Genomic DNA, 115,343 nt, shown 5'->3' on the forward strand with positions numbered 1-115,343 from the left:
TCGGTCTATTGTAACCGTAGACGTAGTAGCGTCTGCGGTTTTTTATATGGTATGCCAACTCTATTTATATTATACCACATTTTTTTTCATAACTACACAATAAATTAGATAATCTTCTACTTAGAATCCTTAAGCCTTCTTCATTTTTTTCTTCTGTAACGGTATCCTGTATTTTTTGCTATGCTCTATCCCTTTGTTGGCCAAGTTCTTGGCTTCCTCTTTTGTCATTTTCATTTAACATTCCCCTTTCGACTTCTTTGATAGAAGTAGACAATGAAAGAAAATAATAAACATACATCTTCCCTATCCCCCATATACATGTATGTACCGACTTTCGTATGTCACGAATACACCAGTAAAAAATGTCGTAGAAGTGATTTGTGAAAAAGGCCTCCAATCAAGAAGCGTAATAGACCATCTTTCGGAATACTTCAGAAGAGATTATAAGCATAACAATACATTGTACATTGGGGATCTAGGAAAAGAATCCCTACAAAGAAAATGGCAATCTGGAAAGAATGAACGAGTAACGACCCGTTTTACCCAGGACGCCTACGAAAAAATTAGAATGCTATCAGATGCACTAGATGTAACACCATCCAAAGCCGCAGCTCTCTTATTAGATGCTAGTGTGAGGAACACGCATTTACTAAACAGCTTTGTGAAAAGCTACTTGCATCAACATTTAGATACAAACCGCATGAAAGAATTAAAACTCGTACTGAAGTATATCAATAAGAAAAATCCCTATAATGAAGATATTTCATGGTTTACCTTGTTATCCATGATTTACGATGAAATAAAGGATAATACCAAAAATGTAAAAGTAAAAATCAATCAATGCGTAGAAAAGGGAAAATAATGGACATATTATATCTTGCTTCAATTTTCATTATAGGATGTGTTTTTTATAACGCGTGTGATGACAAAGATGATTTTGCCCGTTATTACTCTAATTTGATACCAAGTGAAATTAGTGAATACACCACAGGCGCTTTAATTGAAAAATGAAAAAATCCTAATTTCTTCACAGTTAATTGATAAATTAGGATTTTTGATATTGAAACTTCCTTAACGTTGTAAATACGCATTTTCCTGACGCTCCCCTTACAAGAATGCTTTTTACTGTGAGGAAAAAATACTTTCCTCTTGCTCGCATCTTAATAGAGACCCCTAATCTGACACTACTCTCAAAAACCCTAATATTTACTATTATTACGTGTAGCTTTGGAATAAAGTTTGATCATTTTCTATTATGTTTTTCCGCAATCATCCTATTTCTGAATACTGGATAATGCAACTATGAGCTTACCATGATTTTTAAGTCGTTAATTATTTATAAACGTTCATAATCGCAGTGGTTACCCATACCCTTCTTACAAAGTTCAGTATCCTTATCATTATTAATCTTTATTTTGTAATCATTGATTAATACCTTTTATTGCACCAAAATGCATTCCTTCATGATAGAGACAAAAGCTTAAACATTCAGCAACACTGCTAATCTGCAGTCCTGTAGAAGAATTATATATTCCCTTCAACAATTCTTCTATTCTCTCCGATAAAATTGCTTCTATTCTTTCCATTTGTTCATTTAATAAGACGATTAGCTCTTCTATCGTTGGAGTATCGATAGACCAATCTTTTGGAGATGTACCTGGATCAAAAAGTTCAGGGAAATGATTAGGTACAGTGATTTTTTCACCTGTAAGTTGAAAAACAAATTTTTCAGTTACCATGTATATATGACCTAAATTCCATATGATATTATTATTTAATCCTGCAGGTACAACTTCGAATCGATTTTCATTCACACCTTTTACATATTCAATCGTAGCCTTCCGTACAAATTTTAACTGTTGAAATAGATAATGACTCATTTAATAACTCATCCTTTCTATTAAGTTTGGAATACTAGTGAATATTTTATTGCAACGCTGTTTTTCTGTTGACGTCTACCGTTTGCTCCTTAATTAATGTGGTAAGAATGACTCCAAATACCAATAAAGCTGCTCCCAACCAAAATGCTAGTTCATAGTTACCAGTCATTGTTCGAAGGTAGCCACCAAGAAATACACCTAACGCCGCAAATACTTGATGGATGAACCAACTAAACCCAAGAATACTTCCCATTGCGTTTTTTCCAAACTTATCACCAATGATTCCCGTTACAAGTGGAATAATCGGCATTGAAGAGATCCCGTATACGACAGCAAATACATATAATTGCCAAATACCTGGTGACACAGCTAGCCATATAAAAGCAAGCAACCTAACCATGTACAAGATTACAAGCAGGTTCTTTTTCTCCATGACACGCGTTAATTGTCCAGTAATCCACATCGAACACGCACTTGCTAAAGCTGCAATACCTAACAATTGACCACCAAGTGATTTTCCCCCTCCTAAATCAACTGCAAAATTCGGAAGATGCATGGTTACTAAGTATAAGGTAAAACCACATGTAGCAAACCCTAGAGTAGCAATCCAAAACTCACGACTTTTTAGCGCTTCGGACAATGAAACACTTTTTGCTGTTGCAAATGAAGAGGCAGAATCTCCATCTCGCATTTGACCAATATCTGTCGGATTATTCTTTACAACAATTAATACAAATGGAACCACGATAACTAGCATGATTAATCCCAAAACTACAAATGCAGTTTGAAAATTTGAGCTAGCAATTAATGCACCAGTTAATGGAAGTAATATAAGTTGACCGATGTTCATCCCCATGGAACTTCTAGAAAGCATTTTAGCCCGCTTCTTCACATACCACCTAGATACGAGTACAGAATTCGCCATGGAACCACATCCAGCAAAACCAATAGCAGTTAGTACCCCATAGTAAAGAAAGAATTGCCATAGTTGCGTTATTGTTGCTGAAAGAATAAATGCGCCTCCCATTAATGCAGCACTACTGGAAATCACTGATTTAGGACCAAATCGATCAATCATTTTCCCCATAATAGGCTGAAAAATTCCCCAAGTAATCATATTTAATGATACTGCCAAGCTCAGAATGGTTAAATTCCATCCATATGTATCATTTAGAGGGGTGAAAAACTGCCCTGCTGTTAAGTTCAATCCAAACGCGCCCATTAACGTTAAAAAAGTTACCATTACTATTTTTGGACCTAAAAAAGTTTTCAACATAAAATACGCCTCCTTTTTATTAACCCCTAAAAAGTTTATATAGTGGTTAATAATATACCCTATTATAATTAACCTGTCAAATGTGTTATAGTAGGTTAAAAGAAAAAGAAGGTGATTTACATGGCAGTTGAACAAAAATTCCCTCTCATTTCAGGCAATATTTCAATCGATCTTGTTAACACAGAAGTTGTTCGGCATGGAACCCGACATGATTTATTAACAAATACAAAGCATGTTTTAGCATGGTTTGACACTCTTATTAGGGAAAACATTATATTTAAGGAACAATTTAGTAAAGATATAGAACAGCGGGGAAATGATGCATTGATCCTTTTACATGAATTACGCTCATTCCTTCGAGAAGGTTATGAAAAAATGGCAGATGGGAAAGAACTTTCGTCTGATTGGATTAATCATTTGGAATTACTAATAAAAAATGCCCCCTTTACTTATCAATTTAAAGACGATAAGTTAATTCCTACTCCTATGGGGAAACCAGAAAATGCTCTCACATCACTAATTGCATTAGATGCATTAAAACTTATTTCTTCAGGTCAATTAAGCAACATACACCGATGCGCTAATCCAGATTGTGTTTTATTATTTATTGATACACACGGACGGCGCAAATGGTGTTCCATGAAAATATGCGGTAATAGAAGCAAAGTAACTCGTCATCAACGTCATAAGGCTCAAAAGAATTAATGAGTTCTATCTATGTAAATAGAAAAACACGGGAGAGAATAGATGAATACTCAATTCCTCCCGTGTTAAGTGGCGTATTAATATAAATAGTTAAATCTGTTCAAAATCACTTAGTTGCAAATCTCTTATTGCTTTTAAAAGCTTCTGAAATTTGATTTCTAGTTCTTCAAGAAGATTTATACTTAAACGACTGAGTACTTCTGATATTTTTTTCGAGTAACAAATGATGATCTCGTCTCTTAGTAACAATCGTTTTTATTCAAGTGGCATTCTTCTTGACTAGTTTGTAATCTCATTTCAATGTTCCTTGAACCTGTTTCGTTTAAATAAAACGAGTATTTGATAAAAACAAGAGCAAAAATAACAAATACCCCACCGATCCAACTCAAATGCAAGATGTTAGTATATTGTATAATGATTCCTCCTAATGCAGCAGCTAGCATCATTCCAATGTTCATTAATGCTGTATTAAAACTGAGTACCGTTTCAGATGATTGTGGTTTTAGTGATATCAAATAAAATTGCTTTGCAGGTGTTGTTGTCCAAGTCGCCGCTCCCCAAACTGCCAACGTAATAAATACACCTATTGTCGAATGCTGTGTAAAGGTTAATACGAGTAAAGCAACTACATGAACAAATAAACTAATGGATATCGTTCGATTTGGTCCCCACTTGTCTACAGCGTACCCACCAAAACGTGAACCTATAAAAGCAAAAGTACCTAAAACAAATAAGGCAATACTAGTCATCTTTATCGAAAAACCTGCAGCATTACTTAACAAGGGAGAAATATAGGCAAACACCATGGTATAACCTAATATCCAGAAGATCGTAGTTGTTAATCCAGTGATTACCCGTTTATCCTTTATAATTTGTAGCTGTTGTTTGAATGGTACGGGCTTATTCCCCTCTTTGCTAGGTAATAATTTGTAAAGTAAAAGTAAAAGAATGACTGTAACAAAAGCAATGATCAGAAAAATGTAACGCCAATTCAGATAAGCAGCTAAAAATGTCCCGATAGGTATACCAAGTACTAATGAGACGGTAAAGCCAGTGATAACTGTTGCCATGGCACTACCGCGTTTTTCTGCTGTTGCAATTTGAGCAGCATAGTTTGTTGCAACTACAATGTAAAGCCCTCCACTCATTGCCATAATGACTCTTGACAACATTAGTACAATATAATCATTACTAATAAACGCTACGATATTACCTAAAATAAATGTAAAAATAGCATATATTAATACTTTTTTTCGCTCAAACTTCACTGTTAACAAAACCAGTACGAATGCCCCAATTGCATATGATAACGAATAAACAGTTACCAATTGTCCTGCTGTTGAGATCGAAACATCTAAATCAACAGATATAATTTCTAATATACCAGAAACAACAAACTCTGCTGTCCCTGTAACAAAGGCTCCTAAAGCTAAGAGAATAATAATGAATTTATTGATGTTCTTTGTCAAAACGTGTACATCTCCTTTACTATTTCTGAAGTTGATTTCATTTTAAATGCCGTGTTAACATAAGTAAAATTGATATTTTTGATAAGGGAGATGAGTAATAACTCATGAGTATTGTTCGTTTCGAGATTTTAACTAAAGTAATAGAGTTAGGGAGTTTTACAAAAACAGCTAAAAAATTAAATATGACTCAATCAGCTGTTAGTCATGCTATTTCCAGTTTAGAAACAGAATGGGGAGTCCCTTTATTAATTCGGGACCGTAGAAAGGGAATAACACTCACAGAAATAGGACAAAAAACACTGCCACATATAAGAGAAGTATTGAAAAGAATGGAAGCAATTAACCAAGAAATTGCATTAGCGACGAACTTAGAGACAGGGATCATTCGTATTGGTACTTTTTCGAGCGCTTCTTCCTGCTTATTACCTAAATTGCTTGCAAAATTTCAAAAAAAACATCCTAAAGTAGAATTTAAGTTTTATGAAGGGACATATGAAGAGATTACGGAATGGCTACAATCTGGAATTATAGACATTGGGTTTGTTGTAAAAGGCAAATCAAATCCTGACTTCGATCTCGTACCTCTTTTAAAAGACAAAATGGTTGTAGCTTTCCATCCCGAACATAAATTTCTTCACAAAGAAACAGTAGATATGCAGGATATAGAAAAAGAGCATTTCATCATGCCAACTGGAATGTACCAATCACATGTAGAGGAGTTATTTGAAGAGGCACAAATCAAACCGTCTATCCGTTTTGAAGTACATGATTGCACTACCATTGCTAATATGGTACAAGAAGGGCTTGGCGTTACCATCGGTCCAGAGTTGTTTTTGAAAACTCAACGAAACATCAAGATAAGAAAACTTAATTTAACATATTACCGTGAAGTTGCACTAGCTTGTTCTGTAATTTCTGAAGCGTCTCCAGCTGTAAAAGAATTTCTAATGGTTGCTAAAAATGTTTTTATTGAGCCTAATAGTACTATAGACTCCCAAATGTCATTTAATTAATTGTTGCGAAACAGCTGTATACTGGAGCATTTATCTCATGATAAATCAGTTGAAGAGATTGTCACTTATTTTCGACTTGCCGATGCTTATTCTATTCGTCGATATAAAACATACCAAGGTCATCTTCATAACAGTGACTATTTTGAGACGTAACAGCTGATTATTCGTATTTGAAAAAAACACTACCATATAATCGAGTAACGTTCGTATTTAACTGAGATAAACAGACACTAGAGCTGGTTGTATTCCAGTTTTAAGTCAATAAAAACGAACGTTATATTTAATGTTGATTTGGAATATAGTTTGATCAAAAGTATCGGCAGAACCTCATTCTTAGGGCAAAAAAATAATCCGTCTTGAAACAAAGATTGATCAAAATTCAAACAAAACACTGATATACCAATGTCTTGTATCAAATTCCTCCATTGACTTGTTTTTTCCTCAGTGACAAGAGTTGCTATAACATTAAGTTACTCTTATTCCAAATCACCATTTTTAAATAAACAAAGGGTCTCTTTTATCGGTGTTTCATGTTTTCTACTAGCTTTAAATATGAAGTAAATAGCTTGAAAAGGAATGGGTGATTGACTTTCAAAGCATAGTCGTTCCAGATGCTGCCCCAGGTCTGATTGTTTAACTTCATTGTCTGACAAGAAGGCTAACCCTTTTACATCGTTTATCAATTGAATAGCTAGATCACTATGACCCACTTCGATTTTCGGCTGTATTTTCTGTTCATTCTCCTTCTCCATCCAAGCTTCAAAGGAGTGGCCCCAGTTTAAGTAAATCCAAGTTTCATTGGATAAGTCTTGAAAAGACAAAGGCTGATTTATTCTCAAATCTCGATGCTTATATAAACTAAATGTATCTTTTTGAATAAGTACAGAGGCAATTTCTTTACTTATTGGTTTATTATAAACAATGCCAAAATCAGTTGATCCATCTAATATATTTTGAATAATAAAATGGGAATGATCTGTTTTAAGATGTAAATAAGAAGGATCATGCTCTTGATATAACTTTTTTATAATATTTGTACTTATTTTTCTCCATAACGAATAAGTGGCCGAAATATTAATTTGAAAGGCATTCTCTAATTCTTCATTTGCAACTTTTTTAGTTTTCTCCCACAAATTCATTTGACGCTGCAACATCGGAAGTAATTTATAACCTATGGAAGTTAATTGTATATTACCTTTATGCCTAATAAATAGTTTTTGCCCATAGAATGCTTCTATCTGCTGGATTCTTGCAGTTACTGTTGATTGAGTAATGTGAAGAGCTTCTGCTACTTTTGTGAAATTCTTTAATTCTACGACTTTTAAAAATGTTTTTAATTGATCATAATGCACGTTTTCCACCTACAATCGAAAAAATCGATAATAACTATTTAAAGATTCGTTTTGTCTATTATATCATCTTCACTTTATAATAAAAATAGAAGGAGTGAGCCAAGTGTCAGTTAAAGAGGTTCTATTACTAGGCAATCCAAAGTTATATAAAATCAGTTCTCCGGTAAAAAAAGATGAAATGGATCAATTGTTGCCCTGCATTCAAGATCTTCATGATACGTTGATGGATTTTAAAAGGAAATACAGTGCAGGACGTGCGATTGCTGCACCGCAAATAGGTGTATTTAAAAGATTAATCTATATGTATATCGATCAACCAACCGTCTTTATAAATCCTAAGTTAATATTTCCGAATAATGTAAAGATAGAAGTTTGGGATGATTGTATGAGTTTTCCTGATCTACTTGTCAAAGTATCACGATATAAGGAATGCGAAATCCATTATCATGATATCCACTGGGAGCAGAAAGTCATGCATTTAGAAAACGATTTATCAGAACTGTTGCAACATGAATATGATCACCTCGATGGGAAACTAGCTATCTCGAGGGCAATTGATCCCTACTCCTTTGCCCTTAGATCTCAAATAAACTCATTAAAGAAAGGAGAAAAGTAGATGAAGAAAAAAATCGGAATACTAGGTGTTATTAGTGCGGCTTCTACGACTCAATATTACAAAGGCATAACTGATTTATATAACGATCGATACCAAAATTATTACTACACAGAAATAATTATTTATAGCCTTGATTTTCAATATTTTACGGACTTAGAAAATGAATATCGAATGGAAGAATATATGGATTATATTCTCAAAGGGGTTCACACACTGAAAAAAGCAGGTGCTGATATTGTTATTATGGCGGCAAACTCACCGCATTCTGTCTTTGATGAGATACGACAGCGTGCATTAATTCCAATGATCAGTATTGTCGAGGCAACAGCTGTAAGGGCGTCAGAACAAAAAATAAAAAAAGTGCTTTTGACTGGTATCAAGTACACTATGCAATCTAACTTTTATCAGAATACATTTAAAAAATACGAGATCGAGGTATTGACACCTACTGAAGAGCATCAAAATGAAATCAATTCGATCATTTTTAACGAATTAGCTATTCGACATTTTTCCTCACATTCGAGAGATAGATTGGTGCATATTATAGATAGCTATGATGTTGATAGCGTTATACTTGGTTGTACAGAGTTACCCTTGATATTATCAAATGAACATTGTAATATTCCTGTTTTAGATACCCTTTCGATACATATTCATGCGATTCTGAATTACGCTATTAAATGATTAGTATAAGTACTTCTTTCTTCCACGGAAGGATATTATTTTTTTTGGTGGGCGGCACCTAAAGAGGAAACGTCTTGAATCTATAACCACGGCTGATAATATGCTCCAATAGATGTTCTTTTTCTTTACGACACAAAAACACCCCTTTAGATCACCATATCCAAAGGGCTAAAGCATAGCAACTTTTTTACAAACGTCGCGACATTTATTTTAAAGCTAAAATTAGAAACATTTTATCGTAAGAGGTTATTTTTATCAAAATTTATTATAAATTATATTGTAAATAAGAGCATTGTATGGCATTTAGTTGCATGGTCATAATATTATCTTTAACCTGCCAATTTCCTTGTTCTCCTTCATATTTAATATCAAATTCTTTTTTTGCTGGCCATCTACACTTTCACCTTCATCAGAACATGCTACTAAGGAAATAAACGTCAGTGTAAATAGCGTAAAAAGAACAAGTATATTTTTTTTCATATCTAAGTACTCCTTCCATTTATTATGAAAAGTTATAATATCTAACCACAAATAAAGATTCAATAACTCACTCTATCTTAAAGTTCTAAACTAATGTATGTTAATGTATAGACCGTAAACGTTAATCACAATTAAAAGATACTTTCTAGGATTAATTTAGCATGAAAAAACTCTTATAAAGTCTCAATTTCTTGTGCTTCGTTGTCAATAGTATGCAATCCAAACCAAGTTAATAGAATTACCCCTATACCAATGACTAAAAATAAAATATCCCTTTTCGCCATCTCTATAAATCTCCTATCCCTAAGACATTAGCAGGGTTCCTGCCAATCCCATAAACCAGTCTTTGTTTCAAAGTGTAAATGTGGTCCTGTTAAAAAACACCCTAAAAGCATCTGACTTTCAGGGTGTTGTCTCAATGCGTTCTTATTGTTCGTTTTCTTTCAGATATTCAGCTAACTCCTTAAGCGTCTGCTTTTCCTCTTCGGTCAAAGCTTCTGCAGGCGCTTTTTCCACTTGCTTCGTGAAATTATCCATCATGTTACGTTTGGCATTAGGTTGTTTTTTCGCTTCTGCTTGATCTACGAAGTGAGTTAGCTTCTTAATCAGTTTTTCATCATGATTGTTCTGTTTGATCAACATTTCGATCAATTCTTTTAAACTTTGCCAGTCAAACGTTACCTTGAATGATACCGCTTTTTCACTATGATTACCTACTTTATCGGTTGCACTCGCTTTTAGTTCGTGCTTACCAAACCACAACTCAAAGCCATACACTTCTTGTTTATTTGAATCAATACCTGTGTCACAGTTTTTCTCTGCTACACCAGATAATGCATCCGTGAACTCACAAGCTAACGTGATCTTATCAATCAAGGTAAATTCCTGCCCATCTTCAATGGATAAAGCAATATCTGGAGCAGTTTGATCGAGATTAACTTCTACCTGATGAGCTTCTTCTTTATTGCCTGCTTCATCTTCACTCCAGTAGGATACCGTGTACTTACCATCTTCTGAAATGGTAAACTCGTTACCCTGTACCTGCTCTTGATCATTGATTTGATAGTAGGTGGAAGTCTTCGATTCATCTACTACTCTGAACTGTCCTGTTACAGGCTCTACATACCAGTCATTCTTTGTTTCCTGTTGAATATCTACTGACGTTATTGGAGCATTTCCGTCCGGTTTATCTACCTCTACCGGAGATATAGCAGGCTGTGCTGGTATTTCCATTCCTTCGCCAATATAGAAGCTAGGATGTGGCGGCTGATTGTAGCCTACATTTTGCCATGCTACCGCTGTACGATATTGCGCATCATGCATTAAAGTAAAGATCCGTTTATCTGTTTCCTGATCGGTGAAATAAATTCGAAGCGCGGAACTGTCTTCTGTCCGCCAGATCGCTTCCTCTCTCCAGTCACCAAATATGTCCGCCTGAAGTGCTGGTGTACCTTTCGTATAGTTATTGGATAGTGTACCTTCTGCTCGTAAAAGAACGTCAGACTCTTCTGTCTCATAATTCCATTTCGAAATGACACCGACACCTTTTTCAGCCTCTTGATCCCAATCATGATCTAACAACTCTCTTTGGACGTCTCCATCCCACCAGATCGCAAAATTAGCACTTGGTATGTTGGTAGATATTTTTTCACCTGTTGCTTTATGAAGACCACCAGTCGGGCTATTCCATGCTTCATCTACTCCCCATGCTTCGGCACCTTCATACCTTGGATCAATATCGGCAACAAGGCCACGTCCCGTATCAACACCGGTATGTTCTCCCCAAATCACTTCACCTGTTTCTGCGTCACGCATATCATAACCGTATTCGGCGTCTGTATGCTCTTGTGGTGTGAAGATTTCCAGGCCATCTCGGTCCGGAATATAATCACCTACGTGTAAAGCATCCCCATGACCGAGACCGGTATTATATAATCCCGTACCATCATCATCAATCGTAATTTGACCGTATACTACTTCTTGCTTTTGATCACCATCCACATCAGCAGTGCTTAAAGAGTGATAGCCTTGACCTTCCCAATCACTGTAGCCTTCATCATTAGTGTCGAAGCGCCAACGCTTTTCCAATTTACCATCCGAGAAGTCATAGGCTACGACCACAGAACGTGTATAATAACCTCTTGCCATAATTAAACTAGGATTTTCCCCGTCTAAATAAGCAACACCTGCTAAGAAACGATCTACTCGGTTACCATAACCGTCGCCCCATGAATCCACATTACCACGAGGTGGTTCATAATCTACAGTATCAATGGCTGCACCATTCTCACCATCAAAGACTGTCAGGTATTCATCCCCTTGCAAAATGTAGCCACTGGAATTGCGATGGTCTTTTGAGCCATCACCAATGACAGTCCCTTGACCGTCAACCGTGCCGTCTGCGGTCTTCATAGCTACTTCTGACTTACCGTCACCATCAAAATCATACACGATAAACTGCGTATAATGGGCACCTGCACGAATATTGATACCTAAATCAATGCGCCATAGTCTTGTTCCATCTAACTCATATGCATCCAGATAGACATTTCCTGTATAACCGGTTTGCGAGTTATCATGACTATTGGATGGATCCCATTTTACGATATATTCATATTCACCGTCACCATCCACATCACCTACACTAGCATCATTCGCACTGTACGTATAAGGATCGCCAAGCGGCGTTTCACCAGCAGCAGGTTTGTTTAATGGAATGTTGAGATGACTTTCTTCTAAAGCTGTTGTTGTTGCTCTATCACCATATAATTCTCCATCTTTCACAGGGTGAATTTGGTAGGTATCACCAGATTTCCCTTCACTATCCACATAATTTGTCCGGTCGGTTATCGGCTCTTCAGTAATCTGTTCACCGTTACGGTATACGTGAAATCCAAGGTCAGTTGGATCTGTGCCTAAATATCTCCAGCTAACGAGAATACCTTCTTCATTTGGTACAGCGATTGCTGCTCTCGTCAGGTCTTCCATTTGTTTCGATAGAACAGTATCAGATGGTGATTCCATCGTGTTAGACGCTTCTGAAAGTCCGCCACCATTTACCGCTTTAACCTGATAATAATAAGGAACGGTTGTTAACACATCTTTATCTGTAAAAGAGGCACTATCCGACGTACCGATTAATTGATATTCGCCGTCTTCTTTTTCAGCTCGGTATACGTTATAAGAAATAGCACCTTCCACACTATCCCACGCTAACGTTACTTCACGCTTATCATAATCTTGAACAGAAAGATTTCCAGGTGCACTCGGAACCTCCACTGATTCATCTACCATCGTTACTGAAAGAGTTTCCGATTCTACGGTTTCGGTACCAAGTGCATTTACTGTTGTTACATAGTACTCATACGTAATACCAGGTTTAGTGGTATCATCCGTATACGAGGCTTCCTTAGTCGTTCCAATTTTTTCTGCCTTAGCAGCACCTTCCGCTTTACGATAAACATTATAATGATCTGCTCCAGCTGCTTCTGCCCATCCAATGGTAGCAGAAACATTATCACTCTCTAATGATTTATCCAAAACTTCCAAATCATACGGAGCAAGTAGAATTGGTGTAATTTCCAATCCATTGGCAATACCAGTTTGTCCACCAAAATGAAAATTCATATTTCCATCTTTAACCGGCACTTCCGGTACCACCTTATCAGTCGAGCTTTGTTTACCCGCAGAAATGGTTCCATAACCAACATCCTCAATCGATAAGTCTGTTCGTGCAGAACCTAAGAAATCACCAACATAGACTTTGACTGAATACAGACCATTTGGAAGATCCACTTGAAAATCCCACCCAGTGTTAAAATAACCAATCCAGTCACGTAGCAGATCATCGCCACCCCGATCTCTCGTTATGACGCCTTCATTATTTAATAACCCATACCCTGTTTCTTCTGAATACACAGTATCAGTCGTCACAGAGGTATAGCCATCTTTGGTAGGAGAACCAGATTGTTCAAAATCATATTTATATGTTGCTTCTTTTGTCACAATAATCACCGTATCAGATGCTTCTGATTCACCCTTCGCATTGACTGCTTTTATTACGATATTGTACGATTCTCCTTCTTCCATTCCGGATAAGTTGGTTTGGGAAACAGTTGAACTACCAACAAGCTGATAATCTTCTTCTGCTTCTTTCCTCCGATAGACTCGATAGATATCCGCTTCTTCCACATCATTCCATGACAATACAGCTCCTGCGTTACTGACATTAGAAACTTGGATATTTTCTGGTTTGGCAGGAACATTTTCAGGTGGTTCGATATTTTTTACATAAGATGCTAACTCTGTATCTAACGATTCGATCCCTTCCGATAAGAGTCTTGCAACTTGTATTGCACCATACTCTTGGAAATGTGTATTATCCTCAACACCATTCGGGAATGCGTCATAAATACCTGGGTCTGCATGAAGGAATATTGCCTTTGTACCCTCTGGACCAACTTTATTGAAATATGATCTGCTTCGTTGATTCAGATCCACCAGCAGTACATCCAGATCTTCCGCTACTTCTTCCATACCTTCTTTATACTCTGGGAAACTAACATTGAATTCACCAGTTTCAGAGTCATAATCACGTCTATTAACTGGTGTCACCAAAATCGGTATAGCGCCACGTTGGCGAACACCTTCAACATAATCTTCTAAATATCCTTTATATTCTTCCACTGTCGTATACCGTTCAGGACGGCTGATCGTGGCATCATTATGACCGAACTGGATCAGTAAATAATCCTTTGGTTTCATCTCACGCAATATCGTGTCATAACGACCTTCGGTAATAAACGTTTTCGAGCTTCGTCCACCAATCGCATGATTAGCTACAGTAATATCATCCGTGAAAAAACGATCAAGCATTTGTCCCCAGCCAGCTTGCGGCTTCCAATAAGGATCATAAGTCTGTGCCGTAGAATCACTGGCCACATAGACTGTCGGATTCTCACTTGCCGATCTTTCCGAAAGTTTACGGATAACTAATCCGTTAATTTTCGGAGTATTTCCTGTTAAAGCAACAGATAATTTGCCATCAATAAGTGCAATTTCAAATGTTCTCTCCATATACTCCGAGCTACTGAATGTCGTATTTTGCACCTTCTGAATTGATTCTACTTTCACACCTACATTTGATTCTTCCGCAGAGTCGCCTGCAATCACGGTAACTTCATAATCACCTGGTTCGAGATCAACTTCAAACGCTGTATCGCTGTATGTAACACCTGTTGATTGCACCGTATCCTCTGCATCTGTAGTGAAACTGCTTACATTTGCAGTATCCAGAAAACCATATCCTGCGTCCTCTGAATATTTCGTTTGATCGGATATGCCGATGTAACCGTCCGATGCCCCATTATCTTCTTTACCAAAATCAAATTGCATCACTTCCGTATCCGTCTCTTCCGCAGCATGAATCGTTGATGTACGATTACCAAAAGAAGATGCAGGAAATACAATCATCATACACAAAACAATAAGTGTTGCTTTCTTACACTTTCTAAACGCTTTCATAAGTCAGCTCCTCATTTACTAAAATGCATGACTGTTCTGGGTGTATGCAAAAGTGTATACTCCCTCCTTTCCTCTCATAATAAAGTAATCGCTTTCACAGAAGCAATGGTAACAGTTTCCTTTTTAAAGAACAATAGGAATTTATTCACTATTTCGTCGGAGGTATTAGATAGATTTGCTTGTTTTTGCTACCTATGTACTAAATTAAATGAATTCCCTACAAAAGTACTAAACCCAGATTCCGCTAACTTAAGCATGATAAAACTACCTATAATACGGATTATGTCAACTAGCTGCTTAGTGGTAATTTTGAAATATTTTATCTGCTAGACTACCGCTCCGGCCAACCACTTCGCGTCCTGCGGGGCACGGCTGAAGCTAACTTTGTGAAGAAGACCACTTCACAAAGTGGATCTTCAGCACCTGCACGTCCCGTGGGAGTCTACGTGGTTGGCCTGCGCTAGGATAAGTATTCTACAACGATTGTAAGAGCTAGCATATTAAGCTAATACATATATAATAGTATTTGAATTCATAACATAATGCCCAGCATCCCAGCTTTTATATGATCCATGTGTTGTAGCACTTTACTTAAGCGTAAGAAATATGCGGAGCATTGCTAAGCAGATAAAACCTATCAAGATTACCACATTAACATACAGTTCCACTTTACATAATCCGTATTATAAGAACCCTTACTTTTTCACCCTTCGACTCTTCTGCCTTTAGCCGTAATGATGAAGTATATTTCTTTCTGGCTCACAAAAAAGGAACGCTGCAGACTCGCTACAACGTAAGAGTTTTCTTATTTAAACCAACCTTTTTTCCAAAACCAAATGATCATCCCTACGCCCACTACCAGCATGACAGCCAATGAAATAAAATAGCCGTAACGCATATGTAATTCCGGCATATATTGAAAATTCATGCCATAAATACCTGCGATAAAGGTTAGCGGGACGAACACTGATGTAATAATGGTTAAAAGCTTCATTACATTATTTGTTTGCAAGGAATTCATCGACATATAACTATCACGTATATCTACGGTTATCTCTCTATTCGACATCACCATTTCAGATAATTTCAAAAGGTGGTCATAAATATCTGAATAATACTCCCTTTTTCCACGAATGCCATCCAGATGTTGGGAATTAAGCATTCGATATAGTAAGTCTCGCATCGGGTGGATGACATGTCTAAGCGTCAATAATTGATAGCGTGTATCAAATAACTCTGTCATTAACTGATTCATCGATTTATTGTGAGTGTTTTCCTCAATTTTGTCCAAATTGTCCTCGATCTCATATAAATAAGGGAAATAATTATCAACTATCTTGTCTAATATCTGATAGAAAACAAAATAAGTATCCCATTTTTCTACCTTTACTTTTCCATGCGCTAACCTTTCCCGCACATAGGATACTTCTTTAGAAGGCTGACGGTGAAAGCTAACTACGAACTGATCGCCGACAAAAAAATTAATTTCTTCTTTTATCAACTCGTCTTCATCCTTGTCCTCTTTGACAAAATGAGTGACAAAGAAAGTATGATCATCATAGTAATCCAGCTTGGGCCGCTGCAGGCGCTGAATACAATCTTCTATCGCTAACGGATGAAATTGAAATGTCTTGGATAAATGCTGTATTTCTTCATCTGTTGGTGTATCAAAATCAACCCAAAACCATTTGTAGACTTCCAAATTTGCTTCCGGTGCAATATCTGTTTCTATCTGGTTATCATGAGTAATACCAAGTGTATGTATCATGTAATCATAAACCTCCACTTCATGCTGACAATATCCTTCTATTCTTTATATACCCTTAAACGGTATATATTAAAAATGGGTGTCTATTAATGAATATCTCTTTTCTTGAAATTACCGCCTTTTACCTCCGAAACATCATAAATGGCTACAAATGCACCTGGGTCAATCTCATTAATAATTTCCTTCAATTTACTTTCTTCCAAACGGTTAATAATACAGGTAATTTCTTTGAATTTCTCATTGGAATAACCGCCCATTGCCAATGTATAAGTAGCACCGCGTCCTAATCGGTCACGTATCGTCTCCACAACTAATTCAGGCTTGGAAGAAATAATGGTAAACGTTTTGGATCCACTCAGACCTTCTTCGACAATATGGATAACTTTGGACGCAATATAATAAGCAATTGCTGATAAAATAGCACCCTGCAAACCAAAGACGGTCGAAACGATAATAAAGACAAATAAATTCAAAAATAGAATTAAATCACTTGTTCCAAACGGAAGCTTTCTTGAAAGTAGTACGGCTAACATATCAATACCATCAAGCGCACCGCCATTACGGAGAGCAAGCCCCATTCCAAATCCAAGTATCACGCCACCAACTACAGTAATTAATAACGTATCTCCTTCTATAATCGGAGAAATGTGATGCATAAGACTTGTTCCAATCGAGAGTGACAAAATTCCGATCACAGAATAAAACGCAAAACTTTTACCAATTTGCTTATAACCCAAATAGACAAAAGGAATATTCAATACCGTAATAAATACACCCAATGGCCAGGAAAACACCTGTGAGCCGACAATACTTATTCCGGTTATGCCACCGTCTGACACATTATTTGGAATTAATACCGATTCCAAACCATATGCCGCTATAAATCCTCCAAGTATGATAAGAATGGCTCTAGCAACCATCCGAAGTTTACTGCGCCTTTTCTTCGATAAAGTTGTCATGTTCATTTCCTTTCTTTCGACAGATTTACTGTTTGTTTTTAAAAAACCAGGCTGCAATTCAACCGATCCTAAGCGATATAACCATTTTGAAATGTGTTACTTGCTAGGTTATCGCTCCTGCCAACCACTCCATGTCCCACAGGACGCGGATCATACGTTCGAATCTTTGCTAAGCACCTATAACATATCAAAATTACCACATAGTAATACATTTCCACTTTATATAATCCGTTTTATATTAATCCATTCCTTTATTTTTCAACGCGCCACTCACCTTTATGCCAAATATAAAAAATATACCTTTCATTTTAGTATAGATGATTGGTTGACCACATGTAAGAAATTACGGAAACAGGATATGAACAAAGCATTAATTCTTCACCCAGTATTCGGTACAATCTTTGCTCCGATTAAGAAAACCATATTCAATCAGATATCGACGAATTGTTACAAAATCATTGTAAATCTCTTTTAATATCTCGTTCACTTCTTTTTCCTTGTAGACTTTCCGCATTTCAAATCGTTTGGCAATATTCTGTAGAACAATAATTTTTCTTTTTTCCTTACTTGGAAAGGTTTCCAATGCACCGTCTACTCCTTGTTTAAAATAAGTGTTTAATATTTTTTGCTTCTCCTCTTCGGTCGTTGCATAGCGATCATCCACCATGGTTGCCCCCTTATGAAATTCAACTAATTTTTCTTGCTTTTGTTGTGTAGAATCAAGCAAATTCATTAATGTCAAAAATACTTTTGCCTGCTTTTCCCTTTCTCTTAATTTAAAACGATGATTGCGAATCGTTGAAGTACTGCCGCCATTCTGCTGCTTGACAATTTCTTTATCTGTTAATCCTTCTTTAAAACAAAGCAGTAAGTCCTGTTGATGTTCCGACAGTCCTGTATTCTTTTTCCCTAACTTGATTAAATAATGGAAGACAGAAATATGTGTCGCTTCGATATGATGTACAACAGCCCTTCTTGCTTCAAATAAAGTGTCATCAATTGGGTAAATAATGCCATCTTCAAACTTTTGATTACATAACAAACAGACATATTCTTGTTCTTCTCGTTCGTACACATAACCTTTTGAAAGCTCGTCAATGGTCGCATTCCAAAAACGTTCTGAATTAGACATTTTGTAGATGCACCTCTTTTTCGTTTATTTTTACATAGACATTATACGATTACGTTTATAAAATAGCAAGCCTGACATAAACACCCTTCCCTTTTGTAAATCAATTAGTAGCCACGATCGTTGACTATCTGTTAGCCTAATATGGAATAGAAAATGTTGAAAGAAAGGATGATTCAGGTGAAAGTACTAATAGTCGGGGCAAACGGACAAATTGGGAAACATCTCGTTGCACGTATTCAAAACGAAGAGAAGCTCGAAGCGCGCGCGATGATCCGCGATGAAAAACAAGCAGGAAACTTTGAAAAATTAGGTGCTGAAGTGGCAGTCGTTGATCTGGAAGATAATATTGAAACAATCGCCAAAGCTGCAGAAGGAACAGATGCTGTTGTATTCACTGCTGGTTCCGGTCCTCATACAGGCAAAGACAAAACGATAATGATTGACTTAGATGGTGCGGTCAAAACGATCGAGGCAGCGAAAAAAGCAAACGTTCAACGCTTCATCATGATTAGCTCCTTCGACACAAGCCGTGAAGCGATTCAAGCTGCACCAGAAGGTTTTGCACCATATGTAGTGGCCAAACACTATGCAGATGAATGGCTGCTGTCGACCGAGCTTGACTATACCATCATCCATCCAGGTAAACTAACGAATGATCCTGGAACAAATCAAGTAACACTTTCTGAGAAGGTAGAACGGAATGAAGTACCCAGAGAAGATATCGCAGCTACGATTGTTGCATCCTTAAACACCCCATCAACTATTGGAAAAAGGTTTCAGGTTGTTAAAGGTAATACAGACATAGCTGATGCAGTTAAATCTATATAATAACAGGAGAATGGCCAACTCAAGAAAGAGTTGGCCATTCTATCATATGGAATTAAATGAATAATAAAAAGTGCAGGTCATTTTCGTGCAGTTTTTAGACTGTATTTATATTCTTCTTGTGACAGCGGTTTTCCAATTATAGTGCCTTCACCTTGTTGCTAGCAAGAAGGTTGCGAGAAGATTTACCAGGACAAACTGACCGGAACAAACAAAGATCGACCAGCCTTTTTAAAACTTATTACATCGATTCAAGAGGGCGACACGTTAGTAGTTACAAAACCAGATCGTTTCGCCAGGTCTACAGTAGACGGCATAAATACCATTCGCGACCTTTTTGACCGAGGAATAAAAGTCCATGTACTGAATATGGGTCTTGTAGAGGATACGCCAACAGGCAGGCTTATTTTTAATATAATGAGTTCATTTGCGGAATTTGAAAGAGATATGATTGTAGAGAGAACGCAAGAAGGAAAAGCCATAGCAAAGCAACGTGACGATTTTAGAGAAGGAAGACCAAAAAAGTACGGAAAGAAGCAAGTGTCTCACGCTTTGGAACTATTGGAAACCCACAGTTATAAGCAAGTGGAATCGCTAACCGGAATTTCCATTTCCACGCTTACAAGAGCCAAAAGAAACGCAAAAAAAATTCATATTTATCCCCATAAATAGCTTAGCGTTGTAAATACGCATTTTCGGAACTAACCCCATACACAGAAGAACCAATTTGTATTACGTATGACAAAACTGATCAATTGCTTCAAGACGCAAATTGGAACATCATACAGCTTCATCGTTTAGCTAATAAAAAAGACAGTCTGTTTTATAACTGACTTAAAGAAAAATAGTGTCTAGTACCACCCCATAATTTGCGAGTGGTATTAGACACTACTATTTCACTTACTTTTAATACGTTTGGAAAGAGATAAAAAATATTTTAATGATAAACTCCAAATTATTAAAATTAAAAATACATTATATTCTTCGAGGACGCCTATGTATATTAAAATCGCTAGGGTGAATGCTGATATACTAGTTATTATGGAACTTATCTTATGTGAAAAACTTATTTCTGATTTAGAGTAATTGTTATTAATATTAATAACAAATGAAACTGGTTTCTTAGTAACATAAATGCTATAACAAGCAAAAAATATCCCTATTATTAAAGAACTCCATACATATAAGCTCATTTGCATCTATCTCAAAAATTGATAATCTACTAATTGTATAGTTCCATCAGCCTCTGAATCCGTATTGATATATGTTCCATCCCAATATGAAGCATTTCCATAATGTTCCCCGTATAAACCGTCCGAAACAGTAAAATGGACTGGACCAGATTCGGATTGATCTGCTATATCATCAGCTATTCGCTCCTTGTTTAAACCGTCTAAGTATAAACTAGCACCCAAAATAGCACCAGAAGATGTTCCTGTAAATAAAACACCAATCAACCCTCCAAGTCCTATCCATGGTGACTGCTCTAGATCATCTGCAAACTCTCTTGCATCTGCGGGGTTTAAATAATAATGATAATCATCTTGATAGTATCCACTTACTAAAACTTTTTTATGAACTGCTGCACCATCATAATACGAAGGGACTCTTGTGTATCCTGGAGGGTCTGTGGGAGTCCTTGTACCTATTTCAGATGCATTGGCTCCGCAAAAGGAAGTAAAGTAAATACTAGAGTAATAATAAGTATACTGCTTAAAATTTTCTTCAAAACAACATCTCCCTCTCTATTAATTTGAAATACATAAAAATATTACCATAAATAAATTTTCATAACATTATAAAATTAGATATTGATTCTATTTTACTATGAAAGTGGTCTAACTGATATTTCACTTGTTTCCAATTCTGTTCAAAGGGGGGTCTCGCCAACATTTCGGAAATTTTGCACGCTAATCTAAATATTTAAGGCAAACGTTTTTAACCAGGCATTGGCAAAATGTTTTTAAAACACAAACGTGAAATATATTAAAAACCTCCTTTTATAAGTAATAAGAAACATAAATGCACCGGATAAAACGCTCTGTATAAGGTTTTATTGATTGGCCATTTTATTTTTGGTAATTTATCTTTATTTACGATTATCACGGTAGCAAGGATTGTTACAATTTGATAAAAGGCTTTGAAATTTATACAGGGAGTGATGGTGGGGAGGTTTTATCGATTTGGCAAAAGAATTTATTTGACCTAATTCTGCTCGATATATTGATGCGAGAGTTTGATGGCTTTTCGGTATGTGAGCGAATTCGTGAAGTGTCAAATGTTCCAATAATGATGATAACAGCAAAAAGGGAAGAACTAAACCGTGTGCACGGATTAAATATAGGGGGCAGACGACTACATTGTGAAGCCGTTTAGACCGAAAGAATTAGTAGCGCGAGTATAGGCCTTATGAAGTGCGCACGCCGTTAAGTTACATTAGTGGCTATGCAGAAGCCTTACAGGACTTTGCCCAGCAGCCGCTCCAAAGAGAGAAATAAACTGGATCATACAGATAAACATGATCATTGTGTACACCATCAACACCATGTTCACCAATCCATACGTATCCCCCGTCGAAAAAAACACCGTTTAGATACTTTAATGTGGGAAACTCGTTTACAATTGTCATTTCTACTATCTGAATCACAGATACCCTCGCACTCTCAGTATTGACGAGACAAATTAGCATGATTAAGTTTAATTTCATAGTAATTCCCTTCTGCACAATCTTTCTTTTATTATCCTTATTCTGAACTTATAAAGCATATACAATTTATCCGTCATTCCCCCGAATGGCAAGATGAGTTGCTCCCTTATGCATTCCGAGCATGATAACCCCTGCCATTACTTGATCTATTTTCGTGTTAACAGGAGAAGCTAGTGTACGATCCGGCAGACAAAGATGGGCAAAGAGTTGCTGGTGAAACGGCTGAGAAGATTGAAGGTCAAGCAATGCCATCACCACAAAAAGAAGACATGCAGGCATGACGAAAACCCCGCTAAAAAATGCATATCGTTCCACTTTTTCTGTTGGTAACAATACAAATGGCCACCACATGCTAATCGCTAAAGCAAAAAGCAGGAGGCTGTAACTGTTATGCAAAAGGGGATGTTGTAATAAAAACTGGAGCATAGCCGGAAGATGGTATAACAGAAATAATACTGAAAAGAGCAGAAGTGAAATGATCGACGTTCTATGCCTCATAATGCTTGTATTGGAAACGATACGATGAATAGTATGCGGCATTCCTAATAGCAGAAGTGGTGGAATAATAAAGTACAGGATACTCATTTGAATCATGTGTGTACTAAAGGTTATATGAGCAAGTTGTGCGAACGGACTTGCGAAGGTAATTCCACACAATAATAAGCAGGAGACCATGAAAAGGACTTGCTTAACTGTTACAGTTAACCTTCTTAGCAAAAGCAGGTAACATATCAAACTCGCTAAAAGCACGAATAGAACAGGGATATTCCAAGTTAACGGCATCAAGAACACCCATAACGTCATCTGATGATCGCCTCATTTCTCCATATATTCCCTCTCCATTATAACTATTCAGCTACCCCAACTACTATGTAAAAAGATAAAACCCTTCAAGACCCTGGCAGCTCCAAGGTCCTGAACTCATAACCATTACAACACTGTATAATACGGTACATATTGCGGATTCGTATAATAAGGTGGACGAAATGTTATTTGGGGAGCATGAAACGCATTTTGATTATGATTATAGAGAACACTTTCTTTGGCAAAGGGTTCTGATAACAATAAATATTTCACTTCTGGATTATAGTAGTAATTCACCCATTTCACCTCTTGCTGTTACTCTATGCAAGACCCCTTCCTTGGGACCCTGCAAAAAAACATACACGACATTCGCCTAATAGGAATACATTAATCCATCATGCAATTTAAGGAGGCTTTTTGTATATCTGAGGATAGGTCCACTCCAAAGGAATATCCAATGCAGCCTAACTACGGCAAAATTACAAGGTATGAAAATACTCCTTTAACAGTTCCAGAACAAAGACAATACCGGCAGCCCGGTGTAGAAAATGTAATGATCCCCAGGCCGATTATTGAAAATCCGAATTATAAAGGAAGCGGGAAGCTCGAAGGAAAAGTCGCACTGATTACAGGAGGAGACAGTGGGATGGGCGCTGCAGCTGCTATCACTTTTGCGAAAGAAGGCGCAGATCTTGCTATTGTCTATTTAGATGAACAGGAAGATGCAGAAAGAACGAAGAAACGAATTGAAGAATTAGGAAAAAGTTGTTTATTATTACCTGGGGATTTACGCCAAAAACAACAATGCATCGATATCGTGGAAAAAACGGTGGAGAGGTTTGGCAAGCTGGATATATTGTGCAACCATGTCGGCATTCAATTTCAACAATTAGATTTATTGGATATTTCAGATGAGCAATTTGATGATACCTTTAAAGTAAATATATACTCTCACTTCTATACGACTCGAGCTGCTCTACCTTACTTAAAAGTAGGAAGCTCTATTATCAATACCAGTTCTTTCGTGGCATTTGAAGGGTTTGAACAATTAATCGATTACACTGCCACCAAGGCCGCTAATTTAGGTTTTACGAGAGCACTCGCCAATAATTTAGTAAAAAAAGGTATCCGAGTAAATGCCATTGCGCCGGGAAAAATCTGGACGCCATTAATACCATCGAGTTTTTCTCCTGATCAGGTTACACTCGTTAACAATCCAATGAATCGGCAAGGGCAACCATTTGAGGTGGCTCCTACATTTGTCTACCTTGCATCTGACGACTCGCGATTTGTTACCGGACAAACACTTCACGTTAATGGTAGTATGCTGACCCGTAGCTTTTACACATGGGTCAGCTATTATCTTTTATTCAATTATTGTTACACTTACATCTTTGCGTCCCCATTGCATCGCATCATCTTGATTTGGAATGAAGACATCAATTTTATTACCATTAATCGCACTTCCGATATCAGCTGCGATTGCTACACCATACCCTTCTACTTTTACGATAGAGCCCAATGGAATGACACTAGGGTCTACTGCAATTACTTTTGCATCAGAATATTTATTTAAATCAAGTCCCATTCTGGTCACACCTGAGCAACCATCACAACTAGCAGTATAAGCTGTACTTTCAACTGTTAGTGTTTTTCCTGCTTCTGTGTCACGATCTGCAATGTTATCCAACGCCGATCTTGTATTAGGACCTGCAATACCGTCTACTGTTAATCCTTGTTCTCGTTGAAAATCCTTAACGGAATCCACTGTACCAGCGCCATAAATACCGTCTACACTACCGTTATAATGGCCTGCTTCTTTGAGCTGGTTCTGAATTTGAGTGACATGCTTCCCATTATCCCCTTTTCGCAGGACTTGGACAGCATGATATGTTTCAGGACCTGCAATTCCATCTACTTTTAAATGACGTTGTCGTTGAAAATCTTTAACTGCTTCTTCCGTAATGTCCCCATAATACCCGGTTGATGTATGATATGGGAAAACTCCTTTTGTCATCAGATAATCCTGTAATTCTGCAGCATCTGACCCTGATGAGCCATTTGCTAGAATACGGTCTCCCATGGCAGCTTCTGCAAATGTCGGTGCGGCAAACATGAAGAAGCCGAGTACTGTTAACATAAACATCGCTTTGCATGTTTTTAACATAAAATAATTCCTCCCTATTTTTCTTTACATAGAGAGTGTTCGAGAGGAAATAGATTTGTTTGGATGTAGAAACTAGAATCGCATCATTCGACTCTTAATAATCCAATATTATGAAAATAACCGTGTTTTCTGGCACTTCTTGAACACTGCAGTACATCTATTTATTTTTACCTATATAACTCAATAAAACTATGATTCGCTTCTTTATTAGAAAACGATATAACTAAAAAAAGTCCCATTCACTAGATTCAATAGCGAATGAGACATATCTCTTAATAAAATCTTTTAAAACTCTCAAAATGTTTTTTCCAATAGGAGTTATCCAAACTATGAACCACTACTCCACTGGAAGATGCATGGATAAACTGATTATCTCCTATATAGATTCCCATATGGGATATACCAGATTTATAAGTACCTTCAAAGAATACTAAATCCCCCACTTTAGGAGTATTTACATAATGAGAACGATCATAGTAGCCAGCACTGGAAAGGCGACGAATATCTTGCATGCCAGCTTGTTTGTATACATAATATATGTATCCGCTGCAATCAAACCCACTCGGTGTGGAGCCACCCCACAAATAATCCGTTCCCTTTAAGCTTGTTGCCAGACTGATTAGTTTGGTAACATTGTAGTCTACATTATCTGGTGTTTCATTGCTAGAATTAGCCGAGCTTTCATCTGAGGAATTAACCTTGCTGCTAACCTTTAATTTCTGCCCAATATAAATAATATCTGAACTTAATTTATTCCATTTCTTTAAATTTGCCACAGTAACACTATACTTAGCACTAATGTGAGAAAGTGTATCTCCTGATTTAACTGTATAAACAGTTGTAGCAGTACTCTCCTCGTCTGACTTGTTCGATGTGTTGTTGGATGTTGATGATTCGTTATTGTTAGAACCGCTATTTGTATTCGGTTTTGACACGACAAATACATTACCAGGATAAATTAACGTCGTATCTAAGTCATTCCATCTCATCAGATTACTAAGCGAGATTTTATGTTTAGATGCGATTCCGCTAAGGGTATCACCGGCTTTTACTGTATATTTGCTAACGGATGTACTAGATTGATTAGTCTGACTATTATTATTGTTTGTATTATTGCTATTATTACTAGATGTTTTAGAAGAAGTTTGCAATACTTGGTTCGGGTAAATAACATTAGACGAAAGCTTATTGATATCGATTAACGCCTGAACACTCGTATTATATGTGTGAGCAATCTTCCATAATGAATCCCCACTCTGAACTTTATACGATGCAGCCTCAGCTTCATCTGCCCCAACTACCGCTGATGCAATTGCAGCACCGAGCGTCACCGACATTACCATTTTTTTATTCGCCATTTTATTTGCTTCCTCCTGTTCTTTTTTAAAGCGAACCGTAATTAAATTGGAAAACTTTAACTAAGATTCATAGCTAGTCCTATTATACCTGCTAATTGCAAAAATTGATAGATGACATCGAATTTTGTTAGTGAAAATTTTCGGTATCTTTTCACGGAACTTTTTACCTATATTTTTTGAGATAATCGTTGCAAATAAAGAGATTCTATCTAATCCCAAAAATGTTCATATGACTTATATTCCAGACATACTTATCATAGAATAGAATACATTAAAATAAAAAATAGGTTTATATTAGTATTTATGTATCTATTTTTCACAAAGATTAACCGTTTCGACTACTGTTTCGTCCTCCTGATTAACAAGGGGGAAAAACGGACATAAAACTACCTATAATACGGATTATGTTAAAATGACTGTCATTATATACTTTCATTGCTTATAGCAAAAAAGAACCGAATCCTTTGGAAAGGAATTCGGTTCTTTTCATAAATGAGCCTTATTAAAAAAGAATACAGTTACTAGTATACACTATCACATGTTCCGGCTGCGGGTTCATAATAACAATGATTTTTAAATTGCCCCGCAAACGGCTGACCATACCATGTCGGAGGGCATGGAGCATAAGGATTGAAATACCATAGCGAATATTTACCTGGATGCTGACGCCAGTAATCCAAATTTTTCTTCGCTAACCTTTTTTCCACTTCTCTTGCCCTGTTATAAAATAAATTTCCCTTCTGTACCGCTTCAAATGAATAGTTGCCACCTTGGACTTGATAAATAACTTGTGGAATCGTCCTAACATCCTTGAAATCTAAACAATCTGCAATAGCACGGTTAACAATGACATTTCCGACATACAGCATACCTTGTTTTCCTTCGCCCTCGGCTTCTGCCCTCATCATTCTTGCCATCAAATCAATGTCCGAGCTTTTATATTTTACTCTTGGCATATTCTCACCCCAACACATTGTATGAAAGAAGCCTATTTTGTTGCATTATCTAGTGAAGTTATTTGGTTGATATTGTAAAACTCCTCTTATGGACAGCTTTTTACACTTCGCCCATTTTCTTGTACACTGCTGATTCACTCTGCTAATGCTGTGAGTAGAGTATCCAGATTCCTTTGCATAAGGGTAAAGTAATCCTCATTATTCACCACATCTTCCTCTGTTATCACTGATAGATTATGGATATTTAACGAATCGACATTAGTTTCCTTTTGAATGATGTTAGCAATTTTGGGTTCTACATTTTGTTCAAATAGCAGATAGTGAATATCATGATCGCCTACTATTTCAATTACTTCTTCCAACTTTTTCTGTGAAGGTTCATTAGATGGAGATAACCCAGAAATGGCAATCTGTTCAATTCCATAAGCCTCTTCCCAATACCCATACGCTGCATGTGTTACTAAAATTTCACTCCTTGCAGCGTTTTCTAATTGCTCATGAAAATTCTCATCTAAATCCTTAAGTCTTGTCTGTAAATCACTAAAATTAGCTTCAAATTCATCTTCCGCACTCGGTTTTAATTCAACTAACATATTTTTAATGTTCTCTGCCAGGTCAATAGAGCGTATAGGATCTAACCAAACATGCGGATCTTTATCTCCATGGCTGTGACTGTGCTCATGGCCTTCTTCTCCATCTGTCTCTTCACTGTGCGTATGGTCTTCTTCCCCGTGTTCATGCGCTTCTTCACTATGATCATGGGAATGTTCTAATAATGTAATATTATTTGCAGCTTTCAAGACCTTTACATCTTCACCTTGAATTGCTTCCTCAATGCTTTCACCATATGTTTCCATATTAGGACCACTATAGATAAACGCATCTGCAGCAGCAATATCTACCATTGTTTTAGAAGTTGGCTCATATGTATGAGCATCTGCTCCTAATGGCAAAATGGATTCTACATTTACATGCTCTCCACCAATTTGCTCTGCAAAATATGCTAACGGGTAGAGCGTTGTGAATAGTTGTAATTCATCTGTACTTTCTTCGCTGGCATTCGTACTTTCAATAGCTTCATTATTATCTTCTAATGTTTGATCTGTGGCACACGCCGCTAAAAACAACAGTGCAATCAGACTCAATAAGATGGTTATACTTCCATAAATTCTCATTATCACCCTCCTTTACCAAATAACTAATAAAATTTTCATTATCAACACCGAATTCATGATCCATTAAACTTTTATTAGACATATACGCCCTATTACCAGCTCGATTTCTTTACTCCAGGCAGTTGACCTTTAGGGGCAAACTCTCTAAAAGCAATACGTGACATCTGGACTTTCGCAAATATCCCATTGGTCTTCCTGTCACTGCACAGCGATTGAAGCTGTTGTTGTTTTACAACTTTAGACATTTTCGCCATTCAAAGCATGCTCCTTTTCTTCTAAGCATTCATACATTACAGCTCCTACAAATAATAATGATTACGATTTGTTAATTAAAAAAATATCTCTTATAGATTAACGTTAGACTATAAATTCCAATGTATCCATTTTAATGTGCCATCATTTCATGAGCTATGTCATGTCCATCCATCTCTGAAGGATAGTATGTAGGCCAGTTACTTAGCTCATCTAATAAAGCCTCCCTGTCGTCACCCATATATAAATGGTAATGGCCAGCTTCTGTCGGATAAATACTGTGATCGCTGAATTGTATATATGAGGGAAGTCCATCCGCTTCATCTTTCAGTTTAAAAACATATCGAACACCTCTATTGCCTGCTTCATAATTTAGAATTTCATAGTCATCATACACATATTCTCCAGTAAGTTCTTCACTGTCCCTATAGAATGTTACATTATTTCCTTGGATTACAATACGATCAACATCCGTTTGATATCCTGTCTTATAATACTGCTTATATTCCTCAGCAGTCTTATCACCCTCATGCTCTGCTTTATGGGCGAAAACCTCATCAAGTGTACCATCTTCTAAATAAGGATAGACCGATTGCCAATCTCCTTCCCAATCAGAAAGCGGGCGATCGTCGACTTGACTGTCTTCAAAATAACCATTATAAATTTCTTCCGTTTCTTCGCCATGTGCATGACTATGTTCATGGTTATCAGAAGAACTCTCTGTTTCTGAATCTACAGCTGTTTCACTTGCCGCTGCCTCATCCTCCGTTCCACCAGAAGCTTGACACCCCGATATAAGCAGTATCGAACTTAGCACAAATAGCGCTAGTCCCTTCAAAAAGCTAACATTCATAATAAAACTCCTCCTTATAAATCGTAATGGTTACGTTTTGTAGTATATAGGCATTCCAAAAAAACGTCAAGGAAAACCTTTCTATTCCATTACAATTTTTTATTACGAGAATTTTAATGATTGCTGAATAAAGAAATTAAGAAAAACCGGGAAAGCCCACCCGGTCCTAACTAACAAAATAATATACAACTACCTATAATATGGATTATGTAAAGTAAAACTGTCTGACATTGTGGTAATTTTGATAGATTTCATCTGCTTTGCAAAGCTCCGGAAATATGCTCCGCGTCCTGTGGGGCACGGCTTCAGCTAACTTTGGAAAGAAAATTCTTTTCTTTTCAAAGTGGATCTTCAGCTCGCACTGATCCCACGGGAGTCTCCGCATATTTCCTGCGCTTAAGGAATTGCTACAACGTATAAAACAGCTAAAAGCGGTGGTCCTAGGCATTATGTTATAAAATGATATTGTGATATTTATGGATGTGCTCAATTTGCTAGCTCTTACAAAAGTTGTAGCGTATCTTTCACAACGTAGGCCAACCACGTAGACTCCCGCGGGACGTGCAGGTGCTGAAGATCCACTTTGTGAAGCGATCTTCTTCACAAAGTTAGCTTCAGCCGTGCCCCGCAGGACGCGAAGTGGTTGGCCGGAGCGGTATCATACCACTAAAAACATGTCAAAATGACTTCTAGGCTGGTTGACATAATCCATATTATAAGAACCCATCTTCATGTTCAGCATGATTACTTCTATGACTGTACTTATATACTTTCTTTACTGATAAAAAAGCACAGCCTCTATGAAAGCACTGTTTAACCACTAAAATTAAATTTTATTGCTTAAAACTTTTCAATGCTTCTACTTAGAAGAATCATCAATGCGATCAATTTCAACACCGCTAAATCCTTCATCATTGAATTATTTATCATCCAGAAAAAGTCTAAATTTATAGGTCATTCGAAACGCTGCCATAAAATCAACTTGGTGTGAAGCAACCACCAAAAATAACCTGATCCTTTTGATCTTAAAGAAAACACCTCTAGCCTCATAAAGTGTCTGAACTATTTTGGTTGTATGTAATTCACATTTTTACAAATGCTAAAAAAAAGATCTGGATAAGCGAGGTATAATGCATGTTGAATAGAGTTCGCCAAGCTTTTCGTCATCGAAGAGATACAGCTTCTGATAGAAGTAACCAAACAAATAATGCATGCTCCATTAAAAACAACACAAATGATAATCGAGCAGAATTAAGCAAATTATTTTATAACAGTGTGGACATCAAATACAGAGAATTTGAAATTGGAAACCAGAACCCGATACAATGTTTCATTTGTTATACAGAAGGGTTAGTGAATAAAGACGATATCAATCTTTTCATTATGGAACCCTTATTGAGTTCAAATTCAACTAACAAAATAGATCAAATGTCTTCTAGCTCTGTTTTTTCGCTAATCAAAAATCAAACACTAACGTCAACAAGTGTGACAGAAGTTGTTAATCTGGACGATGCTATCAGCGGCATATTGTCAGGCAAAACAGCTTTATTCGTCAACGGAGAAAATACTGCACTATTAGTATCAACTGAAGGTTTTGCAGCAAGAAAAGTAGAAGAACCCGATACTGAATCAACGGTAAGGGGATCGCGAGAAGGATTTAATGAAGTTTTAAATGTTAATACTTCATTAATCAGAAGAAAAATTAGCAACCCTAATTTAACATTTGAAGAAATGACAATAGGGAAGCAAACGCAAACAAAGGTCAGAATTGGCTATATTTCAGGAATTGCTAATCCAAAAGTAGTAGAAGAAGTAAAAAAAAGATTAAACGAAATTGATACAGACACTATATTAGAATCTGGTTATATCGAGCAATTTATTGAAGATAATCCGTACTCTATCTTCCCTACAATTGGAAATAGTGAAAAATCAGATAAAGTTGCCGGGAAAATATTAGAAGGCAGAGTTGCTATATTCTGTAATGGGACACCTTTCGTTTTAACTGTTCCTCATTTATTGATTGAAATATTCCAAGTTCCCGAAGACTATTATTCACGCCCTTTTCTTGTGTCTATCATGCGTCTATTTAGACTTGCAGCATTTTTCTTAACGTTAATTACTCCTGCATTCTTTGTTGCAATTGCCACCTACCATCATGAAATGGTTCCAGCTTTTCTACTTGTAACAATGGCCGCTGCTGAGGAAAAAGTTCCATTTCCCGTCTTCTTAGAAGCGATTATGATGATTGTTATATTTGAAATATTAAGGGAAGCTGGGGTCCGAATGCCACGGCCAATCGGTTCAGCTATCAGTATTGTCGGTGCATTGGTAATTGGAGAAGCTACCGTGCAGGCTGGACTTATAAGTGCACCAATGGTTATTGTTGTAGCACTTACAGCCATCACTGGGTTTGTAGTTTCTGCCATAAACGATGCGATTATTATTATTCGATTCTTTCTACTCATCCTAGCAGGAACGCTAGGTTTTTATGGTTTATTAATGGGTCTCCTTGTCATCATTGGTCATCTATGTTCATTACGTTCATTTGGTTCTCCTTTTTTGGCACCATTTGGGCCTGTAATTCTAAGCGAGTGGAAAGATGCATTTATAAGGATGCCATTGAAGTCTTTAACATTTAGACCTCAAACCATAACCTGGAAGAGATCACGAAGACAAGGGTTTAAGAATCCACTCAGACCTCCTAAATATAACAAGAAGGACTGACAACAATGAAAAAGATCATCATAATTCTATCACTATTCTTGTTAGTGGGGTGTTGGGATCGACAAGAATTAACAGATATTGGTATTGTTGGAGCCGTCGCTATTGATAAAGCGGATGATAATAAAGGATATACCCTTACCTTACAATTATTAAGACCAGCTGCACAGAGCACCCAAGCCCCTACACCAGATCAACCGTTTTTAATGGTATCTGTTTCTGGAGAGAATTTAGCACAATTAATGAGAAAGGTAAATAATGTGATTGATCGGAATGGATTTTATGATCACAATAAACTAGTTATTATTAGTGATAAGGTAGCAGAAGAAGGACTGCTTCCTATCATCGAAACCTTCCATCGCCGAAAGGAAATTCGATCCCATGCTTGGCTTGCTATTGCAAAAGACGAAGAAGCACGATCCATATTAGAAAAGAGAGAACCGGGCATTTCACGCGTACCAGCCAATTTTCTTAATGGACTGTTTAATACTTCCAATTATTATGCGATAAGTAACACAATATTAAATTTTTTTAAAGTGACACTGCAGGCTGGTAACAACCCTGTTATTGGAACCATTAATATTGAAAAAAACGAAAATATTGGTGAAATGACTACCCTTGAGGGAGGAGCAGTTTTTAAGAAAGATGCATTAATAGGGTTTATTAATGCAGAAGAAACAAGAGCCTTTAATTGGATCATCGCGGATGATGAGAGTAAAAGCAGGGGAGCCTTTACCCTTCCACTGCACAATGCAGAGAATGCTGAAGATGTTACGTTGCTAATGAATGATATTGATTCAAAAATCATTCCAGTTATAAAAAAAGGCCAACTAGAATCCTTCGATATCACTATTTATCAAAAGGCTGAATTAGCAGGTGATCAATTAACAAACAACTTTAAAAGTAAAAAACAGTACCATGAGTATATATTGAAAGTGGAAAAGCAATCTGAAAAGTTTATAAAAAACAAAACCAACGCTTTAATTGAAAAAGCACAAAAAGATTTTAAAACAGACATTTTTGGGTTCGGTGAAACACTTTATAAAAATTATCCAAAAGTTTGGGATACCATGAAAGATAGCTGGCCAGATACCTTCTCAAATGTTCCTTACAAGGTCAACGTAACTGTTGATATAAAGAATTCCGGGTTACTTCAAGACTCAATGGAGGCCAAAGAGTAATCGGCCTATTTTTTAATTAAGAAACGAATGAAGTAATAGAGGATCATAAACAGCAAAATAATGATATAAATACCGCCCCCAACAGCGATAATAGCCAAGAAAAGATCGACTTTGAAGACAGAATAATCGAACATAGCATATCAATCCCCTTTTCGTTGAGAAATTTTCTTTTTCAGTATAGAAATGACTAACAGTAGGAATGGAAGCAAAGCATAGATCAAAATAACATACCCTCCCCCTTCCATTCCTTTCCATCTTTGATCATCTATACTGTTGAAGTGCATAATTGTATAGATTGGAAATAACAATCCACTAATGATAATAACGAATTTTGGATTATGTTTATTAAACAACCAGGTTATTGCGAGTGAGAATGCCAAGAAATGCATGGCTGTTTTGTAGAATCCTCCAATAAACATAATAAAGACACCGATACTGTCCAGATTCGTGATAATCATGGCTACTTTTATAGATAATAAAGTTTCTAATAAGGGAATTTGAGTAACCTTTGCTAGCTCTGCACCTAATACACAAATGATTACCAACGTCGACGTTAATAGTAAAATCGTCGAAGTTGCAACAGCTAGAAAGGCTGTTTTACGAATATTTTCCTTTTTTTCAACCAAGTGCCACATCATTAGAAATACAACCATTTCCCCAAATGGAAAGGCAATAACTATCGGCAATTCTTTTAATACTGGTAATACCCCTTCCCCTAATACCGGCTCTAAATTCGAAAATTCAAATTCTCCAGAAAACAAATTAAATACAAACACCGTAATTAAAAATAATAATAAATATGGGAAAAAAATTTCAACCGTTCTTACGAATACTTCTACACCTAGGCATAAAATATAAATAATAACAAATATATATAAATAAAATATCACCATTATTGGCGTTTTAGGCAGTGCTGTTAGTTTGATAAGTGCTCCAAATTCATAAAAATTATGATTGGCCTGATTGTAAAAATAAAGACCAAACAGAAGCAATAATGGCTTGGCCATCACTTTACCGAGTACATCATTTAATATCTCCGAAAAATTTTCAAAAGCATAATACTTTGGCAATTCCGTATAGGTCCATATCAAAATAAAGCTAATTGCATAGGCTGTCAGGATGACTATCCATGCATCTTGTTTTGCACCGATACCAATTGCAAATAATGTTGTACTACCAACCTCAAACGCTACGATAAGTGCAAATAATTGGATATTTGAAATTTTGTTCACGATTTAGCACTCCTTGGATGACAAATAATACTACTTCTTACATTGTCACCATAATAAAGTAGCGTTATAAGTTTTTTTATATGGAAGGAGGGCAAGTTTTAATTTTCCACCATCAATTCAACATTCGATCCTTTATATTTTTTCTCTCATCCGAACACATAGTATGAAAGTAGCTTACTTGATTGGTTTGTCATGTATTTTGTATTCTATTCTATCTTTTCAAATGTTTAGGTGCTAATTCTCAACTCTCTTTTAACAAGAGTGTACCTAAACCAAAAAAGATAACGCCAATAATCATCAAGCTGTAAACGGGCAATGTGATCGTTGTCCCCATATCTGGCATGAAGTAAAACAAAGCAAGGAAAGCGCTAAATGGAATAACACCAAATAAGACAGCTGTCCGGAGGAAATCCAATACTTTATTTACTTTTCTAAAACACATCCATTTTAAATATTGGATAACAAAATAAACAACCACAAAAGCTATTCCGATAGAAACGAGTGAAATAATGGCTAATGTTCCTAAATAATAGGTTTCACTTCCTTCTAATTTTCCAAATCCATAATACAAAATGGAGTGAAAGAAACCATTTATAAATGTACTAACGCCGAGAAAATAAAACAAACCCATCAAGATCAACATCATTCTTTTTTTAGTCAGTGTTTTGGGTAATTCCTCAATAATTTGATCAGCATACTGTTTTGGATCTTTTCCAAACAACTCCGAAGTAGCTTTACCCTCTTGTTGCAGATGTAATAAATGGTCTAATAATTCCATTAGAATTTCTTCCGATTCTTGCTGTGACTTTCCATAGGATAAACGAATATACATGAGCATATCCTCATAAATTTTTTTATTGTTATCATCAAGAAGTTTACGTTTTTCGTTATTTTCAGCTATTAATAACTTAGTATTCATTCCATTTCCCCCTCTTCTGTTAATAATTGATCAACCGGTACCTTAAGGCTGTTCCAATTCTTTTTAAAGCTTGCTAAAGATTCGTATCCTTTGGCAGTTAGGGCATAGTATTTGCGATTAGGTCCACTGGCTGATTTCCTCATTTCCCCTTGAATTAACGTATCTCTTTGCAACCTTAATAAAATGGGATAAATGGAACCTTCACTTACATCTATCCCTTGCCCTTGTAACTTCATTGCTAATTCATAACCATATACCGATTCTTTAGAGATAATTGCTAATATACATCCTTCTAATATTCCTTTTAATAATTGACTTCGTACAGACATTCCTTCACCTACCTTGCATTACATGATACCTGTTAAATAAAAAACAAGATATCAAGTATCTTGTTATACAATATAGTTATATTATAGTGATTATTCTTAATAATTTCAAGTTTTTTAAGATCTTCATTCTCCATTTACTAACACAAGTATTAATAAACGACTGAACCGTTTACTCGTTCCGCCATTTTAGGTCACCCGATTGATGATGAATTTTCTTGTTTAGAATTTGCACCAAATTTATCTTCAGCTCTTCTGAAGTAATGATACAGCTTATTGAGCTAATTCCAGTTTTTATTTTTAACTCAAAACCATTGTTATTCACCTCTTTTTCGAAGCCATAATATTTATGGTTGATATCGATTGGAATAAGCTGAAAGGATTTCATTTTTTCCCAAGGAATAAATCGACTGCCACTGATCACCCCTTCATCAACTACAGCAAATATATTGAAGAGCTGATGTGAATAAATGTACGCTGGAAAGAATACTAAATAAATAGACTGAAATTCGTTTGATAATAGATCAACAATAAAAATAATACTCAAAAATAGCAGAATAAAAGCATACATGATGAGTGCTGTTTTTTGTGTAGAATAGCTGGGAAAATCCACTGTTTTCTGAGGGTATCTTCTTAAAGACTTCAGCTCTTCACTGGTTGTTGGCAGGATTATTTGTTTCTTCATCTTCCACAGAACTTGGATTAATTTGTAGTTATAATAAATAATGAAAGCCAGAAAAACAAGGTTTATCAGTATTTCCAATTCAGTCACCACCTTTACTTATCCATTCTCAACTTCCTATTTTTTCATCTCCTAATCAAAGTAAAAGGAGACGGTGTATAGATGTACTCTCTCCACAAACTGTTTATAAAATGCTTCAGCACTACTCATACCGAATCATCGTCCAAAATCCAATATCCTCAAATCCCAAACGCTTATAAATATTCCCTGCTGCCGGATTATCATAAAATAAACAAAGCGATTTGCCCTCGGCCAACAATTCGTTGCAGAGTTTTTCCATACATAATGTTGCATAGCCCAGTCGTTCGTATGCTGGCCTTGTTCCCACACCGACAATCATCGCAGATTGGGAATTCTCTGCTGTAGAAGATGCAGAAGCAACCATTGTACCTTGTTCATTTCGTACGATATACGTTCTTCCCGTTTTATCTTCAGCTGCACGCTTTCTCGCTTCCACACTAAAGTATCCACCTGCAAACTCAGGAATGGAAAGTAACATATCGACGTTCTCTTTATACTCAGAAGCCTGTAAATAGCTGACCTGCTGCAAACGTTCTTGCTCAATCTCGTAACTTATGGCATTACATTTAGCATAATAGGTCTCATGATGCTTACGAATCTCTCTTTTTATCAATGGTTTTAATGGTTCTATTATGTGCTTTAACCCACTTATTTCAACTCGATCGGCAGCATTATTGATAATTTCTGCAAATCCTTTCACATCATACGCTTCCTCGCTAAACGGGATATAATTTTGTTCGTACCGTAACAAAATCGCTATCAGTTTCTCGTTTTCGAATTGACCCCAAAGCTCTTGGATATCTGCGTCATACCCATATGCTTCGATATCACCGATAATAAACAAATTTTCCGCAGGTTTATGTCCAATAAGCGACATGACTGAAACATGATCATTCGCACTTAACTTACGAATCATACTATCCCCCACTCGTTATCTGTATTTAATCGTTCAACCCTTTTCCTTCCAGGATCGGTTTTATACTTTTTTCAATCCTGGATACTCTTGTCGCGGATCGCTTTGCTTTAGAAAAATGAAATATATATGCTCGTTGGCGTCCGGGAGTCAATTTTTCAAAAGCTGTTTTTAATTCAGGAAGTTCATCGAATTTCTGCTGGAGTTCTTCCGAGATATTGTATTCTTCGTGCTTTTTCAATTCCACTTCCAGTCCGGCTTTTTCCACTTCCATAGCTTGCAGAATATATTCCTTCACAATCTCTTCGTTGTCCACTATTTCTTCAAGTTTGGTAAACCGCAATTGACGGGCTGCCTGCACATTTTCTGTTTGTTGTATCAGCATGTTATAAGGATCCTTTAACAATGCGCCCTTGTGAAACAGCAGTGCACAATAATCTTTAAATCCATGAATTAAGACAACATTTTTGTTATTAAGTGTGTAGCAAGGATGCTTCCACTTAAAATCTTCTGTAAGCTCACAACCAAGTACAATCTCACGAAGCTTCACAAATTCTTCCTTCCATTTTGTTTCCTTTTCTAAAAACATATCCACTGTAGGGTTCAATTTACTTTTTGACATACAGGAACACCTCTTTCATTAATCGACTGATATTTTCTTATTACATTACCATATTTTCAATCGTTACTTCTACCATCATCACAAAAATCCAAAAAATGTCGTTTATCACTTTGCAAATCGGTTAATGCGCTAATTTTCATCCAATCAGTACCTTGATAGCGATGATGTCTGTCAACTAAGATTGATCTTATCCCACACGCTTTCGCCCCTTCCATATCATATTTGATAGAGTCCCCTATCATCCATGTATTAGATGCCTCCACATGTAAGTCATCTAATACTAGTTGAAACGCTTCCTTATTTGGTTTAGAAAAACCTATTTCCGAACTGATATATATTTGCTGTATGTATGATTCGATTCCCAATGCTTTTATCTTTTTCCGCTGACCATCAGCAGGACCATTGGTAAGTACAGCTACCACAAATTCTGAATCAGACAGCTCTTCCAGAAAATGTTTCGCATCTGGGAAAAGTTCAATATGTTGATTCGCTTCACCCATGTAGATTTTATTTAAAGTGGAGATAAGTTCCTCTGATGGCGAATTCAATGCATCTGCAAACCTTCTGTTTCTATATTCTACAATAGTTATCCTTTTTCTCGTGAATAGATCGAATAAGAAAGGCTCTATTTCCTGGTATCTCTCCCAAAAATAGTTGGCATTTATCCCTCTATTACTTAAATATCGATCTATCTTTCTTTTCGCATTGTGTTTAGCTTGTTGGTAATCGCATAATGTATCATCCAAATCCATAATTAAACATTTCTTCATCCGTATGTCACCCTTCTGAAACCACTCATTTTGAAGATGTATAACGACTGTTTAGTTTTTCCCGGTGAGACTGAAGAATACTTTCCAGGGAAATATCATATTTGTTCGCTATTACAATAAGATTTCCCAGCACATCACCCAATTCCTCTGTAAGTTCTTGTTTTTGTTCATCTAATGAACTGGTCACTTCATCTGGTCTGTCTCTGCCAATTTCAAGTGCTCTGATTGCCCGTGCAACTTCTCCCGTTTCCTCTGCTAGAAATCCGATTCGGATAAAAATATCTAATTTTGACCATCCACGTTTTTCATAATAGTTTTTAACCCATTGTTGAAAATCATCAATATTCATGTCTATTTTCCCCCAATCTATTGTCACAGCTAACCTAGATTATACAGGTTTTACTTGATAAATTAACTTAAAATATGGTAATTTCTAAAACTTTTATGTTTAGAAGAAAAAATAAAAAACGTTCGGCAATCTTTCATCCGAACGTTTAAAACTATATGAGTTTATCAACTATATGCTCATCACACCACCATTGGATGCATTTGTAACAAGTTTTGAATATCTGCCTAACCAACCATTTTTAATTTTAGGCTCAAAGGGTTTCAGAGATTTCTTACGCTGTTCTAACACTTCATCCGTTACTTTTAAGTTCATTGTTCGGTTTGGTAAATCAATGACAATTTCATCTCCGTTTTCGATCAATGCAATTGGCCCGCCCTCTGCTGCTTCAGGAGAAATATGTCCAATCGATATACCGCGGGATGCACCTGAAAAACGACCATCTGTCAAAAGTGCCACTGTGCTTCCTAAACCTCGACCCATAATAGCAGAGGTTGGAGCTAACATCTCCGGCATTCCAGGTCCACCTTTAGGTCCTTCATACCGGATTACCACAACATGTCCTTCTTTGACCGCACCATTATCAATCGCTTCTTGTGCTTCCTCCTGGGAATCAAAGACAATGGCTTCGCCTTCGAATTCTTTAATCGCCGGATCCACAGCTCCCACTTTAATAACAGCTCCTTCCGGTGCGATATTACCATATAAAATCGATAATCCCCCAAACGGACTGTATGGATTATCCTTTGAACGAATCACTTGTTCGTTGGTAATCTGATATCCACTAACCAATTCACCCATGGTCTTACCGGTTATGGTTAAGCGATCTGGATGGATTGCTCCAGGGATTTTTGTTAACTCATTGATAATGGAGCTCACGCCACCTGCTTTATTTATGTCATCCATGGAGATATCGGACGCAGGCATAATCTTCGCAAGGTATGGGACGCGGGCTGCAATGCTGTTAACATCGGCAAGGTTATAATCGATACCCGCTTCATTAGCAATCGCAAGTGTGTGCAGTACCGTATTGGTAGATCCACCCATTGCCATATCAAGTGCGAACGCATCATCAATTGCTTCTTTTGTAATGATATCACGTGGTTTCACATCATCATCAATCATACGAATCAGATGTTTAGCTGCTTCACGAATCAATTCTTTACGTTTCTCACTTGTCGCAACAATTGATCCATTTCCAGGAAGTGCTACACCTAACATTTCCATTAAACAGTTCATCGAGTTTGCTGTGAACATTCCCGAACATGATCCACATGTTGGACAAGCGTTATTTTCGATATCATTAAATTCTTCTTCTGTCATCTTACCAGATTTGTATGCGCCAACTCCTTCAAATACAGAAGTCAATGAAAGCTGCTTCCCGCTGGAACTAGTACCAGCTTCCATTGGTCCACCAGACACAAATACGGAAGGTACATTAGTACGAGCAGCAGCCATTAACATACCAGGTGTAATTTTGTCACAGTTCGGAATGTAAAATACGCCATCAAACCAGTGTGCATTAATAACGGTTTCCGCACTGTCAGCAATTAATTCACGGCTTGGTAATGAATAGCGCATGCCTATATGCCCCATTGCAATTCCATCGTCGACACCAATTGTATTAAATTCAAACGGAATACCACCAGCTTCAATGATTGCTTCTTTGACTACTTCAGCAAATTCACGTAAATGGACGTGACCAGGAATGATATCAATATATGAATTACAAATGCCGATAAATGGTTTTCCCAAATCCTTTGCTTTTACTTTCCCTGTAGCATACAACAAGCTACGGTGAGGCGCACGATCTACCCCAATTTTAATCGTGTCACTTCTTCTCATCAGCACACACATCCTTCGTTTTTATTTATTTAATGTATTTTATAATGTATGTTGTCTGCTGTCAATATCGTTGTATGACTAATTGTTTTTTTATAATTATTAATTAAGTACCAGACACACTCAGAAACTCTTATGCCTTCCTAGTGAAGGCCGCTCCACAAGACGAGAAGCATATTTCCTAAGCTTAAGTGAAGTGCTACATTATAAGAATCCATGCATGAATACTTCTATGACTGTACTTATATACTCATAAAAAAGACACCTTGGTAAACCCAACATGTCTTCAAATCATAAAACTATTCAATTCCTAACTCTCTCATTGCATGCAAAATATGAATTCTCATCGCGCTTCTTGCACCTTCGGGGTTGCGACTCTTCATGAATTCCATAATCATATTATGATCGTTGATCGTATCTTTGATCGCTAATTCTTTTTTCTTCGAGAGGATGACTCCCTTATCGATCGCTTGATAAATAACTGGCATCAGCTTTTCCATGAATTCATTATGAGTCGCTTTCACGATAGATTTATGGAATTTTTGTTCCACATCCGTACGATCCTCATTACGCTTTATTCTATCCTCTATTTGTTTTCCATATTCCAAAATACGTTTCAACTCAGCTTCACTTGCTCTCGTTGTCGCATAATAGGCCGCTTCTGGTTCAAAAATTAGACGCATTTCGTATAAATCTTTCGCATTAATTTTCGCATCAGCAAGAAAGCTTAAGGATTCTAAACTTTTTATATCGAGATCGTCTATAATATATGTACCTTTTCCACGTCTAATTTCTAAAATACCGTTCGTCACCAATATTCGAATCGCTTCACGAAGCGTTGTCCTGCTAATATTTAGCTCCTCTGATAATTCATTTTCATTTGGAAGCTTATCACCTGGAACAAAACGTTTCTCTATTGTAATCATTGACATTAAATCATCCGCTACACTGTCTGATAGCCTTTTTTGCATGTATGTAATCACCCTGTTTTCTTTCTAGTATAGCATACAGGAAGTGATTTAACATTTTGATAGACAGATGTAGATAGACACCTTAGTTCCTTTCTTAATAAAATGGATCACATTTCTAATCCATTAAATGAACTTCATCATCGATATGAATATCACCTGTTTTTATCACAGAGGCATACACACCAAAGTTGTTTTTTCTTTCTTTGATTACGGTTTTATGTAAGCTCGGGTCTCGTTCGGCATTTTCAGGATCAACCGTAATGATCATACATCTTTTGCAATGTCCTACAAATTCCATATCTACTTCCTGTCCTATCTTAATTCGCCGACCAATCCATTCTTCTTCAATGAAAGGTTTCTTATCCAATAATGAAATAAATAAATTTGGTCGAAAACGTCTCAAATCAACTTTGTCCTTATCCCATAAATCTTCCAACTTATCTAAAGAAGCATCTGTTGCGACGAGAACATGTTCTACCGCAATGGGTCCAATGGGTACATGTAAAGGGGTATATTTCTTGGTAGGTAAATTTCTTGGTAGATATTTTTCGTTGTGATTTTATTTCCATTTCGCTGATCTTCCCAATCGAAAACCTCGCCTTCCGGTGTGATCACTTCTACATTGGGGTATTTGTCCAATGATTCTTCTCCCACAAATCTCGCCTGATACCGAACCATTTCCCGGAATTGTGTTATCGTTAAGAAATTACCCTCTTTTGTATCAACTAAATAAGCGTGGCTGCGGTCCCCATATAGGCCATAATTCATTATCTTAGACTGTTGTACCTCTTCACCTCGAAGTGATTTTACGGGATGGCGGACAATTTCTTTGATGTGACCAATTAGCATTTCATTCACTCCAATATGTTTTATCCTACTATGATTTTAACAGAGCATATTTTGTATCTCTAATATAAAAATGCTTAAGAGAAATTTAAATCCATTTAATCAATCGCTTTCCAATAAAAATTTATCCCCTAATTTATCCAATAGATGGTAATCATATTTTAAAGCTTTACCTTATTCCTCTTCCTCTATAATTAAAGTTTTATCAGAGACACGTTACTCGTTAATGGAGTAATGAATAAAAAAGTGCTTTTTCCTCGTTAGTCCTAACCCATTCTCACGACAAAGTGCTCAATTGCCACAAGATTTAAGTAACCTATAAATTTCCCACTTAATGTAAGAAAACAATTCAGGTATCCATTCACGTGCAGCCGGTATAGCTTCAACCCCTTAATCTATAAGGTAACGAAGTACATGAATGGTCCAGCAGATACCACCGATGCTGATTTGCCATTCAATATCACTTGACCAATTAATACCCGTCTCTTCACAATACGCATTGATCAAATAGTTCGGTCTAATATTGTTATCTTTTGTCGAATTAATCAAGCTATATAAATCTCCGAGATGTGGACTAAAGTTAAAAAGCCACCCTGATTTAAGGGTAGCTTCTTTATCGTTTATATTTCAAAACCATGTGTCAGTCCATAAAACGTAAATAATAGGTAATTGTCGTTCAACATTATTATCTCTACTTTCATTATACTACTAATTATAATTTATTTATAGACTACACATTGTAAAGTTCTTGTTCTATACTGTTATATACAAATCTAAAGATATAAGAGGTGTATCCGTATGAATGACAAAAAAAATGGCTTAGACAATGGTCCTTTCTTTCATGGTACTAAAGCTGAACTAAAAATTGGAGATCATTTAAAACCGCAACACTTTTCAAATTACCAAGACAAAAAATCGAACTATATATATTTCACTGCAACATTAGATGCGGCTAAATGGGGTGCGGAACTAGCAACATCTACATCAAAAGAAAGAATTTACATTGTAGAACCATTAGGCGACTTTGAAAATGATCCGAACCTGACTGATAAAAGATTTCCAGGAAACCCAACGCGTTCTTATAGGTCTAAATCGCCTTTGAAAATAATCGCTGAATTAAGTTCATGGGAAAGACATTCAGATGAAGAAATAAATCATATGATTACATCTTTAAAAAAATTACGTGAACAAGGGAAAGCTGTCATACTCGATTAGCCCTAAATATTTTTTATTTGACTGTCTTTTTCTTAAATGAAATGAGTGTGAGTAATTTTTTCTTTGGTTAACATAAGTATCCGTTTGTTAAACAAGCACCAGCAAAGCCCAATTTCTCATTTAATCCTCACACATTGGACTTTGCCTAATTCATATACTTTATCGAATTAGACGATGTAAACTGGAGACAAATCATACTACAAAGTATAATACTTTTATTATAAATCTTCACTACTACATTTAATTGGTTTTCTGTTTTAATAATAGGCTTAAATACCCGATCACACCAGCACCAACAAAAAGAGTATGATAGCCAAAAAGATCTGCAATTACACCAGAAAAAATGGACCCTATTGCCTGCCCAAGTGCAAGAATTAAGAAAGGTAAACCAAGTCCAAATGATGGATTTGTGTTAAACACTGAAATCCCCCATACGATTAAGACACCTGTTATAAAAATATACGAGCTTCCAAAAAGAGCTGGTGACAGAAATCCAGTAACCGGGCTGGATGGATACATTCCTAGCAGTAGAGACGATGTAGAAAGCGCTAATACAGAAAGCTTAAAGGCATGCATTAACCCAAACTTGTCGATAAACACACCAGCAGTTCCCCCTAGTAAACCTGCAATACCAATAATGCCCCATAGCCACTTGCCTATGTATGTAGGCACATTTTCCGCGTGTAACATAAAGTCTTTTGAAAATGTCCAATATGCTGAACACGATATTCCTATCAGGCAAGCAGCGAGAATCAAAGGCACAGCTCGCCTCCATTCCCGTTTAGAAAAACCAATTTTGTTTTCTCTTTCTGTTGTATGATGTTTTGGAAGTGCTTTGTAATTAGCGAATAGTACTAAAATAGCAATACAAGTATATATGAAATACGTTTCTCTCCAGCTATTTGTCATCATAATAGCAATTACCCCAGTAAAAGCCGTTCCAATACTAGTACCAGCGTTAATCCATGAATTAGTTTGATTCTGTAATCTTGTCTCTACCTTTGTGCTAACAATATCCGCGTATGGCGGAGATGAAAATCCTGTACTCAGCCCTGCTATAAATATACCTGTACCTAGTACTACCGGATTAGGCGAAATAGAGATAACTCCTAAACCAATAATTGCTGATAAACCTGCTATTACCAGAACAGACTTTGGGGTAACCTTATTAGAAAATACCATTGCTGACACTATTGCTAGACAGTAAGCAATATAGGATAAAGATGAGATCACACCACTAGTAGACTGTTCCATCATCATTGTTTCGTTTATATATGGCAGCATTAATCCATAACTAAACCGCGATAAACCATAAGTAACAGCTATCATCGGTAACCCTACAATTATTAATTTTTTTGAATACATATTATTCACCTCTTCAATTATATTGAACGTTCATTATAACAAATAAATAAAAAATAAAGGCAATGCATTATAGTAAATATCATTGCACTTCTTAGATTAACATAAGGCGTTATTTAGAAATGGTAATACTATTTAATAAGTCCTTTGCCGAGCGCTTTACTTCTTCAATATCGGATATTTGGACCATCGATGTTAATCCTTCTAGTATAATTAATAATTGCAAACTTAAGGAATTGGGTGCATCAAATATCTTCAAATCCTCTTCCACTTTCTTTAGAAGTGTTTGTTTATGTCTTGTCGATAGTTCTGTAATTTCATCATTAATACCGTCGTATTCCTGTTTAGCTCTTAAAAACAAACAACCATTAAAACCATCTATTGTTAACCAACTTATATGTGTGTTTAAAAGTGATTTTAAATATGCTTTTAAGTCTTTTTTATTTACACCCTCTTCTAAATGCTGAAAATATTTCACTTCTCTTCGCATCAAAATTTCCTTAATTACTTCTTCCTTAGATTTAAAATGATAATACATGGTCATCGGCGCCACTCCAGCCTTATCCAGAATACTCTTGACACCAATAGCGTGAAAGCCGTGCTGATAAAATAATTCTTCCGCTTGGTCCAATATCGCCTGCTTTTTTGGTGATTGCCTCATAGATGAACCTCCTTTTTTTATGTTGAACGTTCATTATAAATGATAACATAAATTTTATATTGTTAGCAAGGAACTGTTCATGTTCCTACACCTTTACCACGTCCGTCCTAGCTCCTGATAGCAACACTGCAACTGAGGCACCTTATTTGGGCCGACGAATATAACACATTAATGCTTTTTCCATATCTCAAAAAGGGTGTACAGTGAAGGATAATGTTTTTATACAGTTCGCATGACTAGATTTACGAGTTACTACCAAAGCATCGTCTACTACTTGTAAAATCGCAACGGTAATTACTTCATATATTTACCTCTCTTTTTTTGAGGCACAGATCAATAGAAGTGAGTATTCCTAGTTACAAATAATATTATGGTTCTTTATCAGAATTTAAAAAAACCTTATATGAACATATTATCGTAAAGAGTTGTCTTTACCTAACTTTATTATAAGTTACCGATTCATTTTATTAATGGTGTACAATTAATGTTTTTCCCTAAAACACCTGATTTGGTTCTGCAGCTTTTTTCGAATACTTATCGAACGTTAATTATGTTTTTCCAAAAGGAGAAAGGACCAAAAAAAGAACAGAAGAAGAATTCCCTTCTCTTCTGCTCTAAACCTTTGTAAATCAAGTTTTTTCCTTGAAAATTCAATTTCCAGTCATTTTCTCCCCAAATCTTCTCTTTCACTCTTCTTTCTCCCACACATGGAAAAGATTAATTTTGGTTGACAAACTGTTGTAGACTTAAATAAAGTTTGATCAAAAGTATCCCGCAAAACCTCATTCTTAGGGCATCATTGATTTAGCTGTAAATAAAAAGAACCGGTTTTGAATAAAGATTGTTTAAACAGGTTCCGATTTATGAATATTCCCTATTTCTATTAAAATAGTTTAATCATTTCGGTATTCGAAGTATATCTATTATGCTTTCACAACATGAATAGGTCTCCCTATAATTACCTCTGCAGCACCCATTGTAATCTCACCTAAAGTTGGGTGAGCATGGATTGTTAGTGCGATATCTTCTGCAGTCATACCCGCTTCAATCGCAAGAGCCATTTCAGCGATCATATCAGATGCACCAGCACCTACGATTTGAGCACCGATTAATAAGCCATCCTCTTTACGTGCAATAAGTTTCACAAACCCTTCTGTTGCGTTTAAAGCTAATGCACGACCGTTTGTTGCGAATGGAAATTTCGCTGCTTTCACTTCAATACCTTCTGCTTTTGCTTGCTCTTCATTGTAACCAACAGTTGCAAGTTCTGGATCTGTAAAACATACAGCTGGGATTGCTAAGTAATCTACGATTGACTTTTCACCAGCGATTGCTTCAGCAGCTACTTTACCTTCATAAGATGCTTTATGTGCAAGTTGCGGACCAGATACGATATCACCTATTGCATAAATGTTTGGTACTGAAGTACGGCATTGTTTGTCTACTTTTAGTAACCCATGTTCTGCATATTCGATACCTATTGCTTCAAGACCCATTTCGTCTGTATTTGGACGACGACCTACAGTTACTAATACATAGTTAGCTTCAACTGTTTTTTCTTCTCCGCCAGCTTCATATGTTACAACTACACCCTTTTCATTTTCTTCTACGCCTTTAGCTGATGCGCCAACGACAACTTCTACGCCTTTTTTCTTTAAGCCTTTTTTCACAATTTGTGTCATTTGCTTTTCGAAACCAGCTAAGATGTCTTTGCCGCCTTCAATGATTGTTACTTGAGAACCTAAGTTAGCGTAAGCAGAACCTAGCTCAGTACCGATGTAACCACCACCGATGACAACTAATTTTTCTGGTACTTCTGGTAAGGAAAGTGCACCATTTGAGTTGATTACGCGTTCAGTGAATTGGAATGTTGGAATTTCAACCGGACGAGAACCTGTTGCAAGGATTGCATTTTTGAATGTGTAAGTTTGTGTGTTGGCCCCGTCGATTACACGTACAGTGTTTGCATCTACGAAGTATGCTTCACCGTTCACAATATCGATTTTGTTGCCTATTAATAGACTTTCAACACCGTCTACTAATTTAGAAACTACGCCATTTTTGAATTTTTGCACTTTTGTCCAGTCAAGTTTTACTTCTTGTGCAACAATACCCATTTCATCTGAATGCTTTGCTTGCTCAAAACGGTGACCTACTGAAATCATCACTTTTGATGGGATACAACCGACATTTGAGCAAACTCCTCCTAAATACTCTCTCTCTACAATCGTTACGTTTTGCCTCATTTTAGTAGCGCGAATAGCCGCCACATATCCTCCTGGACCTGCACCAATCACAAGCGTATCAATATACTTCATCTACTACATCCCCCTCATTGCTTGCTATAAAATGAAAAACGTTATACCAAAAATATTTATCTTTTACACAATTATGGTGACCCTTTGTATCAACTTTAATTACTTGTTTAAAGTTGCTATCATTTAATAGGAGGTCCACATTTGAAATCGGCACTTTTTTATCATGAATAGAGTGTATGCCAAGAGCTGGGGATTGTTGGTTTTTCAATATTTTTTCTAGACACCATTCTCTTCTAGCTTTTAAAAAAACACCTCCTCGTAATAAAAACCAACTGATAAATAGCCAGCCAAATGGAATATAAGATAGTGTTACTTTTTCAGCCATTGATTTGCTAATATTTTTTAATGATGTAGGCATTGAATCGGTAATAAGGGCTTGAATCCTCAAATCAGTGGCATTCACAATACTTGCAGCTATTCCTCCCATTGAATGCCCTAAAACATAGATTGCATTACTATTAATATCTGGCCTCTCCCACACATAATCAATCGTTGATGTTATACTTTGGACAAACGATTCAATACTCACTTGCTTTTGTATTGAATCACTTTGCCCATGACCAAGAACATCCACAATTATTACGTCATAACCGCTAGCTAATAGGGGATCGACATATCGTAACATTTTTGATTTATTAGAGCTCCATCCGTGTACCAGTAGAAAGCAACCTCTTGCTCTCTCACTTTTAATAAGCCATCCTCTAATTGTCCCAATACCCAGCTCAATTTCAATATTTTCATAAGTCGAATTCGGGTATTTGTTATCCTCTTTCCGTTTTGGTGTGAAAATATAACGAATGATATAGCTCCTCAAAAATAAAATAATTACTACGAAAGCAATGATTAATAAATATTTCATAATAACTCCCTTCACAAAAGATACCAATCAGTCTCTTTTTGTTTGAAAAAAAGACGGCTTTATTGCCGCTCAGTAGCAATCATTGAAATATATTGCTTTAAATTATTTATTATGATCTTCGTTATTTGCCCATCTTTCTTTAATCGGTCTAATACGAGTCCACCTTCAAGTGTTGACACAATATATATCGCAGTATCGTATGGCTGTACTGACTGCTTCAACTCCTGATGCCTAATACCATCCTCTATAATTTTCACCATCCACTTTGTCATCATATCCATTGCTTCATTAATTGATGGCAGTAACGCACTCACTTCTAAATCATCCATTTCTATGGCTGCGTTAAAAATAGGGCACCCACCTACTATCGGTTCCCCTTCACTTAATTGTAAAAAGGCCTCCACAAATGCGATTAATTTGTCCGTTGCATTCTCGTGTTGCGAAACAATCGTCATTAAATGATTTCGCATTATTTCGGTAGAAAAATGAAAAGACTCGACCATCAGCTGCTCTTTATCCTTAAAGTGTCGATATATCCCCCCTTTTTGAATATTCGTTTCCTGAATAATGTCACTCATCGTTGTTGTCATGTAACCCTTTTTGTTAAAAATCGTAGAAGATTTTTGAATAATATTACGCCTTGTTAATTCACCTTTTTTCATTTACACCCTCCAAAAAGATACCTTTCGGTCTCTTCTAATATAAAGGAAGTCAGATACAAATTCAAGAACTTTTTAACAGAAATTAAATAAAAGGCTGTATCGGGACCCACGATAGGTCCATTCCTCATTTAGAAAAATTTTCATATGTGGCGGGTTATTCCTTGAATCGTTAACGTACCCCTTCTTAAGGGTCAATAACATATTTCAAATAACGTGTAACCATTTCATTTCTCCATTAAATTTATTTTTTCTCCATTGAGATGTGATACACTCAATAATGAAAATCAGATTATTTAAATTTAAAAACTAAAATCCCAATAATAATCATTCCTATTCCCATTGCTTTGTTTGGTGTAAATGCTAGCTTATCAGTTCCATCATACATTTCAGTTTTATATTCTGCTTCAATCTCTGTTTTCCACTCATTCAGAGTAAACATCTGCATACAAACAGCGCTTATGTCCCCCAAAATCAATCTCTTTCCCTCCCCAAATCACCCTCAATCCCTTACCACACCTAACTCCAACCCACTTTTACAAATAATGCCACGTAATTAATGTTTTTCCGTAAAACAGTTGATTTTGACCTGAAACACGTCTTGCAAAATTTGTCGAACGGTAACTTTGTTTTTCCGTAATAGAGTGAGGACTGGAAGGAAATAGAAAAAAGAACAGAAGATAAAGGATACCCTTAACTTCTGCTCTAAACCTTAATATATCAAGTTTTATTCGATGCTGAACCACTTCAATTTCACTTCATCTTTCTCTCAAATCTCCTCCAAATGTCTTTCTCAAATGCTCTTTCTTCTCCTAATCACGGAAAAACATTAATACATACGGAAAGAGATTAAGACTTATGGAAAAACATTAATTGTGGGTGACAACAACTGTTGAATTTTTCACCGATCAATTATTCAACGGTAACACTTTTCGCAAGGTTACGCGGCTTATCTACATCACAATCACGATGAAGTGCTGCGTAATAGGATAGTAACTGCATCGGGATCACACTCACTAATGGTGTCAGTAATTCATGAACTTCAGGCAAGACAAACTGATCTGTATCTTTTTCAAGTCCTTTCAAACTGACCACACAAGTGTTAGCTCCACGGGCTGCTACCTCTTGTACATTGCCTCGGATCGAAAGATTGACATTCTCCTGAGTAGCAATAGCGATAACCGGTGTCCCTTCTTCAATCAAAGCAATCGTACCGTGCTTCAATTCACCACCAGCAAAGCCTTCTGCCTGAATATAAGAGATTTCTTTCAGTTTTAACGCTGCTTCCTGAACAACATAATAATCAACACCTCGACCAATGAAAAATGCATTTCGAGTTGTTTCAAACATTTCCTGGGCAATACGTTCGAATTCTTCTTTCTGATCCGTTAATGTCTCCATTGCACTTGCTACGATACCAAGTTCCTGAAGTGGATCAAATGATAAATCAATACCTTTTGCTCTTGCGCTGTCCACTGCCAAGATCGCTAATACAGCAATTTGGGCTGTATATGCTTTGGTAGAAGCTACCGCAATTTCTGGACCTGCATGCAAGTGCAACGTATAGTCTGCTTCACGAGAAAGGGTAGAGCCTGGCACATTTGTAATCGTTAATGCCGGATGCCCTAAAGCTTTTGTTTGAACCAATACAGAGCGGCTGTCTGCTGTTTCTCCACTTTGAGAGATAAAGACAAATAAAGGTTTCTCCGATAACATTGGCATATTATAAGAGAACTCACTTGCAATATGCACTTCTACTGGAATATTTGCTAAGCGCTCAATAAATTGTTTCCCAACTAAACCAGCATGGTAACTGGTTCCTGCTGCAATGATATAAATACGATCCGCTTTTTTCATCGCTTTGCGGATGTCTTTATCCAATTTAATCGTATCATTCTTATCCTGATATTCTTGAATGATTTTACGCATAACAAACGGCTGCTCATCTATTTCTTTTAACATAAAGTGCGGGTACGTTCCTTTTTCTGTATCAGACGCGTCAATTTCTGCAACATAAGATTCGCGCTCCACTACAGTACCGTCTAACTTTTGGATTTCCACACCGTTACGTTTTACTAATACGATTTCTTTGTCTTCAATTTCTACATAACGATTCGTTTCTTTTAATGTTGCCATTGCATCACTTGCAACCACATTAAATCCTTCACCAAGTCCGACTAATAATGGACTTTTGTTTTTTGCAACATAAATAAGATCAGGATTTGTATTATCAATTAATGCAATTGCATAGGAACCTTTTAATACAGAAAGTGCCTTACGAAAACCGTCCAAGACATCTTCTGTCTGATTCGCAAAATGCTCTACTAACTGAACAACGATTTCCGTGTCTGTTTCACTCTTTAACGTAACGTCGTCTAAGAATTCATCGCGAACTTCATAATAGTTCTCGATCACACCATTATGCACTAGTGTAAAACGCCCTGATGCACTTTGATGCGGGTGCGCATTGTCTTCACTCGGCTCACCATGTGTAGCCCAGCGAGTATGCCCGATCCCTAAATTAGCTTGCACGCTTGCATCTACTTTTTCACGCAATCCTGCAATTCTTCCCTTAACCTTTGTTACGTTGACACCTTCATCATTTAAAATGGCAATACCTGCAGAGTCGTATCCTCGGTACTCCAATTTCTCTAATCCAGTTAACAAGATTTCCTTTGAATCATTTGCTCCAATATATCCTACAATTCCGCACATAACGTTGTTTCCTCCTTGAAAATAAGGGGCAAACAACCGATCCTTTTTGACATGGGGCGATTATTTGCCCCTTTCTCGTGTTTGATATATCATCTCGTTTCTATTCTTGTTCAAAAAGTTGCCTTCTTGTTTTCGAATAGAGACATTACGGTTGAGATGGACAACCGGGAGGCATCCGCCGATCACTCTCGATAAACCTCCTCCTCGTCAGCTATGATTTCATCCGTTCACATAGCCCTGGCGCTTTACAGTTGATATTCTTCGAAACTCCTTTCTATTTTTGAGTAGGTCGTATTAGAAACGACTATTACATTTTACTTGAAATGATCTTTTTAGGCAACAATTTTTGTAAAAAGACCTACTAACATACTATGCACCCGAAGTCCCCCGTGCCACTCCAACTGCCTCTTTCACCGCCATTACCCCTGTGAGATGACAAAGCCAGGACGTATAGCTATTGACCTATCAGTTAAATTTATACTAAGAAACCTTTAACACCATGAGTATATGCTTTTATAAAACTCGCTATAATGCGGATTATGTTAACTTAATTGTTAAACGAAATGATTATTTTGACAGATTTAATGTGCGTAGCAAAGCTCCGGAAATATGCCCCGCAGGAAGTGGTTGGCCGGAGCGGTCTCCCAGCACATTAACAATTTCAAAATTACCACCAAGGTAGTTAACATAATGAAACCTTTTTTTACATGGAGTGGAATCTGCTTTAATAGCGATTGTTATATACTGTCCATGCTGTTAGAAAAACTCGGCATTCGCCTCGTCTTAGCAAGTGCCGTAGTTTTTCTTATACTTGGTACAGCTTAAATTTTTACTACGTCGAGCTACTTCATTGCTAAAATTTTATACTCCCTCTTTATTCTAACGAAATCTCTTGTTTTCTCTGTTTAGCTTAGAATTTCAGTTTATTTATCAAGAATCTATTACCTTTTTATGGATATAGAGAACGTTTTTTGTGTAGAAGGGTGCACTTAATAAACCATTCTCCTCTTTTTGAGAAAAAATAGGAATTATTGATATGATCGCACCTTTAATTCCCACAATACTCATGGCGACAAACCCTCCCACATCTCACCGCGTCTTTGCGCATACATTCCTTCGTTCGGTCTATCCATGAAGTGGGGCCGGCGATGCTTTCCTGCAGGGTCATTGCCCGTTTGTATAAAACTTTCCAGCTGCTCCGTGCTTCTATTATTAGGGATGATTCTATTCCAAATAAACGTCTAATCAAGCTTCACTTTGTACAGGTGACATCCTTATGTCTTTAGGCTACATGTTGTAATCGAAAATGCGGAATATCATGCAACATCTTCTCGGGACTAAATGGCACTTGTTTTGTTCCAACTGTAAATAATATGCGAATCAATTTACAACATAGGGCTATCAAGGATTGCTTTTTCTTCAACGAATTCTCTTTTCTGGTCGTAAAATAACCATGTAATGCTTTAAATGCAGGATTATGATGAACTAAAGGCAACACGACTTTAAATAATAGGGCTCGTAATTTAGGACGTCCCCTCTTCGTAATCACGGTTTGGCCTTTATATTTACCTGACGTAGCTAACTTTAAGTTTAACCCTGCTAACTTAATGATCTGTTCGGGATGGGTATACTTGTTTAGTTCCCCGGTTTCTGCGAGGAATGAGGCAACCGTTATTTCGCCTATTCCGTTTATATCTGTCATTTCTTTCACACCAGGAATCGGTCTAATTAATTCTTTTACCATGTCCAACACTTCATTTATCTTTTGATGGAGGAGGGCATATTGATCCATCAAGGTGTGGATTTTCACCCTCGCCATCCTTCTTTGATCCCCACAGATTCACTTGATACCTCTTTTAGATGGCGGATCTTTTTTAACCCAATTCCTCGTTTCACTTCTTTGCGCATTTCTAGTAGAAGGCGTTCTTCATCCATTTTGGCTACCTCTTCCGGGAATAATCCCAGCTTCAATAGTTGAATCGATGCTTTTCCTTCCCAATTCGCAAAGACTTTCGTATATTCTGGATAATACCGATCCAACCATTGATGAACACGCCCTTGAACAGCTTGAAGATCTTTCATTAACTGCTCATACATATTCATCCCTTCCCGAAGATCTGCATAAATGGCTTCTGGTAAGTGCGGATCAGCGTAGCGTCCATCTTGAATCAAGCGCGAAATCACTCGAGCGTCTTTTACATCATTCTTCGTTGGTGAATTATCATCCAGCTCTTTTGACTTCTTCACATGTGCTGGATTAACAACTACAACTTTATATTGCTTTTCCATTAACCAATAGGCGAATGGCAGCCAATAGTGGCCGGTAGGCTCCATACCGATGATCCAATCACTTTTATTGTGCTGCCCCGCTAACTCTTTTCTCCAACACTCAAATCGTTGGAAGCCTTCCAAACTATTGTCAAAATACAGCACTTTTCCAAATTGTATGCCTCGGTAATCTTGAGCGCGAGCAACATGCCTTTCTTTGGCTATATCCACTCCAATAATCAAAGTTTGTTCAGACAGTTGTAATATCTTTTCATTTTGTTTATAATGCATGATAGTCCTCCTTGGTTTATTTAAGGGTCCTTTTTGCTGATCAGCTCTGGACACCTCGTATCATACCAAGGGGGCTTTTTTTATTCAATCCTCATTTTGCTTTATTACAGGAATGCTTTCCTAATGTACAAAAAAGAGCTATGGCACATTTGCGCCATAGCTCTTTTGGATTTATTCTTCTTCCATACCCATCAATTTCTGAATCACGTCGACAACTTCATCGACATAATGATTACAGTCTTCCACGGTTGGAGCCTCTACCATTACACGTACTAAAGGCTCTGTTCCTGATGGTCGTACTAGTACACGGCCTTGACCATTCATTTCTGCTTCTACCTTGTCGATGGCATCCAGCACTGTTTGATTGGTCATTACTTCATTTTTCTTCACAACTTTAACGTTCTTCAAAACTTGTGGGAATTTCTCCATTTCACTAGCAAGTTCTGATAACGTCTTACCTGTTTCGCGCATGACATTTACTAGCTGAAGTGCTGATAACATGCCGTCACCAGTAGTATTATAATCTAAGAAAATAATATGGCCAGATTGCTCACCGCCCAGATTGTAACCGCCTTTGCGCATCTCTTCCATTACATAACGGTCACCAACTGCCGTCTTATCGCTTTTCATTTCATTCGCTTCTAACGCCTTGTAGAAACCAATATTACTCATTACGGTAGACACGACAGTAGAATGACGAAGCATCCCTTTTTGATTGAAAAATTTAGCGATGATAAACATGATCTGGTCACCATCAACAATGTTACCTTTTTCATCAACAGCTATCAGTCTGTCCCCGTCACCATCAAATGCCAACCCAACATCTGCACTTTTATCGACCACTAACGTTTGCAGTTTCTCTGGATGTGTAGAACCTACACCATCATTGATATTTAATCCGTTTGGAGATGATCCAAGCGTTGAAATATCTGCTTCAAGGTCAGCAAAAAGATGTGACGCAAGCCCTGAAGTAGCACCATGGGCACAATCTAATGCGATATGCATGCCATCGAATTCATTATCGATGGTCTCTTTTAAGAATTGAATATACTTTTGTCCGCCTTCTAAATAATCATTTACCTGGCCAACATCTGCACCCACCGGACGCGGAAGATCATCTTCTTCCATATCTAATAATGCTTCGATTTCCAGCTCTTGTTCATCTGATAATTTAAAACCGTCAGAGCCAAAGAATTTAATACCGTTATCTTCGACGGGATTATGAGAAGCGGAAATCATGACACCAGCTTGTGCGTTCATAACTTTAGCTAAATAGGCAACGCCTGGAGTAGAAATTATGCCTAAACGCATTACTTCCGCTCCCATGGAAAGCAATCCTGCTGCTAATGCTCCTTCTAGCATATGGCCAGAAATTCTCGTATCACGACCGATTAATACTTTCGGTTTGTCGGATTCCTTTGTTAACACATATCCACCGTATCGCCCTAACTTAAAAGCTAGCTCTGGTGTTAAACCCTTATTTGCGATACCACGGACCCCATCCGTTCCAAAATATTTTCCCATTTTTACAATCTCTCCTTTTACGATTCAAATCGATATACTATCGCTTTATGTACTATTCTGCTTCTTCGATGTTTATAGTAGCCTGTTCAAATTGTAATTCAAATTGCACTGATTCTGGTACATCGTCCGGTGTCACCAACTCAATCGGCACTTCATGCTCACCCGAACCTAAACCTCCAACCTCTATAAGCAATTGAAGATCTTCTGGATTGATTTGCTCTAAGTCGGATGGATAGCCTCTCATAGTAATGTTCATTGCATTTGTATCCGGCTCAACAAAAGAAACAGTTTGTCCTGATTCTTCACTTTCTAACTGAATCGCGACGTCATTCACGTCTTGTTCTTCTATTTTTTCTATACTAACATTGACATTGACTGTCTCGCTCGCTGCTTTTCTTACTTCCGAAGGGAGAGCGAGTTCCACTTCGATACTGCCACTTTCTGTTATCTTACTAAGGTCAATTGGTTTCGTCTTAATTTCTTCTAACCCTTCCAAATAGCTTTCTGCTGCAAAAATTTGTACCTGTTTATTTTCCAGCTCTGTTTGTTCTAATTTGATGCCATCTGGCAGCTCATTTTCCGTTTCTAAGGTAATTGGAACACTCTTACTTGGATTGTTCATCTCAACCTCAACATCAACAGTCGGTGGGTCAATTTTTACATTTAATTGATTGCCTTGATTATCATATACCTTTACAGGGACATTATCAATGGTTTGTGACTCATTAAAGCCTTCTACATCTACAAACGCCTTCACAATCGCGATCTTATCAATAATACTTTTAGAGCTTGTTACTAACACTTTGCCAGGATCTGTCGTAATATTTGCCACTTCATATCCTGCTTCTACTTTATCCCGATTTACCGCATCCATGGTGACATTGAATTCTTTGCTTGCTCGTTCTTCAATCGTAACTTCCACTTCCTGCGGTTCAATGTACACATTTAAACGATCCTGAATTCCTGAGTATTCAAGCTCTACTTGATGAGTGCCTGGCTCCAATCCTTCTAAATCGACATAGACATCAAAATTTCGTTGAAGTACCGTAGATGTAACAAGACTTACTGAGCCTGACAAAGAAACTTTCACGGTTTCAGGCACTCCGCTTACGACATATTTCTCCTGATCAATCTGTGTTTGTACAGGGACATCTTCCATCGTTTGTGTATCATTGGTTGTATCTCCAAAAGGTAATTCAAATCCATCGTCATTATCATACACATTCTGGTCAAAAGCAACAACAACAAAAAGCAAGACGGAAAGTACTAAGGCCACTACTCTTATAACCCAGGGCTTTTCCAACCAACTATTCATTTTTTTTACCCCTCCAATTCCATGCCTTCGTCGTTGACGTCTTAAATTTAGTTACCAATTCATTTTCTAGTAGCTCTGACAGCTTCTCCGCCGTAATGTTCCGATGTAACTCTCCGTTTTTCGTACAGGAAATACTACCTGTCTCCTCCGAAACAATAATGGTTACAGCATCGGTTACTTCACTAATTCCTAGTGCTGCCCGGTGCCTCGTTCCTAATTCTTTTGAAATAAAAGGACTTTCAGACAAAGGCAAATAACAGGCAGCTGCCACAATTCTATCTCGATTAATGATTACTGCACCATCATGCAGTGGTGTATTTGGAATAAAAATGTTGGTTAACATTTGATTCGTTAAATGGCCGTTAATCGGAATACCTGTTGATACATAATCACCCATAGCCGTTTCTCTTTCTATTGTAATTAACGCACCAATTCGACGTTTTCCCATATACTTGCAAGATTCGACTATTGCCTCAATCGAGTGATTTAACTCCTCTTCCTCCGAAGTGGTGTTACGAGAGAAGAAACTTCCTCGACCGAGTTGCTCTAACGCTCTTCTCAGCTCCGGCTGGAATAAAATTATAATTCCAAGAGGCCCCCACATAATGACCTGCCAGATGATGATCCTCACTGTAGTAAGATCAAGCAGCACACTGGCTAAATAAAGCCCGATCACAACAAAAATACCCTTGAGTAATTGGATGGCCTTTGTACCGCGAATCAGCATTAATAATTTATATAAAACATACCAAACAATGGAAATATCTAAAATAACTTTAACTATATCTAATAAATTCCAGTCACCATTAAACATGCAAACACAACCTCATGTCCATTTAATCCTCTTCCTATCTGATATTGTAATTATTTTATATTATAGCATATATTGCATATTATCTTGAAATATATACACAATCATTCTATATGCCAAGTTTAACATAAACATGTTAGAAAAACTTGGCATAAACCAAACAGATTTCTTATTTTCCCAATATTAAATTAGATCACTTAGTTTACACGTGTTGTATTGACATTTTTTAAATGCTTTGCAAAGCCCTGGAAATAGGATCCGCTGCCTCAGCCTCCTTAGAAAGCAAGGGTGCCCGTTAGAACGGGGAATGCACAAAAAAACAGTGATACTATTTAAACAAGTATCACTGCCTTCTGTTTTAATCAAAGCTAAAAACACTTTGGAATAAACCTTTCAGCTTATACCACATCCAGCCAAATAGTTGATCTATTTCCTTTATTTCTCCTGTTACTTTACCTGCAGATGCAGACAAATTGTCTCCATTAATGATCGTGACGTCGCCCTGGACCTCACCCTCTATTTTAATATTGCCATTTTTGATTTCCAAATCTTCTTCAATAACTACATCTTCCGGTACAATAACCGTATCGTTCTCCACTAACAGGTTTTGTCCTTTTGGATAGCTTAATTGGTGGTCCTGTCCCCATGCGGAAACCATACCACTCATCATAAAAACGAAGAAAATGGCAGCGGCTGTAAACATTGGATGAATTTTCATCCAACGCTTTACTGACATTCTTTTCTTCTCTTTTGGCAATTGATCCATCACATTTTTCGAAAAATCTTCAGATGGTTTTAATTCTATATTAGCTGTGACTAATGCAACAGTCCTTTTTAATTCTTGAAAATGATGCTGACATGCTTCACATGACTTTAAATGAGCACGTAATTGTTGCTCTTCACTCTCTGCGATATCACCATCTAAATACTGATGCATTAATTCCACAATTTCTTTATTACATTTCATTTCACTCACACCCCTTAAACATGACGAAGCCTTTTTCTAAGAGCTTCTCTTCCTCTGTGGATTCTCGTCTTGACTGTTCCCACTGGTATTTCCAAAATCTCACTAATTTCTTTAAGAGACAGCTCATCAATAAAACGTAAAGCAATAATACTCCGGTATTTAGCAGGGAGTTGCATGATTTCATTTTGAATATAACTCTGCATCTCCAGACTTTCCACTTCTTGATCTGGCAATGCTTCTTCTGCTGGCAATTGCGCATACATATTCAATCCGTCCGTACCTTTAATCTCTGCATCCAGGTAAAAATCCGGCTTCTTCTTTCGAATTCGGTCAATCGTTAGATTAGTCGCAATCCGGTAAAGCCATGTGGAGAATTTACGATTTTCGTCATAGGACTGAATATTCAAGTATGCACGAATAAATGCTTCTTGTGCGATATCTTCTGCTTCGTGTTTATTCCCAATCATCCGGAAACAAATAGCATATACTTTATTCTGGTAAAAGGCTACAATGTCCTCAAAGGCAGATTGGTCACCCTTTTTTACTAATTTTATATTTTGCTTTATTTTTTCCTCAATCATTTATATACCTCCGCTACATTTGCGGTTATTATAATTACGTATTCTTTGTATCATTGGTTTCAATAATTTCGATTTTTCTCAAAAAATTCACATACTAAATGGCAGAGAAGGTGGTATGTCATCTGCGCCAAATATATTATACCAAGAATATGTATATTTTTGTTTATATAATACTAATTTTGTATGAAATATGTAATTTATTTAAAAAGAAGCGGATTAGAGCTTTGTTACATGTAGTTGAGGAATAGCAATAAGTCGGCAATATAATAAATGAAGTTGCATTGGTTTTTGAAGCTTTTGAAATAGGTGGTCGACATAAAAACTGAACTATCATTCGAATCTAAATAAAACATTCGAAGTAGCTCAGCTTTTATCTTTCAATAGAAAATTATAAATCTTATTTTTTATTGCGTGCTGTTTTACGCGAAGAGACTATGTCACATCGGAACAGCAAATTGATTGTTCGTCTTAGTCGGTTGGGCCGGTTTTACATGGCTCGGAATACCTGAAATATACTGTTTTCTACCGGCATTTTCTACAAATTCTTGTTTGGCCTTAGCCAGCAATTCCTCATCATTCAACAGATCAAACACGGTAAGTGCCATCGTTTTGGCTGCAAGATGCATTCCTTTAAATCCGATGGAAGATCCAAATGCAGCTGTCGCTTGCCATGAATGAACCTGAACACCGACAGGCGCACATGTTGTCATGACCTGACCGACAGGAGTGATCCAACTTACATCGCCAACATCTGTTGATCCTCCCATCGTCTTAGCATGCATACTTTTTAAATTCGCGTATCCAGTTGGCAGCATTTCTGAAAAAGCATCTCCAAACATTGACTTAGACATTTCTACAATCTTAGGATCTACTGTTTCTACCAATTCACGTGCAAACTGCTGCTCATCTGACGTAAATACTAATTCTTCTATTGACGACATGTTATCAAACATTGCATCATTTAATACTTCATTCGGTAACGTTTCATAAGCATATGCTTCAATCTCTGATTCGACAGTTGTTTCTGTCATTAAGGAAGCACCTTCTGCTATTTTTTTCACTCTTTCCAGCATATCCGCGACTTGTTCTTTCGTGGCAGCTCTCAGGTAATACCAGACACTTGCTTCATCTGGAACGACATTTGGCGCTAATCCACCATTAGTAATAACATAATGGATTCTGCTTCCATCCAACACATGCTCTCTTAAATAATTAGCACCAACGTTCATCAGCTCCACCGCATCCAGAGCACTTCTTCCCGCATGTGGGGCACCCGCTGCATGTGCAGTAATCCCTTTAAAGTGAAATTTAATCGATACCATCGATTGTGTACTGACACTCATTGTCATATTGGAAGCACCAGGGTGCCATGAAAAAGCACAATCTAAGTCATCAAAAACACCATCTCTTGCCATGAATGTTTTCCCTGACAACACTTCTTCTGCAGGGCAGCCGTAATACCTGATTGTCCCATTTAATCCTTCTGATTCCATCACATTTTTCAACGCAATCACCGCTTCTACACCGGCAGTCCCTAGTAAATTATGACCACAGCCATGACCAGGTCCACCTCGTTCCACTTCATCATGTGTTGTACTAACAGTTTGAGATAATCCAGGTAACGCGTCAAACTCTCCCAAAATACCTATGATAGGCTTACCTGCACCGTATTCCGCTACAAAAGCAGTAGCAGCATCGCCGACTGATTTCTGAATCGTAAAGCCCTCTTCAGCTAAGACAGAGCTTTGTAATTCTGAAGCAAACACCTCTTCATAGGCAATTTGCGGATGATCCCAAATATCCTTTGCCATATCAGTAAACCTAGACTGATTTTTTTCTAGCCAATTCATAATTGTTTTTTTACTCATTATACCCACTCCTTAGTGATTTGTTTTAGCTTTTTTCATTTTTTCCATATTAATACATATGGTAATGGTTAACGGAATTGCTAAAAATGCCTTCAAGAGATACGTAATCGGAGCAATGTTAACTATTAACCCGACAATAACCGCAACTACTGCATAACTCGGTTTTTTTAAAGCAAATTGGGCAAATATCCCCCCAAAAATAGCTGGCACAATATAGGCAAATACACTTTCTACCGACTCAGGCAGTATCGAAACGATAACAGATCCACCTAACACAGTAGGGATCAGAATCGCTATGTTAACTAATGATGCTGCTGCGATACCAAGAGTCGCTGCTACTTCTCCTTTTTTCGTTCCTGGCTCCGCGTTTACTGCGTTTTGAGCTGCTGCGGAGGAAGGTAAGCACATATTGGAAATATTACCAGTCAGAAAACTAATGTATGTTCCAGAAATACCTAACGCCGGATAATACGTAATCGGTTCAAATACCCACGCAAACCCAACTAATGCAATATAGGCAGAACAACCAGCAATGACTGTACTCCAACCGGGATGATAACCAAGCCCAAAGGAAAGATATAATGGTAGTCCAACAGATAGTAAGATAGCTGACCAAATCGTTAATCGACCCCAAAAGTGAGATTTACCATGAAATTGGTCCATTGTAAGGTCAGATGGTGAGGCAGCTTCGAGTTCCAGACTGTGCTGTTTAACGGTTTCCTGATTGATTTCCATTGTTTTTCAGCTCCTTTTTTTATATAAGAAAGTAACAAACACTTAGAGAAACAATAATAGAAAAACCTAATGACCATTCCTTCAACCAATTTAGTTGTAGCTTATTTGCTAGCAATGACAGGATTACCATTGAAACTGCTGATGCAAATACAACGGCTGTATTCGTCATCCCTTTTATCATTTCTCCACCGACAAAATAACCAAAAGCTCCAAGCATTGCTGCACTTGAGAAAATAATCATCGTACCTGGATTTTTCACCTTCATAGCAACTTTCTTATGAACCTTACCAAAGGACTTGGTAAATAACGCAGTGACAAGCAGCCATCCCATACCACCAAGACATAATGCCCAGGCAACAGTAGTGAAAGCCATTTCTGAGAATTCACTGGATCCAAGCTCTACCCCAAAAGACTGGGCAGCTATACTTGCTCCCATTGATTCCATCGGAGCAGATCCAATAATACCAATTCTCATGAGCGTAAGCGGGGAACCAAGAATGGATATTAAGGATACGACGACTATCATTATCCCTAATGATGGGCCCAGAGCAGTAATCGCTCCTGTTTTCAGTGCACTTTTAGCTTCTGTTAATGTCATTTCAGCACTGGAAGCCGTTCTCATAGCAATTCTGATAAAAATGATACCTTGGAAAATAACCACACCTGCAATAGCTAATGCAAACAACCAAACCCCAATATCATTTAAGACTTCCATAGCTTTCACTCCTCTATTTTTTAATAGACTTATCTGATCTATAGTTAAAACTTACTCTTGAAGCTCTTTACGAAATATCGAAACACAGGATTACATACGAACAACGCAGTGCTTGTCAATGTGGTGAAAATGGGATATGAGCTGGATCATAACAGAATGTTTTAGAGGACAAGATAGTTATTGGGTTAAAATGTTAGACAATTTGTAAATTACATCGCTTTGTTATGGTGAAGTATAGTGAATGCTAGAAGAATAATTCTATACTTCTGTCAGAAAAAGTATCACACTATTTTATTTTCCAGCTTAGAATTTAACTGTATTAAGACTGCTGCGACAGAGATGAAGTAATATTGCTTTAAAAAGTCATCATTTTAAAAGTATGTCATAAAATATAACAACAGTACTGACTCCAATGGATACATCACCTATTATTAAAGTCAAATTTAAATATTTTACGGATGATCATTATGGGAGAGCGCATTTAATTGCCGCCGAAGGAGCAAGTTCATAAAAAACCTTATGAATTAATCTCTCAGGTAAAAGAACCATAATAGGACGAAGCTCTGGAGAGTGCGTTTAACGCCACCAAAGGGGAAGCTTCCATGTAATATGGAACCAAACTCTCAGGTAAACGGACAGAGAAGGGTTAACAGTCTAACGACTGCCCTTCTCTGTTTTTTGCGTTCAAATGGAATGGTTCTATTATCACTGATTTAGAAAGGAGGTAATCTAAATGGAATTTAACAGTTGCTTCGATATTATTGGCCCCATAATGGTAGGTCCATCAAGCTCGCATACTGCAGGTGTAGTATCAATTGGGAAATTTATTTATGACCTTTTTGAAGAGCACCCGGACGAAGCTCATATATTATTTTGTGATTCATTTGCTGAAACCTATCAAGGACATGGAACAGACAAAGCAGTAATTGGTGGATTGATGGGGATGGGAACAGACGATTCCAGAATAAAAAACGCCTTCGAGAATGCCTATAAAGCTGGAATGAAAGTCATCATTAATGTGACGAAGAAATGTGACTATTATGATCACCCTAACACCGTTATCATCTCAGCCAAGTATAATTATCAATTCGTGAAAGTTGGAGGTGTTTCCTTAGGAGGAGGCGTTTCGAAAATTTTTATGATCAATGAGAAGATGGTTGATATTCCAGTTAGTGGTGACAACAATCCTTTAAAGAGAAAGGACCTAATCATGTATGATCGAAATTAATTCCATGCACGAGCTGCTACAAGCTTGCCGTAGAGAAAAATCAACGATTGGAGAAATTATGCTCCAGATGGAAGGAAATAAGTCTGGAAAAGAAACAAGTACCATCTTTGACATGATGAAAGAAAGATTATGGACGATGAAACAGTCCGTTGAGAAAGGAACGAAGGATGATTCCATTGCACCTAGCGGAATATCTGGTGGAGACTCAGTTAAAATGGTGGATTATATTAACCGTGGCGAAGCTCTTTCGGGTCATTTGATTGGTGATGCGATGAGTTATTCACTAGCAGTTTCTGAAAGCAATGCAAGAATGGATGTCATCGTCGCTACTCCTACAGCAGGCGCTGCAGGTATTCTGCCAGGCATTTTGTTTTCTATCCATAAAAATAACAATATTCCACTTAACAATTTAGTAATGGGGTTATTTACAGCAAGTATGCTCGGGTATGTAATTGCCAATCGCTCCTTTATTTCTGGTGCTGCTGGCGGTTGCCAAGCAGAAGTTGGATCTGCTACAGCTATGGCAGCTGGTACAATTGTTGAACTAAATGGCGGAACTCCAGAACAAGCCGTTCATGCAACTGCCATTGCGATGAAGTCATTGCTTGGATTAGTTTGTGACCCAGTAGCGGGACTTGTAGAAGTTCCTTGTATTAAACGAAACGTGATTGGAACATCCATCGCCTTTTCGGCTGCCGACATAGCATTAGCTGGGATTGAAAGTCGTATCCCTTGTGATGAAGTGATTGAAACAATGTATAATATTGGCAAAGAAATGCCAGGAAACCTAAAAGAAACTGCTTTAGGTGGATTAGCGATGACCAAGACCGGGCAAGAAGTAAAACAAAAATTATTTCGGAGGTGGTGTCATAATGAGTAAGGTTACTGCATTAAAGCAAACGCCGCTCTTTAATTTATATAATAACTACGGTGCAAAAGTAATTGATTTTGGAGGTTGGGCACTTCCAGTACAATTTTCCGGAATTGTAGCAGAGCATGAAACAGTTCGTATGCATGCAGGTCTTTTCGATGTTTCCCATATGGGCGAAATACTTATAGAAGGAAAAGATGCAGAAGATTTCATCAATCATCTTATAACGAATGACATATCAAAGGTAGATATCAACCAAGCGCAATATACAGCAATGTGTTATCCCGATGGTGGCACCGTAGATGATTTAATCGTTTATAAATTAGATCAGCAGAAATTCTTACTAGTTATTAATGCTGCTAATATCGAAAAAGATTTTAATTGGATCAAGCTCCATAAGAAAGGCTATTTATCTATTAAAAATATTTCGAACGACGTGGCACAGCTTGCTATCCAAGGGCCAAAAGCAGTAACTATTTTGCAAAAGTTAACAGATATACGTGTATCCGACATTGAGAGATTTCATTTCATCCAAAATGTCAATCTAGATGGGATCACCGATGTGCTGGTATCACGAACAGGCTATACCGGTGAGGATGGATTTGAGTTGTATTTAGGTGTTAATCAAGCAATGGCGTTATGGGAGAAGCTTTTAAAAATCGGCAAAAAGGAAGGATTACAACCATGTGGACTGGGAGCGCGTGACACATTGCGCTTAGAAGCATGTCTTGCATTATATGGTCAAGATTTAGCAGCATCAATAACCCCATTAGAAGCAGGAATTGGCTTTACAGTAAAAACGAAAAAAAGTAGTCCTTTCATCGGAGAAAAATTACTTCTAAAACAAAGAGAAGAGGGACCCGAGAAAAAACTAGTCGGATTAGAAATGTTGGATAAAGGTGTACCACGACATGACTATCCTGTATTTAATACTACGGAAGAAGTAATTGGCTACATCACTTCGGGTACGTATTCTCCATCATTAAAGAAAAGTATTGGGCTGGCACTGGTAACCACCAAATATGCCGAAACAGGAACAAAACTAAAAGTGAAAATTCGCAACAAGCTGGTTGACGCGGTTACCGTTAAGAAACCCTTCTATAAAAAATGATTTTTAAATGATGAAGTATTCACATAGAAAGGAAGATAGACATGGCCAATAATAATGAAAAACGTTACACAACGGAACATGAATGGGTATTACAATTAGATGGAAATACGGCTCGCATTGGGATTACTGATTTTGCACAGGAGCAGCTCGGCGATATCGTATATATAGAGAGTCCTGAAATAGATAGTCAAGTAGCAGCAGGGGAAACGATGGGAACCATTGAATCAGTAAAAGCAGCATCTGATATATACTCTCCCTTAACTGGAAAAGTCATTCGCATTAATGAACAATTAGAGGCCGAACCAGAGGTGATCAATGCAGATCCTTATGAAGCTGGATGGTTAATTGAAATAGAATTATCCAAACCAGATGAGCTTACAAAATTATTAAATGAAGATGAATATTTTCAATTTATTAAAGAAGGAGCGTAATAGAATGACTTCAACCTATCGCTATATCCCTGACACAGATCAAGACAAAAAAGAAATGCTTCAATTCTTAAATATTCATTCTATTAATGAATTATTTTCTGATCTGCCATCTACTATTATGCTTGATAACGATTTGAATATTCCTGAAGCAATCCCTGAACCTCTCCTAATGAAACAAATGCAACAACTAGCTGCACAGAACATTCATGCAAATCAATACTCATCTTTTCTCGGAGCAGGTACTTATGATCATTACATTCCAATTGTTGTTAATCACGTTATCTCAAGATCGGAATTCTATACCGCGTATACACCATACCAGCCGGAAATTAGTCAAGGTGAATTACAAGCTATTTTTGAATTTCAAACAATGGTTTGTGAATTGACAGGGATGGATGTAGCCAATTCATCTATGTATGACGGCTTTACAGCTGTGGCAGAAGCAGCATCACTTGCCGTTGCTTCAACTAAACGTTCTAACGTACTAATATCCAAATCGGTACATCCAGAATCTCGTGCCATTCTCAACACCGTATCATCAGGGCCTGAATTCACCGTAGAAGAAATCGATTTACTGACAGATGTAACTGATTTAGAGCACTTAAGTGAACAAACCAATCAGCAGACAGCTGCCATTATAGTCCAATATCCTAACTTCTTTGGCTCGATTGAGGATTTAAGAGAAATAAAAAAAATAGCAAATGAACATGGAGTACTTCTTATTGTAAGTGCAAATCCACTGGCATTAGCATTACTGCAAGCACCTGGCAAGCTTGGAGCTGATATTGTCATTGGAGATATGCAGCCATTCGGAATACCAATGTCTTATGGAGGTCCCCATTGTGGATATTTTGCCGCAAAGAAAAAATGGATGCGGAAAATACCAGGTCGAATTGTTGGTCAAACTACAGATGATAAAGGAAACCGTGGTTTCACATTAACATTGCAAGCAAGAGAACAGCATATTCGTCGTGATAAAGCTGCATCCAACATTTGTTCCAATCAAGCATTAAATGCACTTGCTTCCTCCGTCTGTTTGGCAGCACTTGGTAAACAAGGCATTCAACAAATGGCCCATTTGAATGTGGAAAAAGCGGATTATATGGCGAAACGTTTAGCAGACCAAGGCTTTATCATCAAAAATAATGCTCCTTTCTTTAATGAATTTATCGTTGAATTACCGCAAGCCACCTGCCAAGTGACGGATAAACTTCTACAAGCTGGAATCATTGGCGGGTATGATGTGAGCAAGTATTATGGTACAGACAATCTTTTGCTGATTGCGGTAACCGAACAGCGCTCAAAAGAAGAAATTGATCAATTTGTAAATGTATTGGGGGAATTATAGATGACAGCATACAATGATTTAATCTTTGAAATTAGTAAGCCTGGACGCATCGGTGTCAACCTTCCTGATAGTGACGTGAAAGAGGTATTGCTAACCGATAAATTTCCAGAACATTTACTACGCGACACACCGGCAGATTTACCAGAAGTATCAGAGTTACAGCTAATGCGGCACTATACAGCGCTGTCTAACAAAAATCATGGCATTGACAATGGATTTTATCCACTTGGTTCTTGTACAATGAAATATAATCCTAAGATTAATGAAGACGTAGCTCGTCTCGCCGGTTTCAGTCACATTCATCCATATCAGCCAGAAAAAACCGTGCAAGGAGCACTTCAATTATTATACGACCTCCAGTGTGACCTAGCTGAAATATCTGGAATGGATGCTGTCACTTTACAGCCTTCTGCTGGTGCTCAAGGTGAATGGACCGGCTTAATGATAGCCAAAGCTTTTCATCAACAAAAAGGCGAAACTAGAACAAAAGTACTTGTTCCTGACTCCGCTCATGGAACAAACCCTGCTAGCGCTTCTGTTGCAGGATTTACAACAGTAACGATACCATCCAATCAAAATGGACTAGTTGATATAGTTGAACTAAAGAAGCATGTTGATAGTGATACTGCAGCATTAATGCTTACCAATCCTAATACACTGGGACTCTTTGAAAATGAAATAGTAGAAATCGCTGAGGTAGTTCATGATATTGGTGGATTACTATATTATGACGGTGCAAATGCTAATGCAATTCTAGGAAAAACAACCCCAGGCAAGATGGGGTTTGACATTGTACACTTCAATCTTCACAAAACCTTTACAACTCCACATGGCGGTGGAGGTCCGGGTGCAGGGCCTGTCGGTGTAAAAAAAGAGCTTATCCCTTATTTACCTGTACCTCTTATTGAGAAAAATGAAGACCAATACACATTAAATTACGATCATCCATTGTCCATCGGTCAAGTGAAAGGTTATTATGGAAACTTTGGAATTCTTGTCCGTGCGTTCACATACATTCGCACTATGGGACCTGAAGGACTGCGTCAAGTATCAGAATCAGCTGTATTACATGCGAACTATCTTCAAAAGAAATTGGAGCCTTATTTTGATTCACCTTATCCTCAATTTTGCAAACATGAATTTGTATTATCAGGATCTAAACAGAAAAAGCTGGGGGTTCGAACGATCGATATGGCAAAACGATTATTGGATTTCGGTTATCATCCACCAACCATCTACTTTCCTTTAAACGTTGAAGAATGTTTAATGATAGAGCCAACAGAAACAGAAACGAAAGAAACATTAGATGCGTTTGCAGAAGCAATGACTAATATTGCAACGGAGGTAGAGGAAAATCCAATGAGGGTATTAGAAGCTCCTCATACTACTGTCATCGGAAGAATTAATGAAACAAAGGCTGCTCGAAAGCCGGTATTACGATATATAAGACCAAAAGAAGTAGTGTATGTGAATGAGACGACCGAGGTATAAAAGATTTTGTTTCACTTCAAAAGGGAGTGGAGATATGATTATTACAATTAGCAAGAAGGCACAGAAACAATTAAGAATGTTGAAAATCCCAGACGGACAATTGCCGAGAATAGATGCTACTTTAACTGGCGGCTGTGGGTTATCTGTTATTTTCTCACTTTTTTGTGATGATCAAAGAAAGACTGATACTGTATTAAAAGTTAATGACATATCATTTCGAATCGATTATGCTACTAAGCGCTATCTTGAGGAAGATATTGTTTATATCGATTACTACGATCAATGCGGTTTTATCGTTGGTAATGATTATGTAACTAATACATGTTCATTACAACAAATATATGAAAAGAATGAGGGCTAGAGGTCAAACAAATGTGAAAGTTAAAATATTCATATTCGCGAAATTTACTGTAGAACGAGACAAATCCTCATCATATTAGCAGGATTCCTTTACCTTAAAAAAGAAAAGTCGAATTTACATCGTATATTTTATAATAAGAAAATACGATGTAGATTCGGCTGTTATCGTGACTAATATTAGTTGTATTTCAAACTCATTTATTATGTAGTTTCCTTCTAATTCTAATCTTGATTTTATCGACTTCTATTTTATTTAAACAATAAAAAAAGCGTTTCTCTATTGAAAATCGCTTGTCGGTTACTTATTATTTATATATAATGGTGGAGCCTAGCGGGATCGAACCGCTGACCTCCTGCGTGCAAAGCAGGCGCTCTCCCAGCTGAGCTAAGGCCCCAAAAGTGGTGAGCCATGGAGGATTCGAACCTCCGACCCTCTGATTAAAAGTCAGATGCTCTACCAACTGAGCTAATGGCTCTTACTTTTTATTGATATAGTACACAGTGCAAAAAATGCACAAATAAAAATGGCTGGGCTAGCTGGATTCGAACCAGCGCATGACGGTACCAAAAACCGTTGCCTTACCGCTTGGCTATAGCCCACCAATAAAATGAAAAAGTGTACAAAAATAGTATATACACTTAATAACTTTTTATACAATGGTGGAGGGAGTAGGACTCGAACCTACGAACCCGATGGGAGCGGATTTACAGTCCGCCGCGTTTGGCCAACTTCGCTATCCCTCCATGTATCTATATGAACTTGACTGGTGCCGGCCAGAGGACTTGAACCCCCAACCTACTGATTACAAGTCAGTTGCTCTACCAATTGAGCTAGACCGGCTAATGGTGGAGGATGCAGGGCTCGAACCTGCGACCCCTTGCTTGTAAGGCAAGTGCTCTCCCAGCTGAGCTAATCCTCCATTTAAAAGGATTTATACTTTCCTAAAAGTTAAGTGGTATTTATGGTGACCCGTACGGGATTCGAACCCGTGTTACCGCCGTGAAAGGGCGGTGTCTTAACCACTTGACCAACGGGCCAATACAATATGTCATAAAAATAGCAGAGCTTCCAGCCGGACTTGAACCGGCGACCCCTTCCTTACCATGGAAGTGCTCTACCGAACTGAGCTATGGAAGCATATGGCTCCACAGGTAGGATTCGAACCTACGACCGATCGGTTAACAGCCGATTGCTCTACCACTGAGCTACTGTGGAATACTATTCATCTGGCTGCTTCTCAAAGCTGTAAAAATTACATAGCCTGGCAACGTCCTACTCTTGCAGGGGCGCGAGCCCCAACTACCATGGGCGCTGAAGAGCTTAACTGCTGTGTTCGGCATGGGAACAGGTGTGACCTCTTCGCTATCGCTACCAGACCAACAAGGATGTTGGTCGATCGATGTTGTCACATGGATGTGACGATTTTAATCGATCATCCTATATTATTACATGGGTTTGCACCCTGAAAACTAGATAAGACAAGAGACAGACATCAACGAACCGTTGCACATCAGAAACATTTGTATAGATAAGTCCTCGATCTATTAGTATTCGTCAGCTTCACATGTCACCATGCTTCCACCTCGAACCTATCAACCTCATCGTCTCTGAGGGATCTTACTCACTTACGTGATGGGAAGTCTCATCTTGAGGGGGGCTTCATGCTTAGATGCTTTCAGCACTTATCCCTTCCACACGTAGCTACCCAGCGATGCTCTTGGCAGAACAACTGGTGCACCAGCGGTGTGTCCATCCCGGTCCTCTCGTACTAAGGACAGCTCCTCTCAAACTTCCAACGCCCACGACGGATAGGGACCGAACTGTCTCACGACGTTCTGAACCCAGCTCGCGTACCGCTTTAATGGGCGAACAGCCCAACCCTTGGGACCGACTACAGCCCCAGGATGCGATGAGCCGACATCGAGGTGCCAAACCTCCCCGTCGATGTGGACTCTTGGGGGAGATAAGCCTGTTATCCCCGGGGTAGCTTTTATCCGTTGAGCGACGGCCCTTCCATTCGGTACCGCCGGATCACTAAGCCCGACTTTCGTCCCTGCTCGACTTGTAGGTCTCGCAGTCAAGCTCCCTTCTGCCTTTGCACTCTGCGAATGATTTCCAACCATTCTGAGGGAACCTTTGGGCGCCTCCGTTACATTTTAGGAGGCGACCGCCCCAGTCAAACTGCCCACCTGACACTGTCTCCGAACCGGATCACGGTTCTGGGTTAGAAGGTCAATACAGCCAGGGTGGTATCCCACCGGCGCCTCCACGTAAGCTAGCGCTCACGTATCTCAGGCTCCCACCTATCCTGTACAAGCTGTACCAACATTCAATATCAGGCTACAGTAAAGCTCCACGGGGTCTTTCCGTCCTGTCGCGGGTAATGCGCATCTTCACGCATAGTATAATTTCACCGGGTCTCTCGTTGAGACAGTGCCCAAGTCGTTGCACCTTTCGTGCGGGTCGGAACTTACCCGACAAGGAATTTCGCTACCTTAGGACCGTTATAGTTACGGCCGCCGTTTACTGGGGCTTCGGTTCAACGCTTCGCTAATGCTAACGCATCCCCTTAACCTTCCAGCACCGGGCAGGTGTCAGCCCCTATACTTCGCCTTACGGCTTCGCAGAGACCTGTGTTTTTGCTAAACAGTCGCTTGGGCCTTTTCACTGCGGCTTCTCGCAAAAGAAGCACCCCTTCTCCCGAAGTTACGGGGTCATTTTGCCGAGTTCCTTAACGAGAGTTCTCCCGATCACCTTAGGATTCTCTCCTCGCCTACCTGTGTCGGTTTGCGGTACGGGCACCCTTTTCCTTGCTAGAGGCTTTTCTTGGCAGCGTGAAATCCGGAACTTCGGTACTATATTTCCCTCCTGATCACAGCTTGTGATTGCCAGACGGATTTGCCTATCTGACTCACTTACTGCTTCAACGCACACATCCAGTGGTGCGCATTCCTTATCCTTCTGCGTCCCCCCATCACTCAAACGGAATTGGGTGGTACAGGAATATCAACCTGTTGTCCATCGCCTACGCCTTTCGGCCTCGGCTTAGGCCCCGACTAACCCTGAGCGGACGAGCCTTCCTCAGGAAACCTTAGGCATTCGGTGAAGAAGATTCTCACTTCTTTTTCGCTACTCATACCGGCATTCTCACTTCTAAGCGCTCCACCAGTCCTCACGGTCTGACTTCGCTGCACTTAGAACGCTCTCCTACCATTGATCGTAGATCAATCCGTAGCTTCGGTGATACGTTTAGCCCCGGTATATTTTCGGCGCAGCGTCACTCGACCAGTGAGCTATTACGCACTCTTTAAATGATGGCTGCTTCTAAGCCAACATCCTGGTTGTCTATGCAACGCCACATCCTTTTCCACTTAACGTATACTTTGGGACCTTAGCTGACGGTCTGGGCTGTTTCCCTTTCGACTATGAACCTTATCACCCATAGTCTGACTCCCAAGGTAATATGATTGGCATTCGGAGTTTGACTGAATTCGGTAACCCGGTAAGGGCCCCTAGTCCAATCAGTGCTCTACCTCCAACATACATGCCTTGAGGCTAGCCCTAAAGCTATTTCGGAGAGAACCAGCTATCTCCGTGTTCGATTGGCATTTCACCCCTACCCACACCTCATCCCCGCACTTTTCAACGTGCGTGGGTTCGGGCCTCCAGTCAGTGTTACCTGACCTTCACCCTGGACATGGGTAGATCACACGGTTTCGGGTCTACGACCACCTACTAAAACGCCCTGTTCAGACTCGCTTTCGCTGCGGCTCCGTGTCTTCCACTTAACCTTGCAGGGGATCGTAACTCGCCGGTCCATTCTACAAAAGGTACGCCGTCACCCATAAAAGGGCTCCGACTACTTGTAGGCACACGGTTTCAGGTTCTCTTTCACTCCCCTCCCGGGGTGCTTTTCACCTTTCCCTCACGGTACTGGTTCACTATCGGTCACTAGGGAGTATTTAGCCTTGGGAGATGGTCCTCCCGGATTCCGACGGAATTTCACGTGTTCCGCCGTACTCAGGATCCACTCCGGAGGAAACACATTTTCGACTACAGGATTGTTACCTTCTATGATGGGCCTTTCCAGACCACTTCGTCTAATGTATTTCTTTGTAACTCCAAAGGAGTGTCCTACAACCCCAAAAAGCAAGCTTTTTGGTTTGGGCTAATTCCGTTTCGCTCGCCGCTACTCGGGAAATCGCGTTTGCTTTCTCTTCCTCCGGGTACTGAGATGTTTCAGTTCCCCGGGTCTGCCTCATTTATCCTATGGATTCAGATAAATGTTCTACTCCATGACGAGCAGAGGGTTTCCCCATTCGGAAATTCTCGGATCAAGGCCTACGTACGGCTCCCCGAGACATATCGGTGTTTGTCCCGTCCTTCATCGGCTCCTAGTGCCAAGGCATCCACCGTGCGCCCTTCTTCACTTAACTATACTTACTTTATTCCAATGAAAAGCGAGTTGGTTATTGTTTGATGTCTTGTCATCAGTTTCGTTTCCACAGCTGTCAAGCAGTTGCTTCCACGTCCTGATTACTCTTATCTAGTTTTCAAGGTACATTAAATTAAAATGGTGGAGCCTAGCGGGATCGAACCGCTGACCTCCTGCGTGCAAAGCAGGCGCTCTCCCAGCTGAGCTAAGGCCCCAAATTTAGAATGGTGGGCCTGAGTGGACTCGAACCACCGACCTCACGCTTATCAGGCGTGCGCTCTAACCAGCTGAGCTACAGGCCCATTCTAATGAGTGTATGATATTGAGAGGCAGATTGATCTCTCAAAACTGAACCAAACAACCAAGTATGATTTGTCACCTTGTAAAAGGTGTTCCGTAATATGTCCAGCTACAGCACCCAGCGCCTAGCAAACTTCCTTCACCTCCGTACGATAAGTCAACATCAACTCACAAAAGTTCGTTGTGTTTCCTTTATCTCCTTCGGTTCAGTCCAGTTTGTACGTCGCTAAACGGGTGCTTTCGCCTTTCTATTAATCCTTAGAAAGGAGGTGATCCAGCCGCACCTTCCGATACGGCTACCTTGTTACGACTTCACCCCAATCATTGGCCCCACCTTCGGCGGCTGGCTCCAAAGGTTACCCCACCGACTTCGGGTGTTGCCAACTCTCGTGGTGTGACGGGCGGTGTGTACAAGGCCCGGGAACGTATTCACCGTGGCATGCTGATCCACGATTACTAGCGATTCCGGCTTCATGCAGGCGAGTTGCAGCCTGCAATCCGAACTGAGAATGGTTTTATGGGATTTGCTTGACCTCGCGGTTTCGCTGCCCTCTGTACCATCCATTGTAGCACGTGTGTAGCCCAGGTCATAAGGGGCATGATGATTTGACGTCATCCCCACCTTCCTCCGGTTTGTCACCGGCAGTCACCTTAGAGTGCCCAACTTAATGCTGGCAACTAAGATCAAGGGTTGCGCTCGTTGCGGGACTTAACCCAACATCTCACGACACGAGCTGACGACAACCATGCACCACCTGTCATTCGGTCCCCGAAGGGAACTCCCTATCTCTAGGGACATCCGAAGATGTCAAGACCTGGTAAGGTTCTTCGCGTTGCTTCGAATTAAACCACATGCTCCACCGCTTGTGCGGGCCCCCGTCAATTCTTTTGAGTTTCAGCCTTGCGGCCGTACTCCCCAGGCGGAGTGCTTAATGCGTTAACTGCAGCACTAAGGGGCGGAAACCCCCTAACACCTAGCACTCATCGTTTACGGCGTGGACTACCAGGGTATCTAATCCTGTTCGCTCCCCACGCTTTCGCACCTCAGCGTCAGTTACAGACCAGAGAGTCGCCTTCGCCACTGGTGTTCCTCCACATATCTACGCATTTCACCGCTACACGTGGAATTCCACTCTCCTCTTCTGCACTCAAGTTCCCCAGTTTCCAATGACCGCTTGCGGTTGAGCCGCAAGATTTCACATCAGACTTAAGAAACCGCCTACGCGCGCTTTACGCCCAATAATTCCGGACAACGCTTGCCCCCTACGTATTACCGCGGCTGCTGGCACGTAGTTAGCCGGGGCTTCCTCGATAGGTACCGTCAAGGTGCCGCCCTGTTTGAACGGCACTTGTTCTTCCCTAACAACAGAACTTTACGATCCGAAAACCTTCTTCGTTCACGCGGCGTTGCTCCGTCAGACTTTCGTCCATTGCGGAAGATTCCCTACTGCTGCCTCCCGTAGGAGTCTGGGCCGTGTCTCAGTCCCAGTGTGGCCGATCACCCTCTCAGGTCGGCTACGCATCGTTGCCTTGGTGAGCCGTTACCTCACCAACTAGCTAATGCGCCGCGGGCCCATCTGTAAGTGATAGCCAGAGGCCATCTTTCAACATTCCTTCATGCGAAGCAATGTATTATCCGGTATTAGCCCCGGTTTCCCGGGGTTATCCCAATCTTACAGGCAGGTTGCCCACGTGTTACTCACCCGTCCGCCGCTCGTTCCACTAACGTCCTCCCGAAGGATTCAGTTAGCTTCCCGCGCTCGACTTGCATGTATTAGGCACGCCGCCAGCGTTCGTCCTGAGCCAAGATCAAACTCTCAATAAAGTTGACTTGCGCTCGCTTCTATAAGCTAGCTTGTTTATTAATTCATACTGGTTGTTTTGTTCAGTTTTCAAAGATCAATTTTAATGTCGTTTTTTGCGACGAAACTTAATATAACATGAATAAAAAGGTAAGTCAATAACTTTTTTAAATGTTTATTTTTTTGTCCGTGTCTCAATGACGACAAGAAATAATATACCATATACTTTTTTACTCAGCAAGTCTTTTTTTGATTTTTTTCAAAAAAATATACTATATCTCATCTGTCTAACTGAAAAGATATAGTATAGCGTATGTTATTCAATTTTGACTTTTTTCGGAATGTACTTCTTCACTTCCTCTTCACCGGCCACTCGTGTATACAATTGAAAGATTACTTTGTACCTTTCGCGCATTGCTTGTTTAACCATAGTATCTATTCGATGGTCCTCTAAATCAAATAACAGCTCTTCAAGTTCTCTTTTAATGACATATTGTAATTCTTGTTGTTCCTTATTATTAATTAGTAAACCTAACATTGGAATCCCCCTATCGAAATATAAGGTTTATATTAATCTCCCCAATAACTAATTGTTATATTCCACTTTCCTTCAAAATTAAACATAATTAGACATCATATTTATGGAATAGCATTCATAAGATGTTAAAGACAAGCCCAGCATAATGGAGGGAAAAAGATGAGACGTTTATATGTAATAGATATGAAAAAGCAAAAGAAAGCATTTATTATTATCCCTATTGCCTTATTTGTTGCCCTGTTTTTATTTTTGGAATCCAATTACACACCAACTGTCTTTTCCAATCAGGAAAATCCACGGGCTTTAAATACTGGTAGTTCTCAGAATGCGTCTGTCGCGTTAACCTTTAATATCAGCCACGGAAACGAACAGGTAATTCCCATTCTGGATAGACTTAAATCCGAAGGTGTACGGGCCACCTTCTTTGTCAGCGGTGAATGGGCAGAGCGTCATCCGGATATTTTGGAAAAAATCGCAGAGAATGAACATGAAATTGGAATGCTCGGATACCAATATAAATCCTACGTTGACCAGGATATTGAAGAAGTACGTAAAGACCTTCAGAAAGCAAAGGAAACATTTAGTAAATTAGGTTATGAAGATGTCTACTTATTAAGAGCACCAAACGGTCATCTAAATGAGGAAATTATTAATGTTGCAGAAAAACAAGGATTAAAGGTTATTCATTGGAGTGTGAACCCGAACGATTGGAAGAATCCTGGCACAGATAAAATCACTAATCACATATTAAATAATCTTAATAATGGAGATATTATTCTGTTGCATGCTTCCGATACCGTCAAACAAACAGAGCAGGCTTTGGAAATTGTCATTCCTGAAATCAAAAAAGATAAAAAATTACTTACAATTTCCGAATTAATTACTTTAGCAGAGACATCCCAGGAAGAACTGAAATCTAAAAAGAAATAGACCATCTGCGGTCTATTTCTTTTTAGTTAAACGGTGCAGTATCAGCAATTGATATGTATTACATAAAATTAACGGGATAATCATCAACCAGGCATAATCACCATTATTAGTACGTAAGCCTGGCACCCATTCGATTGATGTAATCACGATCATAAAAAACAAGGCAGGAATAAATGCTCGTTTATTTGTCTCTTTTGCCTTACGTCTCGCTACAATTAAACTGAAAATTAATAAAGCAACGGCAGTTAAGATAAATATGATGATGCTGCCATTCTCCATTCTTTGATATCGAAAATATACTAAATCAAATAAAGCAAATATAATTAGTCCTATTTGAATTGTTGGCCAATAGCTGCGAAATATGCCTAACGCAAATTGATTAACGGTTAAATATGCGAAGAAACCCATTTGACTAATTAAACTGAAAACAAACCCAAGTGTGACAAAGAATACTAATAATCCCAATATTTCAAACCAATTAAACGGATTCAAATATTCAGCATAAACACTTGATTTAACGAAGAAACTCACAAGAAGCGTGGAAACGCCTCCTAAAAGTAACGTAGAAAAAAACAATCGAACAACATCGCGACTTTTCAAAACAAAATCCTCCTACTATCCAATCTAATTATGTATTTTACCATGAACTTTAGTTTTTTTCGCTTCTCATACATATTAATTATAAATGACTCCATATTATAAATACAGCTTATTTTTATAAGAAAGGTAGCGGTAAACATGAACCGATTGATATATATCGCCATCATTACACTTCTTTTCCTAGTTGGGTGTGGTGGCGGATCTGAATCCTCCGGCGGCGAGGAAAACGGTAATTACGAAGGTACAAAAAAAATGGTTGCCGATATATTGAAGACAGACGAAGGTAAAAAAGCAATTACAGATGTGCTTGCAAGTGATGATATGCAACAGACCTATGTCATTGATGCACAAATTGTCAAAGATGCTGTCACAGAAACCTTATCTTCCGACAAAGGGAAGGAATTTTGGACGAAAATGTTTAAAGACCCTAAATTTGTCGAATCCTTTGCTTCTGCATTACAGGAGAAACAAGAAGATGTGACAAAAAAATTAATGAGTGATCCTGAGTATCAAAAGAAATTAATGGAAGTGCTCAGTAATCCTGAAATGGAGAAACAAACATTGACACTTCTGAAAAGCCAGCAATTCAGAGAGCATTTACAAACAGTAATGGAAGAAACTTTTTCATCACCAGTATTTCAAGCGACCATATCTGACTTGCTCTTAGAAGCTGCCAAGCAGATGGAATCTCAATCTGGCAGCAGTGGTAGCGGGCAGTCCGATGAAAAATCAGGACAAGGATCTGGAGATTCAGGAAGTCAACAGGGAGAAGAGCAAAGCGGCGGGGGCCAAGGATAAGTAAAGCCCAAGCGTCCGTTTGAATGGAAAAGAAAAAAGGGAGCTACAACAATTTGTGAGCTCCCTTTCTCTATTTAAAATTGCTCAAGAATTTGCTTTGCCACTTCCAGGTATTCCTGACCATTTGGGTGGTTTTCTTGATATACAGACGGTGCAAATACACCTTCTTCTTCAAATGGCTGCTGTAACGAAAGGCGGCCAATTACTCCTGTGTCCAGTACTTCGGCCAACTTGTCGCCTCCACCTTTACCAAATACATATTCTTTCTCACCAGTTACTTGACTCTCAAAAAAGGACATGTTCTCAATGACACCGAGAATCTCATGTTCTGTATTAATCGCCATTTGACCAGCACGAGCAGCAACAAATGCTGCCGTTGGATGTGGTGTCGTTACAATCAGTTCTTTCGAAGAAGGTATCATGTTATGAAGATCAAGTGCAACGTCACCAGTTCCAGGTGGTAAATCTAATAATAAGAAGTCAAGGTCTCCCCATTCAACCTCTTTAAAGAAGCTTGTCAACATTTTACCCAGACGTGGTCCTCTCCAAATGACAGGAGAATTATCTTCGACAAAGAAGCCCATTGACATAATCTTTACACCAAACCGTTCCACCGGGATGATTTTATTACCTCTAAGCTTCGGTCGTTCTTCTACTCCCATCATATCAGGAACACTAAAACCATAAATATCCGCATCAATAATGCCTACTTTCTTGCCTAAACGCGCTAAAGCAACAGCCGTATTGACGGTCACTGTTGACTTCCCAACGCCACCTTTACCACTTGCAACAGCTAAAAAGTTGGTTTTGGAATCCTTGCTAAGCAGTGAAGGATCTTCCTCCTTCGTTGGCTGAAATTTTTCAATTACCTCATCCGGCAATTGACTGAATCGAAGTCCAACCGTTGCCGCTCCTAGTTCCTTTAACGCACCAACCAATTCCTGTTGAAGTTGCATTTGTTCTGCTGTATTCGTTTTCGCAATAGCGAGTTTGACACTAACGTGATTCTTATCTTCTTTAATGGTTACTTCCTCAATACCATTCGTTTCTTTAAATGTTTTATGCAAGAATGGATCTTTCATTTTCTGTAAAAGCTCCACGACAGTTTGTTCCGTTAGCAAAATAGGTCACCTCATTTTTATCTAATTGATCCTATTTGCTAGTATAACATAAACGATCGATGAAAACAGACGACAAACACTGTACCATCAATCATTGCTCGGATCTTCTGTCACATATTGCAACATTCCTTTGTATATACTGGCAGCCATTTTTTGCTGATAGTTCGTAGATTTCAACAATTCCTTTTCTTCTTCATTGGAAAGAAACCCAATTTCAACTAGAGCGCCAGGTATTTCACTGTACTTCAGCAAGTATATTTGATTCAACGCAAGTGCTTCCCGATTGGTATTCTCCAGATTACGGCGAATCTCAGATTGAATAGATTTAGCCAACATTTCATTCTGTTCACGTCCGGGATAAAAGAAGGTTTGTGCGCCTTTCCACTGTCGAGCCGCTAGCGCATTGAGATGAATACTCAGAAAGAGATCTGCTTTTTTCTCCTTGATAAATGCGACACGTTGTTGAATGTCCTCTGTTTTTCTTCTTGATAAGCCTTTTGTGCCGTCTTGGGCTAAATCATAATCACCCTCTCTTGTCATATAGACGACGGCACCAGCTTGTTGCAAATAATCGCGGACCATGTTCGACACACTGAGCGCTATTTCTTTCTCCTGTGTATCATCAGAACCTTCTGCCCCTCCATCTGCTCCACCATGTCCTGGATCGAGGACTATCGTTGTGCCAGCTAACGGCAACGACCACGTCTGCCACGAATCCATCGTTCGTTGCATCGGGTACTGCATCAGAATAATCAATAAAAATAAGCCAATTAACCAGATCATTACTTTCATTTTCTTCGACATCCGCTTATCCCCCTATAGTTATCCTGTAATCACTATATGGGACAGGCCTGCAAGTTATGCCTACTTGATTTATTTATTTTTCTATATCTTTCTTCGAATGAAGCCCAGCCCTAACAAAAGTTAGTTTACATAGTTTACATAGTTTACATAGTCTTTTTCTTACTGCGGACAAATAACCACTGGGATCCCAATAAACCTACAAGGATAACGACACCAATCAAATCGGTCAGTAAATTATTCTGGATAAACAAAAGTGCTGTGATCAACACTAATAGCCGTTCATACCAATGATACCGGCGAAGCAGCCAATTTTGAATAAAGGAGGCAAATGCGACCATCCCGATCGTTGCTGTAAATATCGCCCAGACCATTTGATACCACGTTGCATCTGTGAGCAGTAAGATAGTCGGATTGAGCGTAAAAACAAACGGTAGTAATATAGCTGCTGAATCATACTTAAAGCCTTGCAGCCCTGTCTTCACCGGACCTGCCTTTGCAATTCCTGCTGTCGCATACGCCGGCAAATTAATGGGAGGTGTATCATCAGCTAACACGCCATAATATAAGACAAATAAATGAGCAATTAGCACATGGACTCCCATATCTGTTAAGACCGGTGCTACGACCGCCGCTAGCACCACATACGTAGCGGTAGTAGGTAATCCAAGCCCTAACAGAAGACAAGCAAATACCGTTAAAACCAGTGCAAAATATAGCTGTGTATTGTCTGTCACTAAAAAGGACGGTAATGCATCCGTTAAGGTGGCACTGAAATCAATGACGATCCTCGTGAATTTCGTTGACAGTCCCGATGTTGTAATGACCCCGATCAAAATACCTGCCGTAGCACAGGCAACAATGATCGATAAAGCGTTTCTTGCGGCTGTTTCGAATCCATCTAGTATTCGCTTTACATGAAACGTTTCCACTGGAGCAGGTAATTCTTTTCTTTTTTGAACAAAACCGAATACAAGAGCCAGTCCTGTACTGATAAGAATCAGCATGACTAATTCTGGTTTCCATCTGATCGTTTCCACTGTAAAGAAGTCGATATAAAATAAGCTGTTCAATGCATAAAGACCTTGATTAAGCGGCCCAATCAAGTATTGCAGTAAAAAAGTCGCCACGATAAATAAAGCAGCCCACATACTTGTACGACCCAAACGGTTAGCAAAACGCGGAACAAACATCGCCAGCACAAGTAAGACAATAATCGAAAAGAACGCTGAGTTATTCACAGACACCCGCTGATACACTAAAAAATAGAGAAGGACGAGAATCGGAAGCAGCAGGTAACCTTGTCTCCATAACAATTGCCGCCCGGAAGCTAACTGATCACGCTCCATACCGGTGATGCCGTGCTTACTTGCTTCAAAATGAACCATAAATAAGATACCAATATACGCTAGTAATGCCGGTATAAGGGCGCTTTGAATAATTTGATAGTATGGAATTCCCGTAAATTCCACCATAATAAAAGCGGCAGCTCCCATAATGGGTGGCAAAAACTGTCCACTGGAGGAAGCAGCTACTTCCACGCCGCCTGCAACATGCGGCTTAAATCCCACCTTTTTCATTAAAGGAATAGTAAACGTACCCGTTGTAACAGCGTTGGCTGTCGAGCTGCCGGAGATACTCCCCATCATACCGCTAGCAACGACACTTGCCTTTGCTGGTCCACCTTTGAATCGTCCGAACATCCGTAATGCCAGATCGATAAACATTTTTCCCGCACCAGTGGATTCCAAAATGGCTCCGAACAAAATAAAGATAAATACAAATTGTGCCGAGGCATAAATAGGCGTACCAAATAAGCCATTATTGCGATAGGTAATCTCATATACAAACCGTTCAAAGTCACCTCTTGTATGATGAAACGAACCTGGCATAAACTCCCCAAGAAAGAAATAAGCAATAAATACAAGCGCAATGATGACAAGTGGTTTGCCTACAACTCGCCTCGTTGCTTCTAATACAAGTACTATTAACAAAAGCCCTACTAATAAATCAAGGTCAGTTGGTCGCCCTGACATAATCGACGTTGCTGTCTGTTTTTGAATGAGATAGACACCTGCCGCAAGTGACAGGAGTGCCAATACGCTATCATACCAAGGGATGCTTGCTTGTCTCAGTCCTTTTTTAACAGGGAAAATTAAATAGACTAACACTAGTCCCAATGTTAAGTGTAAAATCAAAAACGTCTTAGAACCGATTCCCGGTAACCCAAACCCTGCTACATACAAATGAAAAGCAGACAGAGCGACGCTGATCATCAGCACGAATAGTGCCCAGCCTTTGCGCAGATTCCGGTCACTACCCTCCAGCTCTTGCAACATTTGCCTCTGATTGTCCTCCATATTCCATCCCTCCTTCTACAACGTGAAGGATCGCTGCAATCCTTCCCACCATGTTAAAGTTCGTACATCTATTTCAATAATCTTTCTAACAAAGGGTTCTTTCGAAAGATAAAAACTGTCCTGTCTGAAGGTGAAACGATGCGGGTACAAATTAGAAGGTTTCATCCGAATGATCCCTCCCTGGATCGGGCGGTTTAAATTTCTTAATATATAATAACCATCCTCCATTTCCACATCGCCTTCTCTAGCATAAGGCATCCCCGCGCCAAATGACTTTGTCCAGCTCTCCATTGTTAACATTTCTCCTGTAGAAGAAAACTGAAATACTTCTTTCACCGGAGACTTCTCCACAGAATGAACGTATTCATGGGAGAACGTTTCATTTTTATCTATTTCTGCAGACCACAGTACCTCGTCCGTATTACGATCAGTAATTTCCAGCAAATAATGTGGGCGTTGCCAAAAGAACCAGCCGATAACAAACGAACAGATGATCAGTACGATATATCCCGCTTTTCGAAAAGGGGCATTGCTAAATAGCAATGCCCGCTCTTGTTGACTGTTATTGTTCATCGTAAAACTTCTTCGCACCTGGATGTAAATCAATGGACATACCATCTTGAGCTGTATCAATGGTAAGATCATTTCCCCGTTCATGCGCATTTTTCATTGCATCTAAGTTATCAAAAATAGACTTCACTAATTCATACACTTGATCTTCCGGCAATTCATCACTTGCTGCCAGCATGGCTTGCACCGCTACCGTTGTGGCAGTCGCATCAAAATTCTCATACGTATTTTCATCCAAGTCTTCCCGTACATAATAAGGATACTCTTCTTCTAATTGCGTAATTTTATCTTCCGTTATGCTAACAATTTTTATATCTGCACTTGCCGCTAGTTCTTGAATGCTCCCAGTAGGTGTCCCTGCTGTCACAAATGCTGCATCAATATTACCATCCTGTAAATTAGTAGCAGCATCTCCAAAGCCCATCCACTCTGCACTAATATCATCAAAAGTTAAGTCATGAACAGCCAAAATTTGACTCGCATTCGCTTCTGTACCTGAACCGACATCCCCTACCGCGACACGTTTACCTGCTAAATCTTCCACTGTCTCAATACCGCTATCCGCTAAAGTGACGATTTGAATCGTTTCTGGATAAATGGTAAAAACCCCACTAAATCCGTCCACTACGCCATCAAACATATTGGTACCTTGATGCGCATAATATGCCACGTCATTTTGAATTAAGGCAAAGTCCGCTTGGCCTTCACTTAATTCATTTGCATTGACGACCGATGCGCCACTGGTAATCCCAGTTGCTGTCACTCCATCCACATGTTCGTCCATGATTTCCGCCATCGCTACACCTAATGGAAAATAGACACCTGCTTCACCACCTGTTAAAACGGTAATGTCTTCTTTCCACCCTTCAGGCGTTTCTCCACCCTCGCCTGCATCTGTTGTTTCTTCCGTGTTCTTTTGTTGATCTTCTTCATCCAACGCATCCGTTGAAGCATCACCACAAGCTACCAGGATCGCACCTAACATCAGACATAAAATCAAGAACAAGCTGAATTTCTTCACCATAAATCCCCCCTTTTTTCTAAATTCTTATGCTTGTATTTCACATAGTATACATATCGAAGCAAACAGGGAATTATACATCTTTTTCCTAAAGTTAGTAGAATTGGACTAAATCATTTTGCATCAGAATCGCTTACATTTGTTTAATCGGCTTGTCTTGTCTATAATGATGGAAAATCGTCGAAAGGAGAAGGCTATGAATGAACAAGACGTAACATGGTACCAGAACATTCAAAATGGTGATCAAAGAGCCCTTGAAGCGTTATATGATAAGTATGAGAAATTATTATTCTCTTTTGTTTATAAAATGACCCAAAATCGTGAGGTAACCGAAGAAGTAGTCCAGGATGTCTTCCTAAAGATATGGACAAAAAAAGGTATGTATGATCCTTCTAAAGGAAAGTTCTCCTCATGGCTGCTGACGATATCGCGTTATACAGCTATTGATTTTATGCGTAAAAAGAAAGACAGTAAGGATTTCTCACTGGAAGAACGAGATGCCACACATGTCGATGACACCTCTTTAGAAGAAGAAGTGGAATGGAAAGAAGATACAAAGCAAATCAAACAGGCCATGAAACAATTAAAGAAAGACCAGCAAAAAGTTATTATACTCTTTTATTTTAAAGCATTATCACAACAGAAAATTGCCGATCAGCTCGGGATTCCGCTCGGCACAGTTAAAGGAAGAATACGACTTGCGTTAAAACATCTCAAAGAAAAACTCCATATGTTAGAGGAAAAAAGGGGGGATATAAATGAATAAACAATGCGAGAAAGTCATCGATTATTTTAATGATCAACTAACTGAAATAGATAAAAAACAGTTTGAAGAGCACTTGGCAACCTGTGATGCATGTCAGGAAGAACTTAAAGAACTGCAGGAACTTACAGAAGACTTACCATTTATATCAGAACCTGTGACACCCAACGAAGGAATGAAAGATCGAGTACTAGGAAACATCTTGCAAGAAGAACAAGAAAAAACAGACGAAGCTGCGACTCCTAATTTCAAGCCAAAGCCTCAGTCAAAAAGAAAATACCAAACATGGATACAAAATGGTCTCGCCGCTGCCTTGCTTCTCTCTTTAATAGGGAACATTTATCTATTAAATCAACCCGCTGATAACCCTGACAGCGAAACAGCCGCCACAATTGATGAGATTATTAACAGTGTATCATTAGAAGACACCGAAATAATGAATGCAGCCGGAAGAGCATCTATCGTGCAAAATAACGGAGAAAAAGTATTACTCGTGCAAGCCGAAAACCTGCAAAAGATTGAAGGAGATCAAGCATACCAAGTATGGCTGCTAGAAGATGATAAACCATACAGAGCAGGTACATTTGTTCCAAATCAGGCAGGAGAAGGAGCTGTTGCATTCTCATTATCGGAATTGGAAAAATCAAATGTCAATTGGGATACCATTGCCATTACCTTAGAACCAAGCGCAGACAATCAGGAACCACAAGGGGACATTATTTTAGCGGCAGGAATAGAAAGTTAACACAAGGAGCTGATAGTCAGCTCCTTTTCTTATGGTGATACATTTTTTCAAACATTGATTCCAACGCATCAGAGTCAATCATTAATGAGTTTGCCGCCTGTATTGCCAATCGATGAATTTCCATACTCCAAATCCGATCAAACCACCTAGATAATTAAGGATAAAGTCATCAATATCAAAACTACCTCTTCTGGATATAAGCTGCATGCTCTCGATTACAAACAGCGTCAGCAGGATAGCACATGAAAACCTCCCTAGTTTTGCCAACTTGCGTGAGTAAAATGGAATTGCTATGCCCAAAGGGACAAACATCAAGATATTGCCACCAAGATTGATAATAGGGATATTAATACTCATTGAGCCATTCAATAGTGCATCTACATACATTTGTATTGTTTGAAAAGGAACGAAATTGGACGCGCCTCTGACATATTGAAACCATGTCATATTCACTCCTCCGTACCCTCTTGAGCCAAAAAACAAAAGAGAAATCATAAAGAGAAAATACATCATAAAACCAAGATGAATGGTAACCTTCAACACTTTCATACATTGTCCTCCAAGACTATTTCTATCAAATATAATCTCTATATTAACACAAAAAGCAGACTCACTTACGTCTGCTTTTCCTTTTAAAAATCATATTTTGCATCTTTTTCCCGTTGCATCTGCTGGTAAGTTCTCGCTAACATCATCGTATCCTCTACTAATCGTTCGATACGAAACAGCACATCATCATTGGTAATTTCTTTGCGATAGAAATCTACATCTTCTATATATACATATTGCTGCACAACTTGTGCTTTCATATAGGATAGAATCGGCTTCAACTGCTGTTCTGGTATAAGATAATGACGCTGCGAGCCTGCTGTTACAAGCATACTGACTACCTTTCCCTCGAGAGCACTGGTTGGCAGCAGATCAAATAGATTCTTTAAGGTACCTGGGATCGATGCTTGAAAAATCGGCGTCCCAACCATTATTACATCTGCATTCATGATTGTTTCCGTTACAAATTTGGTATCACCTTGATAATCCAGATAATTTCTGCCGTCACTAAATTGCATATCATATTCTGCCAGATCCAATAATGACACCTCCTGATCTGGGTATTTATCTTTTAAGATTTCCACTGTATATTGCATGGCACTTTTAGTCTTAGACCCGACAACAGAACCTGCAATCGCTACGATATTCATATTTGATCGTCTCCTACTTCGCTGTATATTTCTGAATCGCCGGCAACACTTCTTTGCCTATCAATTCAATATTTTTGCGTAATTTATCAAAAGGTATACCACCAAAATCCATCTGTGCAATATAACGTTGATGGCCATACATTTCATGCTGATAAAGAATCTTCTCAATTACTTCTTGCGGACTGCCGATATTCATGACATCACGTGGGCTGGCACCCTGTGCAAAATGCTGTTTCGGGTAACCTCTGCCATTCGTTTTTTGCATGCCTTCATTGATTGATGGATAGGTTTCCCGTTGTGCTTGCTGTGTCGTTTCAGCCAAATAGAAAAATCCTGCGGTTGCAACCGGGAATTGATCTGGATTATGTCCGGCTTCTCCCAGCGCATCACGATACGCATCAATGGTTCGTTTGAAAATCGAAACAGGTCCTCCTAATGTTGCTACAAAAATAGGTACCCCTGCGTATCCTGCTTTCACTGCACTAGATGGATGTCCTCCGACAGCACGCCAGATTGGCAACGAGCCTTGGTAAGGCCTTGGCAAAACATGCGCATTTCGTAGCGGTGCACGATATTTTCCTTCCCAGTTTACGTATTTCTCTTGATTAATTTGTAATAGCAGATCGAACTTCTCTTCATATAGTTCTTCATAATCTTGCAAATCATAACCTAAAAGCTCAAAGTTCCCAACTCGGGAAGCACGTCCTGCGATCAATTCGGTACGTCCTTTCGAAATTAAATCAATGGTCGCAAAATCTTCAAACACTCGTACCGGATCTAGCGTGCTGATAATCGTAGAAGAACTCGCTATCTTTATTTTTTCCGTCGCCTGTGCGATGGCTGATAATACAACCGAATGTGCCTGTGTAGTGAAGTGATCCTGATGACTTTCTCCGACACTGAAGAAATCAATGCCCACATCCTCTGCCAGTTTGGCCAACTCAATAATCTCTTCCAAACGTTGAGAGGCTGAGATTCTCTCTCCTGTTGCAGGGTTCGGCAGATGATCACCTAATGTATATAAACCAAATTCTAATCCTTTTTGTGGATCGATTCGATATTGCTCCATATTCAACACCCTTTCTATTGCACTTATATGTTATTATGAATCATAACAGAATATAATGTAAGTACGCACTTATATGGTATATAGTATACTAAATGATACTACTGTTGATATTAAGGAGGATAATGGATGAAGTATGAAACAAATGCCTGCAAAATAGAGGATGCCTTAAGTATATTAGTCGGGAAGTGGAAGCCCATTATTTTGTTACACTTATTAAATCATGGTACACAGCGCTTTAATGAGCTCAGAAGACAAATGCCTGGCATCACACAAAAAATGCTGACCAAACAATTGCGCGAATTAGAAGCAGAGGACATCGTGGAGCGTGTAGTATACGCTGAAGTCCCTCCCAAAGTGGAATATTCCATAACGGACTATGGCAAAAGTCTGCAGCCAATTTTAGAAGCGATGCATGAATGGGGAGTGAATCATACGAGACATAAAGAGCAAAAACATATATGATTACCTATACTATAATACAGTAAACTAAACTTTTACTGTATGTCTATTGGTTATTTTGACAATATAATTGTGCGTAGCAAAGCTCCTAAAAATTGCTCCGCATCCTGTGGGGCACGGGGTGATTGGCAGGAGCGATAGCCTAGCACATTCTCTATTTCAAAATGATCCCGACGCTAGTATTACATAACCCGTATTATAAGAACCACTTTTCTTCAATCAAACATGATTCGTTTCTGCAATTTGACTTAGTAACAGTAAAAATAAAGAAACAAAGGAGCTGGATAAATGGAGAGGATTTTTAGTTTTGATCAAGCCGGTTATCCATTTCACCTGTTTTCTCTTTCTCATCTTTTAATGATTGGCCTATCATTCGGATTAGTAACATGCCTGTTTACTTTTAGAGAACGTATAAGAGAACAGTATAAACGACCCTTTAAGTATATGTTAGTTGTACTCCTCATACTTGGGGAACTTTCCTTTCATTTATGGTATATTGTCCATGATAGATGGGATGTACAGCTCAATCTGCCATTGCAATTATGCTCTATTTCCTTATACTTATGTACGATCATGTTACTGACTAAAAATTATAAAGTGTTTGAAGTCTCATTTTTTGTAAGTATGACAGGTGCATTTATAGCTATTCTCACTCCTGAACTATTTTTCGGATTCCCGCACATGCGTTTTATTCATTTTTTTATTGTCCATATTACCATTGTAATCGCTTGTTTTTATATGGTTTGGGTGGAAGAATTCAAACCTGCTTTCGCTTCTGTTATTCGAGCATTTGCCGTGCTGAATATCCTTGCAGGCTTTGTATGCATCATTAATAAAATGATTGGTTCCAATTATATGTTTTTAGCCGAAAAAACCAGCAATGCAAGTATCCTTGATTTCTTAGGACCTTATCCGTGGTATATTCTATCCCTTGAAGTGCTTGCGCTGGCATTGTTTATGCTTATTTATGTTGCTTTATTTAAATCTACTAGAAACAAATAAGATGATGAGTCATCACTCAAATATCATTAATAAGGAACAACGGGAAAGTCCACCCGGTCTTAACTGACAAAATACAACTACCTATAATATGGATTATGTCAACCATCCTAGAAGTCATTTTGACATGTTTTTAGTGGTATGATACCGCTTCGCGTACTGCGGGAGTCTACGTGGTAGGCCTACGCTGATGTATAGCTCCACAATTCATGCAACAGCTAGGATAGGGAGCACTATCTGCGAAATTTACACCTCAATTTGATGAAATAAAAAGCCTAGCCCGACTGCTTTCTTCTGTTCCATACGGTGTAGTACTTCCCTTAAGCGTAGGAAATATGCGGAGACTCCCGTGGAATCAGCGCGAGCTGAAGATCCACTTCGTCTGTGCCTGTGTCTACTAGTATCGCTTCGAAGTAAGCTTCCTCGGCACAAGGCAGCAAAGAAGTTGTTCAAGTAGTAGCCTAGATGAAGCCGTGCCCACAGGACGCGGAGCATATTTCCGGAGCTTTGCTAAGCAAATGAAATCTATCAAAATTACCACAATGTCAGACAGTTCTACTTTACACAATCCATATTATAAGAACTCACCATCATGTTCAGCATGATTACTTCTATGACTGTTCTTATATACTTTCTTTGCTTATCAAAAAGGGCAACACTGACTCCACCAGCATCGCCTTTTGTTCATACTATTTTACTGATCCGCTCACTAATCCTTCCACTAAATGTTTTTGTAAGGAGACAAAGATAATAATGACCGGCAATACCGAGATCGTGGCAAATGCCATTAAATTATTCCATTCGATGCCGTAACGACCGATGGCATTAAAGATACCTGCCGTTAATGGCCAGAGCCCCTGGTCTCTGTTGAACGTTATACTAAAGATCAAGTCACCCCAGGCAAAGAAGAACGAAATCGCTCCACAGACCATCACACTTGGCAAGGCAATTGGAAGAATCACTTGCAGGAAGGCACGAAGCCGACCACACCCATCAATACTGGCCGCTTCCTCCAATTCTTTTGGGATCCCCATAAAGAAAGTTCTTAGCAATAAGACTGAGAACGGCACCCCAAGTGTTGCGGTTGCAAGCACAGGGGCAATGTACGTATTTAACAGTCCTAAATTATTGAAGACAACAAATAGTGGTGTTAGCACTACGGTTGCTGGTAACATTTGTGTGACAAGAAAGACTAACATCATCGAAGAGACGCCCTTAATCTTAAATCTCGCCAATCCATATGCCGATGGCACCGCCAGTAATAGTACCACGATCGTAGCACAACCGGCAATAATCACACTGTTCAGGAAATATTGTCCAATCCCACCTTCAATTACCGTAGCAAAACTATCTAATTGAAACTTCTCCGGAAAGAAAGTAGGCGGCGTTCGGAATATTTCCGACTGTGTTTTAAAAGCAGTAATGATCATCCAATAGACTGGAAAAAGGAACAACGCGACAATGACAATTCCGACTATACTTAACGTCCAATTTTTCCTTTTACTCATGTTAAATCCCCTCGTCTTTCTTCATCATTCGTAGATAGACTAAACTGATTGCGAATAAGATTAGGAATAACACATTCGCGACTGCTGCCCCTAAACTAAACTCAAAATCGGAGAAAGAATACCTAAATGCCAGAGTTGATAAAACTTCAGTTGAGTTGATTGGCCCGCCGCCAGTCATTACATACACAATATCAAATACTTTAAAGGTATAGATAAAACCTAGCATCAGTACCACCATCAACACTGGTTTTAATAGTGGTAACGTAATATGAATCAAACGCTGCCACCAGTTCGCGCCATCTAGACTGGCACTTTCATAGACATCTTGTGGTAAGCTGCTTAACCCTGTCGATAATAACAGCATATTAAACGGAATACCGACCCAGATATTGGCGATAATCACACTCCACAACGCGACTTCCGGACTGGATAACCAACCGATCGGCTCATCAATTAAATGCGCATGTAACAGCATCTGATTAAAAATCCCTTCTCCAGACCCCATCATGAATTTAAAAAGCAGTGCCGTAACGGTCATCGGAATTAACCAGCTGATCATCATAATCCCTCTTAAAAAACCAGCAATTTTGAATTTCATACTAAAGAAGGAAGCCAAACAAAAACCAATGATTACTTGAAAAATCACACTTCCTACCGTATAAATCAACGTATTTCCAATCGATATGCCAAAAGCCTCTTCCCCTGCGACTTTCTTGTAGTTATCAAAACCGACAAATTGTTTATCACTTGTCGCCAAATTGCTCAAATCAACATTCTGAAAACTAAGCACAATATTATAAATAAGCGGATATCCAATTAATAACAGCATAAATAATACAGCTGGTAATACAAATAAATATCCTTTAAATTGACTGCGAAATTCCTTCCACACTGGAAGCACCCCATTCCTTTCCGATTGTGTTCGTTACTCCTCAATTGGCAATGCTGCCCCGTCTCGTAAGAAAAGCGGAATCGTATCTAATGAGGCTGGACAATCAATGTACTGTCCGCCTTCCAATACTTCCTTCGTAAAGGCATTGGTCCATGTAGCACCCTTCGGTAAATAGACGGGTCGACTTCTTTGACCTTCGTGAAGTACTGGCGCCACTAATAATTGTGGACCAAACATATAAGCATCTTCGACATTCCAAGTTTCCTTATCTTGCGCAAAGTCATAAAATAAGGGCCTCATAACAGGTGTGCCTTTCTCATGCGCTTCTTCCATCAAGCTCTTAATATATGGACGAAGACGTTCACGCATCAGCATATATTTTTTAAAGATTTGATAGGCTTCTTCTCCGTAACTCCATACTTCATTCGCCGCTCCACTCGGACATAAACCACCACCGCTTGTTCCTAGTGGTTCTGAGTGTGGTTCACGATCCCCATGGAGACGAAATACAGGACAAAACGCTCCATATTGAAACCAGCGAATCATACATTCTCTAAAATCAGGATCAACGGTATAAGCACCCTGAAACCCGCCAATATCGGTTGTCCACCAAGGAATACCTGCTAACCCCATATTTAACCCGGTATTAAATTGATTCCGTAATGAGGCAAAGCTTGAATCAATATCACCTGACCAGACTAACGCCCCGTAGCGCTGACTGCCTGCCCATGCACACCTGACAAGATTGACGATATTCTCCTGCCCCTCTTGCTTCATACCATCGTAGAATCCTTTAGAGAACATTAGCGGATAAATATTACCAACTTGTGCATTTGAACCAATGTGATAGCGATAGTTTTCAAAATCGTATACATTGTATTCCGGCTCCGCTTCATCCAGCCAAAAGAGCTTAATGCCTTTATCGTAGTAATTTTCTTTCGCTTTTTCCCAAACAAATTGTCTTGCACCTGGATGTGTCGTATCGAAATAAACAGTATTTCCAAGGAAATCATGCGTGATCCGAATCCCTTTTTCTGTTCTCGTTAAATAGCCTTTTCGCAGCATTTCTTGATAGTTTTCACTGTTTTTATCCACGGTCGGCCAGATTGAAACCATCAACTCAATGCCCATCTCTTTTAATTCGCGTACCATGCCTTCCGGGTCTGGCCAATAATCCGTATCGAACTTCCAGTCTCCTTGCGTAGGCCAATGAAAATAATCGACTACAATAACATCAATCGGTAACTCTCGACGCTTGTATTCTCTCGCCACTTCTAAGAGTTCCTCCTGTGTTTGATAACGGAGCTTACATTGCCAGAAACCTAAGCCATATTCAGGCATCATTGGTACAGTACCAGTTGCCCGTGCATACGCTTCCTCAATCTCACTAGGTGAATCTCCAGCTGTAATCCAAAAATCAAGCTGTTTCGTTGATTTGGCCACCCATTCGGTCACATTCTTACCAAACGTAACCTGGCCAATCGCAGGATTATTCCAAAGAAAACCATAGCCCAGACTGGATAGTGCAAATGGAACACTTGCCTGAGAGTTTCGATGTGCCAATTCCAACGTACAATTCTTTAAATCTAAGAAAGGCTGCTGGTATTGACCCATCCCAAAGATTTTCTCTTTCGGATCAGATTCAAATCGTTGTGTTAATTGAAAATCTCCGCCAAGGTTTGCTTTAAATTCCCGTGCATCAATTTTCAGTGCACTAGTAAACTCTTTTAAATTTTTACGATTTCGAACATATTCCTCTAATAGAATCTCTCCGTGCTGGTTGTAAAAGGTAGTCTTACCTGCTGCCTCTGCAGAGATTACGGCTTTTATTTTGCCATTTTCAATAGTGGCTTTACCTTCTTCCACTGTAATCGTTGCATCATCGCCGGATTGCGGCAATAATGCCCAATTCTCTTCTGTCATCGTGGTAAGTTGGGTAGAGCGAGCCCGTAAGCTATCCGTCCCCCACGGCTCCAGCCACACCTTCTCTCCATCATATTCTCGAATAAGACGATTACCGTCTACCGTAAATACACTGTCCATTCCCGTCACTCCTCTAATTATTACTTCTGCTTACTCTTCTTCAGATTCTAGTTCCTCTACTTTCTCGGCAGCATCCTTTAAAGACTCTGCTGTAGGCTTCGTCCCTGTTAATACTTCCTGAAGCGAGATTTGAATTGCCTCTGATACATTCGGCCAATCAGCAGATGGTCCACGAGCTACTGCCTCTTCCATAATGGGTACGAAATCTTTAAAATATTGTTCTGTCTGCCAATACTCTGCTTGATCCAATACATCTGCTCTGGTCGGATAATATCCCGTTTCCTTCGCAAATCGTTCATTTTGTCCCGGTTCAAACAGCCAGGAAACAAAATCCCACGCCGCATCTACATCTCCGTCTTTGGTAATGGCAATATTGTCGCCACCTGTAACGGAGACGTATTGTTCATCTTTCGGAATTTTGGTAATGCCAAATTCTAAATCTTCTTTTGCCGCAATCTGATCGATCATCCAAGGACCATTGATCATCATGGCAAGGTCACCTTCCATGAATTTTCTTGATAAATTATCCTGTGTCGCCGTAATAATATCCTTACTCATGTAACCTTTGTCCATCATTCCTTTTAAGAAGTTGAAAGCTTCCTCTACCTCTGGTGAATCCAGATGCTGGTAGTCACCACCTGCAGAATAGATAAATGGATATACTTGAAAGGTCGCTTCCTCTGAACGAGTGGCTGATAACCCGAAGCCTTTTACCTCATCTGTTGTTAATGCCGCTGCAACTTGCTCCAGTTCTTCCCATGTTTTCGGGGGTGCTTCAATACCTGCCTCTTCTAACAATTTTTTATTGTAGAATAATCCCAACGCATTCGTAGTTAAAGGAAGCCCATAATATTTGTCTTGATATACCGCCGAATTAAGTGGGCCTTTTAACAGTTGATCGGTTTTTCCCCATTTCTCCACCTGCTCCGTAATATCGGACAAAATGCCCATTGATGCCATTGAAGCATTGTTAACAGTATCTGCTATAACAACATCAGGTAGTGTGTCACCTGCAGTACCGACTGATAATTGTCGGTTCATTTCATCAAAAGGGACATATTCCGCTTTTACTTCAATGTCATCCTGTGACTGGTTATAATCCTCTATTATTTGATTTAACGCATCTTGGGATCCGGTATAATAATGCCAGAGCAAAAGGTGTTTCTTTCCATCATCCGTATCAGTTTGCGCGCTTTCTTCATCATTGCTGCACGCAGACAGGACGATTAATAAAAACAAGGATACGAACATAATTAATTTCTTATTCATTTCTGTCACTCCCTATATAGATTGCGCTTTCATTATTGGTGAATAACATTAGCAAACCCCCTATAATACCCACTCCCCTCAAATGATGAACGTTCATCATTTTGGTGAATAGTTTCAATCAAAAATGATAGTAAGATTCATTTTTGATTGAGAAATTAGTTTAAGTAGTACTTCGCATTTCCTTTTGTTACGATTTCCAGTTTTACTATATGACTTTCTTTAACAGGCAATTTATTTAACATTAAATAATTAAAAGCAAGTCGGACTGCTAAACTTCCTTGATAAGTTGGATCTTGACAGATAGTGGCCATCACGATATCTTCATGTAAGCTATCATATATCGCATTACTCATATCGTGTCCGATTAAGACTGGTTTGTCCGTTAACTGTTTAACCTGCTGTGCAACCTCAGCTAAGGAACCGCACGCTACATAAACACTATCCACATCCGCTAAATTCTTCTTAATTTCTGTAAGTGATTGCTCCATAGATTGATTGTCTAAGCGAAGCAGCTTCACTGCATCAACCTCTTGATGTTCGAGTGCAAATGCTTCAAATCCTCTTCTCTTCTGTTGCATCTGATACGTATTTGCTTCGTCTGTGATGATGGCAAATCTTTTTGAATTTCCGGTAAAATGGACAGAAAGTTCTGCCGCCAGCCTTCCTGCATCATAATAATCCGCACCAACATGTGAAATTCTACCGCTTGATGGCGAATCATTATTAAACGTAAAAATAGGGAAATCATTGTTTATCCCTGATTCAATAATGCTGGTTAGTGGTACCCCATCTGTCGGACAAATAACCAGTCCATCATATGCTTCAGATTGAATGATGGTTTGAACCACTTCCATTTGTTTTTCAATCGTGTGCGGGGTTTTTCGTATATCGATGTGAAACCCATAATCCTTAAAATCTTCTAATGCCGCATGAATTCCCATCTCAATCTCTTTCCAGAAATACTCCGGATATTCAGGAAATACAAATGCTACGTTGACTAATTTTTTTCGGGCCAGAAAGCTTGCTGATTTATTAGGCGTATAATTGAGCTCCTTTGCCTTTGCTAACACTTTGTTAACTGTTTTAGGACTAACACCTCCTCTGTTATGTAAAACCCTGTCGACAGTAGCTGGCGACATATTCAGTTGTTCTGCGATTGTTTTCGCGGTTATTCTCATTCTCTTCCCTCACTGATTACTTCATTTGTTAACCTCTCGGAATGATGAACGTTCATCATTTTTATTCAAAAAATAAAACGGTTTCAATTGACCTGACTTTAGTTTAAGCGTTAAACAATGTTTTGTCAACCATTAGATAAACCTTGCTAATTTTTACTCCCTGTTGGACGCTGGGCTTTTGCTAATAAAAAGTAACAACAAAATACCAAATGTAACGGAAGAATACTGCGAAGGAATGAGATCATGTTGGCATACGTTTGGTGGCGGGGAATACAACCAGCCACCCCCGTGGAGCATCACTGAATTTATTGCTACTTCTATTTTGCCTTGGGCAGAGAAAGTACACTTCAAAGCGATATGCTGGCTTTCGGGTCTTCTATAGATACAAATCTTCGGATGGGGTCTCGACTTTTGGTTCCTTTCAGTCCCTTTGTAAACAAATCTCCGGATAGGATCTCCTCTTTTGGTCCCTTTCTCACTAAACGATACAAATCTTTGGTGACTGCTCCCCACTTTTGGTCCCTTTCTCGCTATACGATACAAATCTAGTGACACCACTTTCTACTTTTGGCTCCTTTTCTTATCTCGCTAATGAGAGTGATTATATACTTTTCATTCGTATCTAGAAAAACTTCGGCACTCGCTATAAGACGAGGCGAGTGCCGAAGTTTTCTCATGCTAATTCTCTTTTATCACACGTTCTTGCTTCAGTTATGGTAACAGTTTAATCGATTCTTCAATAAACGCTGGTAAATCATCAGGCTGGCGGCTTGTTACGAGTTGGTTCTGACAAACTACTACTTCTTTGTCCTGGACTTTTGCGCCCGCGTATTCTAAGTCTACCTGAATTGATTTAAAGCCTGTTACGCCGCGACCTTCTAATGATTTCGCCGTGATTAACAGTTGCGGACCGTGACATATTGCAAATACAGGTTTCATCTCTTCCATAAAGTGCTTCGCAAAGGTAACAAAGCGATCATCCGCTCGGAGTATATCCGGGGAGAAACCGCCTGGAATGAACAACGCATCAAACGATTCAGGTGATACGTCGTCAATACCATAATCGATCGTTACCGTTGCATCTCCTTGTTTTCCAGTTACTTTCTTCCCATTTTCTTTTTCGATTGTAATAACTTCATGCCCAGCTTCTTTAAACTCTTTCGCTGGATCCGTATATTCCACATCTTCAAACATATCTGTTATAACTGTTGCAATTTTTGCCATCTTTATTACCTCCCATTTATTGTCTCTCTATTCATTCCTTACCACGTGTATTAGAATCATAAACATGAGCAAGTTCTATTTAATAGAAGGTGCTGATTTCCCCTCCTGTTGCTTATGCTTCTCTTTTGATTCTTTTATAAGCTCATATCTTTGTCTTTGTCGATAGCCATATGTTCCAGATAGCACAACTTCTTCTTTCTCCAGACTGGAACCAAGTGCACCAATGAAGGTAGAAACATTAGTGGCCATCCATGCTATCAGGAAATAATGACGAAAATCACCTTCTCCCGATAATTGAGCCTGCAGTACATCCATTGGAATTAATAGAAATACAGCTAATAAAAAACCACCATACAGTACAAAGTAATAAATCACAATTGTCGTTAATAACGTAAGGAAAGTGGTGCAATTATATAGTCTTCTTAAATACGTACTATAATTATCATGAGGCCTTTCCCATAACTTATGGGAAATAATAATCCATAATACTAATGAAGTGATTGCCATCACTGATATGAGCAACATCCGACCTATTCCATAACTGCCACCTAGTTTCCATAAAGTTGGAAAAACTAGTGCATAAATTCCTGTGGTAAAAGCAACCATCAACACTTTCATAAAAGACGGGAAAAGTAACCAAGGACGATTGGCCCTTACCATACCGGTGATCATACGTAGACCTGCTCTAAATCTTGAATCAACTATGAAACGGACACCCATGTTCTCATCATCTATTTCCGTCGTTTCTTTTAAAATAGGTGTCATAAAAGTGAGTTTACGCCAGACATTTTTCCATTTATTCCGTGAAGCATTCAGACTCCATCTGCCTGGCTCTTTTTGCGTATTTTCACCATTCATTTCTTTGACTAATTGTATAATAGATTCCCTGATTCTCTTTATTATTGGAAAAGCGCCTATCCCTGGTAAGCTTAGTAATGAAACTTGTTTTTTTTCATTTGCCTCTGCCACAACCAGACTTTTATTCCTGAACAATGGTAAATCCGTTAAACATACAGCAAAGTCCCAACCTTCTTCTTCTTTCTTTCTATAAAGTGCATTCATTACTTCTTTCGAATGCTCGGTTAAACCAATTAACGGATCGGCTGAATATTTAACTTCCCATTCCTGTTCACCATCTAAGTGCTTGTTCAATAACTCAGGAAGACAGTGTTGTAATTTATATTCGATTTTTTCTGTGTACCACGGCGGGGTAACAAAACCCAACGTACATCTATGTTCTTTCATCTTCCCTTTTGCCCCCTTATCCAGTATCTCCTAACCTAACCACATATAAAATGCTTTGTTATAATACTTCTAAAGTAATACCCTATTCCTATTTACATAATCTCATACAATTGGTGGAGAATGATTTTATCACGGTTAGGAAAAGTGACTCACCATATGGAAAGGGGCATACATGTATTAATGAAGGTTAGATATAATCACGGTTAGTGGGGGCCTCATTTAAGAATTAACAACATCCAAAGACAATAAACTACTTATCTATTTTGTGTACCGATTAGCATAGGAGCTCGCTACAAATGATTCCGGTTTAATTTTGGGTTCAACTCCCATTGATTCGATTCTATTCACCATTTCATTTACAAAGGCTCTCGTCTTATTCCGTTCACCGGCACCTATATCGATATGTCCCTCCATTGTGAATTTTGATCCTTGATAGATATGGGGGAGCACGATATTAATTAATGTTTCCTTTCGTTCCTCTGTAAACATGGAAACTACTTCTTCTGTCAACGACGTTTCATAAGAAATCCGCTCATGCAAATTCTCCATTTTTCTATTTACAATATTTTTTCGTATACAGGCCCAAGCCCCCTTATGCTCACGGTAAATGACAATACCCGTAATGAAACGTACATAGTGACAATGTACTTGAGAGTCTGTCCCAACGATTAAGCGATAGTCACCTTTAGGATCTCTCTCCATAAATCGTTTGATTCGCGTGAATACATCATCAAAGGTCATATCTTTTTCTTGTAAGTTCTGAAACGTGTAATTATAAACATTTAACCTACTCATGATTAAAACCTCTTTTTATATAAGATTTTCTTCACTTTTTCTATTTCTATACATTTTTAACTGTTTATATACTTTATGTAACTGGGTCATTTTTTTGCACTATTATATGTTATTTAGGCTAAGCCTTGGAGAAAACGGATGGATCAGTTCTTTTCACCTCTTTCGTTTTAAGCTACTATAGACATAACTAATAAAAAAGTAATGCAAAAAATTGAGAGGAAGCACATTAGTATTATTACAGGACATAAATAAATCAGAGTGGGTAAAAAGGGAAGATTGGCCAGCTTTATGGGAAGTACCCAATTTTGGAAGGGCATTATGGTTTTTTACAATTGTTTCTATCTTGCTAAATATAGCACCTATACTTTTAGAACTAAAAGGTAAGAAATAATTACTTATTGTCACTTCATTTATATAATATGCAATTATTTGTGTAGGTCTTTATGTAAAACGAACGGGTGGCGTTAGTTGAGTATGACGATAAGGAATAAAATGGATATTCCATAAATTAAGAAGTTACATTTTCCACCTAATATCAGCATTAAACTTTAACATAGTTTTTTAGAAAAGAAAAAACCCTTCTCGATTTTGAGAAGGGTTTGGTATTGACTATAATTAACGTTTTGAGAACTGTGGTGCACGACGAGCTTTTTTAAGACCGTATTTCTTACGCTCTTTAGCGCAAGGGTTCTTTTTACATTATATGGAATTATGTAAACCGCTCTAAATCAACGTTTTGTCCCTTTTAGGTTTAATGGGATTTTAACCGATTTTACGTAAATGGTATTCAAATGGTATTCAATAATGTAATTAAAATATATACGCTGGCAGGCTATGTACAAGAAATTCTTTGTTCCAATTTATTGTGTTATATAGCTATACTTTTTTCTTATATAAATTCACTCATCTGACTATAATTTATAAATTATGTAAATTCATTTCTTTCTGATAAACTTCGAGTTCCCCAGTTATCACAATCAACAACAGCAAATTATTTAGCATTTTGTTCAAACAGCTTTACAATGTTATAGTTCTCTAGACTGAAAGTGTGAATTATAAAGCCGAAAAATAAAACAATTGATTTATTACATCATGCTGCCCGTAAAATGAGAGTGTGTAATATCGTTAACGAGAGGTGCGAAAAATGCGGTAAATCAACGTTTTGGATATTGTTGACTGTAACATCTATAACAGGGATTTACCGCTTTTTATGGGATTTCGTTAGCAAAATGTTAGCATTCTTTTTAAGACTCTTTAAAATCAGTTGAGTAGATACAGTTACACTTTTTATCAATTATGGAGGGAAAGTTGAATTAATCAATCAAAATAAAGATGCTTAATTTAAATGGATTGTAGCAATGACTCATGGTAAATTATAAGTGAAGAAATCCAACTATGGTTTATTGTGATTTCTGAACAAAGGATGTATATATGCTCATGCCTAGCGCCCATATGAGACCCTCAAACTATAATGGATTGAGGGTATTGTAAAATAAAATTACAGCTTTTTTATGAATCAGCTTTCGCTCTACTCATTTACGATTATTTCTTTTAATAATCCCATCTGCTTAACCACTTCAATATCGTCAATAAAATTTTGCAAACTAACTTTAAACTCATTATTCTCTAAATCTTTTGAGTAACCGCAGCATAAGTTTAATATGCTGTTTAACTTTTCTCCCGAACCGGCAATAAAAAATGTTGTAAGTATTTGATCATTTTCACTTGCAAGCACAACAACAGTTGCCATTTCTAGTACATATTCTATATCTTCGTCTGAAATAGTTCTATTCTTCTTTTTTGGGCTGTTAAATTCATAACTATAAATCGAATGAATTTTTCCCTCAAGCAATTCAAGTATTGCTTTTTTATAGATTACGTAAACGCCCTTAATCAGCTCCATTTCCGGAGCATATGGATCCTCTAAAATGAATTTTATACGATTATCTTCTTTAGAGATTTCTATTCCTTCAAAATAATATTTTAATATATAATCTACATCCTTAATTTTCTTAGGAGGGAATAATTTCTCTAAATAATGATTTTTTCCCATACTACACATCCTTTATCAATTAAATTAATAAATTACCAGAGTTTTCCCCCACCATAGAATGAATGGGTACCATATTCATAAGGATGATAATGTGCAAACGTACGCTTTCCTTTTTTGCTGAATGTGGTGCATCATATCGATATCGTCCAGTTGGGGAAGCACCTTTTGCAATACTAAGTGCGTTTGATGATCCAATACTCCAGGTATCTACTCCCCTTTTCAACCTAGAAATAGCCTTTGTTTTAGATCTACCTGGTCCAACCCATCTCCCCAAGATTTGATGTTCTCATTGCTTCATAATGCACATACCTTTTATTTTTTGTATTGCTATCCGCCACCTTACCAGCTACCCATAAAGCACGTGACTTTAATGAAAGAAGTCCTTTAGCAGCCAAATATATAAGTGTAGTAGCTCCGAAACCCCTATGACTAAAAAAAGGAAATTTCTCTATAAATTATTTTACATTAATAACTTAACAACTCCCATATTTTTTGAAAAAAATGTAAAAAAGAGCCCCCTCAACAGATTTATCAACTAATGAGAAGCCTCCAATATAATGCACTATGTTAGCATTTACTATAGACCATTTGAAGCTTACTTTACTTCATCTTCCTATTGCATAGTATCGTTGTACTGCGCAGCAAATAATCTTCATTCAAGACGAGCTTCGTTAGTACAATAAAAAAAGGATACCTAGCATTCCTTCAAATCAGATATTCTAGAGCCAATTTTAAGGTCGTTTTTACAATTACTTGAAGGACACTTATTTTACACTAGCACATTTCATTACTATCATTCAGAAATTGTGTAAGTGCTTTGATTTTATCTTCCACATTTTTTTGGTGATCTCTTATCCCACTTTGACTTAATATATTCCTTTCTTTTATTAATTCTAGCTCTCTTTTCTTTCTAGATGCGTAATCGCCATTTTCTTCGATTAAACTAAATTTCAATGTTATACCTGGATTATCAATTGTTTTATCTGTAAAACCAAAATACCCTGGATTCCTTTTTAACTCATACAGATGTGATGCACATCTTACTAAAACAAAAACTGACTCACCTATATAAAGGACTTCAGATTTGTTATTATGATTAATACTAATCTGATAAATACCTGCACCAATCGCTTGAATAAAATCAGCCTGGAAAAATTCAACTTTTATATTCATCCTTACCCCCACATTCTTAGACAAATTTCTAATGTCCCTTTTATACAATTTCCATTTATAGCTATTGCCTTCAAAGTCACTTGCATCTTGATAAAGAGCTATACATATCCACTTTATTTATTCATGACTACTTCATCAATTTTTTCTAATAATATGATTACATCTTTCACTACGCTCCTGTCAAACTCTTCATCTCTTTCCTCTTCATGTGTACCTTTATTAAGGTATCTCCAAATGACAGGGTGTATTTTCTCCTTTTCCAACAATGATTCTAATAATGAAACTAACTCTTCATGATTTTCTATTTTTTCTTTCTTAATAAAATTAACTAGACCATGTGTTGTCGCCATTTATTCAGGAGGTCTACCAGACAATTACCCGATGAAGAAAGCATCTTAAAGAAAGAATTGTTTGATCATGAACATTTCACCACCATTTTAGAAAAAGGACAACTAAACAACAGAAAAGCTTCAGATGTTAAACATGTATCTTTTCTTTATTCCAGCGATGAGCAAGATGATAATACTTTTGAAGTTCAAGAAACTAGCAAAGTATTAGAGTACAGTGATCATTTGAAAGTTATTCTTTCTATTTACGAAGACCTATTAACAGGGAAAAATAGCAGAGGTATCAGTCTATGGGAATTTGATGGGCATGAAATGACACATAAAGAATTCCTCAACGGAGAATTAACCTATGAAAACACAGGCGAAATGAAGAGAAATTCTTTACAGCACGTAGTGGAGCGATATACAGATCTTCCCGTACGAACAGAAGAACAACAAACGGTACAAGCTGCTTATAACCCTGCTTCCTGTGTGCTTAGTGGATCATGCTGTCATTTTGAAAACGTCACCTATGGTTATTGTGGACTTTATTGCGGATACGGGCATTCTAACGGGGGTGCCAATGACGGAAGTGGTATTCAAAACGACTTAGACGCATGTTGTTTTTCTCATGATTTTTGTTTATGGAACAATGTACAATCAACGTGTGGCTGTCATGACACATTCCTTGATTGTTCCACTCGAACTCGGCCGTCTCCTGGTGATTTCACCATAAAAGCAGGTATTGCAGCAGCGAAAGTAGCATCTGGGTGTATTATTATATAATAAAAAAGCATTCTTCTATGAGAATGCTTTTTTACTGCGAAGAAAAAACCTTTCCTGTTGCTCACATCTTAACAGAGAACCCCTAATCTGACACTACTTTCAAAAACCCTAATATAAACATATTTACTATTGTAACGAACAACCTCGCTTAAAAAGATACACTATATAATGATACATTAATCGTCTTCATTATTTTCCTGAAAATTAATTAACCCAGGGAACCGCATAAATATAAAACACAAAATGAAACATAAACCTAAAATGATCATCGTATACCTTTTTATCGAGTGAATTATTATTATATTTGTGCAAAACAGGTATTAATCCCACACCTATATCTTCCCATTCCCATCTATCATCTTTTACTTTTCTTTCTGCTTCTTCTTCAGACAAGTCAGCATATTTTTCATTATAAATAATCATTCACGCCCTTGGTATTTGTCTAACAGACACGAACTATCTGCTAGTGATACCCCTCCTTTTTTACTAATCCTTACCTAAACAAAAAAGCACCAAGTCATTATTACATGAGTCCAAATAGATCTCATACTATACGACCTGATGCTTCCAGTTCGGTAATATCTATTATTATTTGTTCAGTCTGTCTCCATCATACCAAATAATAGAATTTTTCCAATACCATTTTCATTAAGTTTAATGGTTATGCTTCTACTTTTCCATAATATGCACCATGTTAAATCAAGTGCATTCTTTGACGCAAGTGTCTATTGGAACACAAAGAAATAAGACAATTTATTGGGTATCTTGGAAAAAAGGACTTGCTTTTTAACAATTATCGTTCCAATGTACTTTCAATACAAACATGTTTTGACTGTCACTTCTTCATTGAAATATCTCCATTATTATAACATTTTTTATAAAAATAGCTCCTCCAAAACATAATAGTGATTACTACTAATAAAATGTTCAAATAAGAGCTGTTTTACAAATAAAAATACTTAATTCTCATAAATGGTTGTTATTTTTAGAAGAATACATCTTTTATATAACGTAAGGGATGCTGGCCAGCAGTAAAAAAAGCTTACATCACTAAGGAGGAGTATTAATGGATACAGTAAAAAGTAGATTTGTAACTTTGGAACAAGCCGAAAATGTGGTAGGAGATCTGAGACAAAGTGACCTAGTTAAAGAAAAAGTTGTTGAGGTTAGTAAAACATCACCTACAACTGCAGTTTCCGAGTTCTTTGTGGAAGGAGAGCTATACTTCAAATTAGTAACAACATATTACTATGTTAATAAGAAATTACAGTTGCTAGTAGCCGAAGCCAAAGACCATAATAATAATACTCTGGAATTCACCGAAAAGTTATGGGAATATGACTCTAAAAGTGGTCTATATAATCATGAAAAACATATAAATAATGAGCTAACTTTTCGAGAATTACAAAAAGAAGGTTATGGTAAACCAAACGATATTGCTGAATTCACAGACGCCAACCGTACTGATGGAGATATAGAAGCACAAGATGACGGTAATGCAGCAGCAGCTTGCTTTCTTGAGAACCCTCCATCTGGTATAGAACCTTGTTGCTTATTCTCAGGAATTACCTATAACTATTGCGGTGCATATTGCGGTGTTAGTCAAAGTGCAGGAGGGGGAAGACCTGTAAATAGCTGTGATTATTGTTGCTATTATCATGATAATTGTCTGTTGACCAATTCTGATCCTTGTCCTTGTCATGAAGACCTTCTCAATTGTTTAGGAAATCATTCTTGTCCGGGTGATACAACAATGGGGATTGGAATTAGGATTAGAGCCACATCGGATGGTTGTTACTTTTAAAAAATAACTTGATTCATTAATTTAGGCCAGAAAGCTTGGACTTTCTGGCCTTTTAGTTTGTACCGCCTCGTCTAATTCATTATTAAAATAAGAATCACTAGCAATGCATTTCTATCCTACAAAAGTTCTTGTATTGTTAAAGAATAATAATGGAAATAAGTTAGCAATAGGAAAGCATTTGAAGTTATCTCCAGCTCTTCCCTTGCTCCGCACTGAACATGCTAGTTTCCCGGCATTCGGCGTCCATCCGTTGGCATACCTTTTAATCTGGTTGGCTTCAGCCTTTGTTCAACCGAATCTACCTGTGTTTCGAACCCTATGACCTGTTAATCATAGCGCACGTAGGAGTATTGACGGGACAGTTTCAGGAAACATGGTTCCATCTTTCCTATCCTCCCTTGTAGAGTTAGCATTCAATTTAAAGAATTTCCTGTATTTCACGTTAGAAACGCTTGTCACAGAACTTGTCGCGCCTGCCCCTTAGTTGAAAAGTGTAACCTGAACGATATGGAAAATTATCCAGTTGGACCACTCATTTGGGACATTAATAAGGCAAAGATGAAAAATGCCCCACTTCCTATTGAGATTATTATTGCTAAAGTCGCAAGAGAATTTCTTTCCATACTTTTAGAAATAGCCATAAAACCAAAAATCAAAGATAGAATGATGGACAATGAAACAAGAAAATAACCGAAATAAGGATGGATTCTTATTATTCCATACATCAATGCAAATAAAAACGGCATTGAAAATATACTTAAAATTAATGACCAGTAGCTTAACCAAGAAAACTTTTTCAAATAAATCACTCCTTAAAATATTTAACTATTCTACAAGTTTGATAACAATCATTCACAATCTCTATAATTGCTAAAGGAAATTAAATCTCTTAAAACAAACAATTTGTAAGTAATTATCAATCGTTCTGCTATAGTTTTGGGTGTGTTTACTATTTTCTTTTTCCTTTCTTCATTGCAAATCGTATACAAAAAACCCTTATACGATCGTGTTTATTATTGTTAGGACTATTTCTTAATAATTAATTAACCCAGGGAACCACACAAATATAAAACACAAAATGAAACATAAACCTAAAATGATCATCGTATACCTTTTTATCTTTTTATCGAGTGAATTAATATTATATTTGTACAAAACAGGTACTAATGCCACACCTATAATAGAAGAAAGCACGATACCAAAACCAATAATGCCATAGGTCATCCCTTCCCAACCATTATCTGTGCTTAGTAACCCATACCCAGTACAAAGGATCGCTAACAAAAAGACGATGACCGGGGGTATAAATAAAAAATTTGTTTTATTGATTTTCAGATAACTGTAAAACAAGACATTTAACCCCAGAAAAAAACCCAACAAAATATAAACGAACAACATATACGTATCCTCCTTATATGAAATAGGAAATAAAATGACTACCAAACAAAAGAACGCCAACGTCAAACACTAAAAAACCTACAAAGATTTTTGGTTTTAAAAAAATAAACGTGAGTAGCAACAGAAAAATAGCGGACGGAAGATAAAATATCGTAATGCTCGCTTGTAACACATCTTCAAATAAAGAAGGATACGTTTCGAAAGAATTTCCATAAACGATATACAAAAGAACACCGATCCTTACAAGTATCGTAAAGACCAATACTCCTATATTTAATTTTCTTAAACTTTTCAAAGGCGTAATATGGGCCTTACTCGAACTGTTATCAATAGTTGGTATTTCGGTTTTTTTAATGTCTGCGCGTAAATGATGGCATTCCTCACAAGTATTCACATGGTCATGAATAATACCTTTTACGTTCTCATCTACCTCTTTCTCCATAAATAGTAATTCTTGAACAAGTGTATGAATTTTTTCTTCATCGTTCATTTTTTCACCTCCATTTTTACCAGTCGCTTTTTGATACGAAATACTTTTGATTTAAGGTTTGGTGTCGTTAAATTGAAAAGGTGTTCCATTTCTAAATAACTATAACCATAATATTCTTTCGCCAATATAATCGCCTTGTCAATCGGATCTAATGTATTCAATAATGTCTCTAATTGATGGTTCACTAATACTTCTTTTTCTGTCGATGTTGGTTCTATAAGTAATTGCTCGATTAATTCTTCATCGTTTAATAAAACGGGTTTCTTTTTTTTGTAATAATCGAGGAATGCATTTTTAGCACATGTGAGCAACCAGCTTCTGGTATACGTCACCTTAAAAATGTTTTCAGGGTTGAACAGAATACGAGTGAATAGATCTTGAAGAATATCTTCAGCCACATTTTCATTTTTGGTCAAACCTATAAGAAAATTCCGTAAAATTGAATAATTTTCATGATAAACTTTTTCAATATAATCGAATGGTTTTTCCCGTCACATAATGAAACCCCTCTATTCTCCCTCTAATAATAAGACGATTAACGCCAAATAACGTTGCAATTTTTTTAAAAACATCCAATATAATTTAAGTATAACAGTTAATTTTTTACATAAAAAATATTTTCTGTTTATTGCATTTTAAATACAAAAAAAAGAGGTATTCGCTTGAATACCTCTTTCCGATCTAACAGTTATTCACATTTCCAAACCAGCCAATTACAGCAGACGCATTGGTTGGATAGGTATCTGTATAATCTATAGCACACCCGACTAAAATCGCATCGCATTCACAATCTCCTTCTCCAAATTCTCTCCAGCAACGATCATGTGCTCGACAGCAGGTATCTTATCCATTAATAGGTGTTCCTCCGCCTAACGATAAACCATCTCCACAATCTGGACCGCAGTGGTTGTAAAACTCTGGAAAATCATATAGACAGAATCCAGCCATAGCCTCTACATCTTCGGACTCGCCTTGAGGTTCCAATGTCTGGTCATCTTCTAAATCAGGTATATCATCCAATGCATCCTTGAATTGATCTTCCAGCCAATGTTTCTCACCATTAATAATAGCCAAACCTTTCAATACGTTTTTGTTATTCTCTTGAACGATGGTTTTACCTGAAACCACGCTATTGGCTTTATCACCCACGATCGCTTTATCATATCGGAGCCTTGTCTTTCCATCCTTCGACTCAAATACTACGAACTGGCCTTTAAGTGTCTCGCTGCTGATCGTTTGTTCAAATTCATAAGCTAAAACTGGATGATTGTACTCAATAGATATCGTTGCTCTTGAATCCATTTCTTGAATCAACCTATTAAATGATTCATTCTTTAACGCCTCATTAATGATTTGACGGTCATCTTCCATATACTTTCCCTTGATTGTATTTTTCATGTTTTTCGTCACTCCTTGAGAATATTTTTTTATTAAATCATGAACACCCACACTTATTAAGAAGAGTTCTATCCATTGAAGGGTAGTATTTAACCTCTCCCTCACAAGTCTCTTCACTTGCGCAACACTCTCTTAATTTCGTGCAATAAATTTCATACTGCGCCTTCACTGCATTCTTTTTTTTCATCCGTTACACTTCACCTCCCTTGCATCCAAAACATAGAGATTTCTCTCTATTGTAAAGGTGACACTCGGATTCGAACCGAGGATGAAGGTTTTGCAGACCTTTGCCTTACCACTTGGCCATGCCACCATGATGTAAAGAGGTAAATCTCCTCTTTACATTTCTAAAATTTGCACTAATTGTTGCTGATTAAAGCCTGTAATCGTAGTAATGACTTTTTCACCGTCTTTGACAACCGTCAACGGGGTTCCTCTTCCTTCCAATGCTAAGAACTCATCTCTGTTTTCTTTGCTTTGATTGATGTCTTTTTCAATAAAATCGACACCTTGTCGTTCCAAAAACGCTTTCTGTCTTTGACAATGACCGCATGACTGTTGAGAATAAACAATGACATTCATGAACCATCAACCTCCTTTGTTCTATCTATCCTAATAAAGAACATTCACTGACACTTTTTACAACCTTTACACCTCATTTTTTCGTAAATCTTTTTGCAAACGCCAAAACCCCGGGGTGCTATCGATGTCATAATTCAAAATAATATCAATCAACTTCAACCGTAACTCTTGATATAAATCTTCTCGTACGGGTGGGGAGGTAAGCGTTAAGGAACTTTTTATTTTCGGTTCAAATCGCTCCACTATTTTTTCGATTTGGGCACGATCTTCTTTTGATTTCTGGGCCAACTCATACAATGTTTCGTTACTCATTATTTTTCTTCCCTTCTTTAATGGCATCCGATAATCGAATAATCACATTCTCTAAATTCTCTAATTTTTTCTCAAAACGAGTCAGAAGGTATATGGTAATCGCAATGGGAAAGCCAAAATTACTTAGAACCAAAATCCATTGTGGCATTTCAACAACCATTAAGAACTACCTCCCTCACACTGCATATAACGACATATATTCGCCAAGGCTTTTCGATGTAATTTAGACACCACCTGCTGCGATTTATTTAAGGCTCTGCCGATTTGCTTCTCCGAAAAAGCTCGCACATAATACAAATCAATCACTTCTTTTTGTTTTTTCGATAATTTTGTAACCGCTTCATACAACGACGCAGATTCTACGTGGTCCTCCATACAATAGCTGTTAATCATCTCATCTAAAGAAACCCGGACCGTAGTATCTTCCAGTAATTCTTTAAAAGTCGCTCCGTTTTCCTCTTTCATCGGCTTGTCCATCATTAGCGTGTATCGTTCATTTCTGGTTCGATGCGCTTTATCGAAGTTAAGCGCGTAGAAATAAAAGGTTTTGGAAATGTACGTCGTAAACCTGGCATTAAAATAATATTTTTTAAATGCTAGATCTAACGCTACATCATGTTGTTTCGAAGGGTAACATATGGCATCTTTCAATAATTGTTGGTGATTTTCGTCTTTCAAGAAATTCTTGACGACTTTGTGTTCGAATAACGATGCGTTTTCTTCTACAAATCGCTGCAATTCGGTAGTACAGTGAACATCGTTTGTATCTGCTAATTTAATAATAAACACCGCCTTTTTTTGATAAAAACAGGAACGTATGTTCTTATTTGGTGTATAAAAAATACCAAGTTCTTTTCGTAAACGACAAGAAATGGAATTTGTATGCATTTATAACGTTTAATACTAGTTTACCACATTATGGGTTATTATGGTAATTCTCAAGGCAATAATCCTTTATTTTATTGGAAGCTCTCGCGTAATCTTGAACCAATTCAATTAACACATCTCTCTCCTCTTTCGTACTGCTTTTATCCAAACAAGAAGAAAAAAATCCTTGTGTTTTTCTAGCTTCACAAAAACATCGAAATAAACGTTCTTTTTGATCTTGATTCATTTTCCAACCCCTCATTTCCTGTGAATTTACGCAAAATCTAACATACGGATCGTCGCCTCTCGATCGATCGCCTTGGAGCTATGAAACAAACATTCCAAAATTTCTTCATAAAAAGGTTCTCTATCGTGCGTTTCTCTAAATTCCTGCACGAGTATCGCGATGGCTCCCGCCACATGGGGTGTTGCCATAGATGTCCCTGACAAAGCTGTATATTCATCATTGATATACGACGAGTATATGGTTACACCTGGTGCATAAAGATCAATAAATCGATTCGTGTTGGAAAAGACCGCTATCTCATTCTCTTTATTTAATGCGCCGACCACGATCGGTGTCACGTAGCATGCAGGGCAACGATATTCGATCGTCTCTATATCCCCATCGCCATCATTCCCGGCAGCTGCGATGACAAATATCCCTTTGGAACGCGCTTCGTGTACGACTTGTTGTAAGCCGCGAGATTTCTCTCTTACGCCTAATGATAAAGAAATAGCACTAACCCTTTCGTTATTCAGACCTCTCCAACTCATCGCATAACGCATACCTTCGATTAACGTTTGTATGGACCCTGAGCCATGTTCGTCCAACACTTTAACGACCAAAACGTCTACCTCTGGGGCCACACCCACAATGCCCTCATCATTAAGAGATCCAGCTAATGTTCCGATCACATGTGTACCGTGACCGTTCAGGTCTTCGTAATCATCTGGATCACTATTCGTGTCCTGTGTGAAATTCCGACCGTCTATGATTCTTTCTTTTAAATCAATATGACTCGTATCGCACCCTGTATCCAATACAGCTACAACGACATTCTTTCCTGTATAACCTTGCTTCCATTTAGTAATAACGCCTATCTTTTGGATATTAGACGGTATTTTCTCATTGGTGGATGGAGCTTCTGCTATTTTTATAGGCTGAATGACAACATCAGACAAATAAATCCCTACTTTTACCATATAAAGGAGAAATAAGGATACAATATACAACCTTTTTTTATTTTTTTTACAAATTTTCTTATTTATTTTAAAAAGATGGTACAACAGCGGAAAAAACGTGTTCTATATACGGCAAAAAGTGGATGAAAAAGAAGATAGAAAACAAAAAAATCCCACGTTTAGTGAGATTTTTTCATTATTGGTGCTATTAGTACACACTCAATGGACACATCAAAGAATACGTATTTCTATCACAAAAACTGCAACACATAAAAGTCACAAATTTTATAAGCGTACACCAAAGAAACGATAACCAAAAACGAACCGAATACCATTTGGATTTTATCCGTTTTATTTTTCGTATACCTATACAAAAGTCCGTACCACATCAAAAGCAACATAACAGGTATTCCTAAAAACAGCCATGGTGGTACATCCTCTATTGGAGTCGGAAATAGAGTGGTTAGAAATAAACCATACACTATTAAAACACCAGAAAGAAATAAAAGAATAAACGCCCCGTTTTTTGCCGGTTCAATTAACTGCAATTTATCTTCTTTCGATTTCATACTTAGAAAACGCCAAATATAATCACTAAGCCACGCCACGCTCAAAACAAAAGGAATCAATAATATAAACACATTGATATTTCCAACAAACCCCGCCCCGAGCAGTATAAAAAAAGACAAGAAAGACAAGGCAACAAGCGCACCAAAATAACTTACGTGTAAGAGTTTTATCTTCAAATCGTTCAACCACCTTTTCATAACAATACGAAAACAAACCTATTCGAATCAATCTTCTGTACGGTCACATGCAACCCCTAATATATTGACATTTTACCATAAAATAGAATTTATTAAAGAACCTAAACAAATATTTCGTCATAGATGCCGAGAGACAACTATCCACATATCCACTTCTCATGGTGAGAACGATGTAGTACACTATAATTAAATTGGATGCGTGAAATTTTGATGAAGGGTAGTGACAATCATTGAATTACCAATCGTTATCTAATCGCTATCGAAAAAGACGGAAAGAAACCCGGGACGATCCAGCGATATCAATCAGACCTGCAGATCTTTCTTACATGGTGGGATTCCAACCAACCACAAAACCTGTTTAGTCAAAACACCGTAGAGATCGACGCTTATACGACACATTTACAAGCAAGCCATTGTCGTGATACGA

General features: G+C 38.1%; 105 protein-coding genes, 12 tRNA genes, 3 rRNA genes, 6 pseudogenes and 2 riboswitches. Of the genes and pseudogenes, 28 read left to right on the forward strand and 98 right to left on the reverse strand.

The window, feature by feature from the left end; translation table 11 throughout:
* Positions 1-373 precede the first annotated feature (373 nt).
* Complete coding sequence (locus tag MUN88_RS04130) at positions 374-862, forward strand: hypothetical protein (protein ID WP_244721215.1); 489 nt, start codon at positions 374-376, stop codon at positions 860-862.
* 559 nt (positions 863-1,421) lie between these two features.
* On the opposite strand, the gene MUN88_RS04135 is transcribed toward MUN88_RS04130, so the two are convergent.
* Positions 1,422-1,880 (reverse strand): DinB family protein, encoded by a 459-nt coding sequence (locus tag MUN88_RS04135; protein WP_244721218.1) that lies wholly within the window; start codon positions 1,878-1,880, stop codon positions 1,422-1,424.
* A gap of 46 nt (positions 1,881-1,926) precedes the next feature.
* Positions 1,927-3,156: an MFS transporter gene (locus tag MUN88_RS04140; protein ID WP_244721220.1), complete on the reverse strand. Its 1,230-nt coding sequence runs from the start codon at positions 3,154-3,156 to the stop codon at positions 1,927-1,929.
* A 120-nt stretch (positions 3,157-3,276) separates the two neighbouring features.
* On the opposite strand from MUN88_RS04140, the gene MUN88_RS04145 reads away from it, so the two are divergent.
* Complete coding sequence (locus tag MUN88_RS04145; protein WP_244721222.1) at positions 3,277-3,861, forward strand: CGNR zinc finger domain-containing protein; 585 nt, start codon at positions 3,277-3,279, stop codon at positions 3,859-3,861.
* A gap of 239 nt (positions 3,862-4,100) precedes the next feature.
* Here the strand turns inward: MUN88_RS04145 and MUN88_RS04150 are convergent, their stop codons facing one another.
* On the reverse strand, positions 4,101-5,330 hold the full coding sequence (locus MUN88_RS04150; RefSeq protein ID WP_244721224.1) for an MFS transporter: 1,230 nt from the start codon (positions 5,328-5,330) through the stop codon (positions 4,101-4,103).
* 104 nt (positions 5,331-5,434) lie between these two features.
* Here MUN88_RS04150 and MUN88_RS04155 point away from each other — a divergent pair, with 104 nt between their 5' ends.
* Positions 5,435-6,343, forward strand: a complete 909-nt coding sequence (locus MUN88_RS04155) for a LysR family transcriptional regulator (RefSeq protein ID WP_244721225.1) — start codon at positions 5,435-5,437, stop codon at positions 6,341-6,343.
* A gap of 476 nt (positions 6,344-6,819) precedes the next feature.
* Here the strand turns inward: MUN88_RS04155 and MUN88_RS04160 are convergent, their stop codons facing one another.
* Positions 6,820-7,695 carry a LysR family transcriptional regulator gene (locus tag MUN88_RS04160; protein ID WP_244721227.1) on the reverse strand — a complete coding sequence of 292 codons (876 nt, stop codon included), beginning with the start codon at positions 7,693-7,695 and terminating at the stop codon, positions 6,820-6,822.
* A gap of 103 nt (positions 7,696-7,798) precedes the next feature.
* Here MUN88_RS04160 and MUN88_RS04165 point away from each other — a divergent pair, with 103 nt between their 5' ends.
* Together MUN88_RS04165 and MUN88_RS04170 are read left to right on the forward strand one after the other, a co-directional pair.
* The gene (locus MUN88_RS04165; protein ID WP_244721229.1) at positions 7,799-8,311 is read left to right on the forward strand and encodes a peptide deformylase; all 513 of its coding nucleotides are present in this window, start codon (positions 7,799-7,801) and stop codon (positions 8,309-8,311) included.
* Complete coding sequence (locus MUN88_RS04170) at positions 8,312-8,995, forward strand: aspartate/glutamate racemase family protein (protein WP_244721231.1); 684 nt, start codon at positions 8,312-8,314, stop codon at positions 8,993-8,995.
* A 315-nt stretch (positions 8,996-9,310) separates the two neighbouring features.
* On the opposite strand, the gene MUN88_RS04175 is transcribed toward MUN88_RS04170, so the two are convergent.
* From MUN88_RS04175 to MUN88_RS04200, 5 genes are all read right to left on the reverse strand, one after another.
* Complete coding sequence (locus MUN88_RS04175) at positions 9,311-9,475, reverse strand: hypothetical protein (RefSeq protein WP_244721233.1); 165 nt, start codon at positions 9,473-9,475, stop codon at positions 9,311-9,313.
* A 426-nt stretch (positions 9,476-9,901) separates the two neighbouring features.
* Complete coding sequence (locus MUN88_RS21695) at positions 9,902-14,998, reverse strand: rhamnogalacturonan lyase family protein (protein WP_305852491.1); 5,097 nt, start codon at positions 14,996-14,998, stop codon at positions 9,902-9,904.
* A gap of 805 nt (positions 14,999-15,803) precedes the next feature.
* The gene (gene corA, locus MUN88_RS04190) at positions 15,804-16,766 is read right to left on the reverse strand and encodes a magnesium/cobalt transporter CorA (protein ID WP_244721241.1); all 963 of its coding nucleotides are present in this window, start codon (positions 16,764-16,766) and stop codon (positions 15,804-15,806) included.
* Between the two features lie 86 nt (positions 16,767-16,852).
* Positions 16,853-17,731, reverse strand: a complete 879-nt coding sequence (locus tag MUN88_RS04195; RefSeq protein ID WP_369809976.1) for a YitT family protein — start codon at positions 17,729-17,731, stop codon at positions 16,853-16,855.
* A gap of 364 nt (positions 17,732-18,095) precedes the next feature.
* Positions 18,096-18,857, reverse strand: coding sequence for a DUF2087 domain-containing protein (locus MUN88_RS04200; protein ID WP_244721243.1), 762 nt, complete (start codon positions 18,855-18,857; stop codon positions 18,096-18,098).
* A 168-nt stretch (positions 18,858-19,025) separates the two neighbouring features.
* On the opposite strand from MUN88_RS04200, the gene MUN88_RS04205 reads away from it, so the two are divergent.
* Positions 19,026-19,685: an SDR family oxidoreductase gene (locus MUN88_RS04205; protein WP_244724325.1), complete on the forward strand. Its 660-nt coding sequence runs from the start codon at positions 19,026-19,028 to the stop codon at positions 19,683-19,685.
* Between the two features lie 162 nt (positions 19,686-19,847).
* A pseudogene (locus MUN88_RS04210) lies at positions 19,848-20,354 on the forward strand (recombinase family protein); the annotation flags it as partial.
* A 527-nt stretch (positions 20,355-20,881) separates the two neighbouring features.
* Here the strand turns inward: MUN88_RS04210 and MUN88_RS04215 are convergent.
* A complete protein-coding gene (locus tag MUN88_RS04215; RefSeq protein ID WP_244721244.1) occupies positions 20,882-21,139 on the reverse strand; it encodes a hypothetical protein in 258 nt (85 codons plus the stop codon).
* 670 nt (positions 21,140-21,809) lie between these two features.
* Between MUN88_RS04215 and MUN88_RS04220 the strand changes: the two genes are divergently transcribed.
* On the forward strand, positions 21,810-22,058 hold the full coding sequence (locus MUN88_RS04220; protein ID WP_244721245.1) for a response regulator: 249 nt from the start codon (positions 21,810-21,812) through the stop codon (positions 22,056-22,058).
* Between the two features lie 397 nt (positions 22,059-22,455).
* Here MUN88_RS04220 and MUN88_RS04225 read toward each other — a convergent pair whose 3' ends face one another.
* Positions 22,456-23,193, reverse strand: a complete 738-nt coding sequence (locus tag MUN88_RS04225; protein ID WP_244721246.1) for a cytochrome c oxidase assembly protein — start codon at positions 23,191-23,193, stop codon at positions 22,456-22,458.
* A gap of 126 nt (positions 23,194-23,319) precedes the next feature.
* Positions 23,320-23,490, reverse strand: coding sequence for a hypothetical protein (locus tag MUN88_RS04230; protein WP_244721247.1), 171 nt, complete (start codon positions 23,488-23,490; stop codon positions 23,320-23,322).
* 100 nt (positions 23,491-23,590) lie between these two features.
* On the opposite strand from MUN88_RS04230, the pseudogene MUN88_RS04235 reads away from it, so the two are divergent.
* Positions 23,591-24,523, forward strand: a pseudogene (locus tag MUN88_RS04235) (SDR family oxidoreductase); the annotation flags it as partial.
* A 36-nt stretch (positions 24,524-24,559) separates the two neighbouring features.
* Here MUN88_RS04235 and MUN88_RS04240 read toward each other — a convergent pair.
* The 6 genes and pseudogenes from MUN88_RS04240 to MUN88_RS04265 all read right to left on the reverse strand — a co-directional run bounded on the left by MUN88_RS04240 (position 24,560) and on the right by MUN88_RS04265 (position 29,954).
* On the reverse strand, positions 24,560-25,360 hold the full coding sequence (locus MUN88_RS04240) for a peptidoglycan-binding protein (protein ID WP_244721248.1): 801 nt from the start codon (positions 25,358-25,360) through the stop codon (positions 24,560-24,562).
* A 272-nt stretch (positions 25,361-25,632) separates the two neighbouring features.
* Positions 25,633-26,718 carry a C40 family peptidase gene (locus tag MUN88_RS04245; RefSeq protein WP_244721249.1) on the reverse strand — a complete coding sequence of 362 codons (1,086 nt, stop codon included), beginning with the start codon at positions 26,716-26,718 and terminating at the stop codon, positions 25,633-25,635.
* A 521-nt stretch (positions 26,719-27,239) separates the two neighbouring features.
* Entirely contained in the window at positions 27,240-27,674 is a 435-nt protein-coding gene (locus tag MUN88_RS04250) for a cell wall hydrolase (protein WP_244721250.1), read from the reverse strand.
* Between the two features lie 134 nt (positions 27,675-27,808).
* Positions 27,809-28,849: a metal ABC transporter solute-binding protein, Zn/Mn family gene (locus MUN88_RS04255; RefSeq protein WP_244721253.1), complete on the reverse strand. Its 1,041-nt coding sequence runs from the start codon at positions 28,847-28,849 to the stop codon at positions 27,809-27,811.
* A gap of 92 nt (positions 28,850-28,941) precedes the next feature.
* A pseudogene (locus tag MUN88_RS04260) lies at positions 28,942-29,060 on the reverse strand (uS14 family ribosomal protein); the annotation flags it as partial.
* Between the two features lie 174 nt (positions 29,061-29,234).
* Positions 29,235-29,954, reverse strand: a complete 720-nt coding sequence (locus MUN88_RS04265) for a ZinT family metal-binding protein (RefSeq protein ID WP_244721256.1) — start codon at positions 29,952-29,954, stop codon at positions 29,235-29,237.
* Positions 29,955-31,088: 1,134 nt separating this feature from the next.
* Between MUN88_RS04265 and MUN88_RS04270 the strand changes: the two genes are divergently transcribed.
* Both MUN88_RS04270 and MUN88_RS04275 read left to right on the forward strand, forming a co-directional pair.
* Complete coding sequence (locus tag MUN88_RS04270) at positions 31,089-32,678, forward strand: spore germination protein (RefSeq protein WP_244721259.1); 1,590 nt, start codon at positions 31,089-31,091, stop codon at positions 32,676-32,678.
* 5 nt (positions 32,679-32,683) lie between these two features.
* Positions 32,684-33,856, forward strand: coding sequence for a Ger(x)C family spore germination protein (locus tag MUN88_RS04275; protein WP_244721262.1), 1,173 nt, complete (start codon positions 32,684-32,686; stop codon positions 33,854-33,856).
* A gap of 5 nt (positions 33,857-33,861) precedes the next feature.
* On the opposite strand, the gene MUN88_RS21630 is transcribed toward MUN88_RS04275, so the two are convergent.
* The 14 genes from MUN88_RS21630 to MUN88_RS04335 all read right to left on the reverse strand — a co-directional run bounded on the left by MUN88_RS21630 (position 33,862) and on the right by MUN88_RS04335 (position 43,955).
* Positions 33,862-33,990, reverse strand: coding sequence for a hypothetical protein (locus MUN88_RS21630; protein ID WP_256463977.1), 129 nt, complete (start codon positions 33,988-33,990; stop codon positions 33,862-33,864).
* Between the two features lie 6 nt (positions 33,991-33,996).
* Positions 33,997-35,088: a GerAB/ArcD/ProY family transporter gene (locus MUN88_RS04280; protein WP_244721264.1), complete on the reverse strand. Its 1,092-nt coding sequence runs from the start codon at positions 35,086-35,088 to the stop codon at positions 33,997-33,999.
* Positions 35,089-35,329: 241 nt separating this feature from the next.
* Positions 35,330-36,007 carry a DUF1129 family protein gene (locus MUN88_RS04285; RefSeq protein WP_244721266.1) on the reverse strand — a complete coding sequence of 226 codons (678 nt, stop codon included), beginning with the start codon at positions 36,005-36,007 and terminating at the stop codon, positions 35,330-35,332.
* Positions 36,004-36,336 carry a PadR family transcriptional regulator gene (locus tag MUN88_RS04290; RefSeq protein WP_244721269.1) on the reverse strand — a complete coding sequence of 111 codons (333 nt, stop codon included), beginning with the start codon at positions 36,334-36,336 and terminating at the stop codon, positions 36,004-36,006. Before MUN88_RS04290 ends, MUN88_RS04285 begins: the two co-directional genes overlap by 4 nt.
* A 169-nt stretch (positions 36,337-36,505) precedes the next feature.
* Entirely contained in the window at positions 36,506-37,096 is a 591-nt protein-coding gene (locus tag MUN88_RS04295; protein ID WP_244721272.1) for a hypothetical protein, read from the reverse strand.
* Between the two features lie 121 nt (positions 37,097-37,217).
* Positions 37,218-38,012 (reverse strand): GNAT family N-acetyltransferase, encoded by a 795-nt coding sequence (locus MUN88_RS04300; RefSeq protein ID WP_244721275.1) that lies wholly within the window; start codon positions 38,010-38,012, stop codon positions 37,218-37,220.
* Positions 38,013-38,037: 25 nt separating this feature from the next.
* Positions 38,038-38,631 carry a YdeI/OmpD-associated family protein gene (locus tag MUN88_RS04305; protein WP_244721278.1) on the reverse strand — a complete coding sequence of 198 codons (594 nt, stop codon included), beginning with the start codon at positions 38,629-38,631 and terminating at the stop codon, positions 38,038-38,040.
* 56 nt (positions 38,632-38,687) lie between these two features.
* Positions 38,688-39,401, reverse strand: a complete 714-nt coding sequence (locus MUN88_RS04310; protein ID WP_244721281.1) for an HAD family hydrolase — start codon at positions 39,399-39,401, stop codon at positions 38,688-38,690.
* A gap of 25 nt (positions 39,402-39,426) precedes the next feature.
* Complete coding sequence (locus MUN88_RS04315) at positions 39,427-39,750, reverse strand: MazG nucleotide pyrophosphohydrolase domain-containing protein (RefSeq protein ID WP_244721282.1); 324 nt, start codon at positions 39,748-39,750, stop codon at positions 39,427-39,429.
* A 168-nt stretch (positions 39,751-39,918) separates the two neighbouring features.
* Positions 39,919-41,592 carry a dihydroxy-acid dehydratase gene (ilvD, locus tag MUN88_RS04320; protein WP_244721284.1) on the reverse strand — a complete coding sequence of 558 codons (1,674 nt, stop codon included), beginning with the start codon at positions 41,590-41,592 and terminating at the stop codon, positions 39,919-39,921.
* Positions 41,593-41,888: 296 nt separating this feature from the next.
* Positions 41,889-42,560: a FadR/GntR family transcriptional regulator gene (locus MUN88_RS04325; protein ID WP_244721288.1), complete on the reverse strand. Its 672-nt coding sequence runs from the start codon at positions 42,558-42,560 to the stop codon at positions 41,889-41,891.
* Between the two features lie 115 nt (positions 42,561-42,675).
* Positions 42,676-42,996, reverse strand: coding sequence for an MOSC domain-containing protein (locus MUN88_RS21780; RefSeq protein WP_369809939.1), 321 nt, complete (start codon positions 42,994-42,996; stop codon positions 42,676-42,678).
* A 38-nt stretch (positions 42,997-43,034) separates the two neighbouring features.
* Entirely contained in the window at positions 43,035-43,409 is a 375-nt protein-coding gene (locus MUN88_RS21785) for an MOSC N-terminal beta barrel domain-containing protein (RefSeq protein ID WP_369809940.1), read from the reverse strand.
* Between the two features lie 387 nt (positions 43,410-43,796).
* A complete protein-coding gene (locus MUN88_RS04335) occupies positions 43,797-43,955 on the reverse strand; it encodes a hypothetical protein (protein ID WP_244721291.1) in 159 nt (52 codons plus the stop codon).
* A 249-nt stretch (positions 43,956-44,204) separates the two neighbouring features.
* On the opposite strand from MUN88_RS04335, the gene arr reads away from it, so the two are divergent.
* Positions 44,205-44,621: an NAD(+)--rifampin ADP-ribosyltransferase gene (arr, locus tag MUN88_RS04340; protein ID WP_244721293.1), complete on the forward strand. Its 417-nt coding sequence runs from the start codon at positions 44,205-44,207 to the stop codon at positions 44,619-44,621.
* Between the two features lie 240 nt (positions 44,622-44,861).
* On the opposite strand, the gene MUN88_RS04345 is transcribed toward arr, so the two are convergent.
* From MUN88_RS04345 to MUN88_RS04420, 16 genes and pseudogenes are all read right to left on the reverse strand, one after another.
* The gene (locus MUN88_RS04345) at positions 44,862-45,986 is read right to left on the reverse strand and encodes an MFS transporter (RefSeq protein ID WP_244721300.1); all 1,125 of its coding nucleotides are present in this window, start codon (positions 45,984-45,986) and stop codon (positions 44,862-44,864) included.
* A 109-nt stretch (positions 45,987-46,095) separates the two neighbouring features.
* Positions 46,096-46,644 carry a TetR/AcrR family transcriptional regulator gene (locus MUN88_RS04350; RefSeq protein WP_244721302.1) on the reverse strand — a complete coding sequence of 183 codons (549 nt, stop codon included), beginning with the start codon at positions 46,642-46,644 and terminating at the stop codon, positions 46,096-46,098.
* 923 nt (positions 46,645-47,567) lie between these two features.
* Positions 47,568-48,962, reverse strand: coding sequence for a dihydrolipoyl dehydrogenase (lpdA, locus tag MUN88_RS04355; RefSeq protein ID WP_244721305.1), 1,395 nt, complete (start codon positions 48,960-48,962; stop codon positions 47,568-47,570).
* Positions 48,949-49,821, reverse strand: a complete 873-nt coding sequence (locus tag MUN88_RS04360; RefSeq protein ID WP_244721308.1) for an alpha/beta hydrolase — start codon at positions 49,819-49,821, stop codon at positions 48,949-48,951. Before MUN88_RS04360 ends, lpdA begins: the two co-directional genes overlap by 14 nt.
* A gap of 59 nt (positions 49,822-49,880) precedes the next feature.
* Positions 49,881-50,483: a TetR/AcrR family transcriptional regulator gene (locus MUN88_RS04365; RefSeq protein ID WP_244721311.1), complete on the reverse strand. Its 603-nt coding sequence runs from the start codon at positions 50,481-50,483 to the stop codon at positions 49,881-49,883.
* 289 nt (positions 50,484-50,772) lie between these two features.
* Positions 50,773-50,958: a hypothetical protein gene (locus MUN88_RS04370; RefSeq protein ID WP_244721314.1), complete on the reverse strand. Its 186-nt coding sequence runs from the start codon at positions 50,956-50,958 to the stop codon at positions 50,773-50,775.
* A 434-nt stretch (positions 50,959-51,392) separates the two neighbouring features.
* Positions 51,393-53,195 carry a glutamine--fructose-6-phosphate transaminase (isomerizing) gene (glmS, locus tag MUN88_RS04375; protein ID WP_244721317.1) on the reverse strand — a complete coding sequence of 601 codons (1,803 nt, stop codon included), beginning with the start codon at positions 53,193-53,195 and terminating at the stop codon, positions 51,393-51,395.
* Between the two features lie 1,282 nt (positions 53,196-54,477).
* Positions 54,478-55,754: pseudogene (locus MUN88_RS04380) on the reverse strand (IS110 family RNA-guided transposase).
* Positions 55,755-55,925: 171 nt separating this feature from the next.
* Positions 55,926-57,278: a phosphoglucosamine mutase gene (gene glmM / locus MUN88_RS04385; RefSeq protein WP_244721320.1), complete on the reverse strand. Its 1,353-nt coding sequence runs from the start codon at positions 57,276-57,278 to the stop codon at positions 55,926-55,928.
* Between the two features lie 52 nt (positions 57,279-57,330).
* A complete protein-coding gene (locus tag MUN88_RS04390) occupies positions 57,331-58,593 on the reverse strand; it encodes a CdaR family protein (RefSeq protein ID WP_244721322.1) in 1,263 nt (420 codons plus the stop codon).
* A complete protein-coding gene (cdaA, locus tag MUN88_RS04395) occupies positions 58,586-59,407 on the reverse strand; it encodes a diadenylate cyclase CdaA (RefSeq protein ID WP_244721325.1) in 822 nt (273 codons plus the stop codon). Before cdaA ends, MUN88_RS04390 begins: the two co-directional genes overlap by 8 nt.
* Before the next feature lie 355 nt (positions 59,408-59,762).
* On the reverse strand, positions 59,763-60,371 hold the full coding sequence (locus MUN88_RS04400; protein ID WP_244721328.1) for an anti-sigma factor family protein: 609 nt from the start codon (positions 60,369-60,371) through the stop codon (positions 59,763-59,765).
* Positions 60,372-60,385: 14 nt separating this feature from the next.
* On the reverse strand, positions 60,386-60,952 hold the full coding sequence (gene sigW / locus MUN88_RS04405) for an RNA polymerase sigma factor SigW (protein ID WP_369809941.1): 567 nt from the start codon (positions 60,950-60,952) through the stop codon (positions 60,386-60,388).
* 437 nt (positions 60,953-61,389) lie between these two features.
* Complete coding sequence (locus MUN88_RS04410) at positions 61,390-62,820, reverse strand: amidohydrolase (RefSeq protein WP_244721330.1); 1,431 nt, start codon at positions 62,818-62,820, stop codon at positions 61,390-61,392.
* A 12-nt stretch (positions 62,821-62,832) separates the two neighbouring features.
* Complete coding sequence (locus MUN88_RS04415; protein WP_244721333.1) at positions 62,833-63,555, reverse strand: small-conductance mechanosensitive channel; 723 nt, start codon at positions 63,553-63,555, stop codon at positions 62,833-62,835.
* Positions 63,556-63,574: 19 nt separating this feature from the next.
* Positions 63,575-64,270, reverse strand: a complete 696-nt coding sequence (locus MUN88_RS04420; RefSeq protein WP_244721336.1) for a DUF5058 family protein — start codon at positions 64,268-64,270, stop codon at positions 63,575-63,577.
* 458 nt (positions 64,271-64,728) lie between these two features.
* Positions 64,729-64,828, forward strand: a riboswitch (glycine riboswitch).
* 3 nt (positions 64,829-64,831) lie between these two features.
* Positions 64,832-64,911: riboswitch (glycine riboswitch) on the forward strand.
* Positions 64,912-65,003: 92 nt separating this feature from the next.
* On the opposite strand from MUN88_RS04420, the gene MUN88_RS04425 reads away from it, so the two are divergent.
* The 7 genes from MUN88_RS04425 to MUN88_RS04455 are packed head-to-tail and all read left to right on the forward strand — an operon-like array spanning position 65,004 to position 71,111.
* A complete protein-coding gene (locus MUN88_RS04425) occupies positions 65,004-65,498 on the forward strand; it encodes a serine dehydratase beta chain (protein WP_244721339.1) in 495 nt (164 codons plus the stop codon).
* Positions 65,485-66,378: an L-serine ammonia-lyase, iron-sulfur-dependent, subunit alpha gene (sdaAA, locus tag MUN88_RS04430; RefSeq protein ID WP_244721342.1), complete on the forward strand. Its 894-nt coding sequence runs from the start codon at positions 65,485-65,487 to the stop codon at positions 66,376-66,378. The genes MUN88_RS04425 and sdaAA overlap by 14 nt, the downstream gene beginning before the upstream one ends.
* Positions 66,371-67,480, forward strand: a complete 1,110-nt coding sequence (gene gcvT, locus MUN88_RS04435) for a glycine cleavage system aminomethyltransferase GcvT (RefSeq protein WP_244721344.1) — start codon at positions 66,371-66,373, stop codon at positions 67,478-67,480. The genes sdaAA and gcvT overlap by 8 nt, the downstream gene beginning before the upstream one ends.
* 41 nt (positions 67,481-67,521) lie before the next feature.
* A complete protein-coding gene (gene gcvH, locus MUN88_RS04440; RefSeq protein WP_244721347.1) occupies positions 67,522-67,911 on the forward strand; it encodes a glycine cleavage system protein GcvH in 390 nt (129 codons plus the stop codon).
* A gap of 4 nt (positions 67,912-67,915) precedes the next feature.
* On the forward strand, positions 67,916-69,259 hold the full coding sequence (gene gcvPA / locus MUN88_RS04445; protein WP_244721353.1) for an aminomethyl-transferring glycine dehydrogenase subunit GcvPA: 1,344 nt from the start codon (positions 67,916-67,918) through the stop codon (positions 69,257-69,259).
* Complete coding sequence (gene gcvPB / locus MUN88_RS04450) at positions 69,260-70,750, forward strand: aminomethyl-transferring glycine dehydrogenase subunit GcvPB (RefSeq protein ID WP_244721355.1); 1,491 nt, start codon at positions 69,260-69,262, stop codon at positions 70,748-70,750.
* Positions 70,731-71,111: an iron-sulfur cluster biosynthesis family protein gene (locus MUN88_RS04455; protein ID WP_244721358.1), complete on the forward strand. Its 381-nt coding sequence runs from the start codon at positions 70,731-70,733 to the stop codon at positions 71,109-71,111. The genes gcvPB and MUN88_RS04455 overlap by 20 nt, the downstream gene beginning before the upstream one ends.
* A 318-nt stretch (positions 71,112-71,429) precedes the next feature.
* Here MUN88_RS04455 and MUN88_RS04460 read toward each other — a convergent pair.
* The 15 genes from MUN88_RS04460 to MUN88_RS04530 form a co-directional block, all read right to left on the reverse strand.
* A tRNA-Ala gene (locus MUN88_RS04460) sits at positions 71,430-71,505 on the reverse strand.
* Positions 71,506-71,510: 5 nt separating this feature from the next.
* A tRNA-Lys gene (locus MUN88_RS04465) sits at positions 71,511-71,586 on the reverse strand.
* A 49-nt stretch (positions 71,587-71,635) separates the two neighbouring features.
* Positions 71,636-71,710 (reverse strand) — tRNA-Gln (locus MUN88_RS04470).
* 58 nt (positions 71,711-71,768) lie between these two features.
* Positions 71,769-71,854: transfer RNA gene (locus MUN88_RS04475), tRNA-Tyr, on the reverse strand.
* A 21-nt stretch (positions 71,855-71,875) separates the two neighbouring features.
* Positions 71,876-71,951: transfer RNA gene (locus tag MUN88_RS04480), tRNA-Thr, on the reverse strand.
* A 3-nt stretch (positions 71,952-71,954) separates the two neighbouring features.
* Positions 71,955-72,030: transfer RNA gene (locus MUN88_RS04485), tRNA-Val, on the reverse strand.
* A 43-nt stretch (positions 72,031-72,073) separates the two neighbouring features.
* Positions 72,074-72,148: transfer RNA gene (locus MUN88_RS04490), tRNA-Glu, on the reverse strand.
* 26 nt (positions 72,149-72,174) lie between these two features.
* Positions 72,175-72,248, reverse strand: a tRNA-Thr gene (locus MUN88_RS04495).
* A 3-nt stretch (positions 72,249-72,251) separates the two neighbouring features.
* Positions 72,252-72,326: transfer RNA gene (locus MUN88_RS04500), tRNA-Asn, on the reverse strand.
* Between the two features lie 44 nt (positions 72,327-72,370).
* A 5S ribosomal RNA gene (gene rrf / locus MUN88_RS04505) occupies positions 72,371-72,487 on the reverse strand.
* Positions 72,488-72,635: 148 nt separating this feature from the next.
* Positions 72,636-75,547 (reverse strand): 23S ribosomal RNA (locus MUN88_RS04510).
* Between the two features lie 138 nt (positions 75,548-75,685).
* Positions 75,686-75,761 (reverse strand) — tRNA-Ala (locus MUN88_RS04515).
* Positions 75,762-75,771: 10 nt separating this feature from the next.
* A tRNA-Ile gene (locus MUN88_RS04520) sits at positions 75,772-75,848 on the reverse strand.
* A 260-nt stretch (positions 75,849-76,108) separates the two neighbouring features.
* Positions 76,109-77,671 (reverse strand): 16S ribosomal RNA (locus MUN88_RS04525).
* The 16S, 23S and 5S rRNA genes sit together here with 11 tRNA genes alongside, the layout of an rRNA operon.
* Positions 77,672-77,964: 293 nt before the next feature.
* Complete coding sequence (locus MUN88_RS04530) at positions 77,965-78,186, reverse strand: hypothetical protein (protein ID WP_244721361.1); 222 nt, start codon at positions 78,184-78,186, stop codon at positions 77,965-77,967.
* Positions 78,187-78,345: 159 nt separating this feature from the next.
* Between MUN88_RS04530 and MUN88_RS04535 the strand changes: the two genes are divergently transcribed.
* Positions 78,346-79,116, forward strand: coding sequence for a polysaccharide deacetylase family protein (locus MUN88_RS04535; RefSeq protein WP_244721364.1), 771 nt, complete (start codon positions 78,346-78,348; stop codon positions 79,114-79,116).
* 12 nt (positions 79,117-79,128) lie between these two features.
* On the opposite strand, the gene MUN88_RS04540 is transcribed toward MUN88_RS04535, so the two are convergent.
* Positions 79,129-79,716: a KinB-signaling pathway activation protein gene (locus MUN88_RS04540; RefSeq protein WP_244721367.1), complete on the reverse strand. Its 588-nt coding sequence runs from the start codon at positions 79,714-79,716 to the stop codon at positions 79,129-79,131.
* A 138-nt stretch (positions 79,717-79,854) separates the two neighbouring features.
* Here MUN88_RS04540 and gerD point away from each other — a divergent pair, with 138 nt between their 5' ends.
* Positions 79,855-80,514, forward strand: a complete 660-nt coding sequence (gerD, locus tag MUN88_RS04545; RefSeq protein ID WP_244721369.1) for a spore germination lipoprotein GerD — start codon at positions 79,855-79,857, stop codon at positions 80,512-80,514.
* Positions 80,515-80,588: 74 nt separating this feature from the next.
* On the opposite strand, the gene salA is transcribed toward gerD, so the two are convergent.
* The 5 genes from salA to MUN88_RS04570 form a co-directional block, all read right to left on the reverse strand.
* Complete coding sequence (gene salA / locus MUN88_RS04550) at positions 80,589-81,635, reverse strand: iron-sulfur carrier protein/transcriptional regulator SalA (RefSeq protein ID WP_244721377.1); 1,047 nt, start codon at positions 81,633-81,635, stop codon at positions 80,589-80,591.
* A gap of 87 nt (positions 81,636-81,722) precedes the next feature.
* The gene (gene cwlD / locus MUN88_RS04555) at positions 81,723-82,439 is read right to left on the reverse strand and encodes an N-acetylmuramoyl-L-alanine amidase CwlD (protein WP_244721378.1); all 717 of its coding nucleotides are present in this window, start codon (positions 82,437-82,439) and stop codon (positions 81,723-81,725) included.
* Positions 82,440-82,582: 143 nt separating this feature from the next.
* Positions 82,583-84,796, reverse strand: a complete 2,214-nt coding sequence (locus MUN88_RS04560; protein WP_244721379.1) for a TRAP transporter permease — start codon at positions 84,794-84,796, stop codon at positions 82,583-82,585.
* 15 nt (positions 84,797-84,811) lie between these two features.
* Positions 84,812-85,369 (reverse strand): DUF1850 domain-containing protein, encoded by a 558-nt coding sequence (locus MUN88_RS04565; RefSeq protein WP_244721380.1) that lies wholly within the window; start codon positions 85,367-85,369, stop codon positions 84,812-84,814.
* Positions 85,359-86,390, reverse strand: coding sequence for a TAXI family TRAP transporter solute-binding subunit (locus MUN88_RS04570; RefSeq protein WP_244721381.1), 1,032 nt, complete (start codon positions 86,388-86,390; stop codon positions 85,359-85,361). The genes MUN88_RS04565 and MUN88_RS04570 overlap by 11 nt, the downstream gene beginning before the upstream one ends.
* Before the next feature lie 193 nt (positions 86,391-86,583).
* Between MUN88_RS04570 and MUN88_RS04575 the strand changes: the two genes are divergently transcribed.
* Together MUN88_RS04575 and MUN88_RS04580 are read left to right on the forward strand one after the other, a co-directional pair.
* A complete protein-coding gene (locus MUN88_RS04575; RefSeq protein ID WP_244721384.1) occupies positions 86,584-87,153 on the forward strand; it encodes an RNA polymerase sigma factor in 570 nt (189 codons plus the stop codon).
* Positions 87,146-87,895, forward strand: a complete 750-nt coding sequence (locus MUN88_RS04580) for an anti-sigma factor (protein ID WP_244721386.1) — start codon at positions 87,146-87,148, stop codon at positions 87,893-87,895. The genes MUN88_RS04575 and MUN88_RS04580 overlap by 8 nt, the downstream gene beginning before the upstream one ends.
* Before the next feature lie 81 nt (positions 87,896-87,976).
* Here MUN88_RS04580 and MUN88_RS04585 read toward each other — a convergent pair whose 3' ends face one another.
* The 3 genes from MUN88_RS04585 to MUN88_RS04595 all read right to left on the reverse strand — a co-directional run bounded on the left by MUN88_RS04585 (position 87,977) and on the right by MUN88_RS04595 (position 90,163).
* Positions 87,977-88,444, reverse strand: a complete 468-nt coding sequence (locus MUN88_RS04585; RefSeq protein ID WP_244721388.1) for a VanZ family protein — start codon at positions 88,442-88,444, stop codon at positions 87,977-87,979.
* 83 nt (positions 88,445-88,527) lie between these two features.
* On the reverse strand, positions 88,528-89,094 hold the full coding sequence (locus MUN88_RS04590; protein ID WP_244721390.1) for an NADPH-dependent FMN reductase: 567 nt from the start codon (positions 89,092-89,094) through the stop codon (positions 88,528-88,530).
* Positions 89,095-89,107: 13 nt separating this feature from the next.
* Entirely contained in the window at positions 89,108-90,163 is a 1,056-nt protein-coding gene (locus MUN88_RS04595) for an LLM class flavin-dependent oxidoreductase (protein WP_244721391.1), read from the reverse strand.
* 126 nt (positions 90,164-90,289) lie between these two features.
* On the opposite strand from MUN88_RS04595, the gene MUN88_RS04600 reads away from it, so the two are divergent.
* Both MUN88_RS04600 and MUN88_RS04605 read left to right on the forward strand, forming a co-directional pair.
* Positions 90,290-90,625 carry a winged helix-turn-helix transcriptional regulator gene (locus MUN88_RS04600; RefSeq protein ID WP_244721393.1) on the forward strand — a complete coding sequence of 112 codons (336 nt, stop codon included), beginning with the start codon at positions 90,290-90,292 and terminating at the stop codon, positions 90,623-90,625.
* Between the two features lie 285 nt (positions 90,626-90,910).
* Positions 90,911-91,624, forward strand: coding sequence for a YwaF family protein (locus tag MUN88_RS04605; protein ID WP_244721395.1), 714 nt, complete (start codon positions 90,911-90,913; stop codon positions 91,622-91,624).
* Between the two features lie 686 nt (positions 91,625-92,310).
* Here MUN88_RS04605 and MUN88_RS04610 read toward each other — a convergent pair.
* From MUN88_RS04610 to MUN88_RS04665, 12 genes and pseudogenes are all read right to left on the reverse strand, one after another.
* A complete protein-coding gene (locus MUN88_RS04610) occupies positions 92,311-93,129 on the reverse strand; it encodes a carbohydrate ABC transporter permease (protein WP_244721396.1) in 819 nt (272 codons plus the stop codon).
* Between the two features lies 1 nt (position 93,130).
* Positions 93,131-94,021, reverse strand: a complete 891-nt coding sequence (locus tag MUN88_RS04615; RefSeq protein ID WP_244721399.1) for a carbohydrate ABC transporter permease — start codon at positions 94,019-94,021, stop codon at positions 93,131-93,133.
* A gap of 33 nt (positions 94,022-94,054) precedes the next feature.
* Positions 94,055-96,064, reverse strand: coding sequence for a glycoside hydrolase family 31 protein (locus MUN88_RS04620; RefSeq protein WP_244721401.1), 2,010 nt, complete (start codon positions 96,062-96,064; stop codon positions 94,055-94,057).
* A 30-nt stretch (positions 96,065-96,094) separates the two neighbouring features.
* Positions 96,095-97,333, reverse strand: a complete 1,239-nt coding sequence (locus MUN88_RS04625; RefSeq protein ID WP_244721402.1) for an ABC transporter substrate-binding protein — start codon at positions 97,331-97,333, stop codon at positions 96,095-96,097.
* 155 nt (positions 97,334-97,488) lie between these two features.
* Positions 97,489-98,511, reverse strand: coding sequence for a LacI family DNA-binding transcriptional regulator (locus tag MUN88_RS04630; protein WP_244721405.1), 1,023 nt, complete (start codon positions 98,509-98,511; stop codon positions 97,489-97,491).
* 711 nt (positions 98,512-99,222) lie between these two features.
* Positions 99,223-99,735: a type 1 glutamine amidotransferase domain-containing protein gene (locus MUN88_RS04635; protein ID WP_244721408.1), complete on the reverse strand. Its 513-nt coding sequence runs from the start codon at positions 99,733-99,735 to the stop codon at positions 99,223-99,225.
* 75 nt (positions 99,736-99,810) lie between these two features.
* Positions 99,811-100,980, reverse strand: a complete 1,170-nt coding sequence (locus MUN88_RS04640; RefSeq protein WP_244721411.1) for a hypothetical protein — start codon at positions 100,978-100,980, stop codon at positions 99,811-99,813.
* 258 nt (positions 100,981-101,238) lie between these two features.
* The gene (locus MUN88_RS04645) at positions 101,239-101,775 is read right to left on the reverse strand and encodes a ribonuclease H-like YkuK family protein (protein ID WP_244721426.1); all 537 of its coding nucleotides are present in this window, start codon (positions 101,773-101,775) and stop codon (positions 101,239-101,241) included.
* 615 nt (positions 101,776-102,390) lie between these two features.
* Positions 102,391-102,468: pseudogene (gene rpsI / locus MUN88_RS04650) on the reverse strand (30S ribosomal protein S9); the annotation flags it as partial.
* Between the two features lie 835 nt (positions 102,469-103,303).
* On the reverse strand, positions 103,304-103,828 hold the full coding sequence (locus tag MUN88_RS04655; protein ID WP_244721428.1) for a hypothetical protein: 525 nt from the start codon (positions 103,826-103,828) through the stop codon (positions 103,304-103,306).
* 774 nt (positions 103,829-104,602) lie between these two features.
* A complete protein-coding gene (locus MUN88_RS04660; protein ID WP_244721437.1) occupies positions 104,603-105,001 on the reverse strand; it encodes a hypothetical protein in 399 nt (132 codons plus the stop codon).
* A gap of 113 nt (positions 105,002-105,114) precedes the next feature.
* Positions 105,115-105,351, reverse strand: coding sequence for a hypothetical protein (locus tag MUN88_RS04665; protein WP_244721440.1), 237 nt, complete (start codon positions 105,349-105,351; stop codon positions 105,115-105,117).
* Between the two features lie 57 nt (positions 105,352-105,408).
* On the opposite strand from MUN88_RS04665, the gene MUN88_RS04670 reads away from it, so the two are divergent.
* The gene (locus MUN88_RS04670) at positions 105,409-106,113 is read left to right on the forward strand and encodes a phospholipase A2 family protein (RefSeq protein WP_244721442.1); all 705 of its coding nucleotides are present in this window, start codon (positions 105,409-105,411) and stop codon (positions 106,111-106,113) included.
* 204 nt (positions 106,114-106,317) lie between these two features.
* On the opposite strand, the gene MUN88_RS04675 is transcribed toward MUN88_RS04670, so the two are convergent.
* The gene (locus MUN88_RS04675) at positions 106,318-106,536 is read right to left on the reverse strand and encodes a hypothetical protein (RefSeq protein WP_244721445.1); all 219 of its coding nucleotides are present in this window, start codon (positions 106,534-106,536) and stop codon (positions 106,318-106,320) included.
* 643 nt (positions 106,537-107,179) lie between these two features.
* Between MUN88_RS04675 and MUN88_RS04680 the strand changes: the two genes are divergently transcribed.
* A complete protein-coding gene (locus MUN88_RS04680; RefSeq protein WP_244721447.1) occupies positions 107,180-107,917 on the forward strand; it encodes a phospholipase A2 family protein in 738 nt (245 codons plus the stop codon).
* Positions 107,918-108,432: 515 nt separating this feature from the next.
* On the opposite strand, the gene MUN88_RS04685 is transcribed toward MUN88_RS04680, so the two are convergent.
* The 13 genes from MUN88_RS04685 to MUN88_RS04745 form a co-directional block, all read right to left on the reverse strand.
* Entirely contained in the window at positions 108,433-108,717 is a 285-nt protein-coding gene (locus tag MUN88_RS04685; RefSeq protein WP_244721449.1) for a hypothetical protein, read from the reverse strand.
* A gap of 232 nt (positions 108,718-108,949) precedes the next feature.
* Positions 108,950-109,315 carry a YesK family protein gene (locus tag MUN88_RS04690; RefSeq protein ID WP_079710297.1) on the reverse strand — a complete coding sequence of 122 codons (366 nt, stop codon included), beginning with the start codon at positions 109,313-109,315 and terminating at the stop codon, positions 108,950-108,952.
* A 13-nt stretch (positions 109,316-109,328) separates the two neighbouring features.
* Positions 109,329-109,805 carry a hypothetical protein gene (locus tag MUN88_RS04695; protein WP_244721451.1) on the reverse strand — a complete coding sequence of 159 codons (477 nt, stop codon included), beginning with the start codon at positions 109,803-109,805 and terminating at the stop codon, positions 109,329-109,331.
* On the reverse strand, positions 109,802-110,221 hold the full coding sequence (locus tag MUN88_RS04700; protein WP_244721454.1) for an RNA polymerase sigma factor: 420 nt from the start codon (positions 110,219-110,221) through the stop codon (positions 109,802-109,804). The genes MUN88_RS04695 and MUN88_RS04700 overlap by 4 nt, the downstream gene beginning before the upstream one ends.
* Before the next feature lie 427 nt (positions 110,222-110,648).
* Entirely contained in the window at positions 110,649-111,203 is a 555-nt protein-coding gene (locus MUN88_RS04705) for a hypothetical protein (RefSeq protein ID WP_244721457.1), read from the reverse strand.
* Between the two features lie 242 nt (positions 111,204-111,445).
* Positions 111,446-111,516, reverse strand: a tRNA-Cys gene (locus tag MUN88_RS04710).
* Positions 111,517-111,542: 26 nt separating this feature from the next.
* A complete protein-coding gene (locus MUN88_RS04715; RefSeq protein WP_244721460.1) occupies positions 111,543-111,785 on the reverse strand; it encodes a glutaredoxin family protein in 243 nt (80 codons plus the stop codon).
* Positions 111,786-111,851: 66 nt separating this feature from the next.
* Positions 111,852-112,097, reverse strand: a complete 246-nt coding sequence (locus MUN88_RS04720) for a helix-turn-helix domain-containing protein (RefSeq protein WP_244721462.1) — start codon at positions 112,095-112,097, stop codon at positions 111,852-111,854.
* On the reverse strand, positions 112,090-112,257 hold the full coding sequence (locus tag MUN88_RS04725; RefSeq protein ID WP_244721465.1) for a YvrJ family protein: 168 nt from the start codon (positions 112,255-112,257) through the stop codon (positions 112,090-112,092). The genes MUN88_RS04720 and MUN88_RS04725 overlap by 8 nt, the downstream gene beginning before the upstream one ends.
* Entirely contained in the window at positions 112,257-112,886 is a 630-nt protein-coding gene (locus MUN88_RS04730) for a sigma-70 family RNA polymerase sigma factor (protein WP_244721468.1), read from the reverse strand. Before MUN88_RS04730 ends, MUN88_RS04725 begins: the two co-directional genes overlap by 1 nt.
* 127 nt (positions 112,887-113,013) lie before the next feature.
* Positions 113,014-113,211 carry a hypothetical protein gene (locus MUN88_RS04735; protein WP_244721471.1) on the reverse strand — a complete coding sequence of 66 codons (198 nt, stop codon included), beginning with the start codon at positions 113,209-113,211 and terminating at the stop codon, positions 113,014-113,016.
* Between the two features lie 26 nt (positions 113,212-113,237).
* A complete protein-coding gene (locus tag MUN88_RS04740) occupies positions 113,238-114,149 on the reverse strand; it encodes a S8 family peptidase (protein ID WP_244721474.1) in 912 nt (303 codons plus the stop codon).
* Positions 114,150-114,400: 251 nt separating this feature from the next.
* A complete protein-coding gene (locus tag MUN88_RS04745) occupies positions 114,401-114,904 on the reverse strand; it encodes a hypothetical protein (RefSeq protein ID WP_244721477.1) in 504 nt (167 codons plus the stop codon).
* A gap of 300 nt (positions 114,905-115,204) precedes the next feature.
* Here MUN88_RS04745 and MUN88_RS21790 point away from each other — a divergent pair.
* Positions 115,205-115,327: pseudogene (locus MUN88_RS21790) on the forward strand (hypothetical protein); the annotation flags it as partial.
* Positions 115,328-115,343 lie beyond the last annotated feature (16 nt).

It is taken from the genome of Gracilibacillus caseinilyticus (assembly GCF_022919115.1).
Taxonomy (GTDB): domain Bacteria; phylum Bacillota; class Bacilli; order Bacillales; family Amphibacillaceae; genus Gracilibacillus; species Gracilibacillus caseinilyticus.

Excerpts from the sequence above, each read along its gene's own strand:
- MUN88_RS04135 (WP_244721218.1), bottom strand. The coding sequence starts at position 1,880 with ATGAGTCATTATCTATTTCAACAGTTAAAATTTGTACGGAAGGCTACG.
- MUN88_RS04140 (WP_244721220.1), bottom strand. The coding sequence starts at position 3,156 with ATGTTGAAAACTTTTTTAGGTCCAAAAATAGTAATGGTAACTTTTTTA.
- MUN88_RS04145 (WP_244721222.1), top strand. The coding sequence starts at position 3,277 with ATGGCAGTTGAACAAAAATTCCCTCTCATTTCAGGCAATATTTCAATC.
- MUN88_RS04155 (WP_244721225.1), top strand. The coding sequence starts at position 5,435 with ATGAGTATTGTTCGTTTCGAGATTTTAACTAAAGTAATAGAGTTAGGG.
- MUN88_RS04170 (WP_244721231.1), top strand. The coding sequence starts at position 8,312 with ATGAAGAAAAAAATCGGAATACTAGGTGTTATTAGTGCGGCTTCTACG.
- MUN88_RS04175 (WP_244721233.1), bottom strand. The coding sequence starts at position 9,475 with ATGAAAAAAAATATACTTGTTCTTTTTACGCTATTTACACTGACGTTT.
- MUN88_RS21695 (WP_305852491.1), bottom strand. The coding sequence starts at position 14,998 with ATGAAAGCGTTTAGAAAGTGTAAGAAAGCAACACTTATTGTTTTGTGT.
- corA (WP_244721241.1), bottom strand. The coding sequence starts at position 16,766 with ATGATACATACACTTGGTATTACTCATGATAACCAGATAGAAACAGAT.
- MUN88_RS04195 (WP_369809976.1), bottom strand. The coding sequence starts at position 17,731 with ATGAACATGACAACTTTATCGAAGAAAAGGCGCAGTAAACTTCGGATG.
- MUN88_RS04200 (WP_244721243.1), bottom strand. The coding sequence starts at position 18,857 with ATGTCTAATTCAGAACGTTTTTGGAATGCGACCATTGACGAGCTTTCA.
- MUN88_RS04205 (WP_244724325.1), top strand. The coding sequence starts at position 19,026 with ATGATTCAGGTGAAAGTACTAATAGTCGGGGCAAACGGACAAATTGGG.
- MUN88_RS04225 (WP_244721246.1), bottom strand. The coding sequence starts at position 23,193 with ATGACGTTATGGGTGTTCTTGATGCCGTTAACTTGGAATATCCCTGTT.
- MUN88_RS04240 (WP_244721248.1), bottom strand. The coding sequence starts at position 25,360 with ATGTTAAAAACATGCAAAGCGATGTTTATGTTAACAGTACTCGGCTTC.
- MUN88_RS04245 (WP_244721249.1), bottom strand. The coding sequence starts at position 26,718 with ATGGCGAATAAAAAAATGGTAATGTCGGTGACGCTCGGTGCTGCAATT.
- MUN88_RS04250 (WP_244721250.1), bottom strand. The coding sequence starts at position 27,674 with ATGCCAAGAGTAAAATATAAAAGCTCGGACATTGATTTGATGGCAAGA.
- MUN88_RS04255 (WP_244721253.1), bottom strand. The coding sequence starts at position 28,849 with ATGAGAATTTATGGAAGTATAACCATCTTATTGAGTCTGATTGCACTG.
- MUN88_RS04265 (WP_244721256.1), bottom strand. The coding sequence starts at position 29,954 with ATGAATGTTAGCTTTTTGAAGGGACTAGCGCTATTTGTGCTAAGTTCG.
- MUN88_RS04270 (WP_244721259.1), top strand. The coding sequence starts at position 31,089 with ATGTTGAATAGAGTTCGCCAAGCTTTTCGTCATCGAAGAGATACAGCT.
- MUN88_RS04275 (WP_244721262.1), top strand. The coding sequence starts at position 32,684 with ATGAAAAAGATCATCATAATTCTATCACTATTCTTGTTAGTGGGGTGT.
- MUN88_RS21630 (WP_256463977.1), bottom strand. The coding sequence starts at position 33,990 with ATGTTCGATTATTCTGTCTTCAAAGTCGATCTTTTCTTGGCTATTATC.
- MUN88_RS04285 (WP_244721266.1), bottom strand. The coding sequence starts at position 36,007 with ATGAATACTAAGTTATTAATAGCTGAAAATAACGAAAAACGTAAACTT.
- MUN88_RS04290 (WP_244721269.1), bottom strand. The coding sequence starts at position 36,336 with ATGTCTGTACGAAGTCAATTATTAAAAGGAATATTAGAAGGATGTATA.
- MUN88_RS04300 (WP_244721275.1), bottom strand. The coding sequence starts at position 38,012 with ATGATTCGTAAGTTAAGTGCGAATGATCATGTTTCAGTCATGTCGCTT.
- MUN88_RS04305 (WP_244721278.1), bottom strand. The coding sequence starts at position 38,631 with ATGTCAAAAAGTAAATTGAACCCTACAGTGGATATGTTTTTAGAAAAG.
- MUN88_RS04310 (WP_244721281.1), bottom strand. The coding sequence starts at position 39,401 with ATGAAGAAATGTTTAATTATGGATTTGGATGATACATTATGCGATTAC.
- MUN88_RS04315 (WP_244721282.1), bottom strand. The coding sequence starts at position 39,750 with ATGAATATTGATGATTTTCAACAATGGGTTAAAAACTATTATGAAAAA.
- ilvD (WP_244721284.1), bottom strand. The coding sequence starts at position 41,592 with ATGAGAAGAAGTGACACGATTAAAATTGGGGTAGATCGTGCGCCTCAC.
- MUN88_RS04325 (WP_244721288.1), bottom strand. The coding sequence starts at position 42,560 with ATGCAAAAAAGGCTATCAGACAGTGTAGCGGATGATTTAATGTCAATG.
- MUN88_RS21785 (WP_369809940.1), bottom strand. The coding sequence starts at position 43,409 with ATGCTAATTGGTCACATCAAAGAAATTGTCCGCCATCCCGTAAAATCA.
- arr (WP_244721293.1), top strand. The coding sequence starts at position 44,205 with ATGAATGACAAAAAAAATGGCTTAGACAATGGTCCTTTCTTTCATGGT.
- MUN88_RS04345 (WP_244721300.1), bottom strand. The coding sequence starts at position 45,986 with ATGTATTCAAAAAAATTAATAATTGTAGGGTTACCGATGATAGCTGTT.
- MUN88_RS04350 (WP_244721302.1), bottom strand. The coding sequence starts at position 46,644 with ATGAGGCAATCACCAAAAAAGCAGGCGATATTGGACCAAGCGGAAGAA.
- lpdA (WP_244721305.1), bottom strand. The coding sequence starts at position 48,962 with ATGAAGTATATTGATACGCTTGTGATTGGTGCAGGTCCAGGAGGATAT.
- MUN88_RS04360 (WP_244721308.1), bottom strand. The coding sequence starts at position 49,821 with ATGAAATATTTATTAATCATTGCTTTCGTAGTAATTATTTTATTTTTG.
- MUN88_RS04365 (WP_244721311.1), bottom strand. The coding sequence starts at position 50,483 with ATGAAAAAAGGTGAATTAACAAGGCGTAATATTATTCAAAAATCTTCT.
- glmS (WP_244721317.1), bottom strand. The coding sequence starts at position 53,195 with ATGTGCGGAATTGTAGGATATATTGGAGCAAATGATTCAAAGGAAATC.
- glmM (WP_244721320.1), bottom strand. The coding sequence starts at position 57,278 with ATGGGAAAATATTTTGGAACGGATGGGGTCCGTGGTATCGCAAATAAG.
- MUN88_RS04390 (WP_244721322.1), bottom strand. The coding sequence starts at position 58,593 with ATGAATAGTTGGTTGGAAAAGCCCTGGGTTATAAGAGTAGTGGCCTTA.
- cdaA (WP_244721325.1), bottom strand. The coding sequence starts at position 59,407 with ATGTTTAATGGTGACTGGAATTTATTAGATATAGTTAAAGTTATTTTA.
- MUN88_RS04400 (WP_244721328.1), bottom strand. The coding sequence starts at position 60,371 with ATGAAATGTAATAAAGAAATTGTGGAATTAATGCATCAGTATTTAGAT.
- sigW (WP_369809941.1), bottom strand. The coding sequence starts at position 60,952 with ATGATTGAGGAAAAAATAAAGCAAAATATAAAATTAGTAAAAAAGGGT.
- MUN88_RS04410 (WP_244721330.1), bottom strand. The coding sequence starts at position 62,820 with ATGAGTAAAAAAACAATTATGAATTGGCTAGAAAAAAATCAGTCTAGG.
- MUN88_RS04415 (WP_244721333.1), bottom strand. The coding sequence starts at position 63,555 with ATGGAAATCAATCAGGAAACCGTTAAACAGCACAGTCTGGAACTCGAA.
- MUN88_RS04420 (WP_244721336.1), bottom strand. The coding sequence starts at position 64,270 with ATGGAAGTCTTAAATGATATTGGGGTTTGGTTGTTTGCATTAGCTATT.
- MUN88_RS04425 (WP_244721339.1), top strand. The coding sequence starts at position 65,004 with ATGGAATTTAACAGTTGCTTCGATATTATTGGCCCCATAATGGTAGGT.
- sdaAA (WP_244721342.1), top strand. The coding sequence starts at position 65,485 with ATGATCGAAATTAATTCCATGCACGAGCTGCTACAAGCTTGCCGTAGA.
- gcvT (WP_244721344.1), top strand. The coding sequence starts at position 66,371 with ATGAGTAAGGTTACTGCATTAAAGCAAACGCCGCTCTTTAATTTATAT.
- gcvH (WP_244721347.1), top strand. The coding sequence starts at position 67,522 with ATGGCCAATAATAATGAAAAACGTTACACAACGGAACATGAATGGGTA.
- gcvPA (WP_244721353.1), top strand. The coding sequence starts at position 67,916 with ATGACTTCAACCTATCGCTATATCCCTGACACAGATCAAGACAAAAAA.
- gcvPB (WP_244721355.1), top strand. The coding sequence starts at position 69,260 with ATGACAGCATACAATGATTTAATCTTTGAAATTAGTAAGCCTGGACGC.
- MUN88_RS04455 (WP_244721358.1), top strand. The coding sequence starts at position 70,731 with ATGAGACGACCGAGGTATAAAAGATTTTGTTTCACTTCAAAAGGGAGT.
- MUN88_RS04530 (WP_244721361.1), bottom strand. The coding sequence starts at position 78,186 with ATGTTAGGTTTACTAATTAATAATAAGGAACAACAAGAATTACAATAT.
- MUN88_RS04535 (WP_244721364.1), top strand. The coding sequence starts at position 78,346 with ATGAGACGTTTATATGTAATAGATATGAAAAAGCAAAAGAAAGCATTT.
- gerD (WP_244721369.1), top strand. The coding sequence starts at position 79,855 with ATGAACCGATTGATATATATCGCCATCATTACACTTCTTTTCCTAGTT.
- cwlD (WP_244721378.1), bottom strand. The coding sequence starts at position 82,439 with ATGTCGAAGAAAATGAAAGTAATGATCTGGTTAATTGGCTTATTTTTA.
- MUN88_RS04560 (WP_244721379.1), bottom strand. The coding sequence starts at position 84,796 with ATGGAGGACAATCAGAGGCAAATGTTGCAAGAGCTGGAGGGTAGTGAC.
- MUN88_RS04565 (WP_244721380.1), bottom strand. The coding sequence starts at position 85,369 with ATGAACAATAACAGTCAACAAGAGCGGGCATTGCTATTTAGCAATGCC.
- MUN88_RS04570 (WP_244721381.1), bottom strand. The coding sequence starts at position 86,390 with ATGGTGAAGAAATTCAGCTTGTTCTTGATTTTATGTCTGATGTTAGGT.
- MUN88_RS04575 (WP_244721384.1), top strand. The coding sequence starts at position 86,584 with ATGAATGAACAAGACGTAACATGGTACCAGAACATTCAAAATGGTGAT.
- MUN88_RS04580 (WP_244721386.1), top strand. The coding sequence starts at position 87,146 with ATGAATAAACAATGCGAGAAAGTCATCGATTATTTTAATGATCAACTA.
- MUN88_RS04585 (WP_244721388.1), bottom strand. The coding sequence starts at position 88,444 with ATGAAAGTGTTGAAGGTTACCATTCATCTTGGTTTTATGATGTATTTT.
- MUN88_RS04590 (WP_244721390.1), bottom strand. The coding sequence starts at position 89,094 with ATGAATATCGTAGCGATTGCAGGTTCTGTTGTCGGGTCTAAGACTAAA.
- MUN88_RS04595 (WP_244721391.1), bottom strand. The coding sequence starts at position 90,163 with ATGGAGCAATATCGAATCGATCCACAAAAAGGATTAGAATTTGGTTTA.
- MUN88_RS04600 (WP_244721393.1), top strand. The coding sequence starts at position 90,290 with ATGAAGTATGAAACAAATGCCTGCAAAATAGAGGATGCCTTAAGTATA.
- MUN88_RS04605 (WP_244721395.1), top strand. The coding sequence starts at position 90,911 with ATGGAGAGGATTTTTAGTTTTGATCAAGCCGGTTATCCATTTCACCTG.
- MUN88_RS04610 (WP_244721396.1), bottom strand. The coding sequence starts at position 93,129 with ATGAGTAAAAGGAAAAATTGGACGTTAAGTATAGTCGGAATTGTCATT.
- MUN88_RS04620 (WP_244721401.1), bottom strand. The coding sequence starts at position 96,064 with ATGGACAGTGTATTTACGGTAGACGGTAATCGTCTTATTCGAGAATAT.
- MUN88_RS04625 (WP_244721402.1), bottom strand. The coding sequence starts at position 97,333 with ATGAATAAGAAATTAATTATGTTCGTATCCTTGTTTTTATTAATCGTC.
- MUN88_RS04630 (WP_244721405.1), bottom strand. The coding sequence starts at position 98,511 with ATGAGAATAACCGCGAAAACAATCGCAGAACAACTGAATATGTCGCCA.
- MUN88_RS04635 (WP_244721408.1), bottom strand. The coding sequence starts at position 99,735 with ATGGCAAAAATTGCAACAGTTATAACAGATATGTTTGAAGATGTGGAA.
- MUN88_RS04640 (WP_244721411.1), bottom strand. The coding sequence starts at position 100,980 with ATGAAAGAACATAGATGTACGTTGGGTTTTGTTACCCCGCCGTGGTAC.
- MUN88_RS04645 (WP_244721426.1), bottom strand. The coding sequence starts at position 101,775 with ATGAGTAGGTTAAATGTTTATAATTACACGTTTCAGAACTTACAAGAA.
- MUN88_RS04655 (WP_244721428.1), bottom strand. The coding sequence starts at position 103,828 with ATGGGAAAAAATCATTATTTAGAGAAATTATTCCCTCCTAAGAAAATT.
- MUN88_RS04660 (WP_244721437.1), bottom strand. The coding sequence starts at position 105,001 with ATGAATATAAAAGTTGAATTTTTCCAGGCTGATTTTATTCAAGCGATT.
- MUN88_RS04665 (WP_244721440.1), bottom strand. The coding sequence starts at position 105,351 with ATGGCGACAACACATGGTCTAGTTAATTTTATTAAGAAAGAAAAAATA.
- MUN88_RS04675 (WP_244721445.1), bottom strand. The coding sequence starts at position 106,536 with ATGATTATTTATAATGAAAAATATGCTGACTTGTCTGAAGAAGAAGCA.
- MUN88_RS04680 (WP_244721447.1), top strand. The coding sequence starts at position 107,180 with ATGGATACAGTAAAAAGTAGATTTGTAACTTTGGAACAAGCCGAAAAT.
- MUN88_RS04690 (WP_079710297.1), bottom strand. The coding sequence starts at position 109,315 with ATGTTGTTCGTTTATATTTTGTTGGGTTTTTTTCTGGGGTTAAATGTC.
- MUN88_RS04695 (WP_244721451.1), bottom strand. The coding sequence starts at position 109,805 with ATGAACGATGAAGAAAAAATTCATACACTTGTTCAAGAATTACTATTT.
- MUN88_RS04705 (WP_244721457.1), bottom strand. The coding sequence starts at position 111,203 with ATGAAAAATACAATCAAGGGAAAGTATATGGAAGATGACCGTCAAATC.
- MUN88_RS04715 (WP_244721460.1), bottom strand. The coding sequence starts at position 111,785 with ATGAATGTCATTGTTTATTCTCAACAGTCATGCGGTCATTGTCAAAGA.
- MUN88_RS04720 (WP_244721462.1), bottom strand. The coding sequence starts at position 112,097 with ATGAGTAACGAAACATTGTATGAGTTGGCCCAGAAATCAAAAGAAGAT.
- MUN88_RS04725 (WP_244721465.1), bottom strand. The coding sequence starts at position 112,257 with ATGGTTGTTGAAATGCCACAATGGATTTTGGTTCTAAGTAATTTTGGC.
- MUN88_RS04735 (WP_244721471.1), bottom strand. The coding sequence starts at position 113,211 with ATGAATCAAGATCAAAAAGAACGTTTATTTCGATGTTTTTGTGAAGCT.